The sequence below is a fragment of the Streptomyces sp. NPDC001530 genome (genome assembly GCF_042894545.1).
GTDB lineage: Bacteria > Actinomycetota > Actinomycetes > Streptomycetales > Streptomycetaceae > Streptomyces.
The window spans coordinates 1-93,665 of record NZ_JBIAVS010000033.1; the positions used below are offsets into that span (position 1 = coordinate 1).

The following is a 93,665-nucleotide window of genomic DNA, read 5'->3' on the forward strand; positions in this document are numbered from 1 at the left end:
GGCCGGCCTTGTTATTCCCCCCGGGTGCCGCCCCCCCGGCGGGGCCTGGGGTGTTCCCCTTGTCCAAGAGGGGGGGAAAAAACCGGGGGGGGGCCCCCCCCGGGGGGGGGGGGGGGGCGGCGGGCCCGCCCCACCCCGGCGAGGACCGCGTCACGAGCGCGATGACCGCAGCGGGCAGGTCGCTTCCCCAGGCGAAGGGCAGCAGGACCAGCACGACTGCCGTCCACTGCGTCGCGAGTGACCGCAGCCGAACGATCATGCTGCGATCGTCGCAGGCGCGCGGCCCCGCCCCCGGGTGGCGCGCGCCCGCACTCCGCTGGTGCAGGCCCCCGTTCCCGTGGCGCAGGGCCCGCTTCGGGACTGCGACGAAAGGCTCGTTCGAGGCCCGGGCCGCTACTTCAGCTCGGTCATCTCCCGTACGTCGCAGTCGGTGAAGGACGGCGGCCTGGTGCAGAGCGCGGCCATTTGCTCCGCCATCTTGGTCGTCTCGGGGTCGTTGCTGTTGCGCATGGCGTCCTCGTACGACTCGAACTCGATCACTACGAGGTAGCGGTTGGGCGTGTTGCGGTCCTGCAGGACGAGTCGGTGCGTGGGGCCACCGCTGCGGCCCGCGGTGCGCTGCTCGGCCTGCTGGACGAGTTCCCGCATCTCTTCCATGCGCTCGGTCTCGAAGTCGATGATCTGCACGAACTTCATGGGTGCCTCCACCCCACCGGGGCGTCCCCGGGCCGGGGAACGCTCAGCACTCAAGCAAGCACCGGGAGCGGTGGTCGGCAATTCGCCGCGCACCGCTCCCGGGGATGGTTGTTCCTACGTCCGACGTGGTCAGACCTCGATGCTGTCCTTCGGAGCGCTCTTGGCCTCTTCGAGCGCCGCCTGCTTCTTCGAGGCGATCAGGCTGGTGATCGTGGTGACCACCAGGACCGCGCAGATCACGCCGAGCGAGACCGGGATGGAGATCTCGGGGACGTGGACCCCCGACTCGTGCAGTGCGTGCAGCACCAGCTTGACGCCGATGAAGCCGAGGATGACGGACAGACCGTAGCTGAGGTGGACCAGCTTCTTGAGCAGGCCGCCGATAAGGAAGTACAGCTGCCGCAGCCCCATCAGCGCGAACGCATTGGCCGTGAAGACGATGTACGGGTCCTGGGTCAGACCGAAGATCGCGGGGATCGAGTCGAGCGCGAAGAGCACATCGGTGGTGCCGATCGCCAGCATCACGACCAGCATCGGTGTCATGACCCGCTTGCCGTTCTGCTGGATCCACAGCTTGGTGCCGTGGTAGCGGTCGGCCACGCCGAAGCGACGCTCGGCGGCCTTGAGCAGCCGGTTCTCCTCGAACTCCTCGTCCTCCTCCTCGGCCCGGGCCTCCTGGATCAGCTTCCAGGCGGTGTAGATGAGGAACGCGCCGAAGATGTAGAAGACCCACGCGAAGCTCGCGATGATCGCGGCACCCGCGGCGATGAATATCGCGCGCAGGACGAGGGCGATGAGCACACCGACGAGCAGCACCCGCTGCTGGTACCGCGAGGGCACCGCGAACTTCGCCATGATCAGGACGAAGACGAAGAGGTTGTCGACACTCAGCGACTTCTCGGTGATGAAGCCCGCGAAGAACTCTCCGGCAGGCTCACCGCCGGAGAAGACGAGCAGTCCGAGTCCGAACAGCCCGGCCAGGACGATCCAGACGATGGTCCAGATTCCGGCTTCCTTGATGGATACGTCGTGCGGCTTGCGGCCGATGAAGAAGTCGATCGCGATCAGGGCGGCAAGACCCACGATCGTCAGGACCCACAGGGTCAGGGAAACATCCACTGCGCCTCCGGCAGTCGTAACGGCAGATGTCAGCGTCGTCGCTACCGGAGGTCTCTTCCACCCGTGACGCTCACGGGCCGACGCCCCGGGATCTGGCCAGATCCGTATTGACGGGTACGCCGCAGCAGGCAGGGAGTACTCCCCTCCGTACGGAAGAGAGTACCGAACTACCAAGGAAAGGTAAAGGGATTAGTAAAGGGAGAGCCAAACTCGCAGGTCAGGTGGCTTTACTGATGCTTGACACAACCCTTCTGGGACGACCGCCGACGTGTCAGCGGTTCCAGGGGCGGCGGGCGGCCGCCACCTGGGCGAGCACCTGCTGGAGTACTTGGCTGCCCGGTGGGACGAGCGCGGGCTGGTACGTCCAGGCGTGCCCGACCCACGGGTCGGCGAGGTGGTCGTCGGGCACCGGAGTGAGCCGCAGCAGCGAGCGCCAGAGCGGGTCGAGCAGCGGCCCATAGGCGGCGGCGTCCTCCCGGTCGGCCACCATCATCAGATGGACGCCGACCGCCGAGCCCTCGTCCGCGAGGTAACGCAGCTGGGTTACGGCGCGGTCGTCGAAGCCGTGCGGGAAGTCGTTGACGATCAGCAGTTGCTCGGCGGTGTCGAAGCCCGGGGGCAGGGAGTCGGCCGCTCCGCCGCGCACCGCCATCTGCACCAGGTCGACACGCTGGGTGAGCCGGGCCAGGACGTCGGCCACGCCAGCGGCACCGACGGCCGGCGGGGCGTCGAGCACCCCGGACTGCACCAGTGGTGCGAGGGACGAGGCTCCCGAGCCGGCCGGGTCGATGACGTGCACCGTGTACTCGCCCGCGGGATAGACGGCGAGCAGCCGTGCGGCATGCGCCACCGCCGTGTCCATGGCGAGGCGGCGCAGTTCGTCGGAGTCGGCGAGCGAGTCGTCGAGGGTGGCGCGGCCGCTGTCGATCCACAGGCCGCGCTCCAGTGGCAGACGGACCAGCATCGGGATGCTCAGGCCCTCACTCTCGGGCAGATGAAGGTCGCCGAGGCGCAGCGCCATGGGGATTTCCATCGGTACCCGATAGCCGTGCCAGACCGGGTTGTCCCAGCGCGCGTACGCCGGGGGCAGTGCGGGCTCGACGACCTCGGCCTCGACGGTGAGCTGGGCGAGGTCCCGGTCGAGGGCCGCCCGGGCCTGGTCGACCAGTTGGGCGTGTTTGGCGCGGGCCGCCTCGCGCGCGGCGTCGCCCTGTCCCCCGATCCTGCTGCGCGGGTCGGACAGGACCTTGTCGAGCTCCTGCTCCATACGCGAGTCGGCGAAGTCGACGGCGCTGCGGTACGCGGCGGTGGTGCGGGCCAGGTCCTCGAACATGCCCCACACCTGGTTGTAGAGCCGCTCCTCCATGGACCAGCCGGTCGCGTCGCCGGCGACGGGCTGCGCGGGCTGTCCGGGCGGAGCCGGTGGTGCGGTCGGCGGGGGCGGCGGCGGGGCCGCGTTCTGCCGGCCGGGGTGGCTGTAGTTGATTCCGCCGCCGGCTGCGGACGCGGACGGCTGGGTGGCGGCGGAGGGGTCGGGCTGTCCGGGACCACCCGGGTAGCCCGTCTGCGGCACTGCGGCTCCGTGCGAACCGTGCGCGTCGTACGGGGACTGCGGCGGTACGGCACTGGCGGCGCCCTGAGGCCCGCCGTACGGCTGGTCCGGTCCCGGGGCCGAGGCGGCCGCCTGGCGTGAGCGGTCCGCGTCCGGCGTACGCGGCGGGGGTGCCGAAACGGAGCGGGCCAGGCCCTGGGCCACCGCCTCGTTGATGCTGCCCGCCAGCTGCTGGGCCTCGGGCAGGCCCTGGTCGGTGAGGAGTTCGGCGAGGCCGCCCGCGTAGCCCTGGCCGACCGCGCGGACCTTCCACGCGCCCTGCCTGCGGTAGAGCTCCAGGGCGACGACGGCCGACTCGGCGTCCAGGCCGGTGATGGTGTAGCTGGCAACCTCGGAGCCGTCGAGGCCGGTGACCGCGACGAAGGGGGCGGCGACGGCGCCGAACCGGACCGGACCTCCCCCATCGCCGGACGGCAGTGCGAGCAGCACACTGACCCGGTGCACGCTCTCCGGCAGGGCGCCCAAATCGAACGCGAGGCGGTGGTCGGCCGCCGCCTGCTTGGAGACCTCGAGTCCGGGCAGCGTGGGCGCGCCCGGGTGGGCCACCCACTCGACGCCGCGGACCTTGCCCTGCTCATCGCTGAGCGTGGCCCCGGCCACGATCGGCTTGCCGGCCGAAACGCGGACCTCAAGTCGGGCCTGGGAGAGCGGGTGATTCTGCCCCCGGACCAGCTCGGCCGTCATCGCCTTGTCCCCCTACGTCGCTTCGTGTGCTGCGCGCCCGCTGCCTACAGGTGCGGCAGGATCGCGGGCATCAGGTCCTGGAACGTACGGCCGTTGGCCGGCGTACCAAGCGCCGTCATCTGCCAGCCCGCGCCCGCCCGGTGCACCTTCGCCATGATCTGGGCCGTGTACTGCCCACCGCCCGCCAGCGTGTAGCGGGCGAGCTCCTGGCCGTTGGTCTCGTCGACGAGACGGCAGAACGCGTCCTGCACCTCCTGGAAGGTCTGGCCCGTGAAGGAGTTCACGGTGAAGACGATCTGATCGATGTGGACCGGGACGCGCTGCAGGTCGACGAGGATCGCCTCGTCGTCGCCGCCCTGGCCGACACCGCCGACCAGGTTGTCACCGGTGTGCCGCACGGAGCCGTCGTCGCTGACGAGGTGGCGGAAGAACACGACGTCGACGGGCTGCTTGTCCGCGAACAACACGGCGGACGCGTCGAGGTCGATCTCCCGGGTGCGCGAGCCGAACAGCCCGCGCCGGGGGGCCGCCTGCCAGCCGAGCCCCATGCGCACCGCGGTCAGGGTGCCCCCGTCGTTCTTCTGCAGACTGATGGCCTGACCCTTGGTCATGTTGACCGTCACGCGCTGTTCCCCTCTCGAACTGTCCCCTGTTGCCGCGGAGTCCGCGGATGACCAGAACCCTACGCAGCGGCACTGACAGTGCCGAACCCTGGGGCGCGCTTTGTGTCGGTCTTGCAACACAGCGCGCATATGCCGAGGTCCGGCACGGCCCGCGAAGGCGTCATGCTATGCCTGCCTCCTTCATCTGGCGCAGCTCCTTCTTCATCTCGGAGACCTCGTCGCGCAGTCGGGCCGCGATCTCGAACTGGAGATCGGCCGCGGCGGCGCGCATCCGCTCCGTCATCTCCTCGATCTGCTCGGCGAGTTCGGCCGCCGGGCGGTCGGTCGGCACCGTCTCCTTGCCCTTGCCCTTGCCCTTGGCGGACTTGGCCGCCTTGCCGGCGAGCGAGGGTACGGGGGCCTTGGCGCCCTTGCCGTCCTTCATCTTGCGGTAACCCGAGCCGAGCAGCTGCTCCGTGTCGACGTCCTCGCGGGCGATCTGCGCCACGATGTCGTTGATCTTCTTGCGGAGGGGCTGCGGGTCGATGCCCTTCTCCGTGTTGTACGCGACCTGCTTCTCCCGGCGGCGGTTGGTCTCCTCGATGGCCTTCTCCATCGCCGGGGTGATCTTGTCGGCGTACATGTGGACCTGGCCGGACACGTTGCGCGCCGCGCGGCCGATGGTCTGGATCAGCGACGTACCGGAACGCAGGAAGCCCTCCTTGTCGGCGTCCAGGATCGCCACCAGGGAGACCTCGGGCAGGTCGAGGCCCTCCCTCAGGAGGTTGATGCCGACCAGGACGTCGTACTCGCCGGCACGCAGCTCGCGCAGCAGCTCGACGCGGCGCAGGGTGTCGACGTCGCTGTGAAGATAGCGCACCTGGATGCCGAGTTCGAGGAAGTAGTCGGTGAGGTCCTCGGCCATCTTCTTGGTGAGTGTGGTGACCAGGACACGCTCGTCCTTCTCGGTGCGCTTGCGGATCTCGTGCACCAGATCGTCGATCTGGCCCTCGGTGGGCTTGACGACGACCTCGGGGTCGATCAGGCCGGTGGGGCGGATGATCTGCTCGACCTGGCCGTCGGAACGGGAGAGCTCGTACTTCCCCGGGGTCGCCGAGAGGTAGACCGTCTGCCCGATGCGCTCCTGGAACTCCTCCCACTTCAGGGGGCGGTTGTCCAGCGCGGACGGCAGTCGGAAGCCGTGGTCCACGAGGGTGCGCTTGCGGGACGCGTCGCCCTCGTACATCGCGCCGATCTGGGGCACGGTGACGTGCGACTCGTCGATGACGAGCAGGAAGTCGTCCGGGAAGTAGTCGATCAGCGTGTTCGGCGGGGAGCCGGGTTCGCGGCCGTCGAAGTGCATCGAATAGTTCTCGACGCCGGAGCAGGAGCCGATCTGGCGGAGCATCTCGAGGTCGTACGTCGTCCGCATGCGCAGGCGCTGGGCCTCCAGGAGCTTGCCCTGCTTCTCCAGTTCGGCGAGGCGCTCCCCCAGCTCCTTCTCGATGTCGTTGACGGCGCGCTCCATGCGCTCGGGGCCCGCCACGTAGTGGGAGGCCGGGAACACATAGACCTGGTTGTCGTCGCTGATGACCTCTCCGGTGAGCGGGTGCAGCGTGGAGAGGGCCTCGATCTCGTCGCCGAACATCTCGATGCGGACGGCCAGCTCTTCGTAGACCGGGAAGATCTCGATGGTGTCGCCGCGGACCCGGAAGGTTCCGCGCGCGAACGCCACGTCGTTGCGCGTGTACTGGATGTCGACGAAGCGGCGCAGCAGGTCGTCGCGGTCGATCTCGTCGCCGACCTTGAGCGAGACCATGCGGTCCACGTACTCCTGCGGCGTGCCCAGACCGTAGATGCAGGAGACCGAGGCGACCACGACGACGTCGCGGCGGGTCAGCAGCGAGTTGGTCGCGGAGTGGCGCAGGCGCTCGACCTCCTCGTTGATCGAGGAGTCCTTCTCGATGTAGGTGTCCGACTGCGGGACATATGCCTCGGGCTGGTAGTAGTCGTAGTACGAGACGAAGTACTCGACCGCATTGTTCGGCAGCAGCTCGCGGAACTCGTTGGCCAGCTGGGCGGCCAGGGTCTTGTTCGGGGCCATCACCAGGGTGGGGCGCTGGAGCTTCTCGATCATCCACGCGGTGGTGGCGGACTTGCCGGTGCCGGTCGCGCCCAGCAGGACGACATCCTTCTCACCTGCGCGGATGCGCTTCTCCAGGTCGGCGATGGCCGTGGGCTGGTCACCGCTTGGCTGGTAGGGGCTGACGACCTCGAAGGGCGCCACCGAACGTTCGATCTTGGATACGGGCCGCATGGAATCCACGGTACGACCCCGCACTGACAACCGGGTCGGATCACCAGCTCTGCGGGGTCCGGGAGCTGCGGTGCCGCTGGTTGCGGCCGGCGCGGGTGGGAGGACGGCGGCCGGGGTGCGGGACGGCGGGATGAGCCGGGATACCGGGCCGGTTCTCGGTGGGGGTCCAGTCGGGCTTGCCCATGACCATCAGCGGGTCGAACATCACGACGACGCCCGCCAGACACAGGAAGACCAGCGGGCCGATCATCATCGGGGCGAGCAGGGCGGCGGGCGAGTCGCCCCCGGGGGTGCTGGACGTGCCGTGGAGATGGACGCTGAGGGCGGCCATGCCCGTGTAGTGCATGCCGCTGACGGCGAGCCCCATGACGAGACTGGCACCCACGCTCCAGAGGAATCCCCGGACTTGTCCCGCCGCCCACAGGGCGGCTGTCGCGGCGACGACGGCTATGACGACCGAGGCGGAGACGGTGAGGGTGTTGTATTCGAGCTTCCCGTTCAGGCGCATGCCGGCCATGCCCAGGTAGTGCATCGAGGCGACTCCCAGACCGGTGATGGTGCCTCCGGTGAAGAGCGCCGTGCCGCTCGCGCCCCGGTAGCCGACGATGAAGATGCCAATGCCGACCATCACGATGGCCACGCCCAGGCTCGCGAACGTTGTCGGCTTGTCGTAGTGGATCGGGGTCTCCTTGACCGTGAACCCCATCATCGCGATGAAGTGCATGGTCCATATGCCCGAGCCGATCGCGGCCGAGCCGAGCGCCAGCCAGCCGGCGCGCCAGGAGCGGGCGACGAGCATCGATCTGGTGGTGCAGCGCAGTCCCAGCGCTCCGCCCAAACAGGCCATGAGGTAGGCCACCAGCGGTGTGACGAGTCCGTAAGTGAAGCCGTCGACCGTGCCCTGCATGCGCGGCTGCCCTTCCCGCCCTGTTGATCCTGAAATTCCCGGAAATGCCCCCACCCTCAGGACCGCAAGAGCGGACAGGGTCGAGGCAGAGAGTATGACCCCCACCGGAATGGTCGAACGATTTTCCGGCAAAGAATCACGGCCTCGCCCCACTTGTGCGGCGCCAGTGAGTGGACTTGGACAACTCCATTCAATTTGTGGCCATCTCGCACCCCTTCTTCATTGACTCTCTGCTGTCACTCTTGTGCTGTCCGTGATCATTCGACGCGAGGAGAAGGAATGCACGCGCGCGTTGCCGCCGCCACGACCGCCGCGCTTCTAGGGGGCGCCGTTGTGATACTCCCCAGTCCGCACGCCCGGGCCGGGTCCCAGAGCACCCGGCCGGTGATCGTCTCCCACCGTGGTGCCTCCGGCTACGCGCCCGAGAACACCCTGGCCGCCATCGACAAGGCGGCCGCGATGGGATTCAGCTGGGTCGAGAACGACGTCCAGCGCACCCGGGACGGTGAACTCGTCGTCCTGCACGACTCCACACTGGCGCGTACGACCAATGTCGAGCAGCTCTATCCGGACAGGGCTCCCTGGAAGGTCAAGGACTTCACCGCCGCGGAGGTCGCCCGCCTGGACGCCGGGAGCTGGTTCGGCCCCCGGTACGCGGGCACGCGCGTGCCGACGCTGAAGCAGTACATGAACCGGGTCTCGTACAACCACCAGAAGCTCGTCCTGGAGATCAAGAACCCCGGGCTCTACCCGGGCATCGAGCGGCAGACCCTCAAGCTCCTGAGCAACGAGGGCTGGCTCGACCCGGCGCATCTCAGGAGCAGCTTGATCGTCCAGAGTTTCAGTGCGGACAGCGTGCGGACGGTCCACGATCTGCGCCCCGGCATCAAGACGGCCTTCCTGGGCAGGCCGTCGATCGCGCAGCTCCCCGAGTACGCCCGATTCACCGACCAGATCAATCCGGATCACACCGGGCTCTCGTCCGGCTACGTCTCCGCGGTCCACTCGTTCGACGGACCGCACGGCACGCCGATGCGGGTCTTCGCCTGGACCGTGAACGACGCGGACGTCGCGCGACGTGTGGCGGGCTTCGGCGTGGACGGCATCATCACGAATGTGCCCGACGTCGTCCGGAGGGCATTGGGGTAGCACCGCACAGCTCCCTCGCCCGTGGTGCGGACGTGTGCCGGCTTCCGCGCCACGGGCGTTGTCAGTGGCGCACCGTACGGTGGATCGCATGGACAGCCATGGGCAGTACGAGCAGCAGGTCGTGTGGACCGTCGTGGGCACGGACATCGGTCCGCTGCTGCTGGCGGCGACACGCGACGGCCTGGTGAACGTCGTGTTCCACGCCACGGACGAGGTGCGCGACAAGGCGCTCGACCGGCTCGCGTCCCGACTGGGCACCGAGCCCGTCGAGGCACCCGAGTCGCCCCTGCTGGCCGAGGCGATACGTCAGGTCGCGGCGTACTTCGCGGGCGAGCGGCACGACTTCGAACTGCCGCTGGACTGGTCGCTGATCTCCGGGTTCAACCGCCAGGTGCTGCGCGAGCTGGCGTCCGGCGTTCCGTACGGCTCGGTCGTGGGCTACGGCGACCTGGCCGGGCGGGTCGGCCAGCCGGGCGCGGCGCAGGCTGTAGGGGTGGCCATGGGCTCGAATCCACTGCCGGTCGTCGTGCCGTGCCACCGGGTGGTCGAAAGCGACGGTGGTATCGGCGGGTTCGGGGGCGGTCTGGAGACGAAGCGGAAGCTGCTCGCGCTGGAGGGGGTGCTTCCGGAGCCGCTGTTCTGACGGCCCTGCGGTGAGCCGGGTGTGGTGTCTCACCGCAGAGCCGGTGATCGCGCAACGCCGCTGCGTGACAACCCGTGTTCACGCATACGCGACAGCCGGTGTTCGCGCCTGCCTGACAGCCGCGGTTCGGAACGTACGTGAAAACCCATGTTCGTACAGCCGTACGGGCTGGGAAACTGCGCCGGTGATCAGATCCTGGTGCGCATCCTGTTCCGCCGTATCCAAGCGTTCCCCGTCCGAGTGTTCTCCGTGACCTCCGTCGAGCGGCAGGTCTCCGTCCCCGTGGACGCGGAGGCGATACCGGCGCTGCGGCGCCGTATCACCGCCGTGCTGATCGCCAGTCAGATCCTCGGCGGGCTCGGAGTGGCCACCGGCATCGCGCTCGCCACCGTGCTGGCCAAGCAGGTCAGCGGCACCGAGTCGCTGTCCGGGCTCGCGCCCACCGCGACCGTCAGCGGTACGGCGGTGCTCTCCGTGCCGCTGGCCGCGCTGATGACCGCGCGCGGCCGCAGGCCGGGGCTCGTGCTGGCGTATCTCATCGGTGCGTCGGGAGCGGGTGTCGTGGTGGTCGCGGCGAGCATCGGGAGCTTTCCGCTGCTGCTGCTCGGCATGGCGGGGTTCGGCGCGGCCTCGTCGGCGAATCTGCAGGCGCGGTTCGCGGCCGCCGATCTGGCCGAGCCCGGGCGGCGGGCACGGGCCATCTCGAACGTGGTGTGGGCCACCACGATCGGGGCGGTGCTGGGGCCGAACATCGCCGCGCCCGCCGGACGCAGCGTCTCCGGGCTCGGGATTCCCGAGACGGCGGGGCCGTTCCTGTGGGCGGCCGGGGTGTTTCTCGTCTCCGCGCTGCTGGTGGCCGTGCTGCTGCGTCCCGATCCCCTGCTGACCGCCAGGGCGCTCGCGCCCGTCGAGGAGCGGTCGGCCGCCGCGCGTTCCCTGCGGGCCGGTCTCGCCGCCGTCGCCGCCTCGCCGCGGGCCAAGCTGGCGCTCCTGACGGTGACCGTCTCGCACACCGCGATGGTCTCGATCATGTCGATGACCCCCGTGGATCTCGGGCACCACGGCGCGAGCATCGATCTGATCGGGCTGGTGATCAGCGGTCACATCGCGGGCATGTACGCGTTCTCGCCCCTCATGGGGCGGCTCTCGGACCGGCTCGGGCGGCTCTCCGGGATCGGGCTCGCCGTGGGTCTGCTGGCCTGTGCGGCGCTGCTCGCCGGAACGGCGGGAGACAGCCATCGGCAGACGGCCGTGGGCCTCTTCGTGCTGGGTCTGGGGTGGTCGTCCGGGATGGTGTCGGGCTCGGCGCTCCTGACGGACTCCGTGCCCCAGGCGGCGCGGGCCGCCGCGCAGGGGCTGTCCGACCTGACCATGAACACGGCGGCCGGTCTCGGTGGAGCGGCCGCCGGTCTTGTTGTCGCGCGGGCGAGTTACGGGTGGCTGAACCTCGTCGCCGCGTGTCTGCTGGTGCCGCTGGGCGGGCTGGCACTGTTCACACGGGGGCGGCGCGGTCGCGGTCGGTGAGGAGGCACGGTGCGGTCGGTGAGGAAGCACGGCGTCCTCGACTAGGAGGGGAGGCGCCCTCGGTGAGGGCCGGTGTCAGAGGCTGATGTGATACGCCTTGCGGAGCGTCTCGTGCACCGTCCACGTCGTACGGTCGCCCTCGCGCAGGATCGCCGCGTCGCCGGGGCCCACCTCGATGACGTCGCCGCCCTCGACCTCGATCGTGGCGCGGCCGCTGACGACGACGAACAGCTCGTTCGCCTCCGTGTCGGTGACCACGCCGGGCGTGATCTGCCAGATGCCACGCAGTTGCTTGCCGTCGGCCGACTCCCACAGCACCTTGCCCGTCACGACCGGGTCGCCGGAGACGATCTGGGCCGGATCCAGGGGCTCCGGTTCGAGCTCGGCGTCGGGGATGTGCACGGCGAAGGACGGGGTGGCCTGGGTGCTCGCGGTCATGAGCGGTCACCTTAAGGGTTGCGAGAAAGGCCGCGCGCGGAGGGTGGCCGGAACGCGCGACCGGTAGCAGACTCCGCCCTGCGCACAGCCGCTGGCATCCGAAGTCACGGAGCCGAAGGGACGGCGATCAGGCATGAGCGGAAACAGGGCAGTGGCGTATCTCAAGCCGGGTGCGGTGGAGGTCAGGACCATCGACTATCCGACGCTTGAACTGCAGGACGGGCCGGGGGTGGCTCCCGAGAACGTCGGCCGCAAGTGCCGGCACGGGGTCATTCTCAAGGTCCTCGCCAGCAACATCTGCGGAAGTGACCAGCACATGGTGCGGGGCCGTACGACCGCGCCCGAGGGGCTGGTCCTCGGACACGAGATCACCGGAGAGGTACTGGAACGCGGACCGGACGTCGAGTTCCTCGAGGTCGGGGACATCGTCTCGGTGCCGTTCAACATCGCCTGCGGGCGGTGTCGCAACTGCAAGGAGCGCAAGACCGGTATCTGCCTGAACGTCAACCCGGCCCGTCCGGGGGCGGCCTATGGCTATGTCGACATGGGCGGCTGGGTCGGTGGTCAGGCCGAGTACGCCATGGTCCCGTACGCGGACTTCAACCTGCTGCGGTTCCCGGACCGGGACCAGGCACGTGAGAAGCTCCTCGACCTGACCATGCTGTCGGACATCTTCCCGACCGGCTTCCACGGTGCGGTCACCGCGGGCGCCGGGGTCGGTTCGACGGTGTACGTCGCCGGGGCGGGCCCGGTCGGTCTGGCCGCGGCCGCGTCGGCGCAGCTGCTGGGCGCCGCCGTCGTCATCGTCGGGGACCTCAACGCCGAACGCCTCGCCCAGGCAAAGAGCTTCGGCTGCGAGACCGTCGACGTCTCACGCGGCGGTGTGGAGGACCAGATCGCGCAGATCCTCGGTGAACCCGAGGTCGACGCGGCCGTCGACGCGGTCGGCTTCGAGGCCCGGGCGCACGGCCCGAACGCCCAGGAGGCGCCCGCGACCGTCCTCAACTCGCTGATGGGCATCACGCGCGCGGGCGGTGCCCTGGGCATCCCCGGGCTGTATGTCACGGACGACCCCGGCGGGATCGACCAGGACGCGAAGACCGGGACGCTGAAGGTGCGGCTCGGCCTCGGGTGGGCCAAGAGCCACGGCTTCACCACGGGCCAGTGCCCGGTGATGCGGTACCACCGGGGGCTGATGAAGGCGATCCTGCACGAGCGGGTGCACATCGCCAAGGCGGTCAACGCGACCGTGATCGGCCTGGAGGACGCACCGCGCGGCTACGCCGAGTTCGACCAGGGCGCCGGCCGCAAGTACGTGCTCAATCCGCATGGAGCGCTGAACGGCGTACGGCCTGTCTGACCTCGCGCCTCCCGAAAGGGTGCTCCCGCGCGCGTGGGAGCACCCCTTCTGCCGCTTGAGGGCTTTGAGGGCTGCTTGTAGTGCCGCCCCGAGGGCTACTCGTAGTGCCGTGCCTCGAAGACGTTTCCGTCGGGGTCACGGAAGTAGAAGCTGCGCTTGGCCATTCCGCGGGCGCCGTAGGAGTCGTAGGAGAAGCCCGAGACGGGAACGGACCGCTCCTCCAGACGTGCCCGCAGCGCGTCGAAATCGCCTCCCTTGAGGGACAGGCATACGTGGTTGACCGGGTGCCCGGCACTGTCGGCGCCTCCCGGGACCATGTTCATGTACTCCGCCATGGGCAGGGGCATGAGGTCGACAATGGTCTCCTCATTGATGCGTACGGAGGGGAACGACTCCTTTCCGGCGGCGAATTCGGTGACCCTCAGGGGCTCCAGGCCGACCGCCTTCTCGTAGAAGTCGGCCGAGGCGAGCGGATCGCGCACCCACAGGACGACATGGTCGAGACGTGTCGAGTTGTCCGTCATGCCCCCAGGCTGGTGTCGTACGCCGCAGGTCGCAAGGGTTTGGCCGGGCGTGCCGCTCGCCAGAGATCCAGAGACGAGGAACGTCGACCGGCAGGAGGCAGGCTCGTGATCGTGGTGTCCGAAGAGGTGCGGGAGGCGCTGGACGCGCGCCGGCCGGTGGTGGCCCTGGAGTCGACGATCATCGCGCACGGGCTGCCCCGCCCACGCAATCTGCAGGTCGCGCTGGAGCTGGAGGATGTCGTACGGCGGGAGGGTGCCGTCCCCGCGACGATCGCCGTGCTGGACGGGCAGCCCCATGTCGGTCTGGACAAGGAGCAGCTGGAGCGGGTCGCGAACGAGGAAGGGATCCGCAAGCTGGGTCACCGTGATCTGCCGCTCGCGGTGGCGGCGGGCGCGAGCGGGGCGACGACCGTCTCCGCGACAGCGCTGCTGGCCGCCCTCGCGGGTGTACGGGTGTTCGCGACGGGCGGGCTCGGCGGGGTGCACCGGGAGTGGACGGTGACGCAGGACGAGTCCGCCGACCTGGGCCTTTTGGCCCGTACCCGGATCACGGTGGTGTGCGCGGGCGTGAAGTCGATCCTGGACGTGCCCGCGACGCTGCAGCGCCTGGAGACGCTCGGCGTGGCGGTGGCCGGGTACGGCACAGGGCGCTTCCCCGGCTTCTACCTGTCGGACTCGGGGTATCCGGTGGACTGGACGCTGGAGTCCCCCGGGCAGGTGGCGGATGTCATGCGCGCGCAGGACACGGTGGACGGCCCCGAGTCGGCGCTCATCGTCGCGAACCCCGTCCCCGAAGAGGAGCAGCTCGATCCCGCGCTCCACGCGCGCGTGCTCGCCGACGCGCTGCACGCGTGCGCGGCGGAGGGCGTGACCGGGCAAGCGGTGACACCGTTCCTGCTCGACTATCTGGTGCGGCACACCGACGGTGCCTCGCTGCGCGCCAATCTAGCGGCGGTGCGCGGCAACGTACGGCTCGCGGCGCGGATCGCGGCGGCCTGGGCCGGGGTGTGAACGAGACGGATCGCGGGGGCGCCGCCGGGCGGGACACGAGGGTGCCCGCGGGCGCTCTGCTCGTCGTCGGGGACGTCGTCACGGACGTCGTCGCCCGGCACCACGGACCGCTCGCGGCGGGCACCGACACCGCTGCCGCGATCTGCACCGTGCCGGGCGGCGCGGGCGCCAACGTCGCGTGCTGGGCGGCGCATTGGGGCTGTGCGGACGTACGGCTGCTGGGCCGGGTGGGTGCGGACGCGGCAGCGTGGCACGAGCGCGAGCTCGCGGCCTGCGGCGTACACCCCCTCCTTGTCGTTGATCCGCAGGCGCCGACCGGGACGGTGATCTGCCTGGTGGACACGGGCGCATCGGCGGAGCGTACGTTCCTCACGGACAGCGGGGCCTCTCTGCGGCTCGACCCCGGCGACTGGTCGCCCGCGCTGCTCGACGATGTCGCGCGGTTGCATCTGTCGGGGTACCTGTTCTTCTCCGAGCCGAGCCGGGCGCTGGTGTCGGTGGCGCTGGAGTCGGCACGCGCGCGTGGCGTACCGGTGAGCCTGGATCCTGCGTCGGCCGGGTTCCTCACCGAGCTGGGGGTCGACCGCTTCCTCGAACTCGCCGAGGGCGTCGATGTCCTACTGCCCAGCCGTGACGAGGCGTACCTGTTGACCGGGCTGCCCGATCCCGGAGACGCGGCGGCCAAGTTGAGCCGCCATGTCCCCCTGGTCGTCGCCAAGCAGGGCAGTGACGGGGCTCTGGTGGCCCGTTCCGGAACCGTCCGGGCCCGTGTCCCGGCCGTGCCCGCCACACCCCGCGACACCACGGGCGCCGGCGACGCCTTCACCGGAGCGTTCCTCGCCGCCCTGCTCGCGGGCGCGGAGCCCGAGGAGGCGGCGGCCGAGGGGTGCGGCGCGGGGGCGATGGCGGTGGAACGGGTCGGAGGGAGGCCGCCGGCGGGCACCTGACGACGGCCGGAAGGGGCACACGCCGGTGGGCCAACCACGCCACCGCGTAGGGCGGATGCGCAGGCGAGTCGATGGTGCCACCGCGTAGGGCCGTCACGGATAGGCCTGCGACGCCGACCGAGCGGGGCGACACGCCGGTGGACGGCCGGCCATGCCCGTGGCGCCCTCGTCGCCCCCCATCTCCATCTACCCTTTGCGCCCCCACGCCGAGATCATCGGTGCCGTCGCCAGGTCCATGGAGCCGGAGGCGACATTGGCCAGGTGGCGGTCGATGTCCTGATGGGTGGCGAGGCCCTTGGCGACGAGCTGGTCGCGGATCTGACGGATCGTCGCGGACTCCAGGTCGGCGCAGGCGGGCGAGGAGACAGGGAAGTACGCGTCGGCCTCCACACCGCTCAGCCCCGCCTCGCGGAGCAGGCGCGGGAGTTTGCGGCCGTACGCGATGTCGGCGCCGCGCTCCGCGAGCAGGCTGCGGAAGCCTTGGCGCAACCGGTTCGCGAGTTCTTGCTCGGGACCGTACTCGTCGGGGCAGAGCAGGGGCTGCAGCGCGGGGTCGCCGTCCTCGACGAGGAGTCGGCCGCCGGGCCGCAGGGCCTGGACCATCGACCGCAACGCCCGCTCTCGGTCCGGCACATGGACCAGGACGAGCCGGGCGTGCACGAGGTCGAAGCCCTCCCCCGGCGGTTCCTCGGCGCCCACGTCGTGGACGCGGACCTCGACCGGCGGCCGGGCGGCGGAGGCCGCCCACGAGGTGTCGATGTCGGTCGCGACGACCCGCCCGGTCGGGCCGACCTTCTTGGCGAGCCAGGTCACCACGGACGTGCCGCCCGCTCCGACCTCCCAGCAGCGCCAGCCGGAGCCGATGCCGAAGCGCTCGATGTGCCGGAACGTCGTGGGGTCGAAGAGAGTGGCGAAGGCATCGAAGCGCTGTCCCGCCTCGTTCTGCCGGTTGTCGAGGAGATACCCGTCGGTTCGCGTCATGGAGGGATCATCCCAGTTGACCGGCTTGTCCGGAATCGCCGACGCTCCCGTTGTCGACACCTGCGCGATCCGCCGAGCGCGGCGCAGCCGCACCCTGCGGCGGTCCAGGGCCGCACACCGGCCTGCCCGATCAGGCGAGCGCCGCCCGCCACCCAACACGCAGGTATCCGCCACCCAACACGCGGATACCGGAACGGAATATTCCGTTCCCACAGGCTTTTCCGGCTCTCGATCAGGCCTGGCAGACTGGCCAGCCAAGGCGCAAATGCGCGGCGCGAGGGGATCCACACAAGGAGATCCAGATGTCCATGGCAGGGAATCTGCGGAAGGTCACGGCCCTCGGCGCGGTCGGCGGCCTCCGCAAGGTGGCGCAGCTGACACGGCGGCGCGCCCGTGTCGACCTGAGTCACCCCGCCCGGTCTCCGCTGGGCTCCGCGGTGGTGAACTGCGTGGCGTACCAGGACGGCGGCCGAGTCCCCGGCGGCCGCGATCTGGTCGACACCGTGGAGCGGATCCGCAAGAGCGACGAGGGGTTCGTCTGGCTCGGACTGCACGAGCCGACGGAGCGGGAGTTCGCCGGCATCGCCGAGCTCTTCGACCTGCACCCGCTGGCCGTCGAGGACGCGGTGGAGGCCCATCAGCGCCCGAAGCTGGAGCGGTACGGCGAGACGCTGTTCGCGGTGTTCAAGACGGTCTGCTACGTCGAGCACAAGGAACTGACGGCGACCAGCGAGGTGGTGAACACCGGCGAGATCATGGTCTTCGTCGGCCCCGACTTCGTCATCACCGTGCGGCACGGACGGCACGGGTCCCTCGGCCCGTTGCGCGAGGAGCTGGAGGCCGATCCGCAACAGCTCATCAAGGGGCCGGCCGCGGTACTGCACGCGATCGCGGACCATGTGGTCGACGACTATGTGAATGTCACGGACTCGGTCCAGGCGGACATCGACCAGGTCGAGGCCGACGTCTTCGCCGAGAACGGCGCACGGGCCGACGCGGGGCGCATCTACCAGCTCAAGCGTGAACTCCTCGAGCTGAAGCGGGCCGTGGTCCCGCTCGCTCGTCCGGTCCAGGAGCTGTCCACCCGGCCGATACGGGTGGTCGACCCGGAGATACAGGCCTACTTCCGGGACGTCTCCGACCATCTGCTGCGGGTCACCGAGCAGATCGCCTCCTTCGACGAACTGCTCAACTCCATCCTGCAGGCGCACCTCGCGCAGGTGACGGTGGCGCAGAACGAGGACATGCGGAAGATCACGGCGTGGGCCGCGGTCATCGCCGTGCCGACGATGGTCTGCGGGGTGTACGGCATGAACTTCGACAACATGCCGGAACTGCACTGGAGGTTCGGCTACCCCATCGTCATAGGCGTGATATCCACTGCCTGCCTCGTCCTGTACCGGGGATTCAGGCGCAACGGCTGGCTCTGAGACGCCTCCCGCCCGGCACGGCCGGCCGGACGAGAGCGCGCACTCGGGAACGGCTGGAAGGGGTAACGGGGACAGATCCAAAGGATCGGCGAGCTAGCTCCTCGCGTAGACGCTCTCGACCCAGGCGGCGAGTTGTTCGTCCGTCAGGTGCCGGGCCAGGTCGGCTTCGCTGATCATGCCGACCAGCCGCTTGTTCTCGATCACGGGAAGCCGGCGGATCTGGTGCCCCTTCATCTCCTGGAGCACCTCGCCGACGTCGGCGCCCGCGTCGATCCAGCGCGGTGTGCCCTGGGCCATCTCGCCCGCGGTGACCCGTGCCGGGTCGTGGCCCATGGCCACGCAGCCGACGACGATGTCGCGGTCGGTGAGGATGCCGCAGAGCCGCTCGTTCTCGTCACTGATGGGCAGGGCGCCCACGTTGAGCTCACGCATGAGCTGGGCGGCGCGGTCCAGGGTCTCGTGGGCGGGAATCCACTGGGCACCACGGTGCATGATGTCTCCGGCGGTGGTCATGAAGTACCTCCCGGTGCCGGACGGCCGGCGCGGCGCGGAACACACCGCTAGTCCCGGCGCCCTACATTCTTGCCGCGTCCCCGGGGATACGCACCCGGAAGTTCGCAGTTACCGGGGGTTGCCCGCCACACGCCGCCCGGGTCAGGCCGAGAATCCGACGATCTTCTGCGGGACGACGCGGATGATCACGCGGACCTCGTCGCCCTTCTCCGCCGGAGGGTCGATGCCGAGGTACTTGTGCGAGAGCTCGTACGGCAGGCGCTTGGCGTGGTCGGGGAGGATCTCGGCGGTGCCGCGGATCTCGACCGAGGTGTAGGGGTTGGCGAGGTCGAAGACCGAGAGGCTGATGCGGGGGTCCCGCTGGAGGTTGCGCACCTTCTGGCGTCCGGCGGTCGAGGAGAAGAGGACGGTGTCGCCCTCGCGTTTGATCCAGACCACCGAGTTCTGGGGAGCGCCGCCGGGACCGAGGGTGGCGACGCTGGCGAAGTTCTTGCCGTCGAGGAGGCTGCGAACGGAGTCGTCGAAAGAGGCCGCTTTGTCGGCGGGGATCGTCATGAACACAGACTAACTACATGCACACGCATACAAAAGCTCTGGGGGTCGGCATTTTTGATCAGCCGTTCCACGCCGGGTGGCGGGGATCGTCGGCACGCACCAGGACGTCGGCCGTGCCGCCCGGGTCCACCTCGGTCTCGTAGCGCTCGAAGGCGGGGAGGGTCCAGTGCTCGGCCTCGGGGGTACGGCGGCGGAGGGCCCCCGGGGAGAGGAGCACGTGGACGCTGAGGTCGAAGGGGAACCAGTGGCGCAGAAGGAGGGGGCCATGCAGCAACAGGATGCCGCCGGGCGGGAGTTGGACGTAGGGGCTGCGGGTGGCCCGGTCGGTGGCCGGGTCCCAGAGGTCGGGCAGGACACGGCCGTTGCCGCCTGCTTCGAGGGGGCCGAAGACCTCGCGCCAGAGGGCGCCTGTGTCGAACCAGCCGTCGTAGTAGGCATCGACGTCCTGGTGGCCGTATTCGAACCGGAGCGACGCGGGGCGCAGGAAGCCCTCCGTACCGACGACGAGCGAGGACCGGCCTCGTATGCGCAGCGCTTCGGAGACGCGGTGCGCCAGGTCGCCGGGGCGGGCGGCCGGGGCTCCGTCGAAGGCGATGCGCGGCCAGGGGCTGCCGTCGTCCGGCTTCAGGTCGAGCAGACGCTCGGCGAGGAGGTCGCCGAGCCGTTCCCAGGTGATCGCTTCGAGTCGCACAGGGCCCATGATGCCGCGACCACAAGGCGTTCTCGTGGGCGTGCCGGGCCGCGAGGACTTCGGGAGGCTCACCTCCGGCTGCCCCTGAGGGCGCCTCTCGATGGCGGCTCTCGTCAGGACGGCGGATCTCTGACCGCTACCGACGCGGGTCACCGACAACGGCTGTCGACGACGGCACCCGCGCGTGGATCCCGGGGGCGTAGATCCCGGGGCGGACAGGGGAATGAACCGCGTATGGCACCGATCGCAACTCCCCCGCATCACACCGGACTTCTTGTCATCCAGCCGCTCAAGAAGCGGCACTGCGCCGAGTGCCGGACCGGGCCGCTGGCGCTGCTGGTACTGGAGGAGGGGGCGCCGCGGTGTCTGGACTGCGCGGATCTGGGCCATCTGGTGTTCCTGCCGCGCGGCGACACGGCGCTGACGCGGAGGTCGCGGGAGGGCAGTGCGCTGTCGGCGGTGGTGGTGCGGTTCAACCGGCGGCGGAGTCGGTACGAGCGGCAGGGCCTCCTCGTCGAGGAGGCGGCGCTCGCCCGGGCCGAGGAGCGGTGCCTGGCGGACGCGGAGGCGCGGCGGCGGCGCCGGGGGCGGGACGCGCGGCGGCGGGAGGCGGAGGACCTGCGGTTCACGGACGCGTTCGCTCGGGAGATACGCCGGTTGTTTCCCTGCTGCCCGGACGACCGGGCGCGGGCGATCGCCGTGCACGCCTCGGTGCGCGGCAGCGGGCGGGTGGGGCGCAGTGCCGCGGGCCGTGCGCTGTCCGAGGCCGCGGTGACCTCGGCGGTCCGCGCCGCCGTACGGCATACGGATACGCCGTACGACCAGTTGCTGATGAGCGGTGTGCCGCGGCATGAGGCGCGGCGGCGGATCGCCGAGGCGGTGGAGGCCACGCTGCGCGAGTGGCACGCCGGGCGGGAGCCGACGTGACCGAGGCGTTGGCGGGGCCGAGGCGATCGACGTGACCGGGGCGTCGGCGTGGCCGAGGCGATCGACGTGACCGGGGCGTCGGCGTGGCCGAGGCGATCAGCGTGACCGGGGCTGAAAGCCAAACGCAGGACGGGCTGAAAGGGCACCCACGCCGACGTGAACGAGGCGACCGGCGTGGCCAAGGCGATCGACGTGACCGGGGCGTTGGCGGGGCCGAGGCGATCAGGGTGACCGGGGCGTCGGCGTGGCCGAGGCGATCGGCGTGACGGGGGCATCAGCATGGCGGGGGCGCCGGGCCGAGCCGGTCGCCCAGCCCGGCACAGGCATGTGTGCACGCCTGCGTGCACACCTTCCCGGGCTCACATACGCCCGCCCGTGTGCACAGCCCCGCCAGGACACTCCCTGGACGTCCCGGACGCCCCCGAACACCTCCCGAACACCCCGCCTGGACGCTCGCGTATGTGCCCGCGCCCCTCGGCCATGGTCACTGTGCTCGTACAGGATTTCACTTGTGGTGACGGTGGACGCCGTGCAGGATCTTTGACTTCGGGGAGCGACGCGGGAGTAGTCATGATCGATGGGCCGTATTTCGTGCTGACGCTGTTGGGCGTGCTCGGCTGCGGGCTGGTGGCCGGGGTGTTCTGCGGGTTCTCGACGTTCGTGATGAGGGGGATCGCCGAGCTGCCGCCCGCGCAGGGGGTCGCCGCGATGAACGCGATCAATGTGGCCGCGTTGCGCCCGGCGTTCATGCTGGTCTTCGTCGGGTCGGCGGGGCTGTGCGCGGTGCTCGCGGTGGTGACGTTCGTGCTGTTGCCGGACGACGGGGCGGTGGAGCTGCTGCTGGGCAGCGCGCTGTATCTGGTCGGGTCGTTCGGGGTGACGGTCGTCGCGAACGTGCCGCGCAACGAGGCGCTGCTCAAGATGGAGCCCGGGACGCCGGAGACCGCCGTGTACTGGCGTACGTACGTGCGTGAGTGGACGATGTGGAACCACGTCCGCACGGTCGCGTCGGCCGCCGCGGCGGTCGCCTACACGCTGGCGCTCACCTGAGCAGCGCCCGAGCCGCCCCAGAGCGGCGAGCGGCGAGCGGCGAGCGGCGAGCGGCGAGCGGCCAACGACAAGGCCCGCGGAAGCGGCCCCTCACCTGAGCGGCGTGGCCCGAGCGGGCGACGTATCGTGGCGGGAAAGGAGTGCCGCCCGACGGCCGTGGGTCCATGACGTCCGACGGCCGCGCGGTTCCGTGCCCGTCGCGTACGCAAGGGAGACGGCCATGGCCGATCCCAAGGGATTCATGACCACACCGCGCGAGGAGTACCCGCGCCGGCCCGTCGAGGAACGCGTGCGGGACTGGAACGAGGTGTACGTCCCCGGGGCGCTGCTGCCGATCATCAACAGGCAGGCCGACCGCTGCATGGACTGCGGAATCCCGTTCTGCCACGACGCCTGTCCGCTGGGCAATCTGATCCCCGAGTGGAACGACCTCGTCTCGCGGGACGACTGGCGGGCGGCGAGCGACCGGCTGCACGCCACGAACAACTTCCCCGAGTTCACCGGACGGCTGTGTCCAGCGCCCTGCGAGGCGGGCTGCGTCCTCGCGATCAATCAGCCCGCGGTCACCATCAAGAACGTCGAAGTGGCCATCGCCGACCGCGCCTGGGAGGACGGTTTCACGCCACCGCGCCCGCCTGACCGGCTCTCCGGACGGACCGTCGCGGTGATCGGGTCGGGGCCCACCGGGCTCGCCGCCGCGCAGCAGTTGACGCGGGCCGGGCACACCGTCGCGGTGTACGAGCGGGCCGACCGGATCGGCGGACTGCTGCGGTACGGGATTCCCGCGTTCAAGATGGAGAAGCGGCACCTGGACCGGCGGCTCGATCAAATGCGGGCGGAGGGAACCAAGTTCCGTACGTCGACGGCGATCGGCACGGACATCCGCGCCGACGAGCTGAAGGCACGCTACGACGCGGTGATACTCGCCGTCGGCGCCACGGCCTGGCGTGAACTGGACGTTCCCGGGCGGGAGTTGGCCGGTATTCATCAGGCGATGGAGTATCTGCCGCTGGCCGACCGGGTGTGCGAAGGGGATCTGGAGGTCTCGCCGCTCTCCGCGGCCGGCAAGCATGTCGTGATCGTCGGCGGCGGTGACACCGGCGCCGACTGTCTGGGGACGGCGGTGCGGGAGGGCGCGGCGTCCGTGACCCAGTTGGACATCTATCCGCAGCCGGAGGCGGAGCGCGACGAGGACGCCGAGCCGTGGCCGACGTATCCAAAGATCTACCGGCTCTCGGCCGCGCACGAGGAGGCCGGCGTGCTGGAGACGGCGCCCGCGGCGGACGCGGACGCGCGGCTCTTCGCGGCGTCCACGCTCCGCTTCACCGGGGACGCGGACGGTCATGTGCGCTCGCTGCACCTCGTCGAGGTCGACGAGCGGCGCCGCCCGCTCCCCGGCTCCGGGCGGACCCTCCCCGCCGACCTCGTGCTGCTCGCCCTCGGCTTCTCCGGCCCCGACCGCCACGACGGCCTCATCGACCAGCTCGACCTCTCCCTCGACCCGCGCGGCACGATCGCCCGCGACGCGGACTTCGCGACCAACGTCCCCGGGGTGTTCGCCGCTGGGGACGCGGCCCGCGGCCAGTCGCTCATCGTCTGGGCCATCGCCGAGGGCCGTGCGGTCGCCGCTGCCGTGGACCGCGCCCTGACCGGGGCGTCGCGGCTCCAGGCGCCGATAGGACCGTACGACCGGCCGATGACGGTGTAGCCCATGACGGTGCAGGAGTAGGACGCTCCGAAACAGGGTGCGGACCGGACGTCCCCGGGCGAGGTGTCAGCGTCGTTCGTCCGTGCCCGCCACCTTCGCCGTCGACAGCGCCACCCGGTTCCAGGTGTTGATCGTGCAGATGAGGGCCAGGACGTGGGCCAGTTCCTGCTCGTCGAAGACCGCGGCGGCCTGCGCGTAGACGTCGTCCGGGACGCCGCCGTCGGCGACCAGGGTGACCGCCTCCGTGAGGGCGAGCGCGGCGCGCTCCTTCTCCGTGAAGAAGTGCCGGGCCTCGCGCCACACCGCGACCATGTGCAGCCGGTCCTCGCTCTCGCCGGCCTTGCGGGCGTCGTTGGTGTGCATGTGGAGGCAGTACGCGCAGTGGTTGAGGTGCGAGGCGCGGATCTGGATCAGTTCGACGAGCGCCGGGTCGAGCCCCTGGCGGGCCGCCGCGTCGAAGCCGATGAGGGCCCGGAAGACCTTCGGGGCGGACTTCGCGAAGTCGAGGCGGGCGTTTTCGGCCACAGCCGCGCCCAGGGCCTCCGCAGCAGGGGTACCGGTCGTCGTGTGCATCGTGTTCGTCGTCATGACCATGAATCTATGGGCTGGAAAGACCGGTTGTAGGGTGCATTTCCATGGCGGAATCATGGGTCAATTCTGCGCAGCGGATCGGCGCCGATCTGCACCTGGAGCTGGAGTTGTCGGGTTCGGGCGGGCGGCGGGCCGCGCTGATCCGCGCGCTGCGCGAGGCCGTGCGCGGCGGCAGGCTCGCGCCGGGCACCCGGCTGCCCCCGTACCGCTCGCTCGCCGCCGACCTGGGCGTCGCGCGCAACACCGTCGCCGACGCGTACGCCGAACTCGTCGCCGAGGGCTGGCTGACCGCCCGGCAGGGTTCGGGTACGCGGGTCGCCGAGCGCGCGGCGCTGCCGGGCGCCCCCGCGCGCGTACCCAAAAAGGCACCTCCACGCGCGCGTCGCCCCCGGCACAACCTGCGGCAGGGCACACCGGACGCGTCGTCGTTCCCGCGCGCCGCCTGGCTCGCGTCGTACCGCCGGGCCCTCCAGCAGGCGCCCAACGAGGCCTTCGGGCCCGGCGATCCGGCGGGGCGGGTCGAGCTGCGGGAGGCGCTCGCGGAGTACGTGGCACGCGCGCGTGGGGTGCGTACGGAGCCCGGACGGATCGTGATCTGCTCCGGCTTCGCGCATGCCCTGCGGCTGCTCTTCCCCCATGTCCTACGGGGCCCACTGGCCGTCGAGTCGTACGGCCTCGGCTTCCACCGCGAGTTGCTGTCGGCCGCGTCCGTACGGACCGTTCCGCTGCCGCTGGACGAAGGCGGCGCCCAGGTGGGCGAGTTGGGCCGGGAGCGGGCCGTGCTGCTCACGCCCGCGCACCAGTTCCCGACCGGTGGGCCGCTGCATCCCGAGCGGCGGGCCGCCGTGATCGACTGGGCACGCGCGCGTGGAGGGGTGATTCTGGAGGACGACTACGACGGGGAGTTCCGCTACGACCGCAAGCCCGTCGGCGCCCTACAGGGTCTGGACCCGGAGCGGGTCATCCACATCGGCTCGGTCAGCAAGAGCCTGTCGCCCGCGCTGCGGCTCGGCTGGATGGTCCTTCCGGAGCGGTACGTCGATGCCGTACTCGCGGTCAAGGGCGAACGGGAGGCGTGGGCCAGTGTGTTGGACCAGCTGGCGCTCGCCGACTTCATCGTCTCCGGGGCGTACGACCGTCACGTGCGGCGCATGCGGCAGCGGTACCGGGGGCGGCGGGACCGGCTCGTCGCCGCGCTCGCCGCGCGGGCGCCGCACATCGAGGTCACCGGGATAGCGGCCGGGCTGCACGCGGTGCTGCGACTGCCGCCCGGGACGGAGCAGTCGACGGTCAAGGCGGCGGTCTGGCAGGGCCTCGCGCTCGACGGACTCGCCGAGTTCCGGCACCCAGAGGCGATGACGGCCGCGCCGGACGGGCTGGTGGTCGGCTATGCGACGCCCGCGGAGCATGCCTATGGGGCGGCGCTCGACGCGCTGTGCGGGGTGCTGCCACCGGGCTGACCATGCGCATCGCCACTTCCCCGGCGATCCAGCTCGCGCCCGTCGCCACTTCCCCGGGCGATGTCGCCGACGCCCGTCGCCAATCCCCCGGTGATATCGCCCGCGCCCGTCGCCGCTCCCCTCCCCAAGCGATGTCGCCCACGGCCGGCGGCCGCACAGCCCCCGGCCGCACCGCTGCACACCGCACACCGCACACCGCACACCGCATGCCGCATGCCGCCCACCGCACCGGACCGACCGCCCCGCCCCCTGGCCAGAAAGTGACCTCCAACTGACATGGATCACAACGGCGGTGGGATCATTGAAGACAGGAGGCGTGTTGCCGTCGCGGCCGTGCACCGGTCGTGACAGTGACCCGCCCCCATCCTTCGTTCCGCCGTCAGGCGCAGGGCCCACCCCCGCGCGTCCCCCCTGTTGGCGGTCGGTCCTGGAGGGTGATCGATGACGACGCTCGACGAACGTCATGAAGAGGAACGTCATGAGGACGGTGGGCATGACGGGGACGATCCCGGGGGCAGGAGCGCGCTCGCCACGCGCGGCCTCGGCGCCGTCCCGCTGAGCCGGCCCACGGCCGCACTGCCCCACCTCGCGGGTTCCAAGGCCGCGCATCTCGCGCGGGCGACAGGCGCCGGGTTGCCGGTGCTTCCCGGGTTCGTGGTCCCGTACGAGGACGTCGGTGATCCCGCGGCTCTCCGGCGCGCCTGGCACCAGCTCTCCGACGGCGGCACACGCCCCCTCGTCGTCAGGTCCTCCTCACCGCAGGAGGACACCCAGGAGTCCTCCCTCGCGGGCCAGTTCGCCTCCGTGCTGGACGTACGCGGCTGGCGCGACTTCCGTACGGCGATAGGGACCGTCCTCGACTCCGCGCACCGCCCCGACGGCAGTACGGCGCCCATGGCGGTGCTCGTCCAGCCGATGCTGGTGGCCCGTGTCGGTGGCGTGCTGTTCGGGGCGGATCCCGTCGAAGGGCGGACCGACCGGATGCTGGTGAGCGCGGTGCGGGGCGGACCCGACACGCTGGTGAGTGGTGAACAGCCCGGCACGAACTACTGGTTGAGCCGATGGGGGCGGGTGCTGCGCACGGAGGCGCCACACGGATCTCCGGCAGCGAACGAGCCTCCGCTCACCTCCTCCGAGCTGGGCCGGCTGGCCCGGCTCGCGCGGCACGCCGAGCGCGTCTTCGGCGGCCCCCAGGACATCGAGTTCGGCTTCGACGAGGGCGGGCGGCTGTGGCTGTTCCAGAGCCGCCCGATCACGGCGATGGCGGCACGGCCCCCGCGCCGGGCACGGCTGCTCGGGCCGGGTCCGGTGGCGGAGACGCTGCCGGGGCAGTTGGAGCCGCTGGAGGAGGATCTGTGGCTGGCGCCCATGAACCGAGGGCTCGCCGCCGCGCTCGACATCGGGGGCAGTGCGCCCCGGCGGCAGTTGCGGAGGGTGCCGGTCGTCAGTGCGGTCGGCGGCCGCGCCGCCGCCGACCTGCGACTGCTCGGGGTCGTTCCGCCGGTGCACCGCCGACTGGCGTTCCTCAACCCGGCGCCGGGCGCCCGCCGGCTCGGCGCGGCCTGGCGGGTGGGACGGCTGACCGCGGCGCTCCCCGGTCTCGCGGTGGACCTGGTGGCGGACGTCGACCGTCGCCTCGCCGAGACCCCGGCGCCCGGCGAACTCCCCGTCCCCGCCCTCGTCTCCACCCTCCGCTGGACCCGTACGGTCCTGGTCTCCCTGCACGCACAGGAAGCCCTGGCCGGGGCTCTGCTCCCGGCGCACGGCACGGCCACGGCGGCGGGCGCGGCCCTCACGGCGCTCGCGGAAGCGCGTGCCGACGGCGTCCCCGAGGACCGCGTCGCGGTCGTCGAACCGGTGGTGCTGGCGCTCGTGCCCCCCAGCCTGCGGGGCGAGCTGCGCCTGCCGGGAGAGCGGCCCGGGGAGACACGCACCCCCAACTCCCTGTCCTACGAAGACGGTTCCGCGTCCCGCGTGGCCACGCTCCCCGAGACGCGCCGTCCTGCCTCCCTCCCGCCACGCGAAGCCCTCCGCGTCCGGATCCGCTGGGTGCAGGAGCTACAGGTCCGTCTGGTGCGCGAGGGAGCGCGCAGGCTGACCGTGCGCGGCGGGCTGAGTGACGCAGGCAGGGTGGGGCTGCTGCGGTGGGAGGAGTTCGTCGCGGCGCTGGAGGGCGGACGGCTGCCGGGCGACGTGAAGGAGCGGCTCCCGCGGGCCGTCTCCGCCCCGCTCCCCGACGCGTTCCGGCTGGCGGACGGCGGCGTGGTGGTCGCCGAACGACGAGCGGGCGGGGACGGGAGCGGACGGGGCGTGGCCGGTGGACGCGCGGCCGGCACGGCCTGGGACGGCACGGGCCCCCGCCCTCCGGACGCCATCCTCGTCGTCCGCACCCTCGACCCGGCGCTCGCGCCGCTCCTGCCCGGCCTCGCGGGGCTGGTCGCCCAGACCGGCAGTCCGCTCTCCCATCTCGCCGTGCTGGCCCGGGAGTTCGGCCTTCCCACGGTCGCCGGAGCCACCGACGCGGTACGCCGATTCCCGCCCGGCTCCCGCCTCACGCTCGACGGCACGACCGGTGACGTACAGGAGGGGGAGCCCCGATGAGGCGCGTCGCGTACCTCTTCGGGGGTGCGGCCGCCGCGGGCGCGGGCGCGTACGTCGTGATCTATCTGTACCGGTGGCAGTGGCAACGGGCCATCCTGTGCGGGGTGCTGCTGCTCGTCGTCGAGGTGATGCTGCTCGGGATCGTGCTGCTCGGACGGCTGTCGCGGATCGAGGAGCGGATGCGCGAGAGTGACCGGCGGCAACAGGACGTACTGGCCCGGCTGCGGCAGGAGCGGCAGCCGGCGGGCGACCGGTTCCGGTGGCTGGAGGACCCGAGCAGCCGGTCATACGTCTTCGTGCCCGTGCTCATGGTCACCGGCGTCCTGCTGTCCGGCCTCGCCTGGCTGGTCCAGCGGATCGCGTCGGCCACCGCGCGGCCCTCGGCCGAGCGGCGGCTCGCCGGACGCCTGGCGATCCTGGCCGCGCCCGATCCGGCCGGGACGGCCGATCTGGACGACCTGCCGCCCGTCGGCGCGCGTCGCGACCGGGGCCGGACCACCCGCCTGGCCGCCGTCGGAGTCGTCGGCGCCGTGCTGCTCACCGCGCTCGTGGGCGGGCTCGCCGAACTCACCCAGACCCGCGAGGAGCACGAGAACGACGACGAGGCGACCTCCGTGCTCGTGCAGATCGACATGCGCGGCAAGGGCATGACGGACCAGCGGCAGACCCTCGCCGCGCACCAACTCTGGGAACGCTGCCGGGACTCGACGTCCGTACCGCTGAACCGGGCCACGCTCGGCAGCCTGGGCGACGGCCTGTTCGCCGGTGTCGTACGGCCCGCGCTCACCGACCACGACCGCATGCGGCTGACCGGCTGCCTGGAGGACACCAGCGTCGACCGCGCCCACCTCACGGTCGTCGGCATCGGCGACGCGGACGCGGACGACGACTGAGCCGTACGCGCACAAGGAACTCCCCTGCCACCGCCCCGGGTTACGATGCGAACGCGCCCCTCGTCCCCGAGCATCCCGGGTCGCCCATGGCTGTCGCCTCCGCACCACTGCCCCAACTCACCCTGCCCACGGGCCGATCGCACCCGTCCCGACGATTACGCCGGACGGTCCTGCGCTCCCTCGCCGGACTCGTCCTCGGCTATCTCGCCCTGTGGGCCACCGGCGCGCTCGGCATCCTGGCGCTGTCGTACTGGGTCCGCGAGGAGACCCCGCCGCCCGCGGGAACGTACGCGGTGCGGGGCGTTCACCACTTCCAACCAGTAGGCACGGAAGGGAAGTTGTGGCGCGGCGGCGCGCCCTCGCCCGACGGGTACCGGGCACTGGCGCGCCACGGGTTCACCACCGTCGTGGACCTGCGCGCCGAGGACCTCAGCGCGGCGCAGCTCGCCGCGCCCCGCGAGGCTGGGCTCGATGTCGTACGGCTGCCCATCCGTGACGGACAGACTCCGACACCCCGCCAGGTGGAGCGCTTCCTCCAGGCGGTCGGCGAGGCGTCGGGGCCGGTGTTCGTGCACTGCGGTGCGGGGGTCGGGCGTACGGGGACGATGGCGGCGGCGTATCTCGTGCGGACCGGACAGGCGTCGCCGCCGGCGGCGGTCCGGCGTAATCTCGCGGTCGGACCGCCGTCGATCGAGCAGATCTACTACGGGCTGAGCCTCGGTCCGGGCCGCGCGGAGCAGCCACCGTTCCCGGTGGTGGCCGTGAGCCGCCTGGTGGACGCCCCACGGCGCATGTGGTCTTGGCTGTAGCCCCGCCCCAGTACTACGGCCAGCGCCCCACCGCCCCGATCAGGCCTCGCGGCCCACCGCCCCGGTCAGGCGCCTTGCGACCCACCGCCCCAGTCAGGCCTTGCGGCCCACCGCCCCGTACCCGGGAATGACCCCGTCGTCCTGCCCGGGAACCGGCTCGCCCAGCTCGGGATGCCACTGATGAGGCACCTCGATGCCCGGCTCGACCAGGTCGAGGCCCTGGAAGAAGCCGGCGAACTCGGCGCGGGAGCGTAGCGCCAGCGTGACGCCGACCGCCTTGAGCTTCTCGATCGCCGCCGCCGACTCCACCGGTGTGAAGTCGGCGGTGGCGTGGGTGATCATCAGGTAGCTGCCGGAGGGCAGTTCGGACAGGAGCCGCTCGACCAGGGCGTGCGCGCCGTCCTCGTCGGAGATGAAGTGCAGCAGCGCGACGAGGGAGAGCGCCACGGGCCGACTGAAGTCCAGGATCTTCTTCGCCCCGTCGAGGATGGCGTCCGGGTCCCGCACGTCGGCCTGCAGATACTCGGTCGCTCCGTCCTCCGTGCCGCGCAGCAAGGCAGCCGCGTGGGCCAGCACGATCGGGTCGTTGTCGCAGTACACGACGCGTGCGTCGGGCGCGATCTCCTGGGCGATCTGGTGCAGGTTGGGCTCGGTCGGGATGCCGGTGCCGATGTCCAGGAACTGCCGTACGCCGTGCTCGGCCAGCCACCGCGTGGCGCGGTGCATGAAGGCGCGATTGACCCGTGCCATCACCGGCACCCGCGGGTCGAGGGCGAGCATCTGCCGGCCCATCTCCTCGTCGACGGGGTAGTTGTCCTTGCCGCCGAGGTACCAGTCGTACATGCGCGCGGGATGGGGCTTGCTCGTGTCGATCTCGAGGGGGGTCTGGCCGGTCATGACCGTCTCCATAAGGCCGTTACGTGGTAAGTGATCAACTCAGCACCAAAATCAGGGAAGTTGGGAAAAGGAAGCACAAGTGGGTCAGGAGAGAAGGAAGTCCGCCTCCCCCGCCTTCGCCCCCTGGATGAACGCGGTCATCTCGCCGGGCGTGTAGATGAGGGCGGGGCCGTCCGGGTCCGCCGACTGGCGGACCGCGATGCGCCCGTCGGCGAGCTTCATCGCCTCCAGGCAGTTGCCGCCGTTTCCGCCGCTCCACGGCTTGAGCCAGCCCTCGCTGCCCAGTTCGCGGGCGGGCATTCCGTTGTAGATGCGCACGGTGCGTATCCGCGGCTTGATGCGTTCCATTCACAGCTCCTTGCGGAGATCCCGGAGGATCTCCTTCGTGCGATGTGCCGTAGCGGCCTGAGCCGCCATGCGGTCCATGACCTCGAGGTGGGTCGCCACCTCCGAGCGCGCGTCCAGATAGACGGCGCCGGTCAGGTACTCGCTGTAGACCATGTCCGGGAGTTCCGGCACGGCAAAGCGGAACAGCACGAAGGGCCCGTACGTGCCGGGGTGCGGCCCCGAGGAGAACGGGATCACCTGCAGCGTCACGTTGGGCAGCTTCGTGGCCTGGAGCAGTTTGTCGATCTGGGCGCGCATCACCTCGGGACCACCGATGGGGCGGCGCAGGGCCGTCTCCTCCATCACGGCCCAGATCCGGGGTGCGTCCTCACGAGTGAGCAGATCCTGGCGTTGCATGCGCAGCGCCACATGTCGCTCGATGTCCTCCGGTCTGGTCTGGCCGATGGCGCCCGCCTTCAGGACGCCGCGCGCGTACTCCTCGGTCTGCAACAGCCCGGGCACGAAGTGGGGTTCGTAGGAGCGGATGAGCGCGGCCGCGCCCTCCAGGCTCACGTGCATCGAGAACCAGTCCGGCAGGATGTCGTGGAACCGCTGCCACCAGCCGGGTTTGTTGGCCTCCTCGGCCAGTTGGACGAAGGCCTCGGCCTCCTCGTCACCGACGCCGTACGACTTCAGCAGCAGTTGGAGGTAGGGAATTTTGAGGGAGACCTCGGCCATCTCCATACGGCGGACCGTGGCGGGCGCGACACGCAGGATGCGCGCGGCCTCCTCCCGCTTGAGACCCGCGCGTTCCCGCAGGTCCAGCAGGCGTCGGCCGAGGACGACCTGACCGACCGTCGGCGCGGACCGCGGTTCGCTCACGTCCCACCTCCACTGAGTCCGGACAGCGCGGGCGGCGCCGTGCCGGGTCTTCATCGTCCCTGTCGACTGTCCCAACTGGCGCCGCTCGACGTGCTGTTGCGAGCAGTGTGCCACGCGCCTTCACGGAGTCACACGGCACTCTGCATTTTTCAGAGTGACACTTGCCAAGTGTTCACGTCGGGGCGATAGTGGCAAGCGTGACTCCGTCCGCGCCGTTAGGAACAGACGCCGCCGAAGACCGGATCGGTCTCCGTGCCGCCACAGGGCTCCGCCCCGGCGCGGCCGCCGAACGCCGGTTCCGCTTCGAGCTGGCCGCACACCCGGGCTCCGTGGCTCAGGCAAGACGTCTGGCCCGCACCCGGCTGTCCGGCTGGGCGGTGTGCGAGGACACCTGCGACACGGCGGCCCTCGTCATCTCCGAGCTGGTCACCAACGCGATCGTGCACGCCGCCGGCGAGCGCGTCATGTGCGAACTGCACGACCGCGACGACGCGCTGCGCATAGCCGTACGTGACCAGGGATGCGCTCCGGGCGAGCCGCACCCCTCCCCGCAGCGGCCCGAGGAGGAGCACGGGAGGGGATTGCTCCTCGTCGCGGCCGTGTCCCGGGCCTGGGGGGTCCAGGACACCGGGCCCGGGCTGCTGGTCTGGGCCGAGCTGGAGCGCGCCGGGGCCGGACTCGGCCCGGACGCCGACGGACGACTCGCCCCGGACACCGACGCCCGATCGGACCTGGGCTGGAGCGCGAAGAAACCACCGGCCGACGGCCGGGGTGCCGGGACGGAGGCGTCCTGGGGAACGGGAAGCCTGGGGGTCCTCCCCCCGCTCGAGCGGAGCCGAGATGGGGGGAGGGTGTGAGGAGTACGTCGGCGGCGGGGCCTGGAGCGCAGGTCCTGAGCCTGGACACGCTGGTCCGCCTGAAGCGCGGGCAGCGCATGCCGGGGCCGCTGAGGCGTCTCCTCGTACCCGAGGGCATGACCGTGCCGCTGGGCTGCGACGCGGTGTCGGTGCCCGCCCGGTTCGGACCGCTGATGCTGCCGCGGCTGCCCCGCGTGGGCTGCGTCTACGCCGACGGGGCGCACTGGTGGTGGATCGTGCCCACCGACTCCGACGTCGCCCTGGACTGGCCGGCCCCCGCGCGCTACGCCACGGGGGCGTTCGTACCGGACGCGCCCGACGCCCCCGGGCTCATCCACAAGCCGGACGGCACCCTTCCGTACACCCCGCCGATCCCCCTCTATCTGGCCGTGTGCCGGATGACGGGGACGACACCCGTTTGGACGCGTCCGATCAGCGCGTAGGCCTCCGGCGGGGCTGGCGGGCGTGGCCGAAGTGCGCCGGTCGCCGCAATACTCCGTTGCCACCGTGGGTGGAGCCTTGCGTTCCTGGGGAAGGGTCCGTTCGTCCACTCCCGGGGGAGGCCAATGGTGGGGAAGACCGCGCGGACATCGGCGGGAACAAGGGCGGGAAAGACGGCGACGAAAACGGCGGGGAAGCAGCAGCGCGGCGACGACAAGCCGCCACCGTCCGACTCCGAACACCTGCTCTTCGGCGGCCCGCTCCGCTACGACATGGGCTGGTCCCAACACGCCGACGCATTCCTGGAGTTGAACTTCCGGGCGATGGTGACGCGGCTGCCCTCGCTGCTCGCGTCCAGCTTCGGACTCGCCTGGAAGGCGGACCGCCGCGCCGCCCGTATCGTGCTGGCCGCCGAACTGGCCCGCGGCGGAGCCCAGGCGGTCAGCCTGCTGGCGGTCAACAGCGTCCTGGGGCGGCTGATGACGAGCGGCCCGGTCGAGGACCGGCTGCGCGGCGCGCTCCCCGCGCTGGTCACGGTCGCCGCGGTGATGCTGGTCGCCGCACTGCTGCGGGCCGCGTCGACATACGCCACCGGGCGCCTGGAGCCGAAGGTGGAGAGGGTGGCGACCGAGCTGTACCTGGAGCGGGCGGCCGCCGTCGAGCTGGCCGCGATCGAGGACGACGCCTTCCACAAGCTGCTGGACACCGCGCAGTACGGCGCCCAGTCCGCCCGGCGCATGATCACCATCGCCACCCGGGTCGTGAACGCGATGATCTCGCTGTGCGCGGCGGCGGGCGTCCTGACGGTGCTGCACCCCGCGCTGCTGCCGCTGCTCGTGACGATGACGCTGCCGAGCGCCTGGAGCGCGCTGACGATCGCCCGGCGCCGCTACGAGTCGTTCCACACCTGGGTGCAGCACGCCCGCGCCGGGCATCTGATCAGCAGCCTGCTCACCGAGCCCGCCGCGGCTCCGGAGATCCGTGTGCACGGCGTGGGGCCGTTCCTGTTACGCCACTTCCGCTCGATGTCGGAGACCGCCGAGGCGGAACAGGCGCGGCTCGCCCGGCTCTCGGCCCGTACCGGTCTGATCGCCGCCGCCTGGACGGGACTTGCCACCGTGGCGACGTACGCGACGCTCGGCGGGCTGCTGCTCGGCGGTGCGATGGCGCTCTCCGTCGCCGGCACGGCCGTGATCGCGATCCGCACCGGCTCCGCAAGCCTCGACACGCTCGTCCTGGAGGTCAACTCCCTGCACGAGGAAGCCCTGTTCGTCGGTGACTTGCAGCGCCTGTACGTCGAGGCCGCCGAGCGCGCGATCCCTGTCGGCGGCGATCCGCTCCCCGACGATCCGCGGGAAATCCGCTTCGAGAACGTCACGTTCACCTATCCGGGCACATCGACCCGGCCCGCGCTCGCGGACGTCACCCTCACGGTGCCGCTCGGCAAGATCGTGGCGCTCGTCGGCGAGAACGGATCAGGCAAGACGACCCTGGTGAAGCTGCTCGCCGGACTGTACGCGCCCGAGAGCGGCCGGATCCTGTGGGACGACGTCGACGCGGCGACCGCGGACCGGCAGCAACTCGCCGAGCGCATCGCGATGGTGGCCCAGGACTTCAAACGGTGGCCGTTCACCGCCCGCGTCAACGTCGCGGTCGGCCGCGCCTCGGCTCCACTGACGGACGAGCGGCTCGCCGCGTCGGTCGCCGAGGCCGGGGCGGAGGACGTGGTGGCGGACCTCCCACGCGGCCTGGACACCCTCCTCGCCCGCGGCTTCAGCGGCGGTCACGAGCTGTCGGGCGGGCAGTGGCAGCGTCTCGGCATCGCGCGGGCCGCATACCGGCGCGGCGCCATCCTGATCGTGGACGAACCGACGGCGGCGCTGGACGCCCGGGCCGAGCTGGAGGTCTTCGAGAAGATCAGGGCCCTGGCGGGCACCGGCCAGACGGTCATCCTCATCACGCACCGGCTGGCGTCCGTACGCCACGCCGATCTCGTGCACGTCCTCGACCAGGGCCGCCTCGTGGAGTCCGGGAGTCCGGACGAACTCCTCGCCACGGGCGGCGTCTACGCGGAGCTGTACTCACTGCAGGCCGAGCAGTTCACGACGAAGGTGCCCGCGCCGAAGGCAGGTTGACCGCGCTCAACGGCGTACGGCGACACCCGACGCGGTCACTCGACGGCGTCGGCACCTCGTACGACCACCAGGAACGCGTCCGTGGCGAGGTCCATGACGACCTCCGCGGCCTGGCCCTCCTGGCGGCGCGCCTGTGCGAACTCCTCCGCGGGCCATGAACCACGCGGCCCACCGGCGGGAAAGCGCTCCAGCACCGTTCGCCCGTTCACCCTGCACCTCCGTCTCGCGCTGTACTCGAAGAGTTAAACGCCCAGGATGGGGTGAACGGCTCGCGTAGTGACGGTACTGAGACGTAGTCGACACTTGGCCGCCGCTCCGGTGTGAGGTACCTCTCCTCCCGCTTACCTACCGTGTCAGTCCTCGTACTCGTCGTGGTAACGGATGCGCTCGCTGCCCGCGGGCGCCCCCAGCGAGGACGCGCGCCCCTTGGGCTCCTCCCACTCCTCCTGCCTCCCGAGAGCCGTGAGGTCCAGGAAGGTGGTCGTGGAGCCGAGCCCGTCGAGACCGCGTTCGTACGTGGAGTAGGTGTGGAAGACCCGGTCGCGGTCGCGCAGGAAGCAGCTCACCCCCGGACGCTCGTATGGCTCCTCGCCCGCGAAGGACGCCTGGAAGTCGTAGGTGAAGTCGCTGTCGTACGACGAGTACCACGGCACCGTCCAGCCCATGCGCGCCTTGAAGGGCAGGATCTTCGTGTAGGGAGCCCGGGACACGGCGGCGAACTCGGTCCCGCGGGCGCGCAGATGCGCGAGGTGCCCGATCTGGTCGAGGAACGCCGAGCAGTTGCGGCAGCCCGCGTCCCACTCCGGCGCGAACATGAAGTAGTAGACGACGAGTTGGTGCCGCCCCGCGAAGAGGTCGAGCAGCGTCGCCTTCCCGTCGCCGCCCTCGAACACGTACTCCTTGTCGATCTCGACCATCGGCAGCGCGCGCCGCTCCGCGTTGAGCGCGTCACGCGCGCGCGTGGCGGCCTTCTCCTTGACCAGCAGTTCCTCGCGCGCGGCACGCCACTGCTCGCGCGAGACGATCTGCGGAAGCGTCATGTGCTCCTCCTACGGATCGGTGCCTTGTGTGTGGTGACCGGCCGCAGAAGCAGAACTCATCGGCTTATCGCCGAGATTTTCTCTCAGTACCTCACCAGAACATCTCAGTACGTCACGGGAAGCGCGAGCAGGCCGCGGGCGCGCAGGGAGGGCCGCCACCGCAGCTCGGCCGGGTCGGCGTCGAGTGCGAGGTCCGGGAGGCGTTCCAGGAGGGCGGCCAGGGCGATCTCCGTCTCCAGACGGGCCAGCGGCCCGCCGAGGCAGTAGTGGATGCCGTGGCCGAGCGCGAGATGGCCGGAGGCGTCCCGGTCGAGGTCGAGGCGCTCGGGGTCGGGGAAGCGGCGCGGGTCGCGGTTGGCGGCGGACAGGGACAGCAGGACGGTCTCGCCCGCGGGCACGACGACCCCGCCGATCGTCACGTCCTCGACGGGGAAGCGCCGGATGGCGAGCAGCGCGGGACCCTCGAAGCGCGCGAACTCCTCGATAGCGGCGGGGAGTTGTGCGGGATCGGTCAGCCGGCCGGGGTGGGTGAGCAGCCCCAGGACGGCGTTTCCGATGAGCTGCACCGTGTTCTCGTAGCCGGCGAAGAGGATGAGGAAGGCGAGCGACATCAACTCGTCCTCGGTGAGCCGGTCGTCGTCCTCGTCACGTATCGCGATCAGGTCGGAGAGCAGATCGTCCGCGGGCTTCTCGCGCTTGGCCGTGAGGAGCCCGGTGAAGAACCCGAGCATCGCCACGATCGCCTCCTTCGCCGCCCCGGGGCGCGCCGGGTCGGGTGCGACGAGCGCGTCGGTCCAGGCCCGGAAGTCCCGCCGGTGCTCGTCCGGAACGCCGAGCAGGTCGCAGATGACGGCGATCGGCAGAGGCGCGGCGTACGAGGCGATCAGATCCGTACGGCCGTGCGGGCCGAGCGCGTCGAGGAGTCGGTCGGCGGTCTCCCGTACGGGCACCCGCAGTTGCTCGACACGGCGCGGCGTGAAGGCCCGACCGACGAGGCGCCGGATGCGGGTGTGGTCGGGCGGGTCCATGTTCAGAAGGTTGGCGTCGAGGGCCGGCGGAAGGGCGAAGCCCTGGTAACTCCCGGGCAGCGCATGCCTCTTGTGCAGAGAGAGCCGGGGGTTCGCGAGGGCTTCGCGTACGTCGTCGTACCGCGTGACCAGCCAGGCCGGGTTGCCGTCGGGGCCGGCGATCCGGTGGACGGGCGCGGTGTCGCGGAGGCGGTCGTAGACGGCGTACGGGTGGTCGATGAGGCCTTCGGCGGGGTCCATGGCCTCCACCTTAGGCACGGTGGATCACGTGTCGTACTCCTGGATCCGCCGGCCATGGCCGCGGTCGGCGAGTGCGGGCAGCCGCTCGGCCAACTCCCTTGTCGTGGACGGCAGATCGAGGGTGAGAAGCTGCCGGTCCCGCATCAGCACCCGCCCGTCGACGATCGTCGTCCGTACGTCACTGGAGCGGGCGCTGTGCACCAGCGTGGCCGCGAGGTCGTGCACCGGCTGGGTGTGCGGCCCCGTGAGATCGACCAGGATGATGTCGGCCCGCCGCCCCGGCGCGAGACTGCCGATCCGCTCCCCCAGCCCGACGGCGCGTGCGCTCTGGAGTGTTGCGTGGTGCAGTGCTTGACGGGACGTCAGCCAGCGTGGATCGCCCTCGCTCGACTTCTGCACGAGCGAGGTGAGCGCCATGGACTCCCACACGTCCAGGGAGTTGTTCGAGGCCGCTCCGTCCGTGGCGAGCCCGACGGGGACGCCGATCTCGCGCAGGGCTCGTACCGGTGTCGGGCCCCAGGCGAACTTCAAGTACCCGCGGGGTGCGGTCGCGACGGCGACTGGGGCCGTCGCGCGCTCCAGTACGGGCAGGTCGCGGTCGATGATGCCGGTGCCGTGCGCGATGAGGAGTTCGGTGTCGAGGAGCCCGGTGCGCTCCAGGATCTCGATCGGCGTGCGGCCGTGCCGGGCCAGGCTGTGGTCGGTCTGCCCGCGGCTCTCGGAGGCGTGGAGGTGCACGGGAAGGCCGTGCTCGCGGGCGAGTGCGGCGGTCGCGGCGAGGTCGGCGTCGTCCACGGTGTAGGGGGCGTGCGGGGCGAGCGCGGTGGTGATGCGTCCGTCGGCGGAACCCCGGTGCCGCAGCGCGAACTCCAGTGACTTTTCCCGCCCTTCGGCACCCTGGGACGAGAAGAAGGCCTCGCCGAGGTGGGCGCGCAGCCCGCTCTCGGCCGCCACGGCGGCGACGGTGTCCATGGAGAAGTAGTGGTCGGCGAAGCACGTGACCCCGCCGCGGATCATCTCCGCGCAGGCGAGCCGCGCACCCAACTCCACGTCCTTTTCGGTGAGGTTGGACTCGATGGGCCAGATGTAGTCGTTGAACCACTCCTCGACGGGCAGGTCCTCGGCGATGCCACGCAGGGCGACCATCGGCGAGTGGGTGTGGCAGTTGATGAGGCCGGGCATCGCCACGTGGCCGCGGGCGTCGATGCGCTCGACGGTCTCCAGACCGCGCACGTCGTCGGTGATCGCCTCGATGACGCCGCCTCGTACGACGATCGAGGCGTTCTCGACGAACCCGATCTCCTCGTGATCGTCATGCACGAGGGCGGTGCATCCGGTGATGATGAGATCAGCGGGAGACTGCGTCATTGCGTCACCGTACGACGGTGTCGTGCCGCCGGGGGACCTGAACCGCGCATCCCGTCCGAGCCCTGTCGCCGCGGCGGATGCGCGGGCACCCTGGCGTCACCACCGTCCACGTCAGCCCGCCTCAGTGCGCCTCAGCGCGCCTTCTGGAAGGAGCCGGCATGCTCCTCGGCACCTGGAACCTGGAGAACCTGTACCGGCCCGGCGGCCCCTTCGGGCCCAAGGACAAGGCCGCGTACGAGACGAAGCTCGCCGCCCTGGCCGCCGTGATCACCGAACTCGACCCGACGCTGCTCGGCGTGCAGGAGGTCGGCGATCCGGCGGCCCTGGAGGACCTGGCCGGAATGCTGGACGGCGGCTGGAAGGTGACGCTCTCGGGCCGTCCGGACGACCGGGGGATCAGGGTCGGCTTCCTCAGCCGGGTGGTGCCACAGGTGCTCGCCGATACGAACGCCTTCCCCGGGCCGCTGCGCCCCGTGCAGGCCGACGACAGCGGTGCCACCGTGGCGCGCGCGGGCCGCGGCTTCCTGGCCGTGGAGATATCCACCCGGGCCCTGACCCTCAGGGTGGCGGTCTGCCACCTGAAGTCGAAGCTGCTGTCGTACCCCGGCGGACGCTTCCAGCCGCGCGACGAGGGCGAGCGGGCCCGCTACGGCGCGTACGCCCTGTACCGGCGGGCCGCCGAGGCCACGGCGCTGCGCGCACTGGCCGACGAGCTCTTGGCCGGCGAGGGCCGCACCCGCGACGTGGCGGTGCTCGGCGACCTCAACGACGAGGTGCAGGCCGCGACTACGCAGATCCTGCTCGGCCCGCCCGGCTCCGAGATCGGCACACCCGGGTACGACCGTCCCGACGCGGGCGACGAGATGCGCCTGTGGGACGTCGCCCCGCTCATCCCGGCCGACCAGCGCTACTCCCGCATCAACTCCGGGCGCCGCGAACTGATCGACCACATCCTGGTCAGCCATCGCCTGGTCCACCGTGTCACCGCCGCGGGTACGGGGCTGCCCGGCACGGAGCAGCCGACGCTGCCGTCGGTCGGCGCGGATCCTGCGGCGCGGCGCGGGGAGGCGGGGTCGGACCATGCGCCGGTGTGGGCGCGGGTGCAGCCGTAAGGTCACACGGCTATGGGGAGTTGGCGCGCCTTGGGCATCAACAGCCCCGCCCGCTCCCGGCGTTCGGCCAGCTCGTCGAGGAGTGCGGCGATCCGCTCGGTGTGGTGAGGCGTGAGCCGCCCGGTGTCGTCGAGCTGGACGGCGCACGCGGTGGTCGTGTCCACGAGCCGTTCGAGGGTGGCCGCGACCTCGTCCGTACCCTCGGCGTGCCGTGCGAGGGCGGGGAGTTCGGCGGCGGCGAGGTCGATCGCGGCGCGGGCCTCGGCCAGTGCGCGGTAGGCCTCGCGGCGCAGGACCCACCGGCCGGCCCGGTCGTCCGTCGTGCCGTCGCTCAGCACATGCGCGAGATAGGCGTCCGCCGCCTCCGTGGCACGGAGGAGCCGTGCCCGGACCGTCCCGCCGCGCTGCCCGAGCGTCGGCAGATGCCCGACGAGCAGCACGATCGCGCAGGCCAGCAGCGTCTCCCCGATCCGGCTCCAGGAGGCCTGCGGCTCCCCTCCCACCATCACGAGGGCGAGCACGAGGACGGTGACGACGGCGGTCTGCGCGGCGAAGTGCCGTGTGGCGACCGGGATCAGGGCGCCGCTGACCGCCACCAGGGCGATGAGTCCTTCCGGCCGGGGCAGCAGGGCCGCGAGCCCCGCGAAGACGACCGCGCCGAGCACGGTCCCCGCCGCCCGGCACAGCACACGCGAGGCGAGCGGCCCGAGATCGGGCTTGACGAGGAAGACGGCGGTCGCGGGGAGCCAGTACCAGTGGGAGTGGCTCCCGTACCAGCGGGCGTGATGCAGGGCCTGCGCCACGGCCGCGCTGGCGCCGAAGCAGAGGGCGACCCGGAGCCCGTACTCGCGCCCACCGGAACCGAACGCGGTGCGCACAAGGGAGTCGGCGGTACGACGCCGGGTGTGCAGGGTGTCGGCGGCACCACCCCGGTCGAAGGCGTCGGCGGCGTGCAGCAGCGCGTCGTCGAGCGCGCGCAGGGCGGGGGCGGACCGGGCGGGCGCGGGCAGCGGCCCGGTGTGGGTGCCGGTGCGGACGGCGTCGGCGAGCCGCCGCGGCCCCTCGGCGGCCCGCGCGGGCACCGCCTCGCCCGCCCAGGCGAGCGCGGTCGCGGCCTCGGCGAGCGGCAGCGCGGCGGCGTACTGCACGTGCAGCCGCCGCTCGGCCGCGGAACTGGCGTACCGCCGCAGCCGGGGCCCGGCGAGCGCGTCCTGCGCGTGGTCGAGCGCGGCGGTCAGCGCGACGCGCCGCCCGGTCGCGTGCGGTCCACCAGCCGCTTCCAGCAACGCGGCGATCGCCCCGTACACGGCCCCGACGGCGTCCCGCTCCCCGTCGAACCGGTAATCCCCGGCGGCGACCCCGGAAGTCGGCAGCGCAAGCCGCAGCACCAGCAGCCACCCGGCCCCACCCAGAAAGAAGAGCGCACGCTGCCACCCGGGCTCGGGCAGCGGCATCCCGGCCCCGATGGCCGAGGCGACCAGCAACTGCGTCCCGGCCCCGGAGGCGACGGGCCCGATGGCACTGACGGCTCCGGCGACGAGCCCGAGCCCGGTGAGGAGGAAGGTGAGGGTGACGGCGCCTGTCTGCTGTCCGGCGTACGACCCGGCGAGCAGTCCACAGGCCCCGGCGAGGGCAGGCACCCCGAGCCTCTTGACGGCGGCTCGCCGACTCCCCGGCCGGTCGTTGATCCCGGCGAGCATGGCACCGAGCGCGGCGACGACTCCGAGGGAGGTACGCCCGGCCAGCACGGCCGCGAGCAGCAGGGGCCCAGCGGCCAGGGCACCCCGTACGACGGCACTCCAGGGAACGGGCCCGCGCTGCGCGCGCAGGGCATGGGCGAGCCAGGGCGGTACGGCGACGCTGGGGAGTGGCACGGGGCTCTGGGCTCCTGTCGGACGAGGGCGGGCGGGATGCCTTCGGGCGACGTCGGCCGGGCTGTTGTCGTACCTACGGTAGATCGCGTTGCTGGAGAAAATGGGACCTGGACGTTTCCACGATGTGACGCTTGGCGAGGATGCCGCGTTCTTTATGAACGCAATCGGGCGGGGCGGGCCCGATGGGCGCGGATGAGGCCGGATGGGCCCGTGATGGTTGCTGAACGCGGAGCGGGCCCGAGGGCGTAGCCGGCCCCCGGACCCTGTGATGCCACCCATGTCACACGCCGGCACGCTTGAGAACCCAGGTCAGTCGTTATGTCGCCGCGTCCTGCCTTTGGACCACCACGCATCGAGCTGCGCGGACTGGACTTGAACCAGCATTTCGGCGCGCCGGGGCCTGGGCCCGGTCGATCCGGCGATCGGCGGCGAATACTGAGTCTGGAGCAAGAGTCTGAGATTGATCGCGGCCGGCTCTGAGTCCTGGCCGCTCCATCACGACAAGCTTCAGCTTCAGCTTGCGCTCCTCGCGCACCCCGGCCCTGGTGCGTGGTGGCCGGGGAGATCTAGAGGCTACCCAAACAGGTAGCCGAACACAGCATCGCCCACCCGCTGGTCGACGACATCCACGCCATTCGCCTCTTCCCGGGCGAACTTGACGGCCTGCTGCAACTTCTCGACGCGGTCGAGGAGTTCATTGACGCGTCGCGCGGGCAAGGCGCCGGAGAACTTCACGGTCGTCCAGTACCCCACGGGAATGTCCTCGTAATACACCTCGACCTGGGCCGGATGCTTGTCGGTCGCCTCGGCCTTGACGTGATTCCGCGGCACTTTCTTCGTACGCAGCGTCCGCACGGGCTCGGTTTTCCAGGCATCGGTGGACGGGTCCTGCACCCAGGACTCGGAGGCGTCGAGAACCGGCAACTTCCGCACGAAAGTGTTGAGATCGGTGAGCTGCTTTTCGAGGAAGAGCAGATACGACACGGGAACCTCGGCGACGAGCACCCGCCCGTCCACCTTCACATCCGCCCGCGCCGTGCAGTTGGCCCAGTCCTTGGTGGCGGTCACATCGAACAGCCGCGTCAGCGTCGCCGCGGTCTCCCGCAACACGTCCTCGGCCTTCACCTGCACCCGAGTCGACTCGGGCGGCAACTGCTCGCCCTCCTCGTCCTTGGGCTGATACGTCCGCGAGATACCGGCCAGCAAGGCCGGCTTCTGCAGCCCATGATGAGCCGACGTCAGGTCCTGATGAGACTTGGACTTGATGCCCTTCTCGACTGCGATGATCTGATTGAGTTTCGCCACGTCGGAGACGGTAGCAGCGCCAACTGGCATGACTCGAAGGATTATTCGCGGAACATCCGGACCGAGGACCGCTCACGACGGGGGAATCGGTGGTGTCGGCTGCTGTGATCTCCGTTCGTCTCTCAGAGGCCTGCGGCCCGGACGCCGGGGAGGGCGGCGAGGCGATCGACCACGTGGGCGAGGAGCTTCTCGTCGTCCGTGTTCAACCGTAGCCCGGTCACCGTGGGGCGTAGGTCAGCATTCCCACAGGTTGCGGTGCCGGTGGCGGGTCGGCGGGTGGTCCAGGTCTTCGGCCGCGTCGAGGAGGGCGCTCGGGGGTGCGGCGCGGAGGAGTTTGCGGGCGGTCGTGCGGAAGGTGCGCAGGTCGGCGCGAGCCGTGGCTTCGTACGGGGTGCGGACATGTTCGTTCAGGGCGCGCGGGTAGGTGTACGCGGCGAAGGCGCGGACGAGTGGTGCGGGGGTAGGGCGACGGCCCTCGCGGAGGGCACTGGTCAACTCCTCCCCGCTGTAGCGGAGTTCGGTGAGGGCGTGGGCGGTGACAGGGCCTGGCAGGTCTGATGACCAGTAGGCCGGCGTGGCGCGGTGCCGGATCGGGACGTGGTGGACGGTGCGGGACATGACGGACCTCCGCGGGGCCGCCGGAATTTCCGGCGTGGCCCGGCTAGAAGTCCGCGCCGGTAAAACGTCCCAGCCGCAGGTTCTTGATGCGCATGGGGTGAGGATGGGGGTGGGGTGGCGGGGTGTCGAGTCAATATCCACCGTCGATCTGTCGCCCTCCCCCTCCGGCCCCGTTCGCTCCGCCCCCGTTCGCTCGGCCCGCGCCGATTGTCAGTGGCGCGCGCTATTAATTGGGGAGTGTCGTCACAGAGCGTCACGACTGGTGGCTACGGGGGAGGTAGCAGCGATGGGTTATGAGGAAGACGGGCAGAGGTACGTGTCCTTGGCCGGGCTGCGGGTGCGTGGGTGGAGCGGTGCGATAGTGCATCGGCTGCTGGGGCCGCCGGATCGGCTCGGCGTCAATCCGCGGTTCAGGTCCGCGCCGTACACCCGGCTCTACCGCGCCGAACGGGTCGAGGCCGCCGAGCGGAGTGAGGAGTTCCGGGCGGTGGCGGAGACTGCGGTGCGCCGGCCGAGGGAAGTGCGGGGGTCGGAGGCGGTGCGGGCCGAGATCGCGCGACGGCGCGAGGCAGTTCTGGAGCAGATCAGAGTCGAGCCGATCGAGGTGCCGCACCTCGACCCGGGCAAGCTGGCGCTTCGGGCCGTGGAGCACCGGGCCCGGCGGGAGATGGAACGGGGGCGCCGCGCACCGGCGCAGGCCGACACCGACACCGACACCGACACCAACGCCGGCGCCGGCGAGTGCACGGGTCGCGCCTCTCTCGACCTCTGGAAGGTCGACTACCTGTGTCATCGGCTCACCCACTACGACCGACTCCTCGACAGACTGCCCGGACCCGAGCGTTCCACCGAGCGCGCCGAGGCCGCGGCGCTGCTCCGGCGACGGACCTACGCGGCTATCGCCGAGGCATACCTAGCCCTGGCGCAGGAGTGCACAAGGCAACTGCGTGAGCAAGGGCTTGGTCCACCACCGTGGTGAGGCGATCTTGGGGCGTGCCTCCGTGCGTCCGTGCCTCCGTGCGTCCGTGCGTCCCTGCGTCCCTGCGTCAGTTCGACCGTGCATCCGACCAAACCGGCGCGGTGCCCGGCCTGCTCGGTGCGAAATTCAGATGCGGGGCCTGTCACCCCACCCGCATCATCGGCAGGTTGCCCCCGAAGACAACGAAGGCCCACGCCGGTCGACGGTCGAGCCCCAGCCGGTCGAGACCAAGCCGGTCCGAACCCGGCCGGTCCAGTACAGGCCGATCCAGTACAGGCCGAAAATCCGGTGCTTGGCCAGCTCAAGCCCGGCCCCAAGTCGAAGACCCCAGGAGCCCCCATGGTCCAGCGCGTCACCGTCCCCAGTCTCTTCACCCCGCCCGTCTACTCCCATGCGTCCGTCGTGGAGGCGGGGACCAAGCTGGCGTTCCTCGCCGGGTCCGTGCCGCTCGACGCCGACGGGAAGATAGTCGGCGAGGGCGATCCCGTACGGCAGGCCGAGCAGGTGCTGGCCAACCTCGACGAGCAACTGCGGGCGGTCGGCAGCGACATGGCGCACGTCGTGTCGACCGATGTGTACGTCGTCGGCAGTGAGCCGACGGTGCTGTCCGCGGTCTGGGACGTCGTCGAGGCCTCCGGGCTCAGCATCGGCCCGCACTCGTCGACGCTGCTCGGGGTGGCCTGCCTCGGGTACACCGGGCAGCTCGTGGAGATCACGGCAACCGCCGTCATACCCGAGCCCGTGGCTGAGCCCGTGGCCGAGCCGGACCGCCCCTAGGGCTTACGTCGACCACCCGGCCCCTCCCTGGGGGTGGTACGCCGGCTACCCCAGGGCCTCGAGGCGTACGTCGGCCACCCTGGCCCCTCCCAGGGGCGCACGTCGGCTACTCCGGCCCTCGGGGGCGTACCTTCGCCGCCCGCCCCAACCAACCCACGTCCTCCCTCGGTCCACCCCCAAGATCACCCTGCCGAAGGCAAGCCCCCACTCCCCGGTGACCCCCACGTCCGCCGCTTGGGCAACGGCCGCGCATAACCCCCCGCCCGACTCGTCGTCAGCCCCAGCGACACCAGCGATTCGGCGAGCTTGACCGCCGCGGCGACCCCGTCGACGACGGGCAGCCCCAGCTTCTCCCCCACCGCCCGCTGGAGCCCCGTCATCCCGGCGCAGCCGAGGACCAGTACCTCGGCCCCGGCCTCCCGGGCGCGCTCGGCGGCGGTCACGAAGGCCTCCTCGGTGCGCTGGGGATCGCCCAGGTCGAGGACGCCGAGGCCGGTGCCGACGACGGCGGCGCAGTTCTGGGCGACTCCGGCCGCGTGGAGGCTGTCCTCGATCTGGCCGCGCGAGCGTTCCAGGGTGGTGACGACGCCGTATCGACGGCCGAGGAGGCATGCGAGGTGAGCCGCCGCCTCGGTGATGTCGACGACCGGTACGTCCACCAGCTCCCGCGCTCCCTCGCGCCCGTGTTCCCCGAACCCGGCCATGACCACGGCGTCGTACGGCCCCTCGTACGTCCGCAGGGTGTCGAGGACGGCCGCCGCCGAGAGATAGCTGTCGAGCCAGCCCTCCGCGGACTCGGGTCCCCAGGAAGGGGTGAGTCCGAGCACGGTGGTGCCCGGGCCTGCGGCGGCCCGGGCACCTCGTACGATCTCCTCGGTCATCTCCTGCGTCGTATTGCAGTTGGTGACGACGATCCGCACGCTCAGCCCTCCACGACTGCGGAGGCGGGGACGGGAGCCGGCTCGACGGCGGCACGCTCCGCGCGGCACAGCACCGCGTACAGTCCGGCGGCCAGCGCCGTCCCGATGAACCAGGAGTACGGGGCGACGTCGCTGAAGTCCTTCACCAGGGCGAGGACCGCGGCGACGGCCGCCGAGGGCAGGAACGCCCACAGGGCCTTGGGGTTGACGCCCTTGCGGTAGTAGTACCGCGATCCCGGCTGGGCGTTGAAGAGCTGCTCGACGTCGACGCGGCCGCGCTTGACCCAGTAGTAGTCGAGCATGATCACGCCGAAGAGCGGGCCCAGGAAGGCGCCGAGGCCGCCGAGGAAGTAGTTGACGACGGTGGGGTTGGAGAAGAGGTTCCAGGGGGTCACGACGAGTGCGGCGACCGTGCTGATCATGCCGCCGACCTTGAAGGTGATCTTCTGCGGCCAGACGTTGGCGAGGTCGTACGCCGGGGAGACGAAGTTGGCGACGATGTTGACGCCCATGGTGGCGATGGCGAAGGTCAGGGCGCCGAGGATCAGCACCCAGGTGTTGCCGACCTTGGCGACGAGCAGCGCCGGGTCGGTGATGGCCTCGCCGAACGCCTCGATGGAGCCGGCCGTGACGATGACCGACACGATCACGAAGGCGGTGGAGTTGATGGGCAGGCCCCAGAAGTTGCCGCGCTTGACCGTCTTGTAGCTGGGCGCGAAGCGCGAGAAGTCGCAGAAGTTGAGCATCAGCGTGCCGTAGGTGGCGAGGATGAGCCCGACCGCGCCGAACCACTGGCGCCACTGCTCGCCCGCGGAGACGGGGTGCGGAGTCGAGGTGAGCGAGATGGTCCAGCCGGCCTTGGCGAGGACCCAGATGGCCAGCGCGATCATCACGAGCCAGATGGCCGGGCCGCAGAAGTCCTGGAACTTGCGGACCGACTCCATGCCCTGGCTGATGATCATCGCCTGGATCAGCCACAGCGCGAGGAACGACGTCCAGCCGAGCGCGTCCAGACCGAGGAAGGAGTGGTGGGTCCACGACTCCAGGCCCGGCCAGGCCGCGAGCAGCATGACGTTGACCGCGACCGACGCCAGATAGGTCTGGATGCCGTACCACATGATGGCGATGATCGCCCTGATCAGCGCAGGGATATTGGCGCCCCAGACGCCGAAGCTGATGCGGCTGACGACGGGGAAGGGCACACCGGTGCGCTGCCCGATGCGGCCCATCAGGTTCATGCCGCCGTAGATGATCACGAAGCCGACGAGCAGCGAGGTGAAGATCTGCCAGACGTTCATGCCGAGGACCAACAGACCTGCGGCGAACGTGTAGTTGCCGAGGTTGTGGACGTCGGACATCCACATGGCGAAGAGGTCGAAGACCTTCCAGTTGCGCTTCTCGGCGGGCGCGAGGTCTTCGTTGGTGAGCCGGGGGTCGGGGACGAACGCTGGTGCGCCGGTGGCTTCGGCACGGTCGGCGAGGGACACGGGGCCTCCATGGGCGAGGGAGCGGAGGACTGCATTCAGTGTGGGGGACGACCCTGCAGGGGACGTTTGGTATACCAAACTGCCCTCATGGTCTCGCCGTCAACCGTCCTGACCGATGTCCGTGAAGTTACGGCTCCGTAAAACACCCCCCGAGTCGGCGAAGATGGCCCCATGACGAAGATCGAACCCCAGGGCGCCGAACGGGAACCTGCGGGCGCGGAGCGTGAACCGGCGAGCATGGACGGGGAACCAGCAAGCGGTGACCGGGAAGCGGCGAGCATGGACCAGGAACCAGCAAGCAGTGACCGGGAACCGGCGAGCGCGGACCGGGAACCGCTGGGCGCCGTGCGCCAGCGCGTCCTGGCGACCCTGCGGCAGGAGATCATCGCCGGGCGGCTGCGCCCCGGCGACCGCCTGGTCGAGCGCGAGCTGGCCGAGCGCTTCGGGGTCTCCCGGGTTCCGGTCCGCGAGGCGATCCGCGCGCTGGTCGCCGAGGGGTTCGTGCTCTTCGAGACGCCGCGCCGGACCGTCGTACGCCGTCTGACTCCGACCGACGTCAAGGAACTCTTCGAACTACGCGAGGCCCTTGAGGTCTACGCGGCCGGGCTCGCCGCGTCCCGCGTCACACCGGAAGCCCTCGCGGAACTGGAGGAGTTGCTCGACCGCGCGGCGGCCGCGACCCACGCCGACGACGCGGAGGCGATCACCGACATCAACACCCGCTTCCACGACCGCATCCTGGCCATGGCGGGCAACAGTCTGCTGATCTCCGTCATGGAACCGGTCGACGGCCGACTGCGCTGGCTCACCCGGCAGAACGAGGAGTGGCCCCAACTCCTCACCGAACACCGCGAATTGTACGAGTCCATCGCGTCCGGCGACCCCGAGCGGGCCCGCGCGCACGCGCTCGCGCACGTCCAGGCCAACTACCGGTCGACGGTGCGGCACCTCTTCGGGGACGCGTAACTCCGTGAGCGGGGCGCGTACTTGCGCTCGTCAGCGGGGCGCGCACTTGCCCTCGTCAGCGGGTCGCGTACTTGTCCGTCGCCGCCACCAGCACGTCCACCATCCCTGGAGCCCCCGCGTTGTGGCCCACGTCGTCGACGACGACCAACTCGCTGCCGGGCCAGGCGTGGTGGAGACGCCATACGATGCCCAGCAGATTCCCGAAGTCGAGGCTGCCCTGGACGAGCGTGCCGGGGATACCCTTGAGCCGGGGTGCGTCCCGGAGCACCACGCCCTCGTCGTTGCCCTCCCCCAGGAAGTGGTCGCTGCCGAAGTAGTGCGTGACCGTGCGGGCGAAGCCCATGCGGAAGACCGGGTCCTCATAGCGCGCCACCGACCGCGGCGGCGCGGGCATGATCGCCGTCTCCCAGTCGGTCCAGGCGCGTGCCGCCCGTGCCCGCACCTGCGGGTCCGGCGATTCGATCAGTCTGCTGTACGCCGCCGCGAGGTTCCCGTCGCGTTCACCCTCGGGCACCTCGGCGAGGAACCGCTCGAAGGCCTCGGGGAAGATCTTCCCAAGTCCCCTGGTCAGCAGGGCCACTTCGGGGTTCGAGCCGGTAGCCACGCCCGTCAGCACCAGTTCGGACACGACGTCCGGATGCGTCTGCGCGTACCGCAGCCCCAGCACCGACCCCCACGAGACTCCCCACACCAGCCAGCGGTCGATGCCCAAGTGGCCGCGCAGCAGCTCCAGGTCCGCGATCACACGGGCCGTCGTATTGACGCTCATGTCCGTCTCGTACGCGCTCGCGTGCGGCGTGGAGCGTCCGCAGCCGCGCTGGTCGAGCAGGACGATGCGGTACGCCTCCGGGTCGCAGTACCGCCGGTACCAGGCCCCGCACCCCGAGCCGGGACCGCCGTGCAGCATCACCGCGGGCTTGCCGCGCGGGTTGCCGCAGACCTCCCAGTACACGCGGTTGCCGTCCCCGACGTCGAGCATTCCGTGGTCGTACGGTTCGATCTCCGGATACGGGCCCATCGCGCGAGGCTAACCCGCTTCCGGCCGGGTCGTCAGCCCCGCCGCCTCCGCGGCCGTCCGCAGCACGTCCCGGAGCATCGCGGGCGTGAGCCGCCCGGTGAAGGTGTTCCGCTGGCTGACGTGGAAGCACCCGAAGACCTCGAGCCCGTCCAGCGACACATGGGCTCCGTGCGCGAAGGCGGGGCGCGGCCGGGGCACGGTCCAGCCCGCCTCGGCGAACGCGGGCAGCGCGGCCTGCCACCCGAAGGCCCCGAGCACCACCACCGCCCGCAGCGACGGTCGCAACAGCTCCAACTCCCGCACCATCCAGAATCGGCAGGTGTCCCGCTCCAAGGGCGTCGGCTTGTTCGCCGGTGGCGCGCAGTGCACGGGAGCGGTGACGCGTACGCCGTACAGCTCCAGCCCGTCGTCCACGCTCACCGACGTTCCGCGCGATGCGAGCCCCACGTCGTGCAGCGCCGCGTAGAGCACGTCCCCCGACCGGTCCCCCGTGAACATCCGCCCGGTCCGGTTCCCGCCGTGCGCCGCGGGAGCGAGTCCGACGATCAGCAGCCTCGCGTCCGGCGGTCCGAAGCCCGGGACCGGCCGGCCCCAGTACGTCCAGTCGGCGAAGGCGGCGCGCTTGGTGCGGGCCACCTCCTCGCGCCAGGCGACGAGGCGCGGACAGGCCCGGCACCCGGTGATCCGCCCGTCCAGCTCGGCAAGGGCACCGCTCTCCACGCCCTTGCCGTCCAGATCCCTGCCGGTGTCCAGGCCGCCGGTGTCCAGGCCGCTGCCGTCCATGACTCCACCGTACGGCTACGCCGTGGCCGCCCCGGCCGCCACGAACCCCATCGCCACCGGGGCTCCCGAACACGGTCGGAGGTCGCATCCGAGGTGGTCCGTGCGACGGAAATTCCCCGCGGCCCCACCGCCTGGGAGGACTAAGGTCGAGACATGGCTTCTGAGGACGCGGACGTCGACAAGGACGACGAGCGGGACGGCACAGGCGATCCGGACGGTACGAGCGGTACGGGCAATACGAGCGGTGCGGGCAGTACGAGCGGTACGGATGGTACGAGCGGTGCGCGCGGCCCGGCCGACGCGGTGGCCGCGGCCGAGGCCGCCGGTCCGGCAAGCGGCGAGAGCGTGCGGGTCGACAGCTGGATCTGGTCCGTCCGTCTCGTCAAGACCCGCTCGATGGGCGCCACCGCCTGCCGGGGCGGGCATGTCCGGGTCAACGGCGAGCGCGTCAAGCCCGCGCATGGCGTGCGCGTCGGGGACGAGGTGCGGCTGCGGCATGAGGGGCGGGAGCGGGTCGTCGTCGTGAAGCGCTTGATCCGCAAGCGGGTCGGTGCGCCCGTCGCCGTCCAGTGCTACGTCGACAACAGTCCGCCGCCCCCGCCGCGCGAGGCCGTCGCCCCTGCGGGGATCCGTGACCGGGGGGCGGGGCGCCCGACCAAGCGGGACCGGCGCGAGCTGGAGCGCTTGCGGGGGCTGGCCTCCGGCCCTTCCGTCTCCTCCGGCTTCCTCGGCTCCGCCGGCTCGAACCGCTCTTCCGGCTCCGCCGGCTCCTCCCGCTCAACCGGCTCCTCAAGCTCCGCTGCCTCCTCCCGCTCAACCGGCTCTTCCCGTTCCTCCCGCTCGACCGGCTCCTCCGGTCCAGAGGACGGGCTCGCGGGCTCCTGAATATCCGGGAGGCCGGGGTGTCGAGGCGCCTGCATGCCAGGGTGCCTGCCGTGCCGGTCTCTCCGCCGTACGACGTCGAGGGCTCCCCCTGCTGCAGGGGGAGCCCTCGGTCTCGTACGGCCCTCCGTCCCGTACGGCCGTCACGCCCGTCGGCGCACCAGGCGGAGCAGTTCGGTGGTGTGACTGCGTCGCGCCCACGCGATCAGTGCGAGGGGCAGGATCAGGATGAGCGGGGTCGCCGCGTACGGGCCGTGGATGGCAGTGACGTTGGCGATGAACGCGCCGACCATCAGGGCGCTGAGCGCCACCGCGGCCACGGAGTCCAGCAGCGGGACCAACAGGGCAATGCCTCCGGCGAGTTCGAGCGCGCCGATGATGTACATCCCCGTGTGGCCCCAGCCGAGCTTGTCGAAAACCTCGGCGGCCGAGGGATGGGCGATCAGCTTGGGGAGGGCGCTCGCGATCACGTAGAAGAGGCCGAGAACGATCTGCAGGGCGGTGAGGGAGATTCGGGCGCGGCGGGTGCGGGAGGTGCCGGAGGCAGGGTTGGCGGGGGTGGTGTGGGAGACGGTGGTGACGGGGGCGGTGGTCTCGGACATCGGGGTCTCCTGTGTGAGCGGTGGCTGTTGCTTTCACAGAGGTAGACCGGGTGGGCGTCAGGAACTCATCGGTGCCGGGCGGGATTTGTTTCGCCCCCTCCGCCCCTACCCTTCCCGTCCCCAGGGGCTCCGCCCCTTCGACCCCGCCGGGGCTGCGCCCCCTGGCCCCCGGCCCGGCTCCGCCCCCGTCCCTACCGGGGGGCTCCGTCCCCTGGCCCCCGGCCCGGCTCCGCCCCCGTCCCCACCGGGGGGGCTGCGCCCCCTGGACCCCGGCCCGGGGGTCCGCCCCGTCCCCACCGGGGGCCCTGCCCCTGGACCCCCACCTCCGATCGGCCTCAACGGCCTCGCCCTCAAACGCCGGACGGGCTGAAGGTGTCGGCCTTGGCTACTTGGCATAGCCCAGCAACGCACCACCCACCACGCGGCTAGCCCCCTACCTCACCCCTTCACCGCCCTCACCCACACCCCGTCCTCCGTCACATACCGATCCACCCTCAACCCCGCCTCCCCCAACGCCCCCTCGAACTCGTCCTTCGTCAGCGGACGGGCCAGAAACGTCTGCGTCCACGTGGCATCCGGAAACTCGTACTCCGCGTAGACCGAGTTCACGCCCTCACCCACCGGATCCGCCGACAGGATCCGTACGGTGCAGCCGGAGGGGTCGGTGTGCTCGCGGGGTACGTTCGTGTGCCAGTCCTCCCCCTCGCGTTGGATCAACACGCAGCCGTCCTCGGCTACATGGCGGGCGCAGGTCGTCAGGAACGCACGCCGCTCCTCGGGGTCCCCGGTGTGGACGAGGAACGACGCGAGCATGACCACGTCGAACGTCTCGCCCAGGTCGAGGTCCTCGATCGTGCTGCGTATCGTGCGCGCACCGCGGACCCGCTCCAGCATCTCGGCGGACTCGTCCACGGCCGTGATCGTGAACCCGCGCTCCAGGAGCGGGTGGGTCATCCGGCCCACCCCGCTGCCCAGTTCCAGGATGTGCACGCCCGCGGGCACCGCCGCGGTGATGATGTCCGGCTCGTCCTTGATGGGCAGGCGCGCGTAGAGCTCGACCGCGCAGCCGTCCGGTGTGATGGCACCGGGGCCCGTTCCCTCGTGTCCTTGGCGCTTCTCGATCCTCATACCCGTCCAACGGGCGGCTTTCGTCCGCCCGTTCCCACCCCGCCCCCATTCACCCGTTCGAGTGGCGAGCTACAGCGCGAACCATCCCTGCCCGCCGTACCAGTGGCCACCCGCGCGCAGATGGTCCACCACCGCCCGCTCGACGCTGTTGCGCCGCGGCAGCTCTTGCACCGGGAGCTCCGGATCGCCGAAGACGAAGCCGATGGGCACCCCGTCGTCCGGGGTCTTCTCCTCGTACGCGGCCTCGAAGCGGTCCTGGAAGCGGATGATGTTGGAGTCGGCCGACAGATACCGCTTGAGCTGCGGATCGAGGAGCCAGGAGTGGCAGACGGCGACCTCGTAGCCCTCGTCGGGGTAGTGGCGGGCGAAGAACTCCCGGGCCAGCGCGAGTGATCGGTCGCAGGCGGTGGGGCTCAGGGGGCCGCGGAAGTCGGTGATGTGCAGGCTCAGGCAGGGGTCGCCGGGGCCCACGCCCAGGCCCGCCGCCGCGACGGCCCGGCCCGTGCGGTCACCGAGCCGCGCCCGCTGGAACTGCAGCCGGCCCAGCTGGAAAAGCTCACCGTGGAAGTGCAGGGCGATCCACCAGGGGAACAGCAGCCCAGGGGTTCCGACCCGCCTGTGGTGCACGGCCACATGGCGGCCGAGGTCGGCGAGGGTGCGCCGGGACACGTCCTCCGGGACGCCGCGCCCCCGGTGATACGCGCGCACGTACGGAAGCGCCGCGATGAAGACGTACACATGGAAGCAGCGCCCCAGCGCCCCCGTCGACGCGGGGAACGCGGGTGGCTCCCAGCCCTTGCCGATCTCCCCCATGTCCCGTACGAAGCGGCCGACGCAGCGCGCGAGGAGCGTCATCGCCTCCTTGTCCGCCACCAACCGGTCGCGCAGTGCGACGAGTTCATTGATGTGCTCGTGGGCCACGGTCAGGTCGAGCAGGACGTCGGGCAGCTCGTCCGCGTCCGGAAGCACCGCTTCCACCCGGGGCGCGCCCTCGCTCTCCAGATCCCTCAGCCACTCCGCGAGCCTCGCGTCCGCCCGCAGCGCCTCCAGCAGCACCGTCGCCTCCCCCGGCGGCCGTCGGACCGACCGCTCTCCCTTGGTGAACGTGCACCACGAAGAGTACGTTTCCCAGTAGGAGTAGTGATCCCGATGCGTACGGGCAGTGAACCGACGACAGCGCGCAGTGCTCTGCGGCTGCGCTTCTGGCTGAGCCTGTGGGGTCTGATCTGGGCGGTCTTCGGGACGGCCGCGTTCGCCCTGACCGGGCGGCCCGGATGGGCGGCCGCGTGCGGCGTGCTGTTGCTGATCGTCACCGTCGACATGATCATGGTCCTGCGGCACATCCGCCAGGGGCCGCACTACCAGCCGGGACCCGACGTCCCGCCCTACCGACCGCCGGAGCCCGGCCCCCCGCCGTACTACCGGCCGAGGCAGCACCGGCAGCCCTAGCCCCTGAGAGCCTCGACCCAGAGGACGGGCCTGTCGACAGACCCGAAATCAGGCCCATGGCGACAGGTTCCGCCGGCAGGGTCCCCGCCGCGGATCACGTCTCGAAGCGCGCGGCTTCCAGGTACTGCGGCTTCGGGTCGAGCGCCGCCGCCAGTCTGAAGTGCCGCTTCGCCTGCTCGGGGCGGCGCTGGCGCTCATAGGTGCGGGCGAGCGCGAAGTGGGCGAACGCGTTGTCCGGCTCGCGCTCCAGGACGATCGTGAACTCCAGCTCGGCGGGGCGCAGTTGCGCAGCGGCGAAGAAGGCACGCGCGCGCAGCAGCCGGGCTGCCGTGTTCTCCGGATGCGCGGCGATGACTGGGTCGAGCAGCTTCACCGCGCCCCGCGGGTCCCGCGCGGCGAGCAGTCGCTCGGCGGCGCGGAAGTCGATGACATGCGTCTCCGGAGTACGTCCGGTCGATCCGCTGGTCTCGGGCACGGCTGAGTCCTTCCCTCGCTGCAAGGGTTCAACGCCCGCGTAGGGGGCCGCTATTCCTGGGGCTGATGGGCTCTGCGCACGAGATCCGCCCATACGTCCCGTACGCGCCGCTCCAACTCCTCCAGGGGTACGTCGTTGTCAATGACGACGTCCGCGATCTCCAGGCGCTTCTCGCGGGGGGCCTGGGCGGCCATACGGGCGCGGGCGTCCTGCTCCGTCATGCCGCGCAGCCGTACGAGGCGGTCGAGCTGGGTTTCGGGGCTGGCGTCGACGACGACCACGAGGTCGTACAGCGGTGCCAGGCCGTTCTCGGCGAGCAGCGGCACGTCGTGGACGACGACGGCCTCTTCGGAGGCGGCGTTCTCGAGTTCGCGGGAGCGCGCGCCCACCAGGGGGTGCACGATCGAGTTGAGGACGGCGAGCTTCTGCGGGTCGGCGAAGACGATCGAGCCCAGCTTGGGCCGGTCCAGGCTGCCGTCCGGCGCGAGCACGTCCTCGCCGAAGGCGTCGACGACCGCCGCGAGCCCGGGAGTTCCGGGCGCGACGACCTCCCGCGCGATCCTGTCCGCGTCGATCAGCACCGCGCCCTGCTCGACGAACAGCCGCGACACCTCGCTCTTGCCGGCACCGATACCGCCGGTCAGGCCCACCTTCAGCATGACCCGAAGCTTAGGGCCTGCCTCTGACAACGCCGCCGGAGACCTCGGAGGTCAGCCCTCGCCCTCGCGCTCCGCCAGGAACCGCTCGAACTCCAACCCGATCTCGTCCGCCGACGGGATGTCCACCGGTTCCGCGAGCATGTTGCCCCGCGTCTCGGCGCCCGCCGCGGCGTCGTACTGGTGCTCAAGGCCCTGGACGAGGGAGACGAGCTCTTCGTCTCCCTCCTGGATCTGCCGGTCGATCTCCGTCTGCGTGCGGTGCGCCTCCGTGCGCAGGGAGTGCGCGATGCCCGGGAGCACCAGGCCGGTCGCGCCGGTGATGGCCTCCAGGACGGTCAGCGCGGCGTCCGGGTACGGGGAACGGGCGATGTAGTGCGGCACGTGCGCGGCGACGCCCAGGACGTCGTGTCCGGCCTCCATGAGGCGGTACTCGACGAGCGACTCGGCACTGCCGGGGACCTGGGCCTCGTCGAAGGGGCTGCGGTGGCCGGGGACGAGATCGGTGCGATTGCCGTGCGGGGTGAGGCCCACCGGGCGCGTGTGCGGGACGCCCATGGGGATGCCGTGGAAGTTCACGGACAGGCGGACGCCGAGCCGCTCCACGATCTGCTGGACGGCGGCGGCGAAGCGCTCCCACTCGACGTCCGGCTCGGGGCCGGACAGCAGCAGGAAGGGCGCGCCCGTGGCGTCCTGCACGAGGCGTACGTCAAGGGTGGGCTCTTCGTAGTCGGTCCAGCGGTCGCGCTTGAACGTCAGCAGCGGGCGGCGGGCCCGGTAGTCCACGAGCCGGTCGTGGTCGAAGCGGGCCACGACCTGGTGGGGCAGCGAGTCGAGCAGTCGGTCGACGATCTGGTCGCCGGTTTCGCCCGCGTCGATGTATCCGTCGAAGTGGTAGAGCATGACAAGACCGGCCGACTCCTGGGCGAGCGCCATGTCGACAACGGCCAAGCCCTTCGGCTCCCATGCGTACAAACCCTGCGGATCAAGCACTGTGACCGCTCCTCCTCGTGTTCGTACTGCACAACGTGGTGTGCGGCGCGGGCATTCCCGCCCGCGCCGCACTCCGGCACCTCTTACCGACTTTTCAGCCGCCACGAGCGGCTGGGAAGACGACTACGAGAAGAGCATGCTCGTGTTACGACGACAGCACGCGCGCGTGGAGCGCGGTGACCGCCTTGCGTGCGGACGTGAAGGCACCGTGCTGCCAGGCGTCGGTGTAGCTGAGCCAGTCTCCGGCGAAGTAGACGCGTCCGGCGGGTTCGTTCAGCGGCTTGTAGCGGGGGTCGTCGGGCCCGCCCGGGGTGTCGTGCCAGGCGGCCTCCAGGTGGGGCGTCTGGCGCCAGTGGTGCGAGAAGGAGGACGCGAGTTCGGTGCGGTACTTCTCGCCATAGATCTTCACGCCCGCGGCCACCGCGCGCTTCTCGCGCTCCTGGGGGATGAGCTTCGCGTACGAGTCCGCGTCATCGCCGTAGTTGTAGTAGCCGATCAGCACGCCGCGCTCGCCGTGGAAGCCGTACGAGGGGTGCCAGATGTGGGTGACGTCCTGGTCGGTCTCGGTGATCCCGCCGTAGATGTTGTGATCAAGCTCCCACCAGCGTGAACGGTACTCGAGGCCGATCTTGGCGGCGGACTGCGGAGTGATCGCCTCCAGAGCGCTCTGGACGCCGGAGCCGAGGTTGTGCGGGATCTTGGCGAGGATGTTGGGCGGGAGGGCACCGATGCAGTAGTCGGCGTCGATGGACTTCGTACGGCCGCCCTGGGTGTAAGTGACGGTAACGCCACTCCCCTTGTCGGTGATTTTGGAGACCGCGGCCCCTGTACGGATGCGATGGGCCCCGATCGCCCTGGTCAGTGCCCGCGGTATCTGGTCCATGCCACCCACCGGCTGGAACATCAGCATCGCCTGGTCGAAGCCGAACTCGAAGGAGAAGTAGCGGCCGACGCCGGTGGCGAAGACCTCGGAGGCGGTGGGGATGTCACCGAGGAGCACACCCGGGGTTCCCGCGGCGGCGGGGACGGTGGTGTAGCCGCGGCGCTCACCCCCCTCGTACGTCAGCTTGTCGCCGAGCTCGCCGAAGTCCTTGAGGAACTCGACGAGTTTCTCCTGATCGGTGGCGGTCAGTTCCTTGTCGAGAGCGCCCTTGTTGCTGGCCTTGGCGAGCAACTCGGAGACATAGCCGTAGACATCGGCCTTGGCGGTGCGGTAGCGCATCGGCTTGGTCATGCCGGTCGACTCGTTGTAGATGTACGCGTCCGCGTTCGTGTTCGTGAACACTTCGATGGGGACGCCGAGTTCACGGCAGTAGTCGAGGGTGACCATCCACTGCGGAAGGCGGGCGGGGCCCGCGTTCATGTAGTGGCCCTCGCTGAAGCGCGCCGTCTGCGTGTTGCCGTAGAGATCGGTGGTGGAATCGCCGCCGCGCACCGTGAAGTTGCGGCCGCCGGTGCGGTCCCTGGCCTCCAGGACCGTACAGTCGTACCCCGCCTTGCCGAGCTCGTACGCGGACGCCAGTCCGGCGATGCCGCCGCCCACGATGACGACCTTCGCGGCGCCGCGTCCGGTGAGCATGAAATCGCTCGACTTCAGTGCGCGGAAAGGCTGTTCACGCCCCGCGGCCTGCGCGGTGGGCGCGAGGCCGAGGGCGCCCATGGTGGCGAACATCGCGCCTGCGCCACTGGTGAGACCCACATTACGGAGGAAGGTGCGCCGACTCGCATCGGTAGATCGTCGCTGTGCTGCCATGACTTCGGCTCCCCTCACGATCTTCAATGACCCGGGGATCCTGGCAACGCCCTGTTACGGCGCGGGAGTTACTCGTGTATCTGCCACGTTTCCCTCCCCGCACACGCGAACTGGTCCAGACCTTGACGCGAGCATGCGGCGCTCCTACGTTCATATTCGCGCCCAAAGTTCAGGTACAAGAACGCCCTCTATGCGAACCGACGGGAAGGTCACCCCCCACATGCGGATCCGACGCACCCTCCTCATCCCCCTGCTCGCCGCGACGGCGGCCACGGTCGGCTCGGCCCTGGCCGCTCCCTCCGCCGAGGCGGCCCAGGTCATCGAGGTCTCCACCGCCGCCCAGCTGAAGTCGGCGCTCACCTCGGCATCCCCCGGCGACACGATCCACCTCGCCGACGGCACGTACACGGGCAACTTCAAGACGACGACCGCCGCAAGCTCGGACTCCCGCATCACCCTCACCGGCTCCTCGAAGGCCGCCCTCAAGGCGAGCGGCGGCTACGGCCTCCATCTCAACGGCGCTTCGTACTGGACGGTCAAGGGCATCACCGTCACCGGCGGCCAGAAGGGCATCATGATCGACGCGGCGAAGGGTGTCGTCGTCGACACGGTCACCGTCCACGGGCTCGACATGGAGGGCGTCCACTTCCGCACCTCCAGCACGGACGGCGTGATCAAGAACTCGAAGATCTACGACACCGGCAACGACGGCCGCGGCATGGGCGAGGGCGTGTACGTCGGGACGGCCGGCGGGACCTCCGACAAGAGCGACCGCATCCAGATCACCGGCAACACGATCGGTCCGGACGTGGGCGGCGAAAACGTCGACATCAAGGAGGGCACCACTGGCGCCCGCATTACGGGCAACACCTTCGACGGCAGCGGCCTCACCGGCGCCAACTACGACGACTCCTGGGTCGATGTGAAGGGCAACGACGTCCTGGTGGAGAACAACAAGGGCATGTCCACGACGAACAACGGCTACGAGACCCACACCCAGCGGTCCGGCTGGGGCTGCGGCACCGCGTTCCGGGGCAATACCTCGGACCTCACGGGCGCGACGGGCGCCAACCAGCTCGCGATCAACGTGACCAACTACAGCGCAAGCTGCAGAACGACGGTGTACGCGACGAACACGGTGACAGGCGGGAAGGGACTCACCAATATCCCGGTCACGCAATAGCGCCCCGAAGGGGCGCGGGGCCGTGACCCTATGCGGCTCCGCCGCGTGGGCGCGACCAGCCCCCACAAGCCCGCGGACGACAAAAACCGGTGGGCCGCACCCCCATGGGGATGCGGCCCACCGACTAGCTACTGCCTAGCGGAACCTACCGGTTCAGCTCTGGCCACCCGCAAGCTTCTCGCGGAGCGCAGCCAGGGCCTCGTCCGACGCCAGGGCGCCGGAGTTGTCGTCCGACTCCGAGGAGTACGAACCGCCGCCACCGGAAGCGGCAGGAGCCGCACCCGTGTCGCCGCCCTCGGCCGCCGCCTGGGCGTCGGCCTCGCGGGACTTGATGACCTGCGCCTGGTGCTGCTCGAAGCGCTGCTGCGCCTCGGCGTACTGGCGCTCCCACTCCTCGCGCTGCTTCTCGTAGCCCTCGAGCCAGTCGTTGGTCTCGGGGTCGAAGCCCTCGGGGTAGATGTAGTTGCCCTGGTCGTCGTAGGACGCGGCCATGCCGTACAGGGTCGGGTCGAACTCGACCGAGGCCGGGTCGGCACCGAAGGACTCGTTGGCCTGCTTCAGCGAGAGGCTGATGCGGCGACGCTCGAGGTCGATGTCGATGACCTTGACGAAGATCTCGTCGTTGACCTGGACGACCTGCTCCGGGATCTCCACGTGGCGCTCGGCCAGCTCGGAGATGTGGACCAGACCCTCGATGCCCTCGTCCACGCGGACGAACGCACCGAACGGAACGAGCTTGGTGACCTTACCCGGGACGACCTGACCGATCTGGTGCGTACGGGCGAACTGCTGCCACGGGTCTTCCTGCGTCGCCTTGAGCGACAGGGAGACGCGCTCGCGGTCCATGTCGACGTCGAGGACCTCGACGGTGACTTCCTGACCGACCTCGACAACCTCGGAGGGGTGGTCGATGTGCTTCCAGGAGAGCTCGGAGACGTGCACGAGACCGTCGACGCCGCCCAGGTCCACGAAGGCACCGAAGTTGACGATCGAGGACACGACGCCGGAGCGGACCTGCCCCTTCTGGAGGGTGGTGAGGAACGTCTGGCGAACCTCGGACTGGGTCTGCTCCAGCCAGGCACGGCGGGACAGGACCACGTTGTTGCGGTTCTTGTCCAGCTCGATGATCTTCGCCTCGAGCTCCTTGCCCACGTAGGGCTGGAGGTCGCGGACGCGGCGCATCTCGACGAGAGACGCGGGGAGGAAGCCGCGGAGGCCGATGTCGAGGATGAGACCACCCTTGACGACCTCGATGACGGTACCGGTGACGATGCCGTCCTCTTCCTTGATCTTCTCGATGGTGCCCCAGGCACGCTCGTACTGGGCGCGCTTCTTCGAGAGGATCAGGCGGCCTTCCTTGTCCTCCTTCTGGAGAACAAGGGCTTCGATCTCGTCACCGACGGCGACGACCTCGTTCGGGTCGACGTCGTGCTTGATCGACAGCTCGCGGCTCGGGATGACACCTTCGGTCTTGTAACCGATGTCGAGCAGGACCTCGTCCCGGTCGACCTTCACGATGACGCCGTCGACGATGTCGCCGTCGTTGAAGTACTTGATCGTCTCGTCGATCGCGGCGAGGAAGGCTTCCTCGTTACCGATGTCGTTGACCGCAACCTGCGGGGTGGTGGCGGTGGTCTCGGTGCTGCTCGTCATGTGGGAAAGGGCTCCGGTACGGACATTGAGTCGTAGGTACTGCTTACGCCGGGAGCCCGTTTCGCCCTGTAGAAGCCGGACAGCCAAGGAAGCGCCAACCCGGTGGCCCGGGGGCGCCTCGAAAACCGAGGGGACATACATACAGATGCGAGCGCAGCCTGCTACGTCTGAGGTGCGCAGGCTCGCAGCGCAACTTGTAGCATACGGGGGCAGCCGGGCAGGGTCAATGCGCGAAGGCGCACACCCGGGGCGGATCGCCGCATTCCCGGCACAAGACCTGTCTCACGAGGCCACGCGGGCCGTAGGGCGCCTCTGTCGTGACACCCCCGAGACGGGTTGGACGGAAGAGTACGACGAGGGAGCCGATCATCCAAGAGCCCGAACCGTTCGAACCGGAAGCCACCCGACGTGACGCGGATGTCACGGAGAGTTCCCGAGCCAACCGGGGCTGGTGGGACCGGAACGCGGACGAGTACCAGATCGAGCACGGCACGTTCCTCGGAGACGACCGTTTCGTGTGGGGCCCCGAGGGCCTCGACGAGGTGGAGGCCGAGCTGCTCGGCCCACCGGAGGACCTGAAGGGCAAGAACGTCCTGGAGATCGGCGCCGGCGCCGCCCAGTGCTCGCGCTGGCTGGCCGGCCAGGGGGCGCGACCGGTGGCCCTGGACCTCTCCCACCGCCAGCTCCAGCACGCGCTGCGCATCGGCGGTTCCGTGCCCCTGGTGGAGGCCGACGCGGGCGCCCTGCCGTTCGCCGACGGCTCCTTCGACCTCGCGTGCTCGGCGTACGGCGCGCTGCCGTTCGTCGCCGACCCTGTTCGCGTTCTGCGCGAGGTCCACCGGGTGCTGCGCCCCGGCGGCCGCTTCGTCTTCTCGGTGACGCACCCGATCCGCTGGGCGTTCCCGGACGAGCCCGGCCCCGAGGGGCTGAGCGTCGCCGCCTCGTACTTCGACCGCACTCCGTACGTGGAGCAGGACGAAGAGGGCCGCGCGGTGTACGTCGAGCACCACAGGACGATCGGCGACCGCGTCCGCGACATCGTGGCCGGCGGGTTCCACCTGATCGACCTCGTCGAGCCGGAGTGGCCCGCATGGAACACCCAGGAGTGGGGCGGCTGGTCCCCGCTGCGCGGGCATCTGATACCCGGGACGGCGATCTTCGTGTGCGAGCGGGACTGAACGCACGGAAGCTGAACGTACAAAAGCGGTGCCCACGTGTGCGTGGGCACCGCTTTCTCACGCACGCGCGCGTAGAGGGCGTTTCGGCGCGCGCGTGGAGGGCGTTTCGGCGCACGCACGAGACGTGTTCGATGCCCGTACGAGGCCGGTTTGACGCTCGTACGAGACTGGGGGCGTGATCCGTGACGACGCCCTGGACCAGCTGCCCGTACGCGGCGCCCTGCCCGGTCTGAACGACGCCCTGGAGGGCGGCGGCAGCGCGGTGCTCGTGGCGCCGCCCGGCACCGGCAAGACCACCCTCGTGCCGCTGGCGCTCGCCGGTCTCCTGGACGACGGGCGACCGGCGCGCCGGGTCGTCGTGGCCGAGCCGCGTCGGATCGCCGCCCGGGCCGCCGCGCGGCGGATGGCGTGGCTGCTCGGCGAGAAGGTCGGCGAGAGCGTCGGCTACACGGTGCGCGGGGAGCGGGTGGTCGGCCGGCACGCGCGCGTGGAGGTCGTTACGACCGGTGTCCTGCTGCAGCGGCTCCAGCGGGACCAGGAGTTGGCGGGCGTCGACGTCGTCGTGCTCGACGAGTGTCACGAGCGGCATCTGGACGCCGACACGGTGGCCGCCTTTCTGCTGGACGTACGGGCCGCTCTCCGCCCCGAGCTGCGGCTGGTGGCCGCGTCCGCGACGACGGACGCCACGGGGTGGGCCCGGCTGCTGGGCGACGCGCCGGTGGTGGAGGCGCAGGGCGTCTCGTATCCGGTCGAGGTGGTGTGGGCGCCGCCGGTACGGCCCGTGCGGCCGCCGCACGGGATGCGGGTGGACCCGGCGCTGCTGACGCATGTGGCGTCGGTGGTGCGGCGGGCGCTGGCCGAGCGTGAGGGGGATGTCCTGTGCTTCCTGCCCGGGGTCGGGGAGATCGCGCGGGTCGCCGGGCAGCTGGGGGATCTCGGTGAGGTCGACGTGCTTCAGGTGCACGGGCGGGCGCCGGCCGCCGTGCAGGACGCGGTGCTGTCCCCGGGGGTACGCCGCCGGGTGGTCCTCGCGACCTCGGTGGCCGAGTCGTCGCTGACGGTTCCCGGGGTACGCGTGGTCGTCGACTCCGGGCTCGCGCGGGAGCCACGGGTGGACCACGCGCGCGGGCTGAGCGCGCTGACGACCGTGCGGGCCTCGCAGGCGGCGGGGCGGCAGCGGGCGGGGCGTGCCGGGCGTGAGGCACCGGGAGCGGTGTACCGGTGCTGGACGGAGGCGGAGGACGCGCGTCTGGCGCGCTTCCCCGCGCCGGAGATCAAGGTGGCCGACCTGACGGCGTTCGCCCTTCAGGCGGCCTGCTGGGGCGACCCGGACGCGACGGGGCTCGCGCTCCTCGACGCGCCGCCGGACGGGGCGATGGCGGCGGCACGGGCCGTGCTGTCGGCCGTGGGTGCGGTGGATTCCGCGGGGCGGGCGACGGAACGGGGGGTGCGTATGGCGCGGCTCGGGGTGCACCCGCGGCTGGCGCGGGCGCTACTCGATGCGGGGCCCTTCACGGGTGCGGAGCGGGCCGCCGAAGTCGTCGCCCTCTTGAGCGAGGAGCCGCCCCGGGAGTACGGGGATGATCTTGCGGGGGCTTGGCGTGCCGCCCGGCGTGGCGGCGACGCCTACGCCAGTCGCTGGCGCGCCGAAGCCAAGCGCCTGCGGGCCGGTGTACCTACAGGTACAGATTTTTCCCACCCGTCCACCCGTGGCTCTCTTGTACAAGAGGTGAACGTCGAAGCTCCGCGCCGGGTGGCAGGCAGCGCGGCCTCCGGTGATGACCGCGTCGTAGGGCTCGTTGCCGCCCTCGCGTTCCCCGAGCGGCTCGCGCGGGCGCACGGTGGCTCCTACCTCATGGTGAACGGGACCCGCGCCGACATCGGCGACGGCTCGGCCCTGCGCGGAGCGCCGTGGCTCGCCGTCGCCGTGGCCGACCGTCCCATTGGTGCCGGGCACGCGCGCGTGCGGCTCGGGGCGGTGGTGGACGAGGAGACGGCACGGTGGGCCGCCGCAAGCCTGTACTCCGAGGGCGAGGAGGTCCACTGGGCCGGCGGGGACGTCGTCGCGCGGCGGGTCGAGCGGCTCGGGGCCGTGGAGCTGGCGGTGCGGCCGTTGAAGGACGCCGACCCCGGGCTCGTACGCGACGCGCTTCTGGAGGGGCTGCGGGAGGAGGGGCTGGGGCTGTTGCGCTGGACGCGGGAGGCGGAGCTGCTGCGGCAGCGGCTCGCCTTTCTGCACCACCACCTCGGCGCCTCGTGGCCCGACGTCTGCGACGACGCCCTGCACGCGCGTGTGGAGGAGTGGCTGGAGCCGGAGCTGGGCCGGGCGCGTCGGCGGGCCGACCTGGGGCGGATCGATGCCGGGCAGGGGCTCACCCGGCTGCTTCCGTGGGCCACCGGCGACGCCGCCCGGCTCGACGAGCTCGCACCGGAGCGGATCGAGGTGCCGAGTGGGTCCAGAATCCGGATCGACTACGCGGATCCCGAACGGCCCGTACTGGCGGTGAAGCTGCAGGAGATGTTCGGGCTGGCCGAGACCCCTCGTGTCGCCGGCGTACCCGTACTCGTGCATCTCCTCTCCCCCGCCGGACGGCCCGCCGCCGTCACGGCCGACCTCGCCTCCTTCTGGGGCGACGGCTACCGGGCCGTGCGAGCCGAACTGCGCGGGCGGTATCCCAAGCACCCGTGGCCCGAGGACCCCGCGACCGCCGAGCCGACCCGGCACACCAACGCCCGGCTCAGGCGTTGACCGGTTCGGGCTCCACGGCCCGGGTGGGTGCCGGGTCGCCCGGGCGGCGGCTGCGCGCCTCCAGGTAGAGGGAGAGGGAGAGAAGTGCGGCGCCCAGGAACAGGAAGCCCCAGGGCAGGTACGACGTCATCAGCAGGATCAGGGTGCGGTTCGACTTGACCAGGTCGACCGTGTGCTCGATGTAGTCCTCGCGCATCTTCACGTGCCCGGCGAACGCCGTCACCTTGTCGCGGTCGCCGAGCAGGGTGCCGCCGCGGAGTTCCTCCTTGTGGATCTCCTCGCCGTAGACGGGCGCTCCAGTGACCGGCTCCACCCAGAACTTGCGGACCGTGGTGTACCAGATGGTCGTCCCCGTCTTGGCCAGCGACTCCTGGGTGATGCCCTTGACGGGCATGGTCTTGGGGAAGTGGACCTTGGTCCAGGGAATGGTCTGCTCGAAGTAGTAGACCTTGACCCCCCGGAAGTTCTGGGTGCCCTTGTAGTGGATGGGGTTGGTGGTGCGGGTCTGCGCGTCGAAGTACTCGTAGTCCCGCTTCTCCGTCATGAAGGGCCATTTGAACTCGATGCCCTCGCGGGTGACGGGGGCGCCGTCGACCATCTCGCCGGTGGCGTGGACGGGTTCCTGGCTGTGCGCGTCGAAGATGTAGCGCTCGGGGATCTTGGAGACCATCTTGCCGTCGGGGCCCTGGACGTAGGAGAGGGAGTCCCAGACGACGACGTCGCGGCCCGCGGTCTTCTCGATCTTCTCGGAGGCTTCGACGTTGCCCTTGAGGGTCTGTACGACGGTGACCTTGGGGACCGTCCTGGCCTTCATGGTGCCGTAGTCGAGGAGGGTCGCGTTCTTCGCCTCCAGGACCATGTCCTGGTACTGGTTGGCGGGGATCTTCGCCAGGCGCGGGAAGGCGTACCAGCGCAGCAGCGGGGACAGCGCCGTGAAGAACACGGCGAAGGCGAGCAGGATCAGGCTTGCCTTGCGGCGCATCTCGGCGTCCCTCCCTGAGAGTTACGGGTGTGCCGGCACGGTCTGCGGGTGTGCCGGCGCGGGGTCTATGGGTGTGCGGGCACAGTCGTCAGCAGCGGCTTCGGCGATGTCCTGCCCGCCGGTGAGCCCATGGCCGTGATGGTCAGCACCAGGGCGAGCGCAACGGCGAGACCGGTCGCGGCGGCGATGAGGGCACGCATGCGGGCCTCCCGAGGGCCAGGAGCTGATACGTCGTCAGGTCCGGCACCGTAGCAACGGCGGGGCGAGATGAGAACACGTTGCACACACAGACGAGGGCGCCCCCCCGCCCGGAAGCGGAGGGGCGCCCTCGATGCGCGTACGGACTAGGAGGTGGCGGCCGCCACCTTCAGCTCGATGGTGAGCGTCGCGCCGCCGGTGGTGTTGATGCGGAGCAGGAACGTGCCGGTGGTGTCGTCCGCGTACAGCTTCGGGAGCTTCAGCAGGCCGTTCGCGTCCGTGGTGAGGTCCGTGAGGGTGCGTACGGTCTTGCCGTCCGCGTCCTTGAAGTACGGGCCCTTGTCGTTCTCCGTCGCGTCGTCCGCCGACTTGATGAGCGTGGCGGTGGCCGCGACCTTGCCCGCGACGGCACCCTTGTAGGTGGCCTTCACCTCGGCCTGGTCGGCGAACTCGCCGCCCGGCACGCAGGTCAGCTCGGTGTCGCTGGTGCGGGTGAGGGTGTCGGCCTGGCGCGGGGTGACGGTCGCCGTGTAGTCGAGGCCGGCCATGACGCGGCCGACGACGGTCGCGCGGACCGTGAAGTCGCCGGTCTTCTCGCCCGCCACGAGCGCCGGCGCGGTGGCCGTGCCGGCGCTGTTGGTGACGATCGTGGCGACGGTTTCGCCGCCGGTGAAGGTGGCGTCGGTGTCGTCGCCGACGATCGTGAAGCGCACCCGGACCTTCGCCACGGCCTGGCCGGCCTCGGTCTCGGTCCGTACGGCGATCTTCTCGGCGAAGGTGTCGCCCGCCGTCGCGGTGAGCTTCCCGGTGTCCGCGTCCTCCAGGTGGTCCACGGTCTCGGTGGGGGTGGGCGGCGTCGGGCTCGGCGGCGTCGAGGGGGTGGACGGCGCGGACGGAGTGGACGGGTCCGGGCTGGGGCTCGTCGAACCGCCGCCCGGCTTGGGGGTGCTCGGCTCCGGACTCGGCCTCGAGGTCGCGGGCGGCGTGGGGCTCGGGCTGGGGTTCGCCCCGGTGGTCTCGTCGCTGTTGTGCGAGGGCAGCGTGCCGGTGCCGTCCGGTACCTCGTGGGTGCCCTTGCGGTAGTACTCCAGCCACGACAGGACCGTGTTGAGGTACGCCGTCGAGTTGTTGTAGCTGAGGATCGAGGCGTTCATCTGCGACTGGACCGACATGTCGTGGTTGAACCGGCACAGGTAGTGGCCGGCCGCGAGCGCCGCGTCGTAGATGTTGTTGGGGTCCTTCTTGCCGTCGCCGTTGCCGTCGCGGCCCGCCCAGTCCCAGGTGGAGGGGATGAACTGCATCGGCCCCACCGCGCGGTCGTGCGTGGAGTCGCCGTCGTAGGCGCCGTTGTCGGTGTCGCTGATGTTCGCGAAACCGTTGCCGTCGAGGACCGGGCCGAGGATCGGCGAGTACGTCGTACCGCTCGCGTCGACGCGGCCGCCGCGGGCCTGGCCCGACTCGACCTTGCCGATGGCGGCGAGGAGTTGCCAGGGCAGGTTGCAGCCGGGCTTGGACTCGCGCAGTGACGCCTCGGCCTTCTTGTAGGCGTCGAGGACGGTCGCGGGTATGCCCGCCTCGGCATCGCCCGTGACCGTGGGCGTGCTGGTGGTCGGCGACGGGCTGGGGCTGTCGAGCGGCGGAAGGTCCGTGTAGTAGCGCGAGTTGCCGGTCGCGGTGTCGTCGCTGTTCGCGTCCGGTGTGGACTCGGCGCCGGTGGTCTGTCTGCCGTGGTCGTCGGTGGTCACTCCCGGGGCCTGGGACGCGGACAGGGCCGCGACCGCGGCCGCGGCCACGGCGGTGGTTGCCGCCCCCTTGCGCAGCCTCCTGCCGAAATGCGCCGCCATTGAGTGAACCCCTCCCGTGGACGACCGCGTACGCCGTGCCTTCTTGCGCGCCATTCCTTCTGCGCGCTTTGTTCTGTGTGTACTTTTTCCGATGTTCGACCGTGCTCCCCAGCACGGTGACCCAGGTGACCCTACGACAACTTCCGTTGCCCGGGCACCCGTTCGCGCCCGATTTTCACCGGTTGGCCATCTCTGATCTGCACGAAACACCGACCATGAGCCGTAGGGGGACGACTTGCCCTTCACTCTCAGCCATGCGGCGGCCGTGCTGCCCGCCGTACGCGGTGACGGCGGGGGGCGCGGCAGGCTGGTTCCCGCTGTTCTCGTGGCCGGTTCGTTCGCACCTGATATGACGTACTACGCGGCGAGCGCGTTGCCCGGAGCGATGGAATTCGGCACCTTCACGCACTCGTTCACCGGAGTGTTCACGTTCGACGTGCTCGTCACGTGGGCGCTCGTGGGCGCCTGGCTGGTGCTGCGCGAACCCTTGGTGGCGCTGCTGCCGACGGCCCGGCAGGGGCGTCCGGCGCGGCTGCTGCGCTGCGGGGCGACACGTCGACGGCCGAGTCCGTCGACGGCCTTGTGGTGGTACGTCTCCGCCGCGCTCGGCGCGCTGACGCATGTCGTGTGGGACGCGTTCACGCATCACGGCCGGTGGGGGATGCGCCTGTTCCCCGTCCTGGGACGGGACGTCGGGGGCTCGCCGCTGTACTGGTACGCGCAGTACGGCAGTTCGGCGGTGGCGGCCGTGGTGATCGCGGCCTTCGTGGTCGTCGCGCTGCGCCGGACGCCCTCCGGCGAACCCGTGGGGGTGCCGGCGCTGTCCGCTTCCGACCGGTGGCTGGCGGGTGCCGTTCTCGGGTGTTGCGCGCTGGTGGGCGCGGTGCAGCGGGCTTCGCACTCGTGGGACTACTGGGCCTCCAGCGCGAAGCCCTGGGAGTTGATCCCGACGCTGTGCTTCGGCGGGGGCGCGGGCCTGGTGCTCGGCCTCGGGCTGTACGCCGTGGGGGTCAGGGTGTGGCGTCCGGCTCCGGCTCGTCCCGGCCGGGCAGCAGCTCGTACGGAGCCGAGCCGTCCGGCTTCTCGCTGATCGCGCCCTCCGGGGTGGGGCTCTGGATCCGGCCGCGTCCCGGGTTGAGGCCGCGGTGCACGGCCTGCGCGATGCGTTCGATGGTGCGGACCCCGTACTCCATCGTCGGGTTGTCGTGCGACAGGACGACGATGCGGTACCTGCGGGCGGGGCCCGTGAACGCGCCGACGCTGTGCACGCGCCAGCCGTGCGTGGCCCGGGGCAGCCAGCCGTTCTTCACATGGGCCGTGAGGCTCTTCGGCATTCCGGCGGGCACGCCCCAGCGCTGGTCTCTGCGGACCTGGCTGAGCAGCTTCATGCCGTAGGCGCGGGCCTTCAGGAACGAACGGGTGTTGGTGAGGACGCCCAGCAGGCGCATCTGGTCGGAGGCGGTGGTGCGGGTCAGGCCCCAGTAGCCCTCGGAGCCGAGCACAGTGCGCGTCGTCCCGACGCGGGTCAACAGGCGGTCCAGGTAGGCGTGGCCCAGGTCGGTCCACAGGCGCTGGGCCGATGTGTTGTCCGACCTGGTGATCATGGGGCGGATGTTGGCCCGTTCCCAGTCGGTGAGTTTGCGGCCGAGTTCCTCTGCCCGCCGCAGGGTGCCTTCCATGATCGTGACCTTGGCGACGCTCGCCGAGTCGTACTGCCTTTCGCTCGCGAGGGCGCAGGTCAGGCCGGTGGTGTCGTCGTGCACCGCGACGGAGACGGTGCCCTCGCGTGACACCAGCGCCTTCTGGATGTCGCGGGACATCCGGGCGGCGAGGTCGGGGTCACGGGCGGAGCGGCAGGCCGGGGGCACCTGGGCGGTGCCGGCCTCCGCGGCGACCGCGGGTACCGGCGCGAGCGGCGCCGAGACGACAGCTGTGGCGGCGAGGACGACGGCCGTGGCTATCGCCGTGCGGTGAAGCATGCGTATACCCATGCCCGCATCCTTACGGTCCCGCTCGGCGGGGGGCGCCTTTGCGGGGGCCACGCGGGTGACGGTTCCCTCCGGGGGGTGGGCGGGAGTGCGGCGAGCCTGCCCTCTCCGGCCCGGCCGGGTGGGGCTTGCCCCGGGCGGCTCTCGGGGCGCGAGGCCGCGTCCGGAACGGCCGGGGCGAGATTCGCCCTGCGGGCGGTTCTCGGCGGCGCGGCCCTGGTGAGACTTGCCTTGCGGGCGGCCTTCGAGGCTTGCGATCGGTTGGGCACCGCCGAGCAGCGCTGGGGGCTCTCGCCGTCGCGGTGGACATCAGGGGCCCGGCACCTTGCGGTGCCGGGCCCCTGATGTGACGGCCGGCCAGGCCGCGAACCTGAGGTAGGCCGGGACAGAACCACCCGGCGCCCCAGCGCCGGCTAATGCGCCGCCGACTCCCAGTCCGGCCCCGAGCCGATGGATACGTCCAGGGGAGCCCGGAGCTGGACGGCGGACGCCATTTCGTGGCGGAGGAGTTCCTCGGTCCTGGCGCGCTCGCCCGGGGCGATTTCCAGGACGATTTCGTCGTGGACCTGAAGGAGCATGCGGGACTTGAGGTTCGCCTCGCGCAGCGCGCGGTCCACGTTCAGCATGGCGATCTTGACGATGTCCGCCGCCGTGCCCTGGATGGGGGCGTTGAGGGCCATGCGCTCGGCCGCCTCGCGGCGCTGCCGGTTGTCGCTGTTGAGGTCCGGCAGGTAGCGGCGACGCCCGAAGAGCGTCGCCGTGTAGCCCGTCGCCCGCGCCTCGTCGACCGCCCGGCGCAGATAGTCCCGTACGCCTCCGAAGCGCTCGAAGTACGTGTCCATCAGCGCACGGGCCTCACCCGCGTCGATGTTCAGCTGCTGGGAGAGGCCGAAGGCCGACAGGCCGTACGCCAGGCCGTACGACATCGCCTTGATCTTGCGGCGCATCTCCGCGTCGACCGCGGACCGCTCCACGGAGAACACCTGGGAGGCGACGGTGGTGTGCAGGTCCTCGCCGGAGGTGAACGCCTCCAGGAGGCCCTCGTCCTCCGACAGGTGGGCCATCACGCGCAGTTCGATCTGGCTGTAGTCCGCGGTCATGAGGGATTCGAAGCCCTCGCCGACCACGAAGCCGCGGCGGATGGCGCGGCCCTCGTCCGTGCGGACCGGGATGTTCTGCAGGTTCGGGTCCGTCGAGGAGAGGCGGCCGGTCGCCGCGACCGTCTGGTTGAACGTGGTGTGGATGCGGCCGTCCGCCGCGATCGTCTTGATCAGGCCCTCGACCGTGGACCGCAGCTTCGCCTGCTCGCGATGGCGGAGCATGATCACCGGCAGTTCGTTCTCGGTCTGCGTCGCGAGCCACGCCAGCGCGTCCGCGTCCGTCGTGTAACCCGTCTTCGTCTTCTTCGTCTTGGGCAGGGCCAGCTCGCCGAAGAGGACTTCCTGGAGCTGCTTGGGCGAACCCAGGTTGAACTCGTGCCCGGCGGCCGCGTGCGCCTCCTTCACGGCCTGCTGGACGGCGCCCGCGAACATCTGCTCCATGGCCTCCAGATGGGCCCTGTCCGCCGCGATGCCGTGCCGCTCCATGCGGGCCAGCAGCGTGGACGTGGGCAGTTCCATGTCGCGCAGCAGGTCGGCCGCGCCGACCTCCGTCAGCTTCTCGCCGAACGCCTCACCGAGGTCGAGGATCGTGCGGGCCTGCGCCATCAGCGCGTCGGCCTCGGCCTGCTCGTCCGTGCCGAAGGCGAGCTGCCCGTCGGCCGCGGCGGCGGGCCCCAGCTCCCGGCCGAGGTACTCCAGGGACAGCGCGTCCAGCGCGAAGGAGCGACGCCCGGGCTTGACGAGGTAGGCGGCGAGCGCGGTGTCCATGGACACGCCCTCGATGCTCCAGCCGTGCTCGGCGAAGACCCGCATCGCGCCCTTGGCGTTGTGCATGACCTTGGGCTTGTCGGGGTCGGCGAGCCACGTCGCGAACGCGTTCTCGTCGGCCTCGTCCAGTTGGGACGGGTCGAACCAGGCGGCCGCCCCGCCCGCCCGTCGCCCACCACCGCCCTTCTGCGGAAGCCCTTCGGGCTGCACCTCCCCTTTTGCGGCGAGCGCGACCTCGGCCACCGCGCCCGTGCCCAGTGCCCACGCGTCGACCGTGGCCACGCCGAGGACCGCCGCCTCGCCGTGCTCGGCGAGCCACGGCTTGAGCTCGCCGGCGCCCAGCACCGTGCCGTCCAGCTCCAGGCCCTCGGCGGCCGGCTGCGCCCCTTCGGCCTCCTCGGCCCCAGGGTCGACGGCGAGGAGCCGCTCCCGCAGCGACGGGTTACGGATCTCCAGGGTGTCCAGGACCATCGCCACGGCCTTGCGGTCGTACGCAGCGCGCTCCAGGTCGGCGACCGTCCTGGGCAGCTCGACGTCCTTCACCATCTCCGTGAGACGGCGGTTGAGCTTCACCGACTCCAGGTGGTCGCGGAGGTTCTGCCCGGCCTTGCCCTTGACCTCGTCGACGCGCTCGACCAGCTCCGCGAACGAACCGAACTGGTTGATCCACTTCGCGGCCGTCTTCTCACCGACCCCGGGGATGCCCGGCAGGTTGTCGGACGGGTCGCCGCGCAGCGCCGCGAAGTCGGGGTACTGCGCCGGTGTCAGCCCGTACTTCTCGAAGACCTTCTCCGGAGTGAACCGGGTCAGCTCCGAGACGCCCTTCGTCGGATACAGCACCGTCGTGTGCTCGGAGACCAGCTGGAAGGAGTCGCGGTCGCCGGTGACGATCAACACCTCGAAGCCCTCGGCCTCGGCCTGCGTGGCAAGCGTCGCGATGACGTCGTCGGCCTCGAAGCCGTCGACCGCGAACCGCCGGGCGTGCATCGCGTCGAGCAGCTCGCCGATCAGCTCGACCTGCCCCTTGAACTCGTCCGGGGTCTTCGACCTGTTCGCCTTGTACTCGGTGAACTCCTCGGAGCGCCACGTCTTGCGCGAGACGTCGAACGCCACCGCGAAATGCGTGGGCGCCTCGTCGCGCAGCGTGTTCGCCAGCATCGACGCGAAACCATAGATTGCGTTCGTCGGCTGGCCGGTCGCGGTGGTGAAATTCTCCGCGGGCAGCGCGAAGAACGCGCGGTACGCCAGCGAGTGCCCGTCCATGAGCATCAGCCGCGGACGGTCCGTACCTGCGGTTTTCTCGGTCTTCTTCGATGCTGTTTCTGCCACGCCCCCGATCCTGCCACGGCCCACTGACAGTGCGGACCGTCCGGGACCGGGCACGGTCGTTGTCGGCGCTGCGTGCGAGGATCGGAGACGTACAGCGGACGTGTGCACGCGAAGGGGTTCAGCGATGGCCAGTAAGCCGCCGAAAAGCGATCCGGTTCAGGACGCGCCGCAGGTCGCCGAGCCGAAGCACGCCGCGGCCGGGCTGCCCGCCATCGGGCACACCCTGCGCATCGCGCAGCAGCAGATGGGCGTGCGCCGCACCGCGCTGACCCTCCTGCGGGTCAATCAGAAGGACGGCTTCGACTGCCCGGGCTGCGCCTGGCCCGAGCCGGACCACCGGCACAAGGCGGAGTTCTGTGAGAACGGCGCGAAGGCGGTCGCCGAGGAGGCCACCCTGCGCCGGGTCACCCCGGACTTCTTCGCCGCGCACCCGGTGGCCGACCTCGCCTCCCGCAGCGGCTACTGGCTGGGCCAGCAGGGCCGCCTCACCCACCCCATGTACCTGGCGGAGGGAGCCGACCACTACGAGCCGGTCACCTGGGAGCGTGCCTTCGACATCGTCGCGCAGGAGCTCGCCGCACTCGGCTCCCCCGACGAGGCCCTCTTCTACACCTCAGGGCGTACGAGCAACGAGGCCGCCTTCCTCTACCAGCTGTTCGCCCGCGAGCTCGGCACGAACAACCTGCCGGACTGCTCGAACATGTGCCACGAGTCGTCGGGCTCCGCCCTCTCCGAGACCATCGGCATCGGCAAGGGCAGCGTCCTGCTCGACGACCTCTACAAGGCGGACCTGATCATCGTCGCCGGGCAGAACCCCGGCACGAACCACCCGCGCATGCTCTCGGCCCTGGAGAAGGCCAAGGCGAACGGTGCGAAGATCATCACGGTCAACCCGCTGCCCGAGGCGGGCCTCGAGCGCTTCAAGAACCCGCAGACCCCCCAGGGCATGCTCAAGGGCGCCGCCCTCACCGATCTGTTCCTGCAGATCCGCCTCGGCGGCGACCAGGCCCTCTTCCGCCTCCTCAACAAGCTGATCCTCGCTGAATCCGATAGCGCCTGCGGCGCGGGGTCCGGCGCGATCGACGAGGAGTTCATCGGCGAACACACCCATGGGTTCGAGGAGTTCGCCGAGGCCGCCCGCGCCGCCGACTGGGACGAGACGCTCACCGCGACGGGCCTCACGCGCGCGAAGATCGACGAGGCCCTGAAGATGGTCCTCGCCTCCCAGCGCACCATCGTGTGCTGGGCGATGGGCCTCACCCAGCACAAGCACGCCGTCCCGACCATCCGCGAAGTGGTCAACTTCCTTCTCCTGCGGGGCAACATCGGCCGCCCGGGCGCGGGCGTGTGCCCGGTGCGCGGTCACTCGAACGTGCAGGGCGACCGCACGATGGGCATCTTCGAGCGGCCCGCCCCGGCCTTCCTGGACGCCCTGGAGAAGGAGTTCGGGTTCGCGCCGCCGCGCGAGCACGGATACGACGTCGTGCGGGCCATCCGCGCGCTGCGCGACGGCGAGGCGAAGGTCTTCTTCGCGATGGGCGGCAATTTCGTCTCGGCGTCCCCGGACACCGAGGTGACGGAGGCGGCCATGCGCCGCGCCCGCCTGACCGTGCACGTGTCGACGAAGCTGAACCGCTCGCACGCGATCACGGGCGCGCGTGCCCTGATCCTGCCCACCCTCGGCCGCACGGAACGCGACCTCCAGGGCAGCGGCGAGCAGTTCGTGACGGTCGAGGACTCCATGGGCATGGTGCACGCCTCACGCGGCCGCCTGGAGCCCGCGAGCCCCCAGCTGCTGTCCGAGCCGGCCATCGTCTGCCGCCTCGCCCGCCGCGTCCTCGGGCACGAGTCCCGTACGCCCTGGGAGGAGTTCGAGAAGGACTACGCGACCATCCGCGACCGCATCGCGCGCGTGGTCCCCGGCTTCGAGGACTTCAACGCGCGCGTGGCGCACCCCGGAGGCTTCGCCCTCCCGCACGCCCCCCGCGACGAGCGCCGCTTCCCCACGGCCACCGGCAAGGCCAACTTCACGGCCGCGCCCGTCGAGTACCCGAAGCTCCCCGAGGGCCGCCTGCTGCTGCAGACCCTGCGCTCGCACGACCAGTACAACACCACGATCTACGGCCTGGACGACCGCTACAGGGGCATCAAGAACGGCCGAAGGGTCGTGCTCGTGAACCCCGAGGACGCCCGCGAGCTGAAGCTCTCGGACGGCTCGTACGTCGACCTGGTCAGCGAGTGGAAGGACGGCGTCGAGCGGCGCGCGCCCGGCTTCCGCGTCGTGCACTACCCGACCGCCCGGGGCTGCGCGGCCGCCTACTACCCGGAGACCAACGTCCTCGTCCCGCTGGACGCGACCGCCGACACCAGTAACACCCCTGCCAGCAAGTCCGTCGTCGTACGTCTGGAACAATCGGCAACCGACTGAGCGTTTGCTCAGCAAGAGTGGTCCATGACGCCGCATCCCATGGCGCCATGATCCACAGCGCAGTGATCCACGACGAACGGAGTCGGGCCCGATGGGCGAGCAGCACACCGTGAAGTTCCCGCAAGAGGTCATCGACGAGTACGCCGCGCTCGGCGTCGACCTGCCCGCACTGTTCTCCGCGGGCCACCTCGGCACCCGCATGGGCGTGCAGATCGTCGAGGCCTCCGCGGACCGCGTCGTGGGCACCATGCCCGTCGAGGGCAACACCCAGCCCTACGGCCTGCTGCACGGAGGCGCCTCCGCCGTCCTCGCCGAGACCATCGGCTCCGTCGGCGCCATGCTCCACGGCGGCAGCACCAAGATCGCCGTGGGCGTCGACCTGAACTGCACGCACCACCGCGGTGTGCGCTCCGGTCTGGTCACCGGCGTGGCCACACCCGTGCACCGGGGGCGCACCTCGGCGACGTACGAGATCGCCATCACGGACGAGGACGGCAAGCGCGTCTGCAGCGCCCGGCTGACCTGCGTCCTCAAGGACGCGCCCACGGGCTGACACCGGAGGCCATGCGTTCCCCCGCGACCTGTGCGGGGGAACGCCGGCCTCCCCGAGCGCCGGGCACGGCATCGGCGGAGAGACGGGCACGGCACCGGCTGAGCGCTGAGCACGGCGTTCGGCTGAACGCCGGGCACGCGCCGGCAGAGCGCCAGGCACGGCGTTCTGCAGAGCGACGGGCACGGCGTCGACGGGGCACCGGCACGGCACCGCCAGAACGCCACGCAGGCGCCGGCAGAGCCACGGGCACGGCGTTCTGCAGAGCGACGGGCACGGCGTCGACCGGGCACCGGCACGGCACCGACAGAACGCCACGCAGGACGCCGGCAGAGCGACGGGCATGGCATCGGCACAGCGACGGCCAACCCCTCACCCGGCACCGCCCATTGGCGGAGCCCCACCCTCCGGCATAGCGTGAAGCATGACCGGCATCGGGCGGCCCGTCGAGCCGTACCACCCCGATGAAGCCGACGGCCCCCACCAGGACACCCCCACCGACCTGCTGTGGTCGAAAACCCCACCCGCCACCACCCGTTGGGCCGCGCTCCCCCGCTCCCGCCGCCGCCTCCTCCAGGCCTTGATCGTCGCCGCGGCCGCCACCGGCGCCTTCTTCGCCCTGCGCCCCACCCCGGTGACCCAGGCCACCCCGAACCCCTACCCCTGGCCCGCCGGCGTCACCACCCTCCACTACAAGGGCCGCGGACCCACCCCCGCGACCTTCCGGTTCGAGATCGACGTCGCCCGCGGCAGCCCCGTCACCGTCCACCAAGTCGGCGCCGGACTACCCGAGTTGGGGGCCACCACCACCCCCGGGCTGCCACTGACAGTGAGGGCCGGATCCCCTCGAACGATCACCGTGCACATCTCCGTATACAAGTGCGCGGCCCTGCCGCCCGCCCTGGTCCTCCCCCACCTCGACGTGCTCCTCAGCAACAGCACCGCACAGCAGCAGCAAAGCTTTCTCTTCGGCGGTGCCTACCCGCGCGACCTGCGGACCGACCTGCGCGCCGTCTGCTTCCCCAACACGGCCTCCCCCGCACCCACTTCCCTCGACCGGGAGGCCTGGCGCACCCTCACACGTCGGTAACAGTCGGTTACCTCTGCCGTAATGAAGCAATGCTCGCGCCACGGCATCCCGTGCGCCGTACCTCGCAGAACGCTCCAGCCCACCACCACACCAGCCGAAGCCGCGCCGCGCCATGAATCGGAACAGGGCGTTCTCACGATGCGAACAGGAGGCCACATCCCCGAACTGCATCCTGAAATACACGAATTGTCCGATCTGTACCCGCCAGGGCGGCCCCCGCATAACAAGAGCGTCACAGCCTTCCCTACGCTCCTGTGAGCTCCCCCTACCTGCGCTTATAGTCACGGCCAGTCACCGCGCCGCCGGGCGCGTCATCTGCACGGCCCTGCATCACCCCAGTACGGCCCGGCGAGACACACGGTCCTCAACCATGGAGGACCGCGCCAGGGAGAGGATTCAACGTGCGACACCGTTCTTTGGTCATACTCACTTCCGTGCTCACCACGGGGGCACTCACGCTTACCGCTTGCGGATCGCGCGACGACGACGGGGACAGCAAGAGCAGCAAGAAGACCGAGATCATCATCGGCGTGGACGCGCCGCTGACCGGTCAGAACTCCGCCACCGGCCTCGGCATCCAGGGCGGCGTGCAGATCGCCGTCGACGACGCCAACAAGAACAACACCGTTCCCGGCGTGACGTTCAAGGTCCAGGCGCTCGACGACAAGGCGATCCCGGCCTCCGGCCAGCAGAACGCCACCCAGCTCGTCCAGAACGACAAGGTCCTCGGCGTCGTCGGCCCGCTGAACTCCGGCGTCGCCACCCAGATGCAGCAGGTCTTCGCCACCGCCAACCTGGTCGAGATCTCGCCCTCCAACACGGCGCCCGAGCTCACCCAGGGCAAGAACTGGCAGACCAGCAAGTCCCGCCCGTTCAAGACCTACTTCCGCACCGCCACCACCGACGCCCTCCAGGGCGGCTTCGCGGCCGACTACGCGTACAACACGCTGAAGAAGCGCAAGGTCTTCGTCGTCGACGACAAGCAGACCTACGGCGCCGGCCTCGCCAAGCTGTTCAAGGCCGGCTTCACCAAGGCGGGCGGCAAGGTCGCCGGCGAGGACCACGTCAACACCGGCGACACCGACTTCTCGGCCCTCGTCACCAAGATCAAGAACGCCAAGGCCGACCTCGTCTACTACGGCGGCCAGTACGACGAGTCCGAGAAGCTCACCAAGCAGCTCAAGGACGGCGGAGCCAAGATCCCGCTGTTCGGCGGTGACGGCATGTTCACCCCGACCTACATCGAGACCGCCGGCAAGACCTCCGAAGGCGACCTCGTCACCTCCGTCGGCCAGCCCGTCGACTCCCTGCCCTCCGCCGCCGACTTCATCAAGAAGTACAAGGCCTCCGGCCTCAAGGGCGACTACGGCACCTACGGTGGCTACTCCTACGACGCCGCCACCGCCATCATCAAGGCCATCGGCAACGTCGTGAAGGACGGCAAGATCCCGAGCGACGCCCGCGCCAAGATCGTGGAAGAAGTCCAGAAGACCAAGTTCGACGGCATCGCAGGACCCGTCGCCTTCGACGAGTACGGCGACACCACCAACAAGCAGCTCACCGTCTACCAGGTCGTCGACGGCAAGTGGAAGGCCGTCAAGAGCGGCACGTTCAACGGCTGATCCCTTCCGCCGCTAGCACCACCCAAGGGCCGCGCGGCCAAGACCACCCGTCACCGCGCGGCCCGTTTCATACGCCCTGCTCAACACTCCCCACCACATGGAGGCCATGCGGTGAACACCCTGCCGCAGCAGCTGGCCAACGGGCTGTTCCTCGGCTCGATGTACGGGCTGATCGCCATCGGCTACACGATGGTGTACGGCATCGTCCAGCTCATCAACTTCGCCCACGGCGAGATCTTCATGACCGGCGGCTTCGGCGCACTCACGGTCTACCTTTACGTCCTGCCCAACGGCACATCCATGTGGATAGCCCTCCCAGCGATGCTGATAGGCGGCGGACTCGTCGCCGTCCTCATCGCCGTCGGAGCCGAACGCTTCGCCTACCGACCACTACGCGGAGCACCACGCCTCGCCCCCCTCATCACCGCCATCGGCCTCTCCCTCGCCCTCCAGCAGGCCGTCTTCAACTGGTACCCCGACGCCAAGACCGACATCAACTTCCCGCAACTCCCCTTCGGTCCCTGGCACATCGGCTCCATCAGCGTCCAGAGCGGCTCCGTCTTCGTCATCATCGCCGCCCCCATCTGCATGGCCGCCCTCGCCTTCTTCGTCCGCCTCTCCCGCACCGGCCGCGCCATGCAGGCCACCGCGCAGGACCCGGACACCGCGCAGCTCATGGGCATCGACACCAACCGCATCATCGTCATCGCCTTCGCCATCGGCGGCTTCTTCGCCGCCGTCGCAGCCGTCGCCTACGGCCTGCGCTACGGCACGGTGAAATACGACATGGGCTTCCAGATGGGCCTCAAGGCCTTCACCGCAGCCGTCCTCGGCGGCATCGGCAACATCTACGGCGCCATGATCGGCGGCCTCGTCCTCGGCCTCGCCGAAACCATGGCCACCAGCTACATCGACGGCATCCCCGGCATGCAGCAGCTCGGCGGCGGCGGCTGGTCCTCCGTCTGGGCCTTCGTACTCCTCATCCTCGTACTGCTGTTCAGGCCACAAGGCCTCGTCGGCGAACGCGTCGCGGACAGGGCGTGAGCACCATGGCAACCACCGAGACCACCACCTCCGCGCGCGGCCTGATCGCACTCCCGCAGACCACCGCCCGCGCCCTCATCGCCTTCGGCGCCATCGCCACCATCGCCAGCACGTTCATGTCCTGGACCTACACGTCCGACTTCCCCGGGGACCTCACCTACTACGGCTCCCCGGCCGGACTCCAGGTCCTCGACCTCGTCGCCGGCGCCCTCACGCTCCTCTTCGCGCTCACCCTCTTCAACGTCCGCGGCCTCGGCTGGCTCAACCCGGCGGGCGCCACCCAGCCCGTCGTCCTCGCCGCCGCATCCGCGTTCGCCGTCAGCTGGTTCAGCGCCATCGCCATCGCCGTCGACCTCAAGGGCCTCGTCGCCCTCGACCCCGGCGCCTACGTCGCCGCCGTCGGCTCCCTCGTGGCCCTCCTCGGCACGCTGGCACTCCCCAAGCCCGGCGACACCTTCAAGGACTACGTCACCAAGCCCGAGAACATCCCCCCGGCGGCCAAGCTCCCCGCCTGGGGCGAGCGCCTCGTCATCACCGCCGCCACCGCCGTCGCCCTGATCGTCTTCACCTACGGCATCGGCGTCGACCCCGACGCAAGCGAAACGTTCCTCGGCTACCTCCTCCTGGTCATCTTCGGCACCTGGTCACTCCTCGCCGCCGGACTCTTCGACCGCTTCGCCGAACTCAACGCCCGCCACAAGGGATTCGCCACCTCCATGGCATTCCTCGCCGCGGCGATCTTCCCCTTCGTCGAGAACAACGAGCACAACGCCAACCTCGGCGTGAACATCCTCGTCGTCGGCACCGTCGCCCTCGGCCTCAACATCGTCGTCGGCCTCACCGGACTCCTCGACCTCGGATACGTCGCCTTCCTCGGCGTCGGCGCCTACGCCGCGGCCCTCGTCTCCGGCTCCGAGTTCTCCCGCTTCTCCGGCGTCCAGTTCCCCTTCTGGGCCGCCATGCTCACCGGCATGGCCGCATCGCTCGTCTTCGGCGTCCTCATCGGCGCCCCCACCCTGCGACTGCGCGGCGACTACCTCGCCATCGTCACCCTGGGCTTCGGAGAGATCTTCCGCATCTCCGTCAACAACATGGACGGCTCCAGCGGACCCAACCTCACCAACGGCCCCAACGGCATCTCCATGATCCCGGACCTCAAGATCTTCGGGTTCAACTTCGGAAGCACCCACGACATCGGCGGCATGACCCTCGGCCGATTCGCGAACTACTTCCTCCTGATGCTGCTCATCACCGCACTCGTCGTCCTCGTCTTCAACCGCGCCGCCGACTCCCGCATCGGCCGCTCCTGGATCGCCATCCGCGAAGACGAGACCGCCGCCACCGCCATGGGCATCAACGGCTTCCGCGTCAAGCTCATCGCCTTCGCACTCGGCGCATCGCTGGCGGGCCTCGCCGGTACGGTCAGCGCCCACGTCGGCTACAGCGTCAACCCGGCCCCCTACCAGTTCGCCGGCTCCGTGCCCCCGAACTCCGCCTTCCTGCTCGCCGCGGTCGTCCTCGGCGGCATGGGCACGGTGAACGGCCCCATCCTCGGCGCCACGCTGCTCTACCTCCTCCCCGAGAAGCTCAGCTTCCTGAAGGAGTACCAGCTCCTGGCCTTCGGCATCGCGCTCGTCATCCTCATGCGCTTCCGCCCCGAAGGCATCATCGCCAACCGCCGCCGCCAGCTCGAATTCCACGAAACCGGCCAACTCGACATCCCCGAACAAGGCCTGCCCGACAGCACCGTCGGCGTCACCAAGGCAGGGGCGTGACCCACATGACCACCACCACAGCCCCCAGCCCCGTCCTCGAAGCCAGCGGCGTCACCATGCGCTTCGGCGGCCTCACCGCCGTACGCAGCGTCGACCTCACCGTCAACAGCGGCGAGATCGTCGGCCTCATCGGCCCCAACGGCGCCGGCAAGACCACCTTCTTCAACTGCCTGACAGGCCTGTACGTCCCCACCGAGGGCAAGGTCTCGTACAAGGGCACGGTCCTGCCACCCAAGCCGCACCTGGTCACCAGCGCAGGCATCGCCCGCACCTTCCAGAACATCCGGCTCTTCGCCAACATGACCGTCCTGGAAAACGTCCTCGTAGGCCGCCACACACGGACGAAGGAAGGCCTCTGGTCCGCCCTGCTCCGTGGCCCCGGCTTCCGCAAGGCGGAAGCAGCCTCGCGCGAACGCGCCATGGAACTGCTGGAGTTCATCGGCCTCGACCACAAGGCCGACCACCTCTCCCGCAACCTCCCCTACGGCGAACAGCGCAAGCTGGAGATCGCGCGAGCAATGGCGAGCGAGCCGGGCCTCCTCCTCCTGGACGAGCCCACCGCCGGCATGAACCCCCAGGAAACGCGGGCCACCGAAGACCTCGTCTTCGCCATCCGCGACCGAGGCATCGCCGTCCTCGTCATCGAGCACGACATGCGCTTCATCTTCAACCTGTCCGACCGCGTCGCCTGCCTCGTCCAGGGCGAAAAGCTCGTCGAGGGAACGTCGGAGGTCGTCCAGGGCGACGAACGCGTCATCGCCGCGTACCTCGGTGAGCCGTTCGAAGGCGCCCCCGGGGCCGAGGAAGTCGCCGAAGTCGAAGCCGCAGAGGCCTCCGACGCCGCCGACGCGCAGAGCAGCACCAGCAAGGAAGGAACCGCCCAGTGACCGCACTGCTCGAGGTCGAAGACCTCAAGGTCGCCTACGGCAAGATCGAAGCCGTCAAGGGCATCTCCTTCACCGTCGAAGCCGGCCAGATCGTCACCCTCATCGGCACCAACGGCGCCGGCAAGACGACGACCCTGCGCACCCTCTCCGGGCTCCTCAAGCCCAGCGCGGGCCGCATCCTCTTCGACGGCAAACCGCTCAGCGGCGTCCCCGCCCACAAGATCGTCGCCCTCGGCCTCGCCCACTCCCCCGAGGGACGCCACATCTTCCCCCGGCTGACGATCGCCGAAAACCTCCAACTCGGCGCGTTCCTGCGCTCCGACAAGGCAGGCATCGAGAAGGACATCCAGCGCGCGTACGACCTCTTCCCCATCCTCGGGGAACGCCGCAAGCAGGCGGCCGGAACCCTCTCGGGCGGCGAGCAGCAGATGCTCGCCATGGGCCGGGCGCTGATGTCCCAGCCCAAGCTCCTCATGCTCGACGAACCCTCCATGGGCCTCTCGCCGATCATGATGCAGAAGATCATGTCCACCATCGCCGAACTCAAGGCGTCCGGCACGACCATCCTCCTCGTCGAGCAGAACGCCCAGGCGGCGCTCTCCCTCGCCGACCAAGGACACGTCATGGAGGTCGGCAACATCGTCCTCTCCGGCACCGGACAGGACCTGCTGCACGACGAGTCCGTACGGAAGGCGTACCTCGGCGAGGACTGAGTCCGCCACGGGTGTACGAAGAAGGCCCGCGCCCCTTGCCAGGGGTGCGGGCCTCTTCCACGCGCTCGTACGGGGCCGGACTAGCCCTTCGCGGACTTCTTCTCCTCGGCGTCCTGAATGACCGCCTCGGCAACCTGCTGCATGGACATACGACGGTCCATGGACGTCTTCTGAATCCACCGGAACGCGGCGGGCTCGGTCAGCCCGTACTCAGTCTGCAGAACCGACTTCGCCCGGTCGACGAGCTTCCGCGTCTCGAGCCGCTGCGTGAGATCCGCGATCTCCTTCTCCAACGCCTTCAGCTCCGTGAACCGCGACACTGCCATCTCAATGGCGGGCACGACATCGCTCTTGCTGAACGGCTTCACCAGGTACGCCATCGCACCGGCGTCGCGCGCACGCTCGACGAGGTCGCGCTGCGAGAACGCGGTGAGCATGAGCACGGGCGCGATGCTCTCTTCGGCGATCTTCTCGGCGGCGGAGATGCCATCCAGCTTGGGCATCTTCACGTCGAGGATCACGAGGTCCGGCTTGTGCTCCCGGGCCAGCTCGACGGCCTGCTCACCGTCACCCGCCTCGCCTACGACGGTGTAGCCCTCTTCCTCCAGCATCTCTTTGAGGTCGAGACGGATCAGCGCCTCGTCCTCAGCGATGACGACGCGGGTCGTCAGCGGAGGCACGTGCGACTTGTCGTCGTCGGGCGCGTCTACGGGCTGGGGCGACTCGGGGGCGGTCACGGGGGCTCCTCGTTACGGGCCGGGCATGTGCTGCTGCCCAAGAGCCTACCTAGCTGCAGCGAGCTGCGGTGACCCGGTATGCTTCCCTGTGTTCCACAGCCTGCCCGGTTGGAGGAATCTGGTCAGACTCGCGGTGCTCAAACCACCGTGCCTTCGGGCATGTGGGTTCGAATCCCACACCGGGCACTTCAGAAGCGGATGTTCACGTTCTCGTGAACATCCGCTTTTTGGTGCACACGGTCACGATCAGTGACACAGAGTGCTCGCATGAACTTTCACGGCACAGAGGTGCGACAGAGGGCGCTCACACTGCTGCGCGGCGGTGCGAGGAACGCGGACGTGGCGCGGACGTTCAACGTCCCGCTCGGCACGGTCGGCTACTGGAAGCACATGGACCGGGCGAAACGCGGCGAGTGTCCAGGGAAGCACGACCCGAAGTGCCCTCGGTGCGACGGCCGAGAGCTGGACGAGTCCGCGTACAGCTACCTGCTGGGCCTGTACCTGGGTGACGGTCACATCAGCCACTACTCCGAGCACCGCGTGCCCAACCTCATGATCACCTGCGCCGACTCGTGGTCCGGACTCATGGACGACTGCGAGCACGCCATGCGCGCCGTGTTCCCCGACAACTCCGTATGCCGCGTCTGCAGGACCGGCTGCCGCAACGTGAAGGTCTACTCGAAGCACTTGCACTGCCTGTTCCCCCAGCACGGCCCCGGCAAGAAGCACGAGCGGCGCATCGCCCTCGAACGCTGGCAGCAGGAGATCGTCGGCACCCACCCCTGGGAATTTATCCGTGGCCTCATCCACTCCGACGGCTGCCGTATCACCAACTGGACGACCCGCCAGGTCGGCGGTGAGCGGAAGCGCTACGAGTACCCCCGGTACTTCTTCACCAATGTCTCCGATGACATCCGTCAGCTCTACACCGATACCCTGGACAAGCTCGGCATCGCGTGGACCCACTGCACCCGCAACGGGAACCCGTACAACATCTCAGTCGCCAGGAAGGCCTCCGTCGCCCTCATGGACGCCCACGTAGGCCCCAAGTACTGACCGCAAGAGACGGCCCGGCGCCGCGCTCAAGCTCTACCGCGACCACGTGGCCGACAGGAAGGTCACCGGGCTCGTCTCCACCCACCCGTACGTCGATCATTACGGCGGCTGCCGTGGCGTCCTTACCGAGAACAGCTTGGCGAGCAGAGTCGTAATCCAGATCCCACGCCTTCGGCCCGTTCACCGCACCGACCTCGCGTCAATGAGCTGATCGACGGCCAGCGCCGCCTTCATGCCCTCCCGGAGCTCCAGCGCACCCGTGAGACAGAAATTCCGCCACACCGCGTTCTCGGGCGCCGCCCCAATGAATCCCCGCGCCTTCGAAACAGCGGACGACATCCCGCCCAACGCCTTCACATACCGCTTCGCCTCAGCGGCGGGCGGATGCTCCCACAAATGCGCGAGATTCGCGTCGAACCACCCCATGTAACGCCGGCAAATGATCGTGGCGTCGGTGGCGGACTTCCGCATCGTGACGCCGTAAGTGAGCTCTCCAAGAGAAAGGGGGCCCTCCGTGAAGAAGGGCCCCCTTGCGCGCTACTTGGGGCTGTCGTCCTCGCCGATGTGGTGGACGCGTACGAGGTTCGTGGAGCCGGAGACTCCGGGCGGGGAGCCTGCCGTGATGACGACGATGTCGCCTTTCTGGCAGCGGCCGTATTTGAGGAGCAGTTCGTCGACCTGGTCGACCATGGCGTCGGTGGAGTCGACGTGGGGGCCGAGGAAGGTTTCGACGCCCCAGGTGAGGTTGAGCTGGGAGCGGGTCGCCGGGGTGGGGGTGAAGGCCAGCAGTGGGATGGGTGAGCGGTAGCGCGAGAGGCGGCGGACCGTGTCTCCGGACTGGGTGAAGGCGACGAGGAACTTGGCGCCGAGGAAGTCGCCCATTTCGGCGGCGGCTCGGGCGACGGCGCCGCCCTGGGTGCGGGGCTTGTTGCGCTCGGTCAGCGGCGGGAGCCCCTTGGCGAGGATGTCTTCCTCGGCGGCTTCCACGATGCGGGCCATGGTGCGGACGGTCTCGACGGGGTACTTGCCGACGCTGGTCTCGCCGGAGAGCATCACGGCGTCCGTGCCGTCGATGACCGCGTTGGCGACATCGCTCGCCTCGGCGCGCGTCGGCCGGGAGTTGTCGATCATTGAGTCGAGCATCTGGGTGGCGACGATGACGGGCTTGGCGTTGCGTTTCGCCAGCTTGATGGCGCGCTTTTGGACGATGGGGACCTGTTCGAGGGGCATTTCCACGCCCAGGTCGCCTCGCGCGACCATGATGCCGTCGAAGGCGGCGACGATGTCGTCGATGTTGTCGACGGCCTGGGGCTTCTCCACCTTGGCGATCACGGGGAGGCGGCGGCCTTCTTCGTCCATGATGCGGTGGACGTCGTCGATGTCGCGGCCGCTGCGGACGAAGGAGAGTGCGATGACGTCGAAGCCGGCGCGGAGGGCCCAGCGGAGGTCTGCTTCGTCTTTGTCGGAGAGGGCGGGGACGGAGACGGCGACGCCGGGGAGGTTGAGGCCTTTGTGGTCGGAGACCATGCCGCCTTCGACGACGGTGGTGTGGACGTGGGGGCCGTCGACGGCGGTGACTTCGAGGGTGACTTTGCCGTCGTCGACGAGGATGCGCTCACCGGGGGTGACGTCGGCTGCGAGTCCGTCGTAGGTCGTTCCGCAGGTCTGGCGGTCGCCTTCGACGCCTTCTTCGACGGTGATGGTGAAGGTGTCTCCGCGTTCAAGGAGTACGGGGCCTTCGCTGAAGCGGCCGAGTCGGATCTTCGGGCCTTGAAGGTCGGCGAGGATTCCGACGCTGCGGCCGGTCTCGTCGGAGGCCTTTCGCACGTGGCGGTAGCGCTCCTCGTGATCGGCGTAGGTGCCGTGGCTGAGGTTGAAGCGGGCTACGTCCATTCCGGCTTCGACCAGGGCTTTGATCTGGTCGTACGAGTCGGTGGCGGGGCCCAATGTACAGACGATCTTTGCTCGGCGCATGGTTCGAGCGTAGGCCTTACCGGCGGGTAGAGAATTGGTCGTGCGTGACTACTCAACAACCTTTACGTGAAGAGCTATTGACAACTGTTGAATTGTGCGCCGGGGTGCTCTGATGAGCAGACTGGTTCCTGGGAGCACCCCGCTCGCATTTATCTATTCGGCGGTGCGACGTCCTTGGAGAAGAATCAGTCGGTCACCGGCTGTCACATTTCCGGGGCGGGGCTCGGAGTCGGCTACAGCCGCGGTGGGGCCATGGTGAATCGGGCGTTGACCTGGGCGTAGACGTGTTGGCGTTGGGGTTCGAGGTCGAGGGGTGCGGCGTCGTCCTCGGGGGCGCCGCCGTAGGCGGATCTGCTGCGCATGGCGCGGGTGGCTTGGGCTTCGAAGGCGTACGGTTGGGCGTTTTCGGCGCCGATGTCGGCGAGTTCGATGAGCGCGCCGAGGGTGGTGTCGAGGGCTTCGGCGTATTCGCGGGCGCGTTGGACGGCTTCGCGGACGGCTTGTTGGCGGGCTTGGCGGTGGGCGGGTGAGGTGGGGCGCAGGGCCCACCAGGGGCCGTCGACGCGGGTGATGTGGAGGTCCGCGAGTCGTGTGGTGAGTTCGCCGAGTGCGGTGAAGTCGGTGAGTTCGGCGGTGATGTGGACGCGGCCGAGGTAGGCGCGGACGCGTTCGCCGCGGGCGTGCGGGTTCAGTTCGGGGCTGATGGTGAAGGCGCCGGTTTCGACGCGTTCGACGGCGTCTCCGTAGGACTTGACGAGGTCGAGGGCGGCGGCGTTGCGGCGGGTGAGGTCGGCGAGGGCTTCTCGTCGGTCCTTGCCCCGGGCGGCGACGGTGATGCCGATGCGGGCGATTTCGGGGTCGACTTCGAGGTGGGCTTCGCCTCGGACGGCGATGCGGGGGGATGCGGGTGTGCCGTAGGGGACGGCGGGTTGGGGTTCGTCTGGGGTGGTGTCCGCGGTGGGGGCCATACGTCCCACTCTGTCACTGAGAGGGTCGGTTGTGCTTCCTGCAGGTCATCAGATCGAAACCTCCTGGACCTGTTGCGGGGTGGGGAGTTGGGCCAGAATCTACGCGCGTCATTGGCCTTTTCCCTAGGAGTCGTAGAGATGCCGTTGAACCGCCGGAAGTTCCTGAAGAAGTCCGCCGTGACGGGTGCGGGGGTCGCGCTCGCCGGGGCGGCCGCGGCTCCGGCGGCGCAGGCTGCCGAGGTCACGGGGGGCAAGAAGTCCCCGACGCGGTACTCCCTGACGGTGATGGGCACGACGGACCTGCACGGGCATGTCTTCAACTGGGACTACTTCAAGGACGCGGAGTACACGGACAAGGCGGGCAACGCGCAGGGTCTGGCGCGGATTTCGACGCTGGTGAACGAGATCCGCAAGGAGAAGGGCCGCTGCAACACGCTGCTGCTGGACGCGGGCGACACGATTCAGGGCACCCCGCTGACGTACTACTACGCGAAGGTGGACCCGATCACCGCCCAGGGTGGTCCGGTCCACCCGATGGCGCAGGCGATGAACGCGATCGGCTTCGACGCGGCGGCGCTCGGCAACCACGAGTTCAACTACGGCATCGAGACGCTGCGGAAGTTCGAGTCGCAGTGCCACTTTCCGCTGCTGGGTGCGAACGCGCTGGACGCGAAGACGCTGAAGCCGGCGTTCCCTCCGTACTTCATCAAGAAGTTCCATGTGCCGGGTGCCCCGCCGGTGAAGGTGGCCGTGCTCGGTCTGACGAACCCGGGTATCGCGATCTGGGACAAGGCCTACGTCCAGGGCAAGTTGACGTTCCCGGGTCTGGAGGAGCAGGCGGCGAAGTGGGTGCCGAAGCTGCGCTCCATGGGCGCCGACGTGGTCGTCGTCTCGGCGCACTCCGGTTCGTCCGGCACGTCCTCCTACGGTGACCAGCTGCCGTACATCGAGAACTCGGCGGCGCTGGTGGCGCAGCAGGTGCCGGGGATCGACGCGATTCTCGTCGGGCACGCGCACGTGGAGATTCCCGAGCTGAAGGTCACCAACACCGAGACGGGCAGGACGGTTGTTCTGTCGGAGCCGTTGGCGTACGCCGAGCGGCTGTCGGTGTTCGACTTCGAGCTGGTCTTCGAGAAGGGGAAGTGGCAGGTCGAGTCGGTGGCGGCGACGGTCCGCAACTCGAACTCGGTGGCCGACGACCCGCAGATCACCAAGCTGCTGAAGGACGAGCACGACGTGGTCGTGGCGTACGTCAACCAGGTGGTCGGTACGGCGACGGAGACGCTGACGACGGTGGAGGCGCGGTACAAGGACGCCCCGATCATCGACCTGATCACCAAGGTGCAGGAGGACGTGGTGAAGGCGGCGCTGGTGGGGACGCAGTACGCGTCGCTGCCGGTGATCGCGCAGGCGTCGCCGTTCTCGCGGACGTCGGAGATTCCGGCCGGGGAGGTGACGATCCGCGGTCTGTCGAGCCTGTATGTGTACGACAACACGCTGGTCGCGAAGGTGATGACGGGCGCGCAGATCCGGGCGTACCTGGAGTACTCGGCGAACTACTTCGTGCGGACGGCGGCGGACGCCACGATCGACGTGGAGAAGCTGACCAACGCGAACGGCCGTCCGGACTACAACTACGACTATGTCTCGGGTCTTCAGTACGACATCGACATCGCGCAGGCGGAGGGTTCGCGGATCAAGAACCTGACGTACAACGGTGCGGCGCTGGACGACGCGCAGCAGTTCGTGTTCGCGGTGAACAACTACCGGGCCAATGGCGGCGGTGCCTTCCCGCACGTCGCTTCCGCCACCGAGGTGTGGTCGGAGTCGACGGAGATCCGGACGCGGATCGCCGAGTGGGTGACCGCGAAGGGCACGCTCGACCCGAAGGAGTTCGCTTCGGTGGACTGGAAGCTGACGCGGGACGGTACGCCCGTCTTCTAGGACGAGTGACCGCTCGAGGAGCAGGCAGGCCGGGCCCGACGCAGCCGCCGTCGGGCCCGGTTTGTGTTCGCTACCCTTTGTCGACCAGCGGGGTCAGGGCCCAGGTGGCGTGACGGGCGGGCGGGAGCTGGGTCGGTCGCTCGAGTCCGAAGGTGGTGAAGGCGGTTCGGCGGGGCAGCGGGTAAGGGTCCTTGCCGGTCAGGGAGTTGAGGATGGTGGCGCTGCGCCAGGCGGCGAGGCCGAGGTCGGGGGCGCCGACGCCGTGGGTGTGGAGTTCGGCGTTCTGGACGTAGACCTGGCCGTTGACGGAGGGGTCGAGGACGAGGCGGAACTGGTCGTCGATACAGGGGCGTTCGGCACCGTCGCGGCGCAGGTAGGGGTCGAGTCCGGCGAGGATGCGGCCGAGGGGGCGTTCGCGGTAGCCGGTGGCGAGGACGACGGCGTCGGTGGTGAGGCGGGTGCGGGCGCCTTGCTGGACGTGTTCGAGGTGGAGTTCGACCTTCGTCGTCGCCACTCTGCCGGCGGTGCGGACGGTGACGGCGGGGGTGAGGACGGCGTCGGGCCAGCCGCCGTGCAGGGTGCGGCGGTAGAGCTCGTCGTGGATGGCGGCGATGGTGTCGGCGTCGATGCCCTTGTGGAGCTGCCATTGGGCGGCGACGAGCCGGTCGCGGACGGGTTCGGTGAGGGCGTGGAAGTAGCGGGTGTAGTCCGGGGTGAAGTGTTCCAGGCCGAGCTTGGAGTACTCCATGGGGGCGAACGCCTCGGTACGGGCGAGCCAGTGGATCTTCTCGCGTCCGGCGGGGCGGTTGCGGAGCAGGTCCAGGAAGACTTCGGCGCCGGACTGTCCCGCGCCGATGACGGTGATGTGTTCGGCGGTGAGGAACTGCTCGCGGTGCTTGAGGTAGTCCGCGGCGTGGATGACGGGCACGCCGGGGGCTTCGACGAGGGGTTTGAGCGGTTCGGGGATGTGGGGGGCGGTGCCGACGCCGAGGACGATGTTGCGGGTGTAGGAGCGGCCGAGGGCTTCGGCTTCTCCGTCGGGATCGAGTTGGGTGAAGTCGACTTCGAACAGGGCGAGTTCGGGGTTCCAGCGGACGGCGTCGACCTGGTGGCCGAAGTGGAGTCCGGGGAGGCTGTCGGCGACCCAGCGGCAGTAGGCGTCGTATTGGGCGCGCTGGATGTGGAAGCGCTCGGCGAAGTAGAAGGGGAAGAGGCGTTCGCGGGCTTTGAGGTAGTTGAGGAACGACCAGGGGCTGGCGGGGTCGGCGAGGGTCACCAGGTCGGCGAGGAAGGGGACTTGGAGGGTGGCGCCGTCGATGAGGAGGCCGGGGTGCCAGTCGAATCCGGGGCGTTGCTCGTAGAAGACGGCGTCGAGTTCGGCGAGGGGGTGGGCGAGGGCGGCGAGGGAGAGGTTGAAGGGGCCGATGCCGATGCCCACCAGGTCACGGGGTGCTTCGGCGGCGGGGCGTGGCGGGGTGGGCTTCGGGCTCATCGTGGTGTGTGTCCTTCCACCAGTGTCAGGAGGGTGGCCAGGTCGCCGGGCCGGGTGTGGGGGTTGAGGAGGGTGGCTTTGAGCCAGAGGCGGCCGTCGAGCGCGGCCCGTCCGAGGACGGCTCGGCCCTGGTGCAGGAGGGTGCGGCGTACGGCGGCGACGGCGTCGTCGGGGGCCCCGGCGGGCCGGAACAGGACGGTGCTGATGACCGGCCGGTCGTAGAGCTCGAAGTCGGGGTGGGCGGCTATGAGCTCGGCCAGTTCGTGGGCGCGGGCACAGACTTGGTCGACGAGGGCGCCGATGCCGTCCCTTCCCAGGGTTTTGAGGGTGACGGCGATTTTCAGGATGTCGGGGCGCCGTGTGGTGCGCAGGGAGCGGCCGAGGAGGTCGGGGAGGCCTGCCTCGGTGTCGTCGTCGGCGTTGAGGTAGTCGGCGCGGTGTTCCAGTGCGGCGAGGTCGCTTTCGTCGCGTACCGCGAGGAGTCCGGCGGCGACGGGCTGCCAGCCGAGTTTGTGCAGGTCGAGGGTGACGGTGTGGGCGCGGTCGATTCCGTCGAGTTGGCCGCGGTGCCGGTCGCTGAAGAGGAGGCCTCCGCCGTAGGCGGCGTCGATGTGGAGGCGGGCGCCGTGGGCGGTGCACAGGTCGGCGATGTCGGGCAGCGGGTCGATGAGCCCCGCGTCGGTCGTGCCGGCGGTCGCGGCGACGATCAGGGGGCCACGCCCGCGGCGGAGCCGCTGATCGGCACAGCCTGTCAGCGCTTCGTCGAGGGCGGCCGGGTCCATCGTTCCTGCCGGGGCGGGGACGACGACGGGCTCGGGCAGGCCGAGCAGCCAGGCGGCGCGGTCCAGGGAGTGATGGGCGTTGGCGCCGCGGACCAGCTGCACGGCGCCGTGGGCTTCCCTGGCGAGGAGGAGGGCGAGTTGGTTGGACTCGGTGCCGCCGGTGGTGACGAGTGCGTCCGCCGCGTGGACTTCTTTCGCCAGGGCCCTCGTGACGAGTGCCTCCAGCTCCGACGCGGCCGGGGCCTGGTCCCAGGAGTCGAGGGACGGGTTGAGGGCGGAGGCGGCGAGGTCGGCGGCGGTGGCTACGGCGAGGGATGGGCAGTGGAGGTGGGCGGCGCACAGGGGGTCTGCGGGGTCGGCGGCTCCCTCGGCGAGGGCCCGCACGAGGACGCGCAGGGCGTCGTCGGTGCCCTGCCGGGGCAGTACGTCGCCGATCGCGTCCCGGACGCGGTCGGCGACCGCCTCCGGCCCTCCGGCGGGCAGCGGTCCGCCGCGTGCGGTGGCGCCCTCGCGCAGGGCGTCGAGGACGGTGTCGAGCAACGGCCGCAGTGCGTCGGGGCCTTCGGGGCCTGAGGCGAAAGGCGGCCTGCTCATGGGTGTCCTCCGGTGTGCGCGCGGCGGGGTGGGTCCAAGCCTGTACGCGGATCGGTTCGGCGCGCCCCCCAAGGACAACGATTCGACCCAAAGGGGGGTACTGCCGTACGGAGGAGAGGAGTTGGGGAGGGGGAGGTGCTAGGGGTCGCGAGGGGGCTGGGAGGTTTTTCGCCCCCTCCGCCCCTACCCGTCCCGTCCCTGGGGGCTGCGCCCCCAGACCCCTTAAAAGACTGCGCAGTTCCCCGCGCCCCTTTTAGGGGCGCGGGGGACGGCGCGACAAGCCCCCACCCACCCCCCGCCCCA

The 93,665-nt window shown here is 70.3% G+C and carries 83 protein-coding genes and 1 tRNA gene; 38 read left to right on the forward strand and 46 right to left on the reverse strand.

Annotated features, from left to right (window positions below; translation table 11 throughout):
* Positions 1–393 precede the first annotated feature (393 nt).
* The 6 genes from ACFY0T_RS44250 to ACFY0T_RS44275 form a co-directional block, all read right to left on the reverse strand.
* Positions 394–696 (reverse strand): hypothetical protein, encoded by a 303-nt coding sequence (locus ACFY0T_RS44250; protein ID WP_388884204.1) that lies wholly within the window; start codon positions 694–696, stop codon positions 394–396.
* Between the two features lie 129 nt (positions 697–825).
* A complete protein-coding gene (locus ACFY0T_RS44255) occupies positions 826–1,815 on the reverse strand; it encodes a TerC/Alx family metal homeostasis membrane protein (RefSeq protein WP_388884205.1) in 990 nt (329 codons plus the stop codon).
* Between the two features lie 271 nt (positions 1,816–2,086).
* A complete protein-coding gene (locus ACFY0T_RS44260; RefSeq protein WP_388884206.1) occupies positions 2,087–4,111 on the reverse strand; it encodes a TerD family protein in 2,025 nt (674 codons plus the stop codon).
* 44 nt (positions 4,112–4,155) lie between these two features.
* A complete protein-coding gene (locus ACFY0T_RS44265; protein WP_138048414.1) occupies positions 4,156–4,734 on the reverse strand; it encodes a TerD family protein in 579 nt (192 codons plus the stop codon).
* Between the two features lie 160 nt (positions 4,735–4,894).
* Positions 4,895–7,030, reverse strand: coding sequence for an excinuclease ABC subunit UvrB (gene uvrB / locus ACFY0T_RS44270; RefSeq protein ID WP_388884207.1), 2,136 nt, complete (start codon positions 7,028–7,030; stop codon positions 4,895–4,897).
* Between the two features lie 40 nt (positions 7,031–7,070).
* A complete protein-coding gene (locus ACFY0T_RS44275; RefSeq protein WP_388884208.1) occupies positions 7,071–7,937 on the reverse strand; it encodes an MHYT domain-containing protein in 867 nt (288 codons plus the stop codon).
* A gap of 279 nt (positions 7,938–8,216) precedes the next feature.
* Here ACFY0T_RS44275 and ACFY0T_RS44280 point away from each other — a divergent pair, with 279 nt between their 5' ends.
* The 3 genes from ACFY0T_RS44280 (at position 8,217) to ACFY0T_RS44290 (ending at position 11,253) form a co-directional block, all read left to right on the forward strand.
* Positions 8,217–9,086, forward strand: coding sequence for a glycerophosphodiester phosphodiesterase (locus ACFY0T_RS44280; RefSeq protein ID WP_388884209.1), 870 nt, complete (start codon positions 8,217–8,219; stop codon positions 9,084–9,086).
* Between the two features lie 88 nt (positions 9,087–9,174).
* Entirely contained in the window at positions 9,175–9,729 is a 555-nt protein-coding gene (locus ACFY0T_RS44285; protein ID WP_388884210.1) for a methylated-DNA--[protein]-cysteine S-methyltransferase, read from the forward strand.
* 249 nt (positions 9,730–9,978) lie between these two features.
* A complete protein-coding gene (locus tag ACFY0T_RS44290) occupies positions 9,979–11,253 on the forward strand; it encodes an MFS transporter (RefSeq protein ID WP_388884279.1) in 1,275 nt (424 codons plus the stop codon).
* 75 nt (positions 11,254–11,328) lie between these two features.
* Here ACFY0T_RS44290 and ACFY0T_RS44295 read toward each other — a convergent pair whose 3' ends face one another.
* Positions 11,329–11,691 carry a cupin domain-containing protein gene (locus ACFY0T_RS44295; protein WP_388884211.1) on the reverse strand — a complete coding sequence of 121 codons (363 nt, stop codon included), beginning with the start codon at positions 11,689–11,691 and terminating at the stop codon, positions 11,329–11,331.
* A gap of 133 nt (positions 11,692–11,824) precedes the next feature.
* On the opposite strand from ACFY0T_RS44295, the gene fdhA reads away from it, so the two are divergent.
* The gene (fdhA, locus tag ACFY0T_RS44300; protein WP_388884212.1) at positions 11,825–13,051 is read left to right on the forward strand and encodes a formaldehyde dehydrogenase, glutathione-independent; all 1,227 of its coding nucleotides are present in this window, start codon (positions 11,825–11,827) and stop codon (positions 13,049–13,051) included.
* Positions 13,052–13,146: 95 nt separating this feature from the next.
* On the opposite strand, the gene ACFY0T_RS44305 is transcribed toward fdhA, so the two are convergent.
* Positions 13,147–13,575: a VOC family protein gene (locus ACFY0T_RS44305; protein WP_388884213.1), complete on the reverse strand. Its 429-nt coding sequence runs from the start codon at positions 13,573–13,575 to the stop codon at positions 13,147–13,149.
* Between the two features lie 105 nt (positions 13,576–13,680).
* On the opposite strand from ACFY0T_RS44305, the gene ACFY0T_RS44310 reads away from it, so the two are divergent.
* Positions 13,681–14,586 carry a pseudouridine-5'-phosphate glycosidase gene (locus ACFY0T_RS44310; RefSeq protein ID WP_388884214.1) on the forward strand — a complete coding sequence of 302 codons (906 nt, stop codon included), beginning with the start codon at positions 13,681–13,683 and terminating at the stop codon, positions 14,584–14,586.
* The gene (locus ACFY0T_RS44315) at positions 14,583–15,533 is read left to right on the forward strand and encodes a carbohydrate kinase family protein (protein WP_388884215.1); all 951 of its coding nucleotides are present in this window, start codon (positions 14,583–14,585) and stop codon (positions 15,531–15,533) included. Before ACFY0T_RS44310 ends, ACFY0T_RS44315 begins: the two co-directional genes overlap by 4 nt.
* A 186-nt stretch (positions 15,534–15,719) precedes the next feature.
* Here the strand turns inward: ACFY0T_RS44315 and ACFY0T_RS44320 are convergent, their stop codons facing one another.
* A complete protein-coding gene (locus tag ACFY0T_RS44320) occupies positions 15,720–16,514 on the reverse strand; it encodes a class I SAM-dependent methyltransferase (protein WP_388884216.1) in 795 nt (264 codons plus the stop codon).
* A 302-nt stretch (positions 16,515–16,816) separates the two neighbouring features.
* Between ACFY0T_RS44320 and ACFY0T_RS44325 the strand changes: the two genes are divergently transcribed.
* Positions 16,817–17,944 (forward strand): magnesium and cobalt transport protein CorA, encoded by a 1,128-nt coding sequence (locus tag ACFY0T_RS44325; protein WP_388884217.1) that lies wholly within the window; start codon positions 16,817–16,819, stop codon positions 17,942–17,944.
* 93 nt (positions 17,945–18,037) lie between these two features.
* Here the strand turns inward: ACFY0T_RS44325 and ACFY0T_RS44330 are convergent, their stop codons facing one another.
* The 3 genes from ACFY0T_RS44330 to ACFY0T_RS44340 all read right to left on the reverse strand — a co-directional run bounded on the left by ACFY0T_RS44330 (position 18,038) and on the right by ACFY0T_RS44340 (position 19,712).
* Positions 18,038–18,457, reverse strand: coding sequence for a CBS domain-containing protein (locus tag ACFY0T_RS44330; protein ID WP_388884218.1), 420 nt, complete (start codon positions 18,455–18,457; stop codon positions 18,038–18,040).
* 141 nt (positions 18,458–18,598) lie between these two features.
* A complete protein-coding gene (locus tag ACFY0T_RS44335) occupies positions 18,599–19,012 on the reverse strand; it encodes a PPOX class F420-dependent oxidoreductase (RefSeq protein WP_388884219.1) in 414 nt (137 codons plus the stop codon).
* A gap of 58 nt (positions 19,013–19,070) precedes the next feature.
* Positions 19,071–19,712 carry a uridine kinase gene (locus tag ACFY0T_RS44340; protein WP_388884220.1) on the reverse strand — a complete coding sequence of 214 codons (642 nt, stop codon included), beginning with the start codon at positions 19,710–19,712 and terminating at the stop codon, positions 19,071–19,073.
* 225 nt (positions 19,713–19,937) lie between these two features.
* Here ACFY0T_RS44340 and ACFY0T_RS44345 point away from each other — a divergent pair, with 225 nt between their 5' ends.
* The 3 genes from ACFY0T_RS44345 to ACFY0T_RS44355 all read left to right on the forward strand — a co-directional run bounded on the left by ACFY0T_RS44345 (position 19,938) and on the right by ACFY0T_RS44355 (position 23,388).
* Positions 19,938–20,630: a DUF2293 domain-containing protein gene (locus ACFY0T_RS44345; protein WP_388884221.1), complete on the forward strand. Its 693-nt coding sequence runs from the start codon at positions 19,938–19,940 to the stop codon at positions 20,628–20,630.
* A 570-nt stretch (positions 20,631–21,200) separates the two neighbouring features.
* Complete coding sequence (locus ACFY0T_RS44350) at positions 21,201–21,680, forward strand: DUF1772 domain-containing protein (RefSeq protein WP_388884222.1); 480 nt, start codon at positions 21,201–21,203, stop codon at positions 21,678–21,680.
* 220 nt (positions 21,681–21,900) lie between these two features.
* Positions 21,901–23,388, forward strand: coding sequence for a glutamate synthase subunit beta (locus ACFY0T_RS44355; protein ID WP_388884223.1), 1,488 nt, complete (start codon positions 21,901–21,903; stop codon positions 23,386–23,388).
* Between the two features lie 66 nt (positions 23,389–23,454).
* Here the strand turns inward: ACFY0T_RS44355 and ACFY0T_RS44360 are convergent, their stop codons facing one another.
* Positions 23,455–23,976 carry a carboxymuconolactone decarboxylase family protein gene (locus tag ACFY0T_RS44360; RefSeq protein WP_388884224.1) on the reverse strand — a complete coding sequence of 174 codons (522 nt, stop codon included), beginning with the start codon at positions 23,974–23,976 and terminating at the stop codon, positions 23,455–23,457.
* Positions 23,977–24,023: 47 nt separating this feature from the next.
* Here ACFY0T_RS44360 and ACFY0T_RS44365 point away from each other — a divergent pair, with 47 nt between their 5' ends.
* The 4 genes from ACFY0T_RS44365 (at position 24,024) to ACFY0T_RS44380 (ending at position 29,742) form a co-directional block, all read left to right on the forward strand.
* On the forward strand, positions 24,024–25,439 hold the full coding sequence (locus ACFY0T_RS44365; protein ID WP_388884225.1) for a PLP-dependent aminotransferase family protein: 1,416 nt from the start codon (positions 24,024–24,026) through the stop codon (positions 25,437–25,439).
* 441 nt (positions 25,440–25,880) lie between these two features.
* Positions 25,881–28,040 carry a PEP/pyruvate-binding domain-containing protein gene (locus ACFY0T_RS44370; RefSeq protein ID WP_388884226.1) on the forward strand — a complete coding sequence of 720 codons (2,160 nt, stop codon included), beginning with the start codon at positions 25,881–25,883 and terminating at the stop codon, positions 28,038–28,040.
* Positions 28,037–28,933: a hypothetical protein gene (locus ACFY0T_RS44375; protein ID WP_388884227.1), complete on the forward strand. Its 897-nt coding sequence runs from the start codon at positions 28,037–28,039 to the stop codon at positions 28,931–28,933. Before ACFY0T_RS44370 ends, ACFY0T_RS44375 begins: the two co-directional genes overlap by 4 nt.
* An 86-nt stretch (positions 28,934–29,019) precedes the next feature.
* Positions 29,020–29,742 (forward strand): dual specificity protein phosphatase family protein, encoded by a 723-nt coding sequence (locus ACFY0T_RS44380; RefSeq protein WP_388884228.1) that lies wholly within the window; start codon positions 29,020–29,022, stop codon positions 29,740–29,742.
* 93 nt (positions 29,743–29,835) lie between these two features.
* Here ACFY0T_RS44380 and ACFY0T_RS44385 read toward each other — a convergent pair whose 3' ends face one another.
* The 3 genes from ACFY0T_RS44385 to ACFY0T_RS44395 all read right to left on the reverse strand — a co-directional run bounded on the left by ACFY0T_RS44385 (position 29,836) and on the right by ACFY0T_RS44395 (position 31,848).
* Positions 29,836–30,639, reverse strand: coding sequence for an SAM-dependent methyltransferase (locus ACFY0T_RS44385; protein WP_388884229.1), 804 nt, complete (start codon positions 30,637–30,639; stop codon positions 29,836–29,838).
* Positions 30,640–30,723: 84 nt separating this feature from the next.
* The gene (locus tag ACFY0T_RS44390) at positions 30,724–30,987 is read right to left on the reverse strand and encodes a DUF397 domain-containing protein (RefSeq protein ID WP_388884230.1); all 264 of its coding nucleotides are present in this window, start codon (positions 30,985–30,987) and stop codon (positions 30,724–30,726) included.
* A complete protein-coding gene (locus ACFY0T_RS44395; RefSeq protein WP_388884231.1) occupies positions 30,988–31,848 on the reverse strand; it encodes a helix-turn-helix domain-containing protein in 861 nt (286 codons plus the stop codon).
* A gap of 188 nt (positions 31,849–32,036) precedes the next feature.
* Here ACFY0T_RS44395 and ACFY0T_RS44400 point away from each other — a divergent pair, with 188 nt between their 5' ends.
* From ACFY0T_RS44400 to ACFY0T_RS44410, 3 genes are all read left to right on the forward strand, one after another.
* Complete coding sequence (locus tag ACFY0T_RS44400) at positions 32,037–32,705, forward strand: ATP-binding protein (protein ID WP_388884232.1); 669 nt, start codon at positions 32,037–32,039, stop codon at positions 32,703–32,705.
* Positions 32,706–32,782: 77 nt separating this feature from the next.
* Entirely contained in the window at positions 32,783–33,148 is a 366-nt protein-coding gene (locus tag ACFY0T_RS44405; RefSeq protein ID WP_388884280.1) for a hypothetical protein, read from the forward strand.
* Between the two features lie 270 nt (positions 33,149–33,418).
* Positions 33,419–35,281 (forward strand): ABC transporter ATP-binding protein, encoded by a 1,863-nt coding sequence (locus ACFY0T_RS44410; RefSeq protein ID WP_388884281.1) that lies wholly within the window; start codon positions 33,419–33,421, stop codon positions 35,279–35,281.
* Between the two features lie 35 nt (positions 35,282–35,316).
* On the opposite strand, the gene ACFY0T_RS44415 is transcribed toward ACFY0T_RS44410, so the two are convergent.
* The 4 genes from ACFY0T_RS44415 to ACFY0T_RS44430 form a co-directional block, all read right to left on the reverse strand.
* The gene (locus tag ACFY0T_RS44415; protein ID WP_388884233.1) at positions 35,317–35,490 is read right to left on the reverse strand and encodes a hypothetical protein; all 174 of its coding nucleotides are present in this window, start codon (positions 35,488–35,490) and stop codon (positions 35,317–35,319) included.
* Positions 35,491–35,634: 144 nt separating this feature from the next.
* The gene (locus ACFY0T_RS44420; protein ID WP_388884234.1) at positions 35,635–36,321 is read right to left on the reverse strand and encodes a DUF899 domain-containing protein; all 687 of its coding nucleotides are present in this window, start codon (positions 36,319–36,321) and stop codon (positions 35,635–35,637) included.
* A gap of 104 nt (positions 36,322–36,425) precedes the next feature.
* Complete coding sequence (locus tag ACFY0T_RS44425) at positions 36,426–37,589, reverse strand: cytochrome P450 (protein ID WP_388884235.1); 1,164 nt, start codon at positions 37,587–37,589, stop codon at positions 36,426–36,428.
* Positions 37,590–37,613: 24 nt separating this feature from the next.
* Positions 37,614–38,957, reverse strand: coding sequence for an amidohydrolase (locus ACFY0T_RS44430; RefSeq protein WP_388884236.1), 1,344 nt, complete (start codon positions 38,955–38,957; stop codon positions 37,614–37,616).
* A 158-nt stretch (positions 38,958–39,115) separates the two neighbouring features.
* Here ACFY0T_RS44430 and ACFY0T_RS44435 point away from each other — a divergent pair, with 158 nt between their 5' ends.
* Entirely contained in the window at positions 39,116–40,069 is a 954-nt protein-coding gene (locus ACFY0T_RS44435; RefSeq protein ID WP_388884237.1) for an endonuclease/exonuclease/phosphatase family protein, read from the forward strand.
* 2 nt (positions 40,070–40,071) lie between these two features.
* Here the strand turns inward: ACFY0T_RS44435 and ACFY0T_RS44440 are convergent, their stop codons facing one another.
* The 3 genes from ACFY0T_RS44440 to ACFY0T_RS44450 all read right to left on the reverse strand — a co-directional run bounded on the left by ACFY0T_RS44440 (position 40,072) and on the right by ACFY0T_RS44450 (position 43,866).
* The gene (locus tag ACFY0T_RS44440; RefSeq protein WP_388884238.1) at positions 40,072–41,943 is read right to left on the reverse strand and encodes an FUSC family protein; all 1,872 of its coding nucleotides are present in this window, start codon (positions 41,941–41,943) and stop codon (positions 40,072–40,074) included.
* Between the two features lie 573 nt (positions 41,944–42,516).
* Positions 42,517–43,248: a hypothetical protein gene (locus ACFY0T_RS44445; protein WP_388884239.1), complete on the reverse strand. Its 732-nt coding sequence runs from the start codon at positions 43,246–43,248 to the stop codon at positions 42,517–42,519.
* 234 nt (positions 43,249–43,482) lie between these two features.
* Positions 43,483–43,866 carry a hypothetical protein gene (locus tag ACFY0T_RS44450; protein WP_388884240.1) on the reverse strand — a complete coding sequence of 128 codons (384 nt, stop codon included), beginning with the start codon at positions 43,864–43,866 and terminating at the stop codon, positions 43,483–43,485.
* Positions 43,867–44,152: 286 nt separating this feature from the next.
* On the opposite strand from ACFY0T_RS44450, the gene ACFY0T_RS44455 reads away from it, so the two are divergent.
* Both ACFY0T_RS44455 and ACFY0T_RS44460 read left to right on the forward strand, forming a co-directional pair.
* A complete protein-coding gene (locus ACFY0T_RS44455) occupies positions 44,153–44,845 on the forward strand; it encodes a hypothetical protein (protein ID WP_388884241.1) in 693 nt (230 codons plus the stop codon).
* 339 nt (positions 44,846–45,184) lie between these two features.
* Positions 45,185–45,622, forward strand: coding sequence for a RidA family protein (locus ACFY0T_RS44460; RefSeq protein WP_388884242.1), 438 nt, complete (start codon positions 45,185–45,187; stop codon positions 45,620–45,622).
* Between the two features lie 182 nt (positions 45,623–45,804).
* Here the strand turns inward: ACFY0T_RS44460 and ACFY0T_RS44465 are convergent, their stop codons facing one another.
* A complete protein-coding gene (locus ACFY0T_RS44465) occupies positions 45,805–46,542 on the reverse strand; it encodes an aspartate/glutamate racemase family protein (protein WP_388884243.1) in 738 nt (245 codons plus the stop codon).
* Between the two features lie 2 nt (positions 46,543–46,544).
* A complete protein-coding gene (locus ACFY0T_RS44470; protein ID WP_388884244.1) occupies positions 46,545–48,029 on the reverse strand; it encodes an NCS1 family nucleobase:cation symporter-1 in 1,485 nt (494 codons plus the stop codon).
* A 279-nt stretch (positions 48,030–48,308) separates the two neighbouring features.
* Between ACFY0T_RS44470 and ACFY0T_RS44475 the strand changes: the two genes are divergently transcribed.
* Complete coding sequence (locus tag ACFY0T_RS44475) at positions 48,309–48,995, forward strand: GntR family transcriptional regulator (RefSeq protein WP_388884282.1); 687 nt, start codon at positions 48,309–48,311, stop codon at positions 48,993–48,995.
* A gap of 55 nt (positions 48,996–49,050) precedes the next feature.
* Here the strand turns inward: ACFY0T_RS44475 and pip are convergent, their stop codons facing one another.
* Together pip and ACFY0T_RS44485 are read right to left on the reverse strand one after the other, a co-directional pair.
* The gene (gene pip, locus ACFY0T_RS44480) at positions 49,051–50,013 is read right to left on the reverse strand and encodes a prolyl aminopeptidase (protein ID WP_388884245.1); all 963 of its coding nucleotides are present in this window, start codon (positions 50,011–50,013) and stop codon (positions 49,051–49,053) included.
* A 9-nt stretch (positions 50,014–50,022) separates the two neighbouring features.
* The gene (locus ACFY0T_RS44485) at positions 50,023–50,796 is read right to left on the reverse strand and encodes a uracil-DNA glycosylase (protein WP_388884246.1); all 774 of its coding nucleotides are present in this window, start codon (positions 50,794–50,796) and stop codon (positions 50,023–50,025) included.
* Between the two features lie 153 nt (positions 50,797–50,949).
* On the opposite strand from ACFY0T_RS44485, the gene ACFY0T_RS44490 reads away from it, so the two are divergent.
* The gene (locus tag ACFY0T_RS44490; RefSeq protein ID WP_388884247.1) at positions 50,950–51,681 is read left to right on the forward strand and encodes an RNA-binding S4 domain-containing protein; all 732 of its coding nucleotides are present in this window, start codon (positions 50,950–50,952) and stop codon (positions 51,679–51,681) included.
* A gap of 140 nt (positions 51,682–51,821) precedes the next feature.
* Here the strand turns inward: ACFY0T_RS44490 and ACFY0T_RS44495 are convergent, their stop codons facing one another.
* The 3 genes from ACFY0T_RS44495 to ACFY0T_RS44505 form a co-directional block, all read right to left on the reverse strand.
* Positions 51,822–52,280: a DoxX family protein gene (locus ACFY0T_RS44495; RefSeq protein ID WP_388884248.1), complete on the reverse strand. Its 459-nt coding sequence runs from the start codon at positions 52,278–52,280 to the stop codon at positions 51,822–51,824.
* A 438-nt stretch (positions 52,281–52,718) separates the two neighbouring features.
* Positions 52,719–53,408: a class I SAM-dependent methyltransferase gene (locus ACFY0T_RS44500; RefSeq protein ID WP_388884249.1), complete on the reverse strand. Its 690-nt coding sequence runs from the start codon at positions 53,406–53,408 to the stop codon at positions 52,719–52,721.
* A gap of 69 nt (positions 53,409–53,477) precedes the next feature.
* Positions 53,478–54,464 carry an acyltransferase domain-containing protein gene (locus tag ACFY0T_RS44505; RefSeq protein WP_388884250.1) on the reverse strand — a complete coding sequence of 329 codons (987 nt, stop codon included), beginning with the start codon at positions 54,462–54,464 and terminating at the stop codon, positions 53,478–53,480.
* Between the two features lie 93 nt (positions 54,465–54,557).
* Here ACFY0T_RS44505 and ACFY0T_RS44510 point away from each other — a divergent pair, with 93 nt between their 5' ends.
* Positions 54,558–54,857, forward strand: coding sequence for a DUF6343 family protein (locus ACFY0T_RS44510; RefSeq protein ID WP_388884251.1), 300 nt, complete (start codon positions 54,558–54,560; stop codon positions 54,855–54,857).
* Between the two features lie 94 nt (positions 54,858–54,951).
* Here ACFY0T_RS44510 and ACFY0T_RS44515 read toward each other — a convergent pair whose 3' ends face one another.
* The 4 genes from ACFY0T_RS44515 to ACFY0T_RS44530 all read right to left on the reverse strand — a co-directional run bounded on the left by ACFY0T_RS44515 (position 54,952) and on the right by ACFY0T_RS44530 (position 58,653).
* Positions 54,952–55,332, reverse strand: coding sequence for a tetratricopeptide repeat protein (locus ACFY0T_RS44515; protein WP_388884252.1), 381 nt, complete (start codon positions 55,330–55,332; stop codon positions 54,952–54,954).
* Between the two features lie 50 nt (positions 55,333–55,382).
* On the reverse strand, positions 55,383–55,991 hold the full coding sequence (coaE, locus tag ACFY0T_RS44520; protein WP_388884253.1) for a dephospho-CoA kinase: 609 nt from the start codon (positions 55,989–55,991) through the stop codon (positions 55,383–55,385).
* A 51-nt stretch (positions 55,992–56,042) separates the two neighbouring features.
* Positions 56,043–56,981 (reverse strand): PAC2 family protein, encoded by a 939-nt coding sequence (locus tag ACFY0T_RS44525; RefSeq protein ID WP_388884254.1) that lies wholly within the window; start codon positions 56,979–56,981, stop codon positions 56,043–56,045.
* A gap of 145 nt (positions 56,982–57,126) precedes the next feature.
* Positions 57,127–58,653, reverse strand: a complete 1,527-nt coding sequence (locus ACFY0T_RS44530) for a flavin monoamine oxidase family protein (RefSeq protein ID WP_388884283.1) — start codon at positions 58,651–58,653, stop codon at positions 57,127–57,129.
* Between the two features lie 301 nt (positions 58,654–58,954).
* On the opposite strand from ACFY0T_RS44530, the gene ACFY0T_RS44535 reads away from it, so the two are divergent.
* Positions 58,955–59,917 (forward strand): sheath polysaccharide-degrading enzyme, encoded by a 963-nt coding sequence (locus tag ACFY0T_RS44535; protein WP_388884255.1) that lies wholly within the window; start codon positions 58,955–58,957, stop codon positions 59,915–59,917.
* A 153-nt stretch (positions 59,918–60,070) separates the two neighbouring features.
* On the opposite strand, the gene rpsA is transcribed toward ACFY0T_RS44535, so the two are convergent.
* Positions 60,071–61,570, reverse strand: a complete 1,500-nt coding sequence (gene rpsA, locus ACFY0T_RS44540) for a 30S ribosomal protein S1 (RefSeq protein WP_388884256.1) — start codon at positions 61,568–61,570, stop codon at positions 60,071–60,073.
* A 317-nt stretch (positions 61,571–61,887) separates the two neighbouring features.
* Between rpsA and ACFY0T_RS44545 the strand changes: the two genes are divergently transcribed.
* Entirely contained in the window at positions 61,888–62,748 is an 861-nt protein-coding gene (locus tag ACFY0T_RS44545; RefSeq protein ID WP_388884257.1) for a class I SAM-dependent methyltransferase, read from the forward strand.
* A gap of 175 nt (positions 62,749–62,923) precedes the next feature.
* The gene (hrpB, locus tag ACFY0T_RS44550) at positions 62,924–65,497 is read left to right on the forward strand and encodes an ATP-dependent helicase HrpB (RefSeq protein WP_388884258.1); all 2,574 of its coding nucleotides are present in this window, start codon (positions 62,924–62,926) and stop codon (positions 65,495–65,497) included.
* On the opposite strand, the gene ACFY0T_RS44555 is transcribed toward hrpB, so the two are convergent.
* The 3 genes from ACFY0T_RS44555 to ACFY0T_RS44565 form a co-directional block, all read right to left on the reverse strand.
* The gene (locus ACFY0T_RS44555; protein ID WP_388884259.1) at positions 65,487–66,479 is read right to left on the reverse strand and encodes a DUF3068 domain-containing protein; all 993 of its coding nucleotides are present in this window, start codon (positions 66,477–66,479) and stop codon (positions 65,487–65,489) included. The genes hrpB and ACFY0T_RS44555 overlap by 11 nt on opposite strands.
* Positions 66,480–66,544: 65 nt before the next feature.
* Positions 66,545–66,679, reverse strand: a complete 135-nt coding sequence (locus tag ACFY0T_RS44560; RefSeq protein ID WP_327427940.1) for an SPW_0924 family protein — start codon at positions 66,677–66,679, stop codon at positions 66,545–66,547.
* Positions 66,680–66,823: 144 nt separating this feature from the next.
* The gene (locus tag ACFY0T_RS44565; RefSeq protein WP_388884260.1) at positions 66,824–68,521 is read right to left on the reverse strand and encodes a lytic murein transglycosylase; all 1,698 of its coding nucleotides are present in this window, start codon (positions 68,519–68,521) and stop codon (positions 66,824–66,826) included.
* 235 nt (positions 68,522–68,756) lie between these two features.
* Between ACFY0T_RS44565 and ACFY0T_RS44570 the strand changes: the two genes are divergently transcribed.
* The gene (locus ACFY0T_RS44570) at positions 68,757–69,611 is read left to right on the forward strand and encodes a DUF4184 family protein (RefSeq protein ID WP_388884261.1); all 855 of its coding nucleotides are present in this window, start codon (positions 68,757–68,759) and stop codon (positions 69,609–69,611) included.
* Here the strand turns inward: ACFY0T_RS44570 and ACFY0T_RS44575 are convergent.
* Entirely contained in the window at positions 69,532–70,512 is a 981-nt protein-coding gene (locus tag ACFY0T_RS44575) for a serine hydrolase (protein WP_388884262.1), read from the reverse strand. The genes ACFY0T_RS44570 and ACFY0T_RS44575 overlap by 80 nt on opposite strands.
* A 410-nt stretch (positions 70,513–70,922) precedes the next feature.
* The gene (gene polA / locus ACFY0T_RS44580) at positions 70,923–73,706 is read right to left on the reverse strand and encodes a DNA polymerase I (RefSeq protein ID WP_388884263.1); all 2,784 of its coding nucleotides are present in this window, start codon (positions 73,704–73,706) and stop codon (positions 70,923–70,925) included.
* 124 nt (positions 73,707–73,830) lie between these two features.
* Between polA and ACFY0T_RS44585 the strand changes: the two genes are divergently transcribed.
* The 8 genes from ACFY0T_RS44585 to ACFY0T_RS44620 all read left to right on the forward strand — a co-directional run bounded on the left by ACFY0T_RS44585 (position 73,831) and on the right by ACFY0T_RS44620 (position 83,815).
* Positions 73,831–76,134, forward strand: coding sequence for an FdhF/YdeP family oxidoreductase (locus ACFY0T_RS44585; RefSeq protein ID WP_388884264.1), 2,304 nt, complete (start codon positions 73,831–73,833; stop codon positions 76,132–76,134).
* 91 nt (positions 76,135–76,225) lie between these two features.
* The gene (locus ACFY0T_RS44590; protein ID WP_388884265.1) at positions 76,226–76,687 is read left to right on the forward strand and encodes a PaaI family thioesterase; all 462 of its coding nucleotides are present in this window, start codon (positions 76,226–76,228) and stop codon (positions 76,685–76,687) included.
* A 421-nt stretch (positions 76,688–77,108) separates the two neighbouring features.
* Positions 77,109–77,774, forward strand: coding sequence for a hypothetical protein (locus tag ACFY0T_RS44595; protein WP_388884266.1), 666 nt, complete (start codon positions 77,109–77,111; stop codon positions 77,772–77,774).
* A 401-nt stretch (positions 77,775–78,175) separates the two neighbouring features.
* Positions 78,176–79,396 (forward strand): branched-chain amino acid ABC transporter substrate-binding protein, encoded by a 1,221-nt coding sequence (locus tag ACFY0T_RS44600; RefSeq protein WP_388884267.1) that lies wholly within the window; start codon positions 78,176–78,178, stop codon positions 79,394–79,396.
* Positions 79,397–79,507: 111 nt separating this feature from the next.
* Positions 79,508–80,440, forward strand: a complete 933-nt coding sequence (locus tag ACFY0T_RS44605) for a branched-chain amino acid ABC transporter permease (protein WP_388884268.1) — start codon at positions 79,508–79,510, stop codon at positions 80,438–80,440.
* A gap of 5 nt (positions 80,441–80,445) precedes the next feature.
* On the forward strand, positions 80,446–82,215 hold the full coding sequence (locus ACFY0T_RS44610; RefSeq protein WP_388884284.1) for a branched-chain amino acid ABC transporter permease: 1,770 nt from the start codon (positions 80,446–80,448) through the stop codon (positions 82,213–82,215).
* Positions 82,216–82,220: 5 nt separating this feature from the next.
* A complete protein-coding gene (locus ACFY0T_RS44615) occupies positions 82,221–83,102 on the forward strand; it encodes an ABC transporter ATP-binding protein (protein WP_388884269.1) in 882 nt (293 codons plus the stop codon).
* Entirely contained in the window at positions 83,099–83,815 is a 717-nt protein-coding gene (locus ACFY0T_RS44620) for an ABC transporter ATP-binding protein (RefSeq protein ID WP_388884270.1), read from the forward strand. Before ACFY0T_RS44615 ends, ACFY0T_RS44620 begins: the two co-directional genes overlap by 4 nt.
* Positions 83,816–83,895: 80 nt before the next feature.
* Here the strand turns inward: ACFY0T_RS44620 and ACFY0T_RS44625 are convergent, their stop codons facing one another.
* Positions 83,896–84,552, reverse strand: coding sequence for an ANTAR domain-containing response regulator (locus ACFY0T_RS44625; RefSeq protein ID WP_388884271.1), 657 nt, complete (start codon positions 84,550–84,552; stop codon positions 83,896–83,898).
* Between the two features lie 102 nt (positions 84,553–84,654).
* Here ACFY0T_RS44625 and ACFY0T_RS44630 point away from each other — a divergent pair.
* Positions 84,655–84,738 (forward strand) — tRNA-Leu (locus ACFY0T_RS44630).
* An 81-nt stretch (positions 84,739–84,819) separates the two neighbouring features.
* Positions 84,820–85,608, forward strand: a complete 789-nt coding sequence (locus ACFY0T_RS44635; protein ID WP_388884272.1) for a helix-turn-helix domain-containing protein — start codon at positions 84,820–84,822, stop codon at positions 85,606–85,608.
* Between the two features lie 180 nt (positions 85,609–85,788).
* On the opposite strand, the gene ACFY0T_RS44640 is transcribed toward ACFY0T_RS44635, so the two are convergent.
* The 3 genes from ACFY0T_RS44640 to ACFY0T_RS44650 all read right to left on the reverse strand — a co-directional run bounded on the left by ACFY0T_RS44640 (position 85,789) and on the right by ACFY0T_RS44650 (position 88,550).
* On the reverse strand, positions 85,789–86,079 hold the full coding sequence (locus ACFY0T_RS44640; RefSeq protein ID WP_388884273.1) for an alkyl sulfatase dimerization domain-containing protein: 291 nt from the start codon (positions 86,077–86,079) through the stop codon (positions 85,789–85,791).
* Positions 86,080–86,145: 66 nt separating this feature from the next.
* Positions 86,146–87,582: a pyruvate kinase gene (pyk, locus tag ACFY0T_RS44645; RefSeq protein ID WP_388884274.1), complete on the reverse strand. Its 1,437-nt coding sequence runs from the start codon at positions 87,580–87,582 to the stop codon at positions 86,146–86,148.
* A gap of 233 nt (positions 87,583–87,815) precedes the next feature.
* Positions 87,816–88,550 (reverse strand): SIMPL domain-containing protein, encoded by a 735-nt coding sequence (locus ACFY0T_RS44650; protein ID WP_388884275.1) that lies wholly within the window; start codon positions 88,548–88,550, stop codon positions 87,816–87,818.
* Positions 88,551–88,688: 138 nt separating this feature from the next.
* Here ACFY0T_RS44650 and ACFY0T_RS44655 point away from each other — a divergent pair, with 138 nt between their 5' ends.
* Positions 88,689–90,494: a bifunctional metallophosphatase/5'-nucleotidase gene (locus ACFY0T_RS44655; RefSeq protein ID WP_388884276.1), complete on the forward strand. Its 1,806-nt coding sequence runs from the start codon at positions 88,689–88,691 to the stop codon at positions 90,492–90,494.
* Positions 90,495–90,564: 70 nt separating this feature from the next.
* On the opposite strand, the gene ACFY0T_RS44660 is transcribed toward ACFY0T_RS44655, so the two are convergent.
* A complete protein-coding gene (locus tag ACFY0T_RS44660; protein ID WP_388884277.1) occupies positions 90,565–91,986 on the reverse strand; it encodes a lysine N(6)-hydroxylase/L-ornithine N(5)-oxygenase family protein in 1,422 nt (473 codons plus the stop codon).
* Positions 91,983–93,362, reverse strand: a complete 1,380-nt coding sequence (locus tag ACFY0T_RS44665; protein ID WP_388884278.1) for a pyridoxal phosphate-dependent decarboxylase family protein — start codon at positions 93,360–93,362, stop codon at positions 91,983–91,985. The genes ACFY0T_RS44660 and ACFY0T_RS44665 overlap by 4 nt, the downstream gene beginning before the upstream one ends.
* Between the last annotated feature and the right edge of the window lie 303 nt (positions 93,363–93,665).

Bases quoted from the DNA above. Each gene is read 5' to 3' on its own strand.
- ACFY0T_RS44250 (WP_388884204.1), bottom strand. From the start codon at position 696: ATGAAGTTCGTGCAGATCATCGACTTCGAGACCGAGCGCATGGAAGAG.
- ACFY0T_RS44260 (WP_388884206.1), bottom strand. From the start codon at position 4,111: ATGACGGCCGAGCTGGTCCGGGGGCAGAATCACCCGCTCTCCCAGGCC.
- uvrB (WP_388884207.1), bottom strand. From the start codon at position 7,030: ATGCGGCCCGTATCCAAGATCGAACGTTCGGTGGCGCCCTTCGAGGTC.
- ACFY0T_RS44275 (WP_388884208.1), bottom strand. From the start codon at position 7,937: ATGCAGGGCACGGTCGACGGCTTCACTTACGGACTCGTCACACCGCTG.
- ACFY0T_RS44280 (WP_388884209.1), top strand. From the start codon at position 8,217: ATGCACGCGCGCGTTGCCGCCGCCACGACCGCCGCGCTTCTAGGGGGC.
- ACFY0T_RS44285 (WP_388884210.1), top strand. From the start codon at position 9,175: ATGGACAGCCATGGGCAGTACGAGCAGCAGGTCGTGTGGACCGTCGTG.
- ACFY0T_RS44295 (WP_388884211.1), bottom strand. From the start codon at position 11,691: ATGACCGCGAGCACCCAGGCCACCCCGTCCTTCGCCGTGCACATCCCC.
- fdhA (WP_388884212.1), top strand. From the start codon at position 11,825: ATGAGCGGAAACAGGGCAGTGGCGTATCTCAAGCCGGGTGCGGTGGAG.
- ACFY0T_RS44305 (WP_388884213.1), bottom strand. From the start codon at position 13,575: ATGACGGACAACTCGACACGTCTCGACCATGTCGTCCTGTGGGTGCGC.
- ACFY0T_RS44320 (WP_388884216.1), bottom strand. From the start codon at position 16,514: ATGACGCGAACCGACGGGTATCTCCTCGACAACCGGCAGAACGAGGCG.
- ACFY0T_RS44325 (WP_388884217.1), top strand. From the start codon at position 16,817: ATGTCCATGGCAGGGAATCTGCGGAAGGTCACGGCCCTCGGCGCGGTC.
- ACFY0T_RS44330 (WP_388884218.1), bottom strand. From the start codon at position 18,457: ATGACCACCGCCGGAGACATCATGCACCGTGGTGCCCAGTGGATTCCC.
- ACFY0T_RS44335 (WP_388884219.1), bottom strand. From the start codon at position 19,012: ATGACGATCCCCGCCGACAAAGCGGCCTCTTTCGACGACTCCGTTCGC.
- ACFY0T_RS44340 (WP_388884220.1), bottom strand. From the start codon at position 19,712: ATGGGCCCTGTGCGACTCGAAGCGATCACCTGGGAACGGCTCGGCGAC.
- ACFY0T_RS44345 (WP_388884221.1), top strand. From the start codon at position 19,938: ATGGCACCGATCGCAACTCCCCCGCATCACACCGGACTTCTTGTCATC.
- ACFY0T_RS44350 (WP_388884222.1), top strand. From the start codon at position 21,201: ATGATCGATGGGCCGTATTTCGTGCTGACGCTGTTGGGCGTGCTCGGC.
- ACFY0T_RS44355 (WP_388884223.1), top strand. From the start codon at position 21,901: ATGGCCGATCCCAAGGGATTCATGACCACACCGCGCGAGGAGTACCCG.
- ACFY0T_RS44360 (WP_388884224.1), bottom strand. From the start codon at position 23,976: ATGACGACGAACACGATGCACACGACGACCGGTACCCCTGCTGCGGAG.
- ACFY0T_RS44365 (WP_388884225.1), top strand. From the start codon at position 24,024: ATGGCGGAATCATGGGTCAATTCTGCGCAGCGGATCGGCGCCGATCTG.
- ACFY0T_RS44370 (WP_388884226.1), top strand. From the start codon at position 25,881: ATGACGACGCTCGACGAACGTCATGAAGAGGAACGTCATGAGGACGGT.
- ACFY0T_RS44375 (WP_388884227.1), top strand. From the start codon at position 28,037: ATGAGGCGCGTCGCGTACCTCTTCGGGGGTGCGGCCGCCGCGGGCGCG.
- ACFY0T_RS44380 (WP_388884228.1), top strand. From the start codon at position 29,020: ATGGCTGTCGCCTCCGCACCACTGCCCCAACTCACCCTGCCCACGGGC.
- ACFY0T_RS44385 (WP_388884229.1), bottom strand. From the start codon at position 30,639: ATGACCGGCCAGACCCCCCTCGAGATCGACACGAGCAAGCCCCATCCC.
- ACFY0T_RS44390 (WP_388884230.1), bottom strand. From the start codon at position 30,987: ATGGAACGCATCAAGCCGCGGATACGCACCGTGCGCATCTACAACGGA.
- ACFY0T_RS44405 (WP_388884280.1), top strand. From the start codon at position 32,783: ATGCCGGGGCCGCTGAGGCGTCTCCTCGTACCCGAGGGCATGACCGTG.
- ACFY0T_RS44410 (WP_388884281.1), top strand. From the start codon at position 33,419: ATGGGCTGGTCCCAACACGCCGACGCATTCCTGGAGTTGAACTTCCGG.
- ACFY0T_RS44420 (WP_388884234.1), bottom strand. From the start codon at position 36,321: ATGACGCTTCCGCAGATCGTCTCGCGCGAGCAGTGGCGTGCCGCGCGC.
- ACFY0T_RS44425 (WP_388884235.1), bottom strand. From the start codon at position 37,589: ATGGACCCCGCCGAAGGCCTCATCGACCACCCGTACGCCGTCTACGAC.
- ACFY0T_RS44430 (WP_388884236.1), bottom strand. From the start codon at position 38,957: ATGACGCAGTCTCCCGCTGATCTCATCATCACCGGATGCACCGCCCTC.
- ACFY0T_RS44435 (WP_388884237.1), top strand. From the start codon at position 39,116: ATGCTCCTCGGCACCTGGAACCTGGAGAACCTGTACCGGCCCGGCGGC.
- ACFY0T_RS44450 (WP_388884240.1), bottom strand. From the start codon at position 43,866: ATGTCCCGCACCGTCCACCACGTCCCGATCCGGCACCGCGCCACGCCG.
- ACFY0T_RS44455 (WP_388884241.1), top strand. From the start codon at position 44,153: ATGGGTTATGAGGAAGACGGGCAGAGGTACGTGTCCTTGGCCGGGCTG.
- ACFY0T_RS44460 (WP_388884242.1), top strand. From the start codon at position 45,185: ATGGTCCAGCGCGTCACCGTCCCCAGTCTCTTCACCCCGCCCGTCTAC.
- ACFY0T_RS44475 (WP_388884282.1), top strand. From the start codon at position 48,309: ATGGACCAGGAACCAGCAAGCAGTGACCGGGAACCGGCGAGCGCGGAC.
- pip (WP_388884245.1), bottom strand. From the start codon at position 50,013: ATGGGCCCGTATCCGGAGATCGAACCGTACGACCACGGAATGCTCGAC.
- ACFY0T_RS44485 (WP_388884246.1), bottom strand. From the start codon at position 50,796: ATGGACGGCAGCGGCCTGGACACCGGCGGCCTGGACACCGGCAGGGAT.
- ACFY0T_RS44490 (WP_388884247.1), top strand. From the start codon at position 50,950: ATGGCTTCTGAGGACGCGGACGTCGACAAGGACGACGAGCGGGACGGC.
- ACFY0T_RS44495 (WP_388884248.1), bottom strand. From the start codon at position 52,280: ATGTCCGAGACCACCGCCCCCGTCACCACCGTCTCCCACACCACCCCC.
- ACFY0T_RS44500 (WP_388884249.1), bottom strand. From the start codon at position 53,408: ATGAGGATCGAGAAGCGCCAAGGACACGAGGGAACGGGCCCCGGTGCC.
- ACFY0T_RS44510 (WP_388884251.1), top strand. From the start codon at position 54,558: ATGCGTACGGGCAGTGAACCGACGACAGCGCGCAGTGCTCTGCGGCTG.
- coaE (WP_388884253.1), bottom strand. From the start codon at position 55,991: ATGCTGAAGGTGGGCCTGACCGGCGGTATCGGTGCCGGCAAGAGCGAG.
- ACFY0T_RS44530 (WP_388884283.1), bottom strand. From the start codon at position 58,653: ATGTTCGCCACCATGGGCGCCCTCGGCCTCGCGCCCACCGCGCAGGCC.
- ACFY0T_RS44535 (WP_388884255.1), top strand. From the start codon at position 58,955: ATGCGGATCCGACGCACCCTCCTCATCCCCCTGCTCGCCGCGACGGCG.
- rpsA (WP_388884256.1), bottom strand. From the start codon at position 61,570: ATGACGAGCAGCACCGAGACCACCGCCACCACCCCGCAGGTTGCGGTC.
- ACFY0T_RS44555 (WP_388884259.1), bottom strand. From the start codon at position 66,479: ATGCGCCGCAAGGCAAGCCTGATCCTGCTCGCCTTCGCCGTGTTCTTC.
- ACFY0T_RS44560 (WP_327427940.1), bottom strand. From the start codon at position 66,679: ATGCGTGCCCTCATCGCCGCCGCGACCGGTCTCGCCGTTGCGCTCGCC.
- ACFY0T_RS44565 (WP_388884260.1), bottom strand. From the start codon at position 68,521: ATGGCGGCGCATTTCGGCAGGAGGCTGCGCAAGGGGGCGGCAACCACC.
- ACFY0T_RS44575 (WP_388884262.1), bottom strand. From the start codon at position 70,512: ATGGGTATACGCATGCTTCACCGCACGGCGATAGCCACGGCCGTCGTC.
- ACFY0T_RS44585 (WP_388884264.1), top strand. From the start codon at position 73,831: ATGGCCAGTAAGCCGCCGAAAAGCGATCCGGTTCAGGACGCGCCGCAG.
- ACFY0T_RS44590 (WP_388884265.1), top strand. From the start codon at position 76,226: ATGGGCGAGCAGCACACCGTGAAGTTCCCGCAAGAGGTCATCGACGAG.
- ACFY0T_RS44595 (WP_388884266.1), top strand. From the start codon at position 77,109: ATGACCGGCATCGGGCGGCCCGTCGAGCCGTACCACCCCGATGAAGCC.
- ACFY0T_RS44610 (WP_388884284.1), top strand. From the start codon at position 80,446: ATGGCAACCACCGAGACCACCACCTCCGCGCGCGGCCTGATCGCACTC.
- ACFY0T_RS44615 (WP_388884269.1), top strand. From the start codon at position 82,221: ATGACCACCACCACAGCCCCCAGCCCCGTCCTCGAAGCCAGCGGCGTC.
- ACFY0T_RS44635 (WP_388884272.1), top strand. From the start codon at position 84,820: ATGAACTTTCACGGCACAGAGGTGCGACAGAGGGCGCTCACACTGCTG.
- ACFY0T_RS44640 (WP_388884273.1), bottom strand. From the start codon at position 86,079: ATGCGGAAGTCCGCCACCGACGCCACGATCATTTGCCGGCGTTACATG.
- pyk (WP_388884274.1), bottom strand. From the start codon at position 87,582: ATGCGCCGAGCAAAGATCGTCTGTACATTGGGCCCCGCCACCGACTCG.
- ACFY0T_RS44650 (WP_388884275.1), bottom strand. From the start codon at position 88,550: ATGGCCCCCACCGCGGACACCACCCCAGACGAACCCCAACCCGCCGTC.
- ACFY0T_RS44655 (WP_388884276.1), top strand. From the start codon at position 88,689: ATGCCGTTGAACCGCCGGAAGTTCCTGAAGAAGTCCGCCGTGACGGGT.
- ACFY0T_RS44660 (WP_388884277.1), bottom strand. From the start codon at position 91,986: ATGAGCCCGAAGCCCACCCCGCCACGCCCCGCCGCCGAAGCACCCCGT.
- ACFY0T_RS44665 (WP_388884278.1), bottom strand. From the start codon at position 93,362: ATGAGCAGGCCGCCTTTCGCCTCAGGCCCCGAAGGCCCCGACGCACTG.